Source organism: Microbulbifer sp. MLAF003, assembly GCF_030012965.1.
Classification (GTDB): Bacteria; Pseudomonadota; Gammaproteobacteria; order Pseudomonadales; family Cellvibrionaceae; genus Microbulbifer; species Microbulbifer variabilis.
The window spans coordinates 265172-380514 of record NZ_CP120232.1 but is presented as its reverse complement, the minus strand read 5'-3'; the positions used below and the strand labels follow the sequence as shown (position 1 = coordinate 380514).

The window sequence follows — 115343 nt, the reverse complement described above, 5'->3', positions numbered from 1 at the left end:
CTGTTGCACCCTCACAAGGGCACCGTTAAAGCCCAAATCCTGCCGCCTGGCTGACAAACTCCGCTCTCAGCGGCGGTACCAGTGTAAGGCCGAGCAAACCCATTTGGCGCACAACTTGCTGAAAGGGGTTCTCTGATGTGAATAGTGACGGTATTTGGTCACTAAACCCAACAGTCAACTGCTGGTCAAAACTGCGACATCGACCATAGGCCCGCAGGCGATCCAATTCTGCTTTTGAACCCTGCGCAGGTCGATCGCCCGCTAAAGTCTGTGCCAGGGCATAGCAGTCGCGCAGAGTCAGGTTAAACCCCTGCCCGGCTACCGGGTGCAGGAAGTGCGCGCAATTACCAACCAAAACCAGGTTGCGGCGCCATTGCTCCCGCGCTAAGGACAGACTGAGCGGGTACCCCTGTAGGGCTCCAGCCCGCTCAAAACGGCCCGCACGCCAGCCAAAATTTTCTTGCAGACGCAGCAGGCGCTCCTCCTCCGACAGCGTAAAGAGGGCTACCGCCTCATTCTCTGGACAAGCCCACACCAGTGCAGCGCGATGTTGTCCCTGTCGTTGCTGCAAAGGCAGCAACGCCATAGGCCCCAAAGCGGTAAATCGCTCAAAAGCGACGCCACCATGGTCCCGCTGTAGACCAACAGTAGTGACCAGGGCCCTCTGTTGGTACTTTACCGTATCAATTTCTATACCCAACTGCCGACATAGGGGCGATTCCACTCCATCGGCAATAACCAGTAACCTGGTGGTCAATTTATATTGAAAGCCCTGCTCAGCGGCACTCCAATTCAGGTGTGCCCCTGCGGAATCCATTCGAACCCGACTGACCCTAGCGGGAGCCAACAATTGCACCGCTGTATCCGCCAAAGCGCGATGCAGGATCGGCCCAAGCGCAGCATTCTCAATCACAGCACCGAGCATGCCCTGGAAGCTTGCTTGCTGCTGTGTATGGGTGGACAGAGATGCGCCAAAAGAGTGGCCACGGTCACTCACTTGGATACGCTGGATGGGCGCACAATATTCACGTAAGGCGGACCACAAACCCAGCTGTTGGAATAACTGTAAGCTGCCAGCGGCGATAGCTGTGGCGCGGGTGTCAAAGCTGGGCAACTGGACACTGGCAGAGGCATCAGGTAGCGCTCTCTGTTCCAGCAGTGCAACACTCAGCTGAGGGCAAAAATGTGCCAGCATAAGCGCCAGACTGGCACCGGCCATACCCCCACCAACGATAGCCACATCAAATTGTTGACCTGCCTCAGTCATAAAACTCCCCCAGGCTCTCTATCCATCAATGTAAAGGGCCCGTAAGCCGCAAACTCTTAGTGCTATTTTTAGCGGGTCAGTAAATCCCGCCCATGACGCATTGCATATTCGATCTCTTCTACAGACTTTGGCGCTGCGGCGGATAGGACTTCCACCCCTTCGCCAGTTAGGGCCACGTCATCTTCAATGCGAATACCAATTCCCCGAAACTCTGTTGCAACGCTCTTGTCGTTCAAGGGCACATAAATACCCGGCTCGATGGTCATCACCATGCCGGGCTCCAACTGGCGCCAGGCGCCATGTACCCGGTAGTCTCCGACATCGTGTACATCCATTCCCAACCAGTGGCCTACCCGGTGCATATAAAAGCGCTGATAAGCACCTGCTTCAATCAAACTCACTAAGTCGCCTTGCAACAGCCCCAGATCTACCAACCCCTGAGTAATTACCTCAACGCTAGCTATATGAGGCTCATCCCAATGGTTGCCTGCCTGTACCCGCTCGATGGCAGCCAGCTGCGCGGACAAAACAATTTCATACAGTGCTTTTTGTGCGCCATTAAAACGGCCATTCACCGGATAAGTTCTCGTGATATCCGCCACGTAACCACGGTACTCACAGCCAGCATCCACTAACACCAGATCGCCATCACTCATCTTTGCCTGGTTGCTGCAATAATGCATAACCAAGGCATTGCGACCACTGCCGACAATGGTTGGGTAGGCCGTCTCTCTTGCACCAGCATCGACAAAGGAATGCAGCAGGGTCGCCTCCAGTTGATATTCATAGAGGCCTGGCTGGCAGCGTGCCATGGCTCGGCGGTGTGCTGTAGCACTGATTTCTGCCGCTTGCGCCATCAGACGCAGTTCCTGCGCGCTCTTAATCAAGCGCAACTCACGCAATTGGTAATCCAAGTCCACCATCTCCGGGGCACCCTTGCTGCCTGGAGCCTCGGTAATATTTTGCAAATAGCTGCGAATACGCCGGTCGAGGTGGGCATAGCGTCCCATGGGAAAATAAATACGTTCACGCCCTTCCAGCAGCCCAGGCAAAATGTCATCGAGATCACCTATCGGAAAAGCATCAGATAAACCAAGCCGCTGCACAGCCTGTTCCGGGCCAAGCCGCGGCCCATCCCACATTTCCTTTTCCGCATCGCACTCACGACAAAACAACAGGGTTTCGCCCTGGGTGCGTCCCGGCACCAGAACCAGCAGGGCTTCAGGCTCTTCAAAACCACTCAGGTAGAGAAAATCACTGTCCTGGCGGAAGGGGAAGAAAGTATCGCGGGATCGCAGTTGTTCACCAGCAGAAGAGACAATCGCCAAGCTGTCTGGCGCCAGTTCAGCCATCAGACGGGCGCGACGACGGATATACTCCGTCTTGCTGATTACCGCTTTTTTTCCGCTATTGGACATTAGTGTACAGTTGGACCGCTATCGGATTGCTTGCCGCGCACTTCGGTGAAGATATTGAGTACCGCGACGCGCACGTACTCCTGTAATTCCAGCAGCTGTTGTTCGTTCTCCTCACTCTCCTCTACATGATCGGCATCCACTTGTGAAATTGCACCAATGTCCTTCAGAGCTTCATCGCTGGTGGGAAGCAGCTTCCCCTTGGCACTACCAATACCGAAACCGTGTAAAAAACCTTCGCACCAATGCCCTAGCGCCAGAGTACGCGCGACAATATCGTCATCGTCACAGAGCACCAGTCGGAAAGAAAAGTCGGTATCACTGAGCTGCTTTTGGCTCTCTTTCGCTAATTGCAGAAAATCCTTGTTTAAATCCGCCGGCACAGCCTCCAAATCGAGAAGTTCCGCCAGTTCATGCTGCCAGCGTTTTTTGTCCGGCTCCGCACCTGCAGCCAATATGCCACAGATAAAGCCGTGCAGTTCACTGGGATCCGCCTGGCCGCCGGCCGAGAGAATAGCATTAGCAAGAAGCTCAAATCGGTTGGTTTCTGATGTCATAGTTACCGTGCAATTTTTCTTGATCGGGATATATTCAATGCGTGCAATAGCAGCAGCATGGAAAAGAACTTGTGTTTTCAGGACAATTTTGTGATTGCCCGCGCAGGTGGAGCGATTGACCCACCTTTTCACCGGCAATATAGTAGCGGAATCCCTCGCAGTCTGTCGTGTTGCGAACCCAGACGTCGACCCCAAACGCAGGAAATATGGATAAGCTGCAAGCGTTAGAAAGCACTGTGGATTCACTGATCGCCCGCTGCCAACAGCTGGCCGAAGACAATCGTGAACTGCGCCGGCAGGAAGCCGACTGGCTACGCGAGCGCCAGCGCCTGATAAAAAATAATGAGGCCGCCCGCTCGCGGGTCGAAGCTATGATTAATCGTCTTAAAGGGCTAACGCAAGATTCCTGATGTCTGACTCCGTACCAACATCTGAAACAGTCACCGTATCTATTCTGGGCAAAGAGTACCGTGTGGCCTGTGCAGACCACGAGCGCGCAGGCCTGCAGGCTTCCGCGCACCTTCTGCACGAGCGCATGGCGCGTATCCGCTCAACGGGTACCGTTATTGGCATTGAGCGTATCGCCGTTATGGCCGCACTGAATATTGCTCACGAATTGATCCAGGCCAAAGCAGAATTGAGTAGTATTCCTCTCCAGGAGGAAATGATCGACCGCCTAAAGGACAAAGTACAAAATGCGTTAGGTGAGATAGACCCGGAGCAGGAAACCCAGTCACCGCAAGGATAAAGGTATACGCCTTCCTAATTACAGGCACAACAATTTCCTTTAAATTTCCAGTTAACACCCCCCTGCCCAAGTTATAATTAACCTATACCCTGGGGTGTTGGCCAGCAGACTATGTCCTTGAGCCGATAATCTTACCCCGGTGGTTTCCAGCGGGTGCTGGTGCGCAGGTCCGCCATGCAGCGGAAAGCCTTATGTACTCCGGATCCCACCACCTTGAACCTTACGGTTCAAGGCTCCGTCTACAGCCGCACACTCGGGGTTCCTATTTCATCTCCAGTCATTCCCCTACTAATGAGTGAAAATAAAACGCAACTGCGCCAACGTATGCGTGCGGGACGGCGGGGGCTCAGTGCTTATCAGCAGCGTTTGCATGGTCGTGCAGCAATTACCTTATTGAGCCGAATACCACAGATAAAACGCGCCCGCCATATCGGTATGTTTTGGCCTATGGATGGTGAACTGGATGTTCGTCATTTGTTACGGCGTTATCCCAATAAGTATTTTTACTTGCCGGTACTGCCTGTAGAGCCACATCCGCACCTCGGCTTTAGGCGCTGGGCTGGCGAACCATTGTCATTCCGAAATCGCTTTAATATTCCCGAGCCGGTACGCAGCCCCAGTCGAGCACCGAATTTATTGGATTTGGTACTGGTACCGTTGGTGGCCTTTGACCCCAGCGGCGCCCGCCTGGGTATGGGTGCAGGCTTTTACGACCGAACTTTCGAACACAAACTACTGCTGCCGGGTACCGGGCCACAGCTGATTGGCGCTGCCCACCAATTGCAATGCGTGGAGCAATTGCCGACGGACAATTGGGATATACCTTTGGATATGGTGGTGACAGAAAAGCGTATCTATCGCTGCCGTTAATGTTGGAGTTAAAACAAAAAAGGCCGAACACTTTAAGTATTCGGCCTTTTTTGCTGTTTCGTGGGCAGAGCGCCCCCGGCATCAGCCTAACGGGTAACCACTCCCTGTTGCAGAGCAGCCGGTGGCTCAGATTCCGAGGCAAATACCTCGGTCAAACCACTGGTGCTCAGCAGAACGCCCGCGACAAAGACAACCACAGCGATTGTCAGCGCATCGGCTTTCATTGGGACCATCCTGTACAATCAATTTTTTTGTTATATGCGTTTCGCCTCGCATATGACCTGAGCCATAGCAAAAGTTCCACGATCAAAGAAGATACTGAAGAATCGGCGTGATAGTAACTGTTTATTGGATAATTTATGCGTTTTTTGTCGCATTTTTACGCAAAGGGGTTCGACAAAGCAGAAATTACAGTCTACACCCCAATAACTTCTGAGACGCTTAACCCAATTAAAGGTTTCTCTTCACCTCAGCTACCCAAGAAAAAGCGGTAAGCTGGATTTTCCGTTTCATCCCAAAAGGGATATTGCAGCTGCTCAAGTAAATCCAAAAGTTCTGTGCGAGCCTCGGGCTCGACTTGCAACCCAACCAATACCCGCCCATACGCAGCACCATGGTTACGATAGTGGAACAAGGTAATATTCCAGCGGCCGGCCAAGTGCTCGAGAAACTTCCGCAAGGCTCCGGGCCGCTCAGGAAATTCAAAGCGGTATACAACTTCATCGTGTAATCCAGGTACCCGCCCCCCACCAAGTGGCGAATATGTAACTTTGCCATCTCATTCTCGGTAAGGTCAGTTACCCGATAACCGCCCTCTTTAAGCTTGTCGACCATCTGGCGCCGATCGTTATCGGTAGCCACCTGCAGGCCAACAAAAATATGTGCCTCTTCATCTCCTGCATAGCGATAATTAAACTCGGTAATAGCCCTGTCACCTAAGTCACGACAAAATCTCAGGTAGCTGCCTGGGCTTTCGGGAATACGAACCGCAAGTACCGCCTCGCGCTTTTCGCCAGTTTCTGTGCGCTCGCTAATATAACGCAGCCGATCGAAGTTGATGTTGGCTCCGCTACAAACAGTGGCGAGAGCCGAATTGCGGCAATCAGTCTGTTCAATAAACCTCTTCAGCCCCGCCAACCCAACAGCCCCAGCCGGCTCGGCGATAGAACGGGTATCCTCAAAAATATCTTTAATCGCTGCACAGATCTCATCGGTACTCACGGTGATCACACCATCCACTGTTTCACTTAGAACTCGGAATGTCTCCTCACCAATTTGCGCTACGGCAACACCATCAGCAAACAACCCTACTTGGGGTAGGCGCAAACGCTCTCCACTTTCCAGGGCAACTTTCAAGCATGCGGCATCTTCAGGCTCCACCGCATAAACCTTTGTTTCCGGCCTTACATACTTGATGTAGGTAGCCATGCCGGCAGCCAGCCCACCTCCACCCACGGGAATAAATACAGCTTCAAGGTTGCCAGAGTATTGGCGCAGCATCTCCATAGCCACAGTTCCCTGGCCAGCGATCACATCCGGGTCGTCATAGGGGTGTACAAAAACCAGGTCGCGTTCCTTCACTAGTTTCCTGGCACGCGCGGCAGCCTCATCAAAGGTATCCCCGTGTAATACCACTTCAGCTCCGCGCATTCTCACAGCATTAACTTTGATCAGAGGTGTGGTCTTCGGCATCACAATCGTTGCACGCACCCCCAACTGGGCTGCACCCAATGCCAATCCCTGAGCATGATTGCCAGCCGATGCCGTGATTACCCCACGAGCACGTTGCTCAGGGGGCAGTTGTAACAACTTGTTATAAGCACCGCGAATTTTGAAGGAAAATACTGGCTGCAGGTCTTCCCGCTTGAGCAGAATGCGGTTACCCAGGCGGTGGGATAGCTGGCGCATCGGTTCTAATGGCGTCTCGGTGGCGACATCGTAAATGCGCGCGTCTAAAATGCGCTTGATATAAGACTTGGGCATGATGTGTATCGGCTGCCGTTGCGATTAATTTCTATGCACGACTCAGGAAAGCCTAGTAGCGTAAGCACTGGCAAAACACTCCCAGCACGCGCAACACCGGCAGGCCAGTCTAAGTCTTGATCAGCACAATTGCCAACAATTTGGCCTTATTGCGCTTTTTTTGTCGAAAGGTAAAAATAAAGCATAAATAATTGCAAAGGAAACTATCCAGAGTATGACCCAGGATGAACTGAAGCAGGCCACTGCCCGCGCCGCTATAGACTATATCTCCCCTCGCCTGGAAGCTGACTCCATCGTCGGAGTGGGCACAGGCTCCACAGCCAATTTCTTTATCGACTATCTGGCGGAGATCAAAGGCAAGTTCGACGGTACTGTCGCCAGCTCAGAAGCCTCGGCACAAAGGCTAAAATCTCATGGAATTCCGGTCTATGAGCTGAATAGTGTAGATAGCATCCAATTTTATGTAGACGGTGCCGATGAAGCTAATCCGGCACTGGAACTAGTCAAGGGAGGCGGTGCCGCCCTAACTAGGGAGAAGATTGTCGCGGCTTGTTCCGATGAGTTTATCTGCATCGCCGATGAGAGTAAGTCTGTAAAGATCCTTGGAGACTTCCCACTGCCGGTGGAGGTGATTCCCATGGCGCGCTCCCTGGTAGCCCGAGAGCTGGTCAAGCTCGGCGGGGACCCGGTTTACCGCCAGGGGGTTATTACCGATAACGGCAATGCAATTCTCGATGTGTACAATCTAAAGATCGAACAACCTGTCGCACTGGAAGAAGCAATCAATAATATTACCGGTGTGGTTACCAATGGCATCTTTGCCAAGCGCCCAGCAGACTTGCTACTGCTCGGAACCAGCACCGGAGTCAAAACCATCACCGCCTAACTGTGCAGTAAATTTATGCAAGAAAATAATAAAAAAAATGGGATTCTGGTGGCGCTGCTTGGCGCCACTGTCCTGAGCGTGGGCTGCGCCACTAGCCCACCCAGTAACCCTGACAATATCTGTTCTATTTTCCGCGAGAAAAAAGGCTGGTATGACGACGCCAAGGCGGCAGAGGAGGAATGGGGCTCCCCGGTTGCAGTGATGATGGCAATCCTGCATCAGGAATCGCGCTTCGTACATGATGCGCGCCCACCGCGCAGCAAGATACTGGGCTTTATTCCCGGACCCCGCCCCTCAGATGCCTATGGTTATGCTCAAGCACTGAAAAATACTTGGCGCGGATATCAACGTTCCACATTTAGTTATGGTGCGGACCGGGATGATTTTGGCGATGCCATAGACTTTGTCGGCTGGTATAACAACACGAGTGCGCGCCGCTGCCAAATCCAGTCCAGAGACAGTTATCACCTGTATCTGGCCTATCACGAAGGACACGGTGGTTTTAATCGACGCAGCTTTAAAAATAAGGCCTGGCTCAAGAAGGTGTCACATAAGGTCTCCGCGCGTGCCCAGCGCTATCAGCAACAACTTAATAGCTGCGAGCAATCCCTAAAGAGGCGCAAGAAATTCCTCGGTCTTTTTTAGGTCCAACCAGTCGAGATCAAAAATTCGCGCGAGTGGCGGGGAAAGGCGCCACGTCCGCGCCGAAACTGGCTACCCTGAAACTAATGTCCCATAGCTGAAAGCACTAAGCTCTCACCTAGTTCCGTACATAACGCCCATTGCCCTAACGTGACGCTGGGTGCTCCCTCTGAGAAGCAAAAGCGTCCACCGACTTTGGAGTGCCCAATGAAGCCCTTTGCCAAATTCCTAACCCTATTTGCCCTGTTGCTCACTGTCCCATTCGTCGCTGCACAACCCGCGTCCCCTCAGGCTAACGCCCCCAAAACCAGTGCCCCCAAGGTATCCTTCAGTGAACCTCAGCTCAAGCAGTTTGCCGACGCCTACCGTTCTATTGTCATGCTGAGTCGGGAATATGCCCCAAAACTTAAGGCTGCTGCTGATATCAAGGAAGCCGAGGCTCTTAATAAAGAGGCCCAAGGCAAAATGATTGCCGCAATCGAGAAAACAGGCTTATCCAAGAGCAAATACCAGGAAATAGCCAACAGCATTAAATCCAACCCGGCACTGTTGGAGAAAGTTAATAAGATACTGCAACAAACCCATACCAAGCCGCAGCAATGAATACAGGCGGCACATCAACCTGATGTGCCGCACTAGTCATCCAGGGTGATTTCCAACACCTGGCAAATGGCCGGCAAATTACTTTTCACCCAGACTCGGTCAAAAGACCCCCAGTCTCGCAGCAGATAATAGCCATCGTTGTGGCGCACTCCCTCCTGGACGAATTCCACTCGGGTTCCGTGACCAGGCAGCCCCTTGGCGATTATGTCCTGCACTGTGCGGCGCGGCCAACCAGTCACCTCTTCCAGGGCCGGATTATTCGGGCGGGGAATCTGCTCAATTAAGTATGCAATCAACATGCGCCGACAGATTGTCGGATTCAGCTGGCTCTCAACAGTTGCGGACGGCATTTGGCCACTCCCTCATTGGCATGTAGCTTAATTGTTAACCTCTATGACCTTGAGGTCTAGTGATTAGACGACCTCATCCTCTCCCGCCGCAGGCCTTTTTCCAAAGTAAGCTCTTCCAGCGAGCTACCCGATAAGCACTACAACGAAACGGGATAAAATTTTTCGTTTAAACCTAAATAATGAATAAAAACATGTAATTAGCAGCAGAGATTTCAATATTAGAAAAGTGCATCAGGCACATTTCGCGCCATTCTATTGATCGATAGGGGTCACCTCCCTTATCACTTTGTTACTCCCACCGGCGATAAACCTGACTTTCTGACGCGCATTGCGCATAATCCATGCCTGCACTTGAGCGAAAATATGCAGCTTACAAAATAAAGTTGAGGGCTGAGAGAGTGGAAACTGAAAACCCCAAACTCCACGAGGACCCGGGTATACCTGCCACGGTCGTGCGCGCCCAACTGGTTGGTGCCCACAAAGCAGGATTGGACTGCTTGCAGATACTGCACGACAGCGGTATAGATCCCACCCTGCTTGAGGACCCTGATAACCGCATCAGCCGCGATCAGATGGCCAACCTGCTACGCAGGGAATGGGATCTGCTGAATGACGAATCGGGGGGCTTTCTGGCTCGTCCGTGGCTGCCTGGCACCTTCGCCATGATGGGACATGCCTGTATCAGCTGCCCAAACCTGCGTCGTGCCCTTCTGCGCTCCGGACGGTTTATCAGCATGGTCAGTGATGACCTGCATATCAAATTGGTGGAGGATGGCGAGGAAGCTCGCTTGATTATCCATCACACTAATGACAAGAACCTGCCCAACCAGATTTTTGTCGAGTCTATCGCAGTTATATGGCTGCGCTTCTTTAGCTGGTTGATCGATCGCACCATTCTCCTTGAGCGCGTTTTACTGGCCTTCCCTCAGCCAGATTACAACGAAGATTACAGTGAAATGTTTCCCTGTCGGCATTATTTCAATCAAGCCGAAACCTGCTTGGTATTCAGTACTCGCTACCTGCAAATGCCACTGGTGCGCGATGAACAGCAACTGGCCGAATTCTTGTCCCGTGCTCCCGAGTGTCTTCTCACCCAATACAAATCTGACCACAGCTTCACCGGCCGCATTAGGCGTATGCTGCAACAACAAAACAGCATAGAAAACCTATCCCTCGACGATGTAGCCGCACGCCTGTATACATCCCCACAGACGCTTCGCCGAAGACTCAAGGAGGAGGGTAATAGCTGGCAGGATATCAAGGACTCAGTGCGCCGAGATATGGCTGTATACCAGTTAAAACAACAGGAGACTGCAGTAGCAGAAATTGCTGAGCGACTTGGCTTTTCCGAGCCCAGCGCCTTCAACCGCGCCTTTAAAAAGTGGACAGGCCTTGCCCCCGGCGCCTACCGGGAAAAATTCCGCAATGATTAAAGAAAATCCGAAAACTAAATTCTCTTTGGCTTAATGCAAAAATCAGAAAACTAATTGCCCCAAAATACAGCCCCACAAAATTAGCGGGGCTTTTTGCTCCTTTGACTTTCACGAGCTCTGTTATCAATTTTCAGTTGCTAAAAGTTACCACCCGCACGCTGATACGCTCATTACTCATCTTTCTCTGTTCTCTCTTCTCAGCTTCATCCTCTGGGACCTCCTTGGCAGATCCCATACCGGTAGCGGTAATTCTGTTAGCCGCGATTCCCTTCTGCAAGAGTATCTCCCGCACTACATCTGCACGCTCCTGGGAAATCTCCTGTTCCTGGATTTCATTACCCTCACCCTTTACATGCCCCTCAATAGCAATGCTCAGGTTCGGGTTTTCCTGCATTATTTTTGCCAGAGCATTGATATCAGGTGCCGAAGGATCGAGAATCTTCGCAGTCCCCCCTTCAAATTGAACCCTGAGTGGAAACTCCCGGTCAGGCTCCCGGGCAAAACTCTTCAAATAGTCGCGCAGGTTGCTGGCAAAATCATCCGGTCCAAGTTCCGCCTGGGTATTGCTATCGGTTAATGGGGAGTCTCCAACGGGCTCAGAAGGCGATTCCATAAAAGCCTGCTCCTGAGAAGTCAAAGAGGGGCGATTCTCAGGCGCCTCCTCCCTTCCCTTATCCATGCACATATTCAGCGCATAAAGAGCCACCAATACAAGTAACAGCGGAAAAAACCAGCTGCTGAAACTTACTGGTTTACGCTTTTCACCATTACCGTGCAGAGCTTCTGGGCGGGGTTCTTGTGGTTTGGCATGGCCGTGAGTAATCAGTGATGCACCCAATTGATCAAAGCTGGGAACATTTAGGGCTTTGAGCAATGCATCGGGGACTTTGCCCTGGAGAAATTCACGTTGGCCGATCAGGAAAGATGCCAAATCAGAAACATCCATTTTGTGCATCTTTACTTGGCCATTCAGTAAGGATGTAACAATTGGCAGGACCAACTGGAGCAGGCGGCTGCCATCGCCACTAGGCAATGTCGATGAAGCCAGTTTTTTCACTTCTTCAGTACTGGTACCAAAAACCTTTTGCAACATTCCTGCGCCGGTTTGCAAAATGGCACCGAGTTTGTCTTTGTCAGAAAAACTCTCTGTTACCGTCGAGAGGTCCAGTGCTTCATTATCGGTAATCATATTGAATAAATATCCCATACCGGTTTTGCTGCTGGCTTTATTCAGCATACCGGCCAGGGAATACGCGATACCACTATCCAGTGCCGCTTGGCCTTTCTCTGCCGGAATATTGAGGGCCGAAGCCAGCGCACCAGTGCCCGAAGCACCCAACTGGCTCGCTGTTATTTCCAGTAGATTTTCTGCCATAGCCAAACCTCACTGCCAATATTCGCGCAATCTACCAATAGCCTTCTCGGGTCCCAGTACGCGAAAAATTCAATATCATTCAAATAGTTATTGCGTAATTACCAAGCCTGCGCCCCCAAATTGCACCCGTGTTTTCTCTTTACGAAGCAAATTGATCCGCCAAAAAATTTTGGTGAACAATAAAAAATAGAGCGCCTTATTTGAGTGTACGGCAGCCGAGTCACCGGGTTAGTTTGATTTGGAATAATGAATAAAAATTATCTTCACTCACTTGATAACCACAGCAGACATCTGCGTCACCGTCCCTGTCGTCTTTCATCATTGCACCTAATCTGCACGTAACTATGGTTATACCCACAATCAAAAATAAAGAGGCGAGAACCGTGCCCACAACAGAAGCCTATATTTACGATTCAATCCGCACCCCCGCGGAAAGGGAAAATCCAGCGGAGCACTACACGAAGTCAAACCCATCACCCTGCTTTCCGGCTTACTGCGAGAATTACAGGGTCGCAACCAATTGGACACCGCCAAGGTCGATGACATCGTCATGGGTTGTGTCACAGCAATCGGCGATCAGGGTGCAGATATTGCTAAGGTGGCCGCTCTCACCGCTCAATGGAACCAGGATATTGGTGGCGTCACCCTCAACCGCTTCTGTGCATCCGGTGCCGAAGCCGTCAATTTGGCAGCAGCCAAGGTACGCTCAGGTTGGGAGCACCTGGTCGTGGCCGGCGGAGTGGAATCCATGTCCAGAGTGCCAATGGGCAGTGACGGCGGCGCCTGGGCCCTGGACCCTCGAACCGCTATAGACACCAGTTTTGCTCCCCAGGGTATCGGCGCCGACCTGATTGCCACCCTCGGCGGTTTTTCCCGCGAGGATGTGGATAACTTTGCCCTCGAATCACAGCGCAAAGCTGCTGCAGCCTGGGAAAGAGGCGCCTTTGCCAAGTCAATCATTCCAGTACTAGATGAAAATGGCCTGCTAATCCTGGACAGAGACCAGCTTGTGCGGCCCGACACTTCCCTTGAGGGCCTGGCAAACCTAAACCCCTCCTTTGCCGGTATGGGGGACCTGTGCTTCGACAGCATTGCCATTTCCCGTTATCCACAAGTGGAGTCAATTCACCATGTACACACCGCCGGTAATTCCTCAGGGATCGTCGATGGCGCTGCTGCAATCCTGATTGGCAGCGAGCAGGCCGGTCGCGATCTGAATCTGACACCGCGGGCGCGTATCATTTCCGCAGCTGTTGTTGGCAGCGAACCCACCATCATGCTGACGGGCCCTGCACCGGCCACACGGAAGGCCCTTAAGGCTGCAGGCCTAACCCCGCAGGATATAGACCTCTACGAAGTGAACGAAGCCTTCGCCTCAGTAGTACTCCGTTTCCAGCACGAGTTGGATATCGATCCACAAAAGCTCAATGTGAATGGCGGCTCTATCGCTATGGGCCACCCACTGGGAGCCACCGGCGCCATGCTGATTGGCACTGTGTTGGACGAACTGGAACAGCGGCAGCAGCGTTACGGCCTTGTGACCTTGTGCGTGGGTGGTGGTATGGGCGTAGCAACCATAATTGAGCGGGTTTAAGGGGGACAAAAAAATGAAATCTATTCGCCTAGAAAAAGACAGCGACAACATTGTCCACCTGATTATGGACAATCCCAATGCGTCGGCCAATGTGATGGACAAAGACTTTACCGACTCTCTCCAAGCCGTAGTGGAACAACTGCAAAAACAGGACTACAAAGGCATCATTGTTCGTTCAGCTAAAAAACTTTCTTTGCTGGTGGCGACCTTAAATCTCTCTACTCTGCTCAACGAGACGACGCCGAAGCATTTTTTGCCTCATGTGAATCGCTAAAAGCCAACCTGCGCTGGCTGGAAACCCAGGGCAAACCCGTTGTGGCTGCGATTAATGGTGCCGCACTGGGTGGCGGCTGGGAAATTGCCCTTAGCTGCCACCAGCGGATAGCCCTGGATGACGGAGCAGTTAAAATCGGCCTTCCCGAGGTCACGCTTGGCCTTCTTCCCGGTGGTGGTGGCTGTGTACGGATGCCCCGCTTATTGGGTATCCAAAATGCCCTGCCTTTCCTACTCGAGGGCAAGCAGGTGCGAGCAAAACAAGCCCTGGAAGCCGGTCTGCTTCACCAGACAGCCAGCGACGCAGATGACTTGTTAAATAAAGCGCGTGCTTTTATCCAGGCCAGCAGCGATACCCAGGTTTTACAGCCCTGGGATAAGCCCGATTACCGCATGCCTGGCGGGGATGCCAAGAACCCCAAAAATGCCCAGCTGCTAATGATCGCCCCAGCCATGCTGGAAAAGAAAACCCGTGGATGTCTACCTGCTCCCGAGGCAATCCTCGCTACCGTAGTCGAGGGCGCACAGGTAGATTTTGAAACGGCAACACGCATCGAGTCACGTCACTTTGTCGAACTCACATGCGGGCAGGTGGCGAAAAATATGATTGGCACATTCTGGTTTGCTCTCAATGAGCTGAAGGCCGGTGCCTCCCTACCTCAGGACACTCGCAAACTGGAGACTCAGCCTATACAAAAAATTGGGATCTTGGGCGCCGGCATGATGGGCTCTGCAATAGCTTATGCCTGCGCCAGTAAAGGGGTCGAGGTAGTCCTAAAAGATGTCTCTATGGAGGCCGCCCTAAAGGGTAAAAGCTATGCGGAGAACTCTCTGCAAAAGCGCCTGCAGCGCGGTCGTACCGATGAAGTGCGTATGCAATCCATCCTGTCCCGTATCCTCCCCACCGACAACGCGTCTGATCTAACCGGCTGCGAACTGGTAATTGAAGCAGTCTTTGAGGATCGCGAACTAAAAGCCAAAGTCACCCGCGAAGCGGAGGCAGAGTTAAGTAACGACGCTGTCTTCGCATCCAATACGTCAACCTTGCCCATTACTGGGCTTGCGAAAGCGTCAGCACGTCCAAAAAACTTTATTGGCATGCACTTTTTCTCCCCCGCCGACAAAATGCCTCTGGTGGAAATTATCTGCGGAGAGGAAACCGGTGAGGAAACTCTGGCCCAAGCCTTTGCTTTCGTATTGCAAATAGGCAAAACCCCTATTGTAGTTAATGACAGCCGTGGCTTTTTTACTTCAAGGGTATTCGGCTGCTTTACCAATGAAGGGATTGGCATGCTCAGCGAGGGCGTAAACCCCGCCACTATTGAGAACGCTGCTTCCCTAGCAGGATTCCCGGTAGGTCCCTTGGCAGTTAGCGATGAGGTTTCCTTAACACTAATGGGAAAAATTCGTCAGCAAACTATCAACGATTTACAAAAAGAAGGGAAAACAGCTCCTACTCATCCAGCCGACGCCGCGATAGACCATATGTTGGAACTAGGCCGTGCCGGTAAAGCTGCGGGTGGCGGGTTTTACTCCTACCCAGAAGGCGGCAAAAAACACTTATGGGCAGGACTACATCAGGAGTTCCCGCTCTCTAATCAACCGCCAATAGAAGATATCAAAGAGCGCCTGCTATTTATCATGGCGCTAGAAACCTTGCGCTGCTATGAAGAGAAAGTACTGCGCAGTGTGCGAGATGCAAATATCGGCTCCATTTTTGGTATTGGCTTCCCACCCTGGACAGGTGGATCCCTGCAATATATCAATCAGTATGGCGTTGCTAAGTTTGCCCAGCGTGCGCAGCAGCTTGCGGAAGCTTATGGAGAAAGATTTTCTCCTCCGGCAGTATTGATAGAACTGGCAGAATCCAGGGAAAGCCTGAAAGACAAAGAGTAATTCCAGAAGCAGTATTTACGTACCTTTCAAACCCGTGGCCCGCAAGGTGCCGCGGGGTCAGTATTTCTGCAACAATACCTTTCTCACACAAAACCAATACAAATGAGACTATTTTTATACTGATCTAAGCACTTACTATTATCCGAAGTTCCAGATAATAACGAATAAAGATGGAGTAACTGATGATACCGAGAACTGTTTACAACGAAGAACATGAGCAATTTCGCGATACAGTGCGTAAGTTCCTCGAAAATGAAGCCATCCCCTACCATGGCCAGTGGGAAAAAGATGGGCAAGTCGATCGTGCTTTATGGAATAAAGCTGGAGAGATGGGGTTCTTATGCCCGCAAATTCCAGAGGCTTATGGCGGCTTGGAACTGGACTACGGTTACAACTCCATTCTCGATGAAGAAGTTGCCCGCGCCGGATTGTCAGGTATTGGCTGGGGACTTCATTCGAATATAGCCGTGCCTTATATCATCAAATATGGTACAGAAGAGCAGAAGAAAAGATTGCTGCCCAAGTGCATTAGCGGTGAGATAGTTACCGCAATTGCCATGACTGAACCCGGCGCAGGCTCAGACTTGCAGGGAGTGAAAACCACAGCCATCAAACAGGACGATCACTACCTGCTCAATGGCTCTAAAACATTTATTACCAACGGCCAGCATGCTGACCTCGTCATAGTAGTTGCTAAAACTGATCCCAGTGAAGGGGCCTCTGGAGTTAGCTTACTATTAGTGGATGCAGACTCTCCAGGGTTCAAGAGGGGCACCAACCTGGAAAAAATTGGTATGAAAGCCCAGGATACCTCCGAGCTATTTTTTGATGATGTAAAGGTACCGGTAGAAAATTTGTTGGGAGCCGAGGGCCAGGGATTTATCTACCTAATGCAGGAATTACCTCAAGAGCGCCTCAGCGTGGCCATCTTTGCAATGGCCAATGCTGAAGCCGCCCTGCAGTGGACTCTCGACTATGTGCGAGAGCGCAAAGCTTTTGGAAAACCTATCTCGGCTTTCCAGAATACACAATTTAAATTAGCTGAACTCGACAGTGAACTCACTGCACTGCGTGTTTTTGTAGACCGCTGTTTGGAGCTACATTATGAGAAAAGGCTCGATGTCGCTACCGCCGCCAAAGCAAAATTACTCAGTACTGATTTTCAGTGTAAATTACTTGATGAATGTGTTCAGTTACATGGCGGTTTCGGCTATATGTGGGAGTACCCCATTGCCCGTGCCTGGGCGGATGCTCGTGTCCAGCGTATTTATGCAGGTACCAATGAGATCATGAAACTGATTATTTCACGCGAACTCCTTCGCGATACCTGATCACCAGTAGCCGATTAGCTGCCTGCTTATCGGCTAGTCCTCTCACAGTACAATGCACTATCGCTAATAACTTCTGATCTCGAACTACCACGAGACCAGATTATTCACATAATCATATAAAGATAAAACAGGCTTGCGATGCTATGAAAGATCAGAATGCCCCCCTGCAAGGCCTCAAGATACTTGATTTCTCCACCCTTTTACCGGGTCCCTATGCCACTATGTTATTGGCCGATATGGGGGCTGATGTTTTACGGGTCGAGTCCCCAACGCGTCCAGATATGTTGCGCAGCTTCCCACCCATGGTTGATACTAAGCATCCCCTTTCAGCGGCGCACGCTACAATCAATCGTAATAAAAAATCCCTGGCACTTGATCTAAAAAAACCGGAAGCAAGGGAGGTTATTCGCCGTTTACTTGGGAAATACGATATTGTCATTGAGCAATTTCGACCCGGTGTTATGGATAGGCTTGGATTTGGATATGAGTCCCTTCAAATCATCCGCCCAGATATCATTTATTGCTCAATCACCGGATACGGGCAAACAGGCCCACTGAAACAGCGCGCCGGTCACGATATCAATTACCTGGCTCGCTGCGGACTAGCCAGCTATTCAGGCAGGAGTAAAAGCGGCCCCAGCCTAAGTGGTATGCAAATTGCCGATATTGCTGGTGGTTCGCACCACGCGGTAATGGCGATTCTGGCCGCTGTATATAAGCGTCAGCAAACCAATAGCGGGACATATATTGATATCAGCATGACCGACTGCGCATTTGCCCTAAATGCCATTAGCGGAGCTAATGCCCTGACTGAAAGTTGTGATCCGAAGTTGGAAATGGAACTTCTTAATGGTGGTAGCTTCTATGATTATTATCAAACTGCGGATGATCGTCACCTGGCCGTGGGTAGCCTGGAACCGCAATTTGCTGAGGCATTTTTTGTAGGCATAGGTCATCCAGAGTGGGAAGACCGTATATTTGATGAAACTCAACAAAATCAACTTAAACAAGATATTGCCAACATCATTATCCAGCGTGAGCTTATAGAATGGATACGTGTTTTTGAAAAAAGCGACGCCTGTGTAGAACCCGTGCTCAGCTTCAATGAAGCCGCTGAAAGTTCTCTAATGCAAGAACGCAAAATGCTAAGTGTGGCATTAACAGCTAACGGAAATAGGGTCAAGCAAATAAATACCCCTTTTCATTTTGGCAATGAAAAAAGTCAACAACATATAGCAGGCGCAGATCTTGGTGAGCACAGCGAAGGTATATTATTGTCTTTGGGATTCACCCAGGACGAAGTAAAGCAAATCTGTGCTCAAAGCACTTCTTGCTAAAGACTCAGGAATAACTGGTCGTCTTTAGCAGTTCTCAATATGGACAAGCTATGACTCATAGAAATAAAGGGCTTACAGGCTAGCTAGTGCAAACTAGCTCTTAATCATCATTTTATGAAAGGAAGTACAAGTTATTAACTATTTTCAGTGTCGATTTGTTAATCAGCTCAACAATCACTGGATCTAAGAATCAGGCTCACAAAAAACAGATTCTTCCGATCACACCTAATACTGCGCTCTACCCTCTCAATTGTATTTATGGTACTGCTTGGGCATAATTTAACGTGATAAAAATAACCCTAGGATTCGAGATTTATGACAAATCCTTTCTGGCGATTTATCGCCGCCCGGAGGGCGATTTTTCGCAAGTCCTCCTACCTTCGCGTTACCGGTTGGCTTGAATCATTTAAGCGTGGCTACCCTTGTGATGTAGATGGCAATGCTCTTCCATGGATGAATTATCCTGTAATTCACTTTCTCAAAGAGCGCCTAAGTAAAGATATCAATGTATTTGAGTTTGGAAGTGGTTTTTCAACCCTATTTTATGCCGAGCGGGTATCTTCAATACAAAGTGTGGAAGACAATCCCAAGTGGTTTGAAACAATGGCTAAGCAATTACCAGATAATGCCAAAGTCATTTTGCAAGAGGCGGATGAAGATGGAGAGTATTGCCGGTCAATCAACAAATTTGAACAGAATTTCCAGCTTGTGGTAGTGGATGGACGTGACCGGGTAAACTGCTTTAAACAAAGTTTATCTCGCTTAACCGGTGACGGGGTCATATTGCTGGATGATTCATCCCGCAGTAAATATTCTCCAGCTATTGATCTTGGAAAATCTGCTGGATTTAAAGTTCTTCACTTTGAGGGGATTAAACCCACGACAACAGGTTTACACCGCACCAGTTTGTTTTATCGATCGGAAAATTGCCTGGGTCTATAATCAAGATCATTTAGCTCCGAAATAAAGTTAGTTACAACTTATCTACTCAGCCTAAAAAATAAGAAAACTATCAATGTCTCCCCATTTTAACTGGGGAGACAATGGATTTGAGAACTTCATCATTCTCAAACGGGACACCGGTTGAGTCAGAATACCTGGTCAGCATATTGAACCAACTTAACAGAAAGATTGCCCTGCAGGCCATGTCATAGGTTCCATAATGATCCACAAAGGCCTTCACTGAATCTTCAGACATTTTTGCGTTATTGGTTATTTCATCACAGGCCTTGCAAAGCACCTGGTGCCAGGTTTCCAGAGGGCCTAAATCATCAGAAAGCACTATATCAACAATTTCTTGAGGGAGTGCAGCGGTCTTTCGATGAAAATTTATTTCATACTGAGAATCATTATCCTTACAAATACGATAAAGAATAATTTCCCGATCATCATCCGGCAAATAATCATCACTAAATAACGCAGAAACTACCGAATATATTTCGGGTGCAATTCCAGTCCTAGCTAGCATTAATGCGATATTGACAGGTGGTAAACCCTGCAATAACTCTTGAGTTTTATTGTCGAAGTCCTGTACTGAAGCCAACGGTATTCTGCTCATAAGGCGCTCCACAAATGACTACTTGGACAAATTAAAGAGTTTATTTTTATAATCCATCCCGAGCGACCATCGTATTGTAGGACCAACTGAAAATTAATCCCTTTTTCAAATAGTTACTCACATATAAATTATAAAATGACTGCAGCGGTAAAAATATCTTTTGTATAACTGGCAACTCACTACCAGGCTAACTGTTTAAGCCCGAAGAATAAGCAACAATGTATTCCCCTCTGGAAAAAGTTCTTGAATCACCTTCGATGATTCATTAGGGTATATGGTTAAAATAAGTATCCACGTCCTGAATCTCCATATCTTATACTTCGATTGGAGCCATTTACGCCGATGAATTAAACCCGCACTCTATTGCGGTCCCTTTTAATCCTATGCAGGTGATTAATCCTATGCAGGTGGCGTAATTTCGACAAGAATATATCTTCCCTGAAAGTAGAAATACGCTGCCCAATTCGATCATCGGAGGGCATATGATAGCTATTTGTACTATTGAAAACCTTTCTCTAGCATTTGGAGATACATCTCTTTTCCAAAAAATGAATTTGGAATGACCTCCCGGTATGATCGGTCTAGTTGCGCCAATGGTTATGGTAAATCCACTTCTAAAAATACTCTGCGGGCAAACCTCAGCTGATAGCGATAGGGTATCCAGGAGAAGGCCCTACCACATGGTACAATAACCTAATGATCATCCTGAATTAAAGATCGTCGATTGTCTCGAACAAGGAAAGCTGTACGATATTTTTTAAGGTTAGAACGGGGGCATAAATCAGAAAATGATCTGATATCTTTAGCAGACTATTGGCACCTACCTCTTACTTGGCAGTACCAGCTAGAAGAGGCAAATATTATTGCTCCATTAGATACTTCCTTAAAAAAATTGAGCGGTGGACAGAGAGCCAGATTACTCCTTTCCCATGCATTTTCACTTTCAAATAACTTCCTGCTTATAGATGAACCTAGCAATCACCTTGATGAGAATGGATATAAATGGTTACGAGAAAAAATAATCAAGAATACAGGAGGAATATTAACAGCCTAAGATTTTATGGAGATGAATGCAGCACTTATATACAATAAAAAGAAGTGGAACAAACTGCTCTACTTCAAAAAGCAGAGGGTAATCGAAAAGCGTTAGACCAATTAAATAAAGTTAGACAGCAAAATATTAATAAATATGTCATTAGGCAACAGCAGGGTAAAAACAAAAGGAAACCTCAGAGTATGAGTCTTATGGATGCACAGAAAGATCGTGCAGAAAAAGGCCCTGGGAAATTAAAGCGTAATCTGGAGCAACGCCAATTACTGTTAGAAGCAAATCGAGATGGGATAAAAAACATCTACAATTGATTCACAAAGATTAAGACTACCGAAACTAACTCTCATTAATTGGAATTCTAGAAAGACGATACAATTACATATCGAAGATTTACAACTCCCTTATGGCTCTTATAAGAGGCCCATATCTTTGACTCCACGCAGAGAAGACCGTTGCAGGAGTTCCGGAATATATGGAAGCGGGAAATCTACATTATTAAAGGTCATCACTGGTCAGCTAAAAGCGCGAGGTGGTGTTTACAGAAATCATGATAGTTTTTGCTATTTAGATCAGGATTTCAGCATTCTCGACAAAGAATTATCCGCCTTAGACAATCTATCCAATTTCTATCCAGGTAAAAAGGAACCTGAATGGCGTACCATACTTGGAAGCCTGCAAATAAGAATAAATACGCCTCTGCGCCCCCTGAAGTGCCTAAGTGGAGGTGAGCAACTCAAAGTGGCGTTAATTGCAGCTACACGAGGCATTACCACCACGCTACTACTGGATGAACCGGATAATCACTTGCATCTGGCGTTCCCGCCAGCTATTAACAGATGCCATTGCAGAGTTTCCTGGCACGATTTTATTGGTCTCACACGATTTAAATTTTATTGATGCTATAGGTATCGACAGTCAACTTATACTGGACTAAGAGAAACCCCATTAATTACCCAGCAAAAGAGAACACTAACTTTGAATACGCTTCGCTTGATCCTTGGGGACCAGCTGAATTATAAACACTCATGGTACAGAGAAAAGAATCAGAAAATCATATACTTCATGGCCGAAATGCGCCAGGAGACAGACTACGCCGCTCACCATATTCAGAAGGTAGTCGCTTTTTTGAAGCTATGCAGAATTTCGCTGAATGGCTAAAATCACGCAACAAAGAAATTTTATATTATCAATTACAAGATAGAGAGAATCAGCAAGATCTTTCTAAAAATATAAAACAGATAATTAAAAAATATGACATCATTAAATTTGAGTATCAATTACCAGATGAATATCGCCTTGATAAACAACTAGAGATTATATGTAAAGAAATACATATTGAATCTGAAACATATGATAGTGAACACTTTCTTACCAAAAGAACAGAGTTAGGTGATTTCTTTGATGGAAAAAAACTCTTCTAATGGAGAATTTTTATCATCACATGCGCAGAAAGCATAATATTTTGATAAAAAACACAGGAGAACCTGAAGGGGGAAATGGAATTATGATCAAAGTAATCGAAAGAAATGGAAAGGCGAGATTACAATTCCTAAACAATGCCAAATTAGAAAAGATGTAAAAAAAACACTGAGGAGAATAAATAAATCTGGAATTAAAACCATAGGAAGTATTGACCCAATAAATTTTCCATGGCCAAGTAATCGAATAGAAAGCCAAAAAATGCTTCGGCATTTTTGTAAATATTTATTACCTTATTTTGGCGATTATCAGGACGCAATGGACCCAAATGAAGTTTACTTGTTTCATAGCCGCTTGAGTTTTTCTCTCAACACCAAGATGTTAAGCCCTTCAGAAGTTATTGAGGCAGCAATTTCCCACTGGAGATCTAATAAAAAATCTATTCATATCAGCCAAGTAGAAGGGTTTGTTCGCCAAGTACTTGGGTGGCGGGAATATATGAGGGGAATCTATTGGAGAGAAATGCCTGATTATAGTAAGGAAAACAAACTAAATAACTCCAGTCCACTTCCTGCCTTCTACTGGGATGCGAACACGGATATGAACTGTCTTCATCAAACTATAAGCAACAGCCTTCAAAATGCTTATGCCCATCACATTCAACGCCTGATGATCACCGGTAACTTTGCGTTACTAACCCAAACAGATCCAAACCAGGTAGAAGCCTGGTATCTGGGAGTCTATATCGATGCTATTGAATGGGTGGAAATGCCGAATACTAGGGGGATGAGCCAGTATGCGGATGGAGGCCTATTAGCAACAAAGCCCTATGTAAGTAGCGGTTCTTATATTAATAAAATGAGCAATTACTGCAAAGATTGCCGATATAAGGTTAAGGAAAGAGTAGGAGATGATGCATGTCCGTTCAATAGCCTTTATTGGTACTTTCTACTTAAAAAAAGAAATACCTTAATGGCAATCCAAGAATGGCAATGATGCTCAGCACATTGGATAAAATGACGAGTCAGGAGAAAAATGATATTCAGAAACAGGCAATTAGATTTCTAAGAAAGCTCTATTCTTAAGCAGGCTGTCACTTTAATTTAATTAGTACATTTAGATCAGTTAGTTCCTTATAAAAAATCTAATCGCCATACCTTATATGTGTGAAATGTATCACGATATCACCAATGACTTATTACATGTAATTACATTCCCACCACCTGTAACTTGTACGAGGATACTATTCATCCGCACTCTAAACTAATTCCACTCTGGCACTATTTTTTTATCCCGCATAGATACACAGAGAATTTTTTTGCGTATGGGCGTCCAACCTGAATTTCAAATATTTTTGAATAGAGGCGTAAAATAACAAATACCTTTTTAGTATTTTTTTAGATAAATTTATGCAATCACTCTTTCTAAAATAGCTTTGAAAACACAATGACATTGATAAGGAATCATCGATGAGTACTCTTCCCGAATCTGCCAGCAGCATGGGACTACAACCATTTGGACAGTCGGGTACTGGCCGCTCAATTATGGCTAATGGTCAACTACATGGACTGTTAGAAGGGTACAAAGAGCTTAGCTCTATACCAAGCAGCGAGGGATATCATGCTCTAGCAATTACCAGCGCGGTTAATAGTCTTCGCGGTAGCGTGGCTCCAGTTAACTCTTTTCTTAAAGAGGGTAGTTCTACACGTCGCTGCGTTATAGGGGCAGGCTTTGAAATAGAATATGAGCTAAATAATTATTATGGTGGCCCACAAACTGATGTGGTAATTATAGATATTAGACTTACTGGAGATCAATCAGAAAGCAGAAACCGAGCTGCTTTGTGGAATGCAAATTTTTCATCTTCAGTTGATAGATGGATATCTAAAGATGCCCCTGAGTACATATTAGAAAAATCATCTAAAGTATCTGGATCAAAAGAATCTCCTTTTAAAATCGGAATCAACGGCTATAGCAGGGACTTGGATCACGCAATCAACATTTTGCCATCACATATAAGCCGTGGAGATACTAATAACCTAAATAAGTTGAAAGAAAATGGTTATCTTCTATTTTATGTACCACAAAAAGGTGCGCTTAAATCTGGATGGCGATGCGTAAGAAACTTAGGAAAAAGTATCACCAAGGAAGATCTAGAGGCTGCACGAATATTAGCCAACCATATGAAAGAAGCGCATGATAAAAATTATCATGTTGAGTGGACCAGCCATAGAGGGGGCTCTAAAGTTCTTACTGAGGCAATGAAGTTACTGGCTCAGAGACAAGTAGATCTTGCTGGAAAACAGAAGGTATTTCTTAGTGACCACACATCCAGCCAATATGCTGCGGATGTAGTTCGCCGTAAAATTGGCATGAATACAGATGATGCAACATGGAATAAATCTACACCGGGAATTGCCCAGTTAATAGGAGGCAAGAACCTTGGTACGGCAGATTTAGCCATATCTGCAAATACCCTTTTTAAACATACAGAGAAAGAGAATCGTCCAGGCCAGGCTGTTGATACTCTGCACCATGGGAGAAAACTATATAAAGCTGGTAAAAAAGCAGTGCTTACGGGTACCGGTGCATGGACGATAGTAACTACCCTATCGACCAAATTTGGAATATCCTTTACTATGGCACAAACTATAGTAGGCTTACTCGGCCTCAGTGCAGCACAAACAATTTTATCCAGTATACCGAGCCTTAATGAAGGCTATCATAAAAGTGCAGCCGAGCCTTCCAAACAATTGGCACAAAAGCTCTTTTCTAAAAAATAGGCATATAAAAAATGCTGTACAATAGAAGTAAATACCCTAAAGGGCCTGACTTTCAAAAGGCCAGGAAAATTCAAAAAGAACTGTCAGGCTGTAAAACCTCTTTTTTGGCACCTCCGCAATCTGACCCCTATTCCTCAATGGGAATCTGGGAGTCAGAACCCAATATCATTGACATCAATGACTTATCAAAATTCAAACCCCTAGAATGGAGGTTGAAATCTGGTGAGTTAAGGTATTTTTCTGAAGTACAAACTCTGTGTATTTATTCAAATAGATGGGGCTTCAATGGCTTACCCATTATTCAGGGACAGCGTGGAGATGTCAGTTTTTTTATAAATGTTAATTTAATAAAAGATTTACCCGTTAATGAAACTTTATTCCACAATAGAGTATTGGCCCAAGAAACATTCAGAATTTTTGATCTTACTTTTCTACAAAATTTACACAAAGGAAGAAAATCCACCCCTTTTGATCTGACTCCGTCTAGATGGCCATCTTTTTTAGGTCCTATCAACTTTCAATGGGTTAACCAGGGGGCAGCGATTGGCTTTATTTCGAGAGCCAACCCCTAAAAGATGACTTGGAATTGATTAACTGGAGTACTCCCATTACAGAAAAGCACTTGCTTAGCTGTCAATTCTATATTAACAGATCTTCCACGAACGCTGGAAATGCTTATCGTATAAATCAAAGTGTACAAAGAGAAAATTACTTGAGACTGACACAAGAAATCATGAACACTTTTGAAATAGAGCTAACATCCAACCATAAACAGAAATACAAACGCACTCAGTCTCTTTTGGATGCTAATGAGAAACCCATCTTAACTTGCACCAGCAAACAAATTGATAATGCAAAGCATGTCCTTCAGAGTTGGAGTGACCTAGAGTTTATAGACAGTAAAAAAAATAGTGAAGATGATCACAAAGCGTCAATCGAAGAGGTTACAAAATTTCTTGAGGATCGCATTCAACCAAAATTAATGCCAAATAGCTATCCAGCCGAAGAGGAAATACAGATATCCTCTCGAATACCCCCGAAAGAAATCCAAAAAATTTTAATTGGTGAAGAATAAAAGAATATAGATAAATATACCCAAAACAAGCTGATTGAATTACGACTACAGCTTTATAGTTTTTATATTTTATTTATACCACATAGTCAACACTGGGATAATCTATGACAATTACCATTAGCTATTCGCCACAATAGTAAACTTAAGATCACCGAGTGTCACCAAGAAATCCAACGGGACCAAGTTTCCTCAAGACAAGGGGAATTGAAAAAGATCTCTCCGGCTGCCGGCTAGCCTTTATGGCCCCTCCAAGCCAAGATCCTTATTCTTCTATGGAGAAGAGGGGAAACTGAACCTGATTCGCAGAATATTTTTGACATTTCCAATTTTCGCTCAATTGAGAAGCCTATAAAGAATGGGAAACGAGAACTTTTCTCAGGAATTAATTTTTTGAGGTTATATTCAAATCGTTGGGGTTTTAATGGTTTACCACTGTCACTTTTAAAGTGTGGGTATTTTAATTTTATTATTGATGTTCATACAATGGATGACTTACCTATCAATAATAGTCTTTTTAACACTAAGATCTTGGTTGAAGAGACATACCGGTATTTCGACTTAGCTCAGCTGCAAGAATTACACTAAGGTATTAAAGAAAATCCATTTGATCTTACACAATATAAGTGGCCGTCTTACTTAACGCCATTAAATAGCCAGTGCATTCATCAAGGTGGAATAGATTAGTTTTATTTTGAAAGTCAGCCCCTTATTAGTGGATAAGATATATTAAGTTGGTTTACTGCTATAGATGAACGAATCAAACCCAGACCACTACCTTATAGTTATTCGCTAGACAACCTAATGAAGATCACTTCAAGGCTCCCTCTGAAGAAATACAAGTTGGCTATGAACTTGAGAAGTAGGAGAATGTATAAAGATTGGCAATCTGCCAGAAAGAGAATTTTTTAACCAGCCCGACAGTTAATCTTATCGAGCTGGTTTAGCTCTATACTTTGAGAGCAAGCTGAACTCTATTTAAACATCAGCTCCGGATTCACCATAGTCTTCATCTCCAAAACATTTCCGTTTGGATCTTCGATAAAGAAGGTTTCCTGCTCATATTCATTACCGACAAAACGGCGATAGGGCTTATCCAGATATTCGAGGCCGGCGGCCTCGATACGACCTTTTAAGGCTTGGAATTCATCATCTGGTAGATGAATGCCAAAGTGAGGCACTGCAACTTCGCCCATATCCACTTTGTGGCGCACATTCGGCAATTTTTCTTCGCTTTGGTGAAGGGTTAGTTCATTACCCCAAAAGTCGATATCTACCCAGCGCCCCTCTTCACTATTGCCAGTTTTACACCCCAGAACATCACAGTAAAACTTCTTTGCCGTCTCCAGATCTCCTGCAGGAATTGCAAGATGCAGACAATTGGATTTCATATAGCCTCCCACTACTGATCGCCCCTTACTACCTAACAAATTGACACCATATAGTCATAAGCCAATGTCAAAATGATTAGATTACTTGAGCAACCGATATACACACTCGGAGCCAATTGACCCCATTTTTTTATTTATTTGACCAGGCGAAGTACAACGATAGCTACTTTCACCTGGGAGGATAATCAGAGCTTTCAACCACTCTTTACGTCTGCAAATACGCATCTATTTATAAGGAGTGGTAAGCGCAGAGACCACCTATGATCAAAAAATCACCGACAACTAAATCTAGGTCACAGCCAATAAGCAAGCTTTGAAAAATCCTCCTAAATGAGGGGTGCACTGTAACACAAGTGTTTCGAGGAATAACCGATAAAGTCTTCACTAAAGAATTCTAAGTCAATCTCCCCACCAATATTTATATTTCAAAAGGGCAGCCCCTAATTGATGGGAACTTCTATAGAATCTCGGCCAAAAATCCCTCCTCCTTCCTTTATGTAAAGAAACTATTCATAAATGCACCAACTTGGTGCTTTTACTCTATGAACCTTTACAAATGAAACCAGCTGGTCAAGACCTGAATCAATCACCGCGAACCTAACTACCCTGGTAATCAGACCAACTCCTCACTAGACCTTTTTTCCACTCCTCGTATGTGAGAGCAGTAAAAGATAACTTTATTTTTCTATTACGGATTTCGTTGGTACAGATTTGCTTTCCCTCTGTTTTAAAGCCGCAAATGCTGCAAAAAAAATACTGGAAAACAGTCGGTAAATTCTGGTACATTCCGCGACTATTTTTTAACCAACTCCGCCGACCGGAATGTCGGCCGCCAGTGCGGTTTCCGCCTGTCGCCGTAACAGAGGTAATAGAATGAAACCAACCAAGCCCCTGCTACTAATGGCTACCGGCCTGTTGTCTGTAGCTGCCCAAGCTGAAATGACCTGGAGCGACAACAGTCTGAGCCTGCTGTATGGCCGCAACTATGAAGTGAACTACAGCCTTTCGACGGATGATTCCGAGCGTTCCGTAGTAACTTTTGAGCACGCCAGCGGCCATAGTTGGGGCGATCTATTTATCTTTGCCGACTACCTGGACTCAGAAGAAGGTTCCAATGAACTTTACGCTGAAATTTCACCCCGCCTAAGCCTGGGGAAGCTCAGTGGCCGTGAGCTGGCCTGGGGACCTGTGACCGACGTACTAGTAGCTTCCACCGTTGAACTGGGCAATATGGATGACCCGGACGGCCTCACTGCTACCGGCCCGCATTTCACCAATACCCTTGTAGGCCTTGGTTTCGATGTGGCAGTTCCAGGATTCTCCTTTGTGCAAGTGAATGCATATCGCCGCGACAACGACGACAAAGCCAGCAACGAACAGCTGACCCTCGTTTGGGCCATGCCGTTTAGCCTGGGTGATGCCAGCTTCGTGTATGACGGCTTTATTGATTGGACCAGTGCTTCTGAGGATGCACACCCCAGCATGAACTTTACTTCTCAGCTGAAGTGGGATGTAGGTGCCAATTGGGGCGAGCCTAAAGCCCTATATGCCGGTATCGAATATGTACATTGGAATGACAAGTTTGGAATCAAAGATGGTTCCTTCGGGGTTGATTCCAATGAGCGTAACGTAAACCTGTTAGTAAAGTACCACTTCTGATATGAAACCCACTGATATCCAAACATCGGCGACCACAGGGTCTGGCATCTCCCAGGCCCCTCTGCTGGAAAAGCTGTTTAAGCTGTCCGAGCGCCAAACGAATGTTCGTCGGGAAGTGATTGCCGGCGTTACCACATTCCTAACCATGGCTTACATCATTTTTGTAAACCCCAATATCCTGGCGGCTGCCGGCATGGATAAAGGCGCCGTATTTATGGCGACCTGCCTGGCCGCAGCGATTGGTTGCCTGATTATGGGACTTTACGCTAACTATCCAATTGCCCTGGCACCTGGAATGGGACTAAACGCCTTCTTCGCCTACGTAGTAGTCGGCGAGATGGGTTACAGCTGGCAGGTGGCCCTGGGTGCAGTGTTTATATCAGGGGTGGTATTCCTGCTACTCAGTATCTTTAAGTTGCGGGAATGGATTATTGACAGTATTCCTCTTTCCCTACGGCAGTCACTTGCCGCCGGCATTGGCCTGTTCCTGGCCATTATCGCTTTGAAAAGCGCAGGTATTGTTGTTGCGAGCCCGGCTACTCTGGTAACACTCGGGGATCTCAAATCTATTGAAGCCATGCTCGCAGCTCTGGGCTTCTTTATTATCGTGGCCCTCTCTTACCGCCGTATGCTCGGCTCCGTGATGATCGGTATTCTCGCCGTAACAATTATTGCGCTGGCAATCGGCAAGGTTGAGTTCACTGGCCTGGTATCCGCGCCGCCGAGCCTGGCACCCACCTACCTCGAACTGGATATTGCCGGTGCCTTCGAAGTTGGCATGATCAGCGTAATTTTCGCTTTCCTGTTTGTAGACTTGTTTGATACCGCAGGCACCCTTCTGAGTGTTTCTGACCGGGCCAAGCTGTTGGACAAAAACGGTAAGCTTCCGGGTATGGGCAAAGCCCTGATGGCCGACAGCTCCGCCTCTGTGGTCGGCTCTGTTTTAGGCTCCTCAACCACCACTTGTTATGTAGAGAGTACCGCTGGTATCACTGCTGGTGGACGCACCGGTCTAACCGCTGTGGTTTGTGCCGTACTGTTTTTGCTGGCAACCTTCTTCTCACCACTGATCGGCATGATTCCCGCTTATGCAACCGCCGGGGCTCTGCTGTACGTTGGTGTCCTGATGACTTCCGGCCTGTCTTCTATCGATTGGGATGACATCACTGAAGCCGCCCCAGCAGTGATTGCTGCGGTTATGATGCCGCTGTCTTTCTCTATCGCCCACGGTATTGCATTGGGCTTTATCGCCTACGCAGTCATTAAAACACTGAGTGGGCGCAGTAAAGACGTCAGTATCAGTGTCTACGTGTTAGCGGCACTCTTTGTTGCCAAGTTCGCCTTTTTCTGAGGGGTACATAGATGAAAAAGCACTTTATCAGCGCACAGCAACTCTTAACGGATTCCTACGCGCTTGCGGAACAGATCTATCAAAGCGGCTTTCGCCCCAATTATATTGTCGGTGTATGGCGTGGTGGCGCTCCGGTTGGTATCGCAGTACAGGAATTGCTGCACGTGATGGGTGTGGATGCAGACCATATCGCAATCCGGACTTCGTCCTACCTCGGCATCGGCGAGCGTGACAAGAAGGTTCGCGTTCATGGCTTAAACTATCTGATCAAGCGCCTTGAGTCACACGACTCCCTATTAATCGTGGACGATGTGCACGATTCTGGCCTGAGTATTGAGCAAACTATCGAAGATCTGCGTGCGGCCTGTAAAAAGAATACACCGGAAATTCGAATTGCCACACCTTACTACAAGCCTAAAAACAATAAGGCTAAACGTGTGCCAGACTACTTTATCCACAAAACTGAAGAGTGGCTGGTTTTCCCACATGAAATTGACGGCCTCTCCAGGGAAGAAATCCTGGAGAACAAACCAGAACTGGCGCCCTATGTAGACCGGATTGCCACCGCCGTTTAACCACGGCCAAGACCGGGGGCCGAGCCCCCGGATCTTTTACTTCCCTGCAACACCTGCCCCCTAACCTCCCAGTAGTGCCTCCCAGCGGCAATCAAGCCCTACCCCACCACGCCCATACTCCAAACCTTTCTTAATAGCGTCCGCTTATGAAACTAAAGTTAGTTTCAGGCAATTTATTAAATAGAAAATTTGGTCCAGAATTAATTTAATAGAGCAGAAGTCGGAAAATAAAAATGAACGACAAACTCGCAGGGCTAACCCAGACACAACTCGATTCCCATTGGATGCCCTACACAGGCAACCGTCAATTTAAACGGGATCCCCGAATAATCATTGCTGCTGAGGGCTGTTACTTCACCAGTGCCGATGGTCGTCCAATCTTTGATGGGCTCTCGGGGCTTTGGACTTGTGGCGCTGGACACAATCGTCCAGAGATTACCGAGGCAATTAATCGCCAACTAAAAACTCTCGACTATGCCCCTGCATTTCAGTTTGGCCACCCTTTATCTTTTCAACTAGCTGAGCGAATCACCCAATTTATGCCTGTGGGCCTGAACCGTATTTTTTTACTAATTCGGGCTCAGAATCAGCAGAAACTTCATTGAAAATTGCTCGCGCCTATTGGCGCAAAAGGGGCTTAGCGGCAAAAACCAAGCTTATCGGTCGGATAAAAGGCTATCACGGGGTTAATTTCGGTGGAATCAGCGTGGGTGGTATAGGTGCCAATCGGGCAATGTTTGGCCCCACACTCGATTCCGACCATTTGTCACATACCCTTTTGCCAGATAACCGCTTTTGCCGTGGACAGCCACAACAGGGATCACATTTAGCTGATGAGTTACTCGATTTAATTGCCCTGCACGATGCCAGCAATATAGCAGCGGTAATTGTTGAGCCTATGGCCGGCTCGGCCGGTGTACTTCCACCCCCTGAGGGCTATTTGCAACGCCTGCGCGATATCTGCAACGAACACCAGATATTGTTGATTTTTGATGAGGTTATCACCGCCTTTGGCAGAATGGGGACAGCCACTGGAGCCGAGTTTTTCGGGGTTGTGCCGGATATTCTGAATACCGCTAAACAGCTTACCAATGGCGCTTTTCCTATGGGTGCCGTCGCAGTACAGCAGGGTATATACGATACATTTATGGAAAAAGCGGGGCCAGACTATCAACTTGAATTACCCCATGGTTACACTTACTCAGGCCACCCTGTAGCCTGTGCCTCTGCGCTGGCAACTTTGAATATCCTCAAGCAGGAGGACCTGTTCAAACGGTCCGCCGAACTTGCTTATGAGCTTGAGAAGTATATTCACCAGCTCAAAGGACTCCCCCTGATCCATGATATCCGCAATTGCGGACTGGCCGCGGGCCTAACCATTCAACCTGCTCCTGGTGAGCCTCTACTGCACCCCTTTCGAATTGCGATGAAAATGTGGAGTAAGGGCTTCTATATCCGCTATGGAGGAGACACGATTCAACTGGGAATGCCTTTCATTTCCAGTAGCGAGGAAATCGATGGTTTAGTCAATGCCCTAGCAGAATCCATCCTCGAAGTAGCCAATGGCAAATAGCCCTTTCTCAACATTGACCTTATTCCTCATCAGCCTACCGCACAAGTCCGACACCTCAGCGCACAACCCTGGCTGCTGGAACTGTAATAACTACCCCCCTTGTACAATGACATTTGGCGCTCCCAAAAAAATTTGGCCCTAGCTATATCACACATGCTGGAATGAGCGGAACACCTACTATTAGTAAAACAAAAGCAACAAAAAGTAAGACGTGAGAATACAATGATCAAAACCAGTAAGCTGATGCCGCCCAAGCTCACTGCTGCTCTGCTATGCACAGCTATACTGGCCGCCTGCGGCCAGGAATCCAGCACTTTACAAGCACAGAAGGAAACTACTTATGTGCCGGTACACAGGGCCAATATATCGGGCCTCTCTGAAGAATATGCCAAATTACGTAAACAACAGGTGGTCGAGGTTGATTACCGCTTGAGTGTCAACCTGGATGGTACTGGTGAAAGTTATTTTGGTACCGTACACGCTGATATCCAGTTCAAAAAAGCTTTACAGCAGCCTCTCACTATTGATTTTGCCGGTGGTAAAGTCGAATCGGTAAAAGTTGATGGCAAAGAAACTCCGTTCGAATATAACGGCCACTTCATTACCGTTCCCATATTGCACCTGCCAAATCGACAGCACGCAATTACAGTGAACTATCAACACCCCTATTCCAATAATGGCTCCGGACTACACCGCTTCGAAGATCCAAAAGATGGCAAAGTCTATATGTATACTGACTTTGAGCCCTATGATGCCAACCGGCTTTTCCCACACTTCGATCAACCAAATCTAAAAGCTCGTTACACTCTGGATGTTACTGCTCCAAAAGACTGGGTAGTTATCAGCGCGGAGAGGGAAAGTCGAGTAGAGGAGCAAGGAGAGCTGAAGCATTGGTTTTTCCCTCAGTCGCAAAAATTTTCCTCCTATATTTTTTCTCTTCATGCAGGCCCATACCATATCTGGGAAGATGATGCTGCCGGCATACCACTACGCCTGATGGCCCGCCAAAGCCTGGCAGAGTATGTTAAAACCGAAGATTGGTTTACTTTTACCAAGCAATCCTTTGAGTTCTTCCAGCCATATTTTGAAATAGATTACCCTTTCAAAAAATACGACCAGATCCTTGTTCCTGACTTTAACGCCGGTGCCATGGAAAACGTAGGTTCAGTTACTTTTAATGACGCCTATGTTTCACGCGGGGAAAAAACCCAGGCACAGCGTATGGGCCTGGCAAATGTCATTGCCCATGAGCTGGCTCACCAATGGTTTGGCAACCTGGTAACCATGAACTGGTGGGATGATCTATGGCTCAATGAGAGTTTCGCCACTTATATGGCTAACCTGGCCCTGGCGGAGAACAGTGAGTTTACCAATGCCTGGGAGAATTTTTATCTGGGTACCAAACAGTGGGCCTACCACTCAGATCAACGCCCCACCACCCACGCTATCCAGCTGCCCGTCAAGAATACTGATGAAGCCTTTGCCAACTTCGATGGTATTACCTACGGTAAAGGTGGCTCGGTGTTGAAGCAGCTACCCTACTATCTGGGAAAAGAGGAGTTCCGTAAAGGGGTCAGCAATTACCTGAAAGAGCTCTCCCACCAAAACTCAACACTTGACGACTTCATGGGGCATCTGGGAAAAGCCTCCGGGGTTAATTTAGATATCTGGCAACAGCAATGGCTTTACCAAGCTGGTCTCAATACCATCGAGGCCAGCTTTCAATGTGAAAATAACCAGATTAGTCATTTGACCCTCACTCAGACTGCACCGCAAGAGTATCCCACCTTACGAGAACAGCGTACGCAACTTGGCCTCTATCGTATGGATGGCGAAAATATGAAGCGCTTCGCCACCTTGCCAGTACTATATAGTGGTGCCAAAACTAATGTGGAAGATGCCAAAGGGCTGCCCTGCCCGCAAATTCTCTACCCCAATGAGGGGGACTGGGCTTTTGTGAAAGTAAATCTGGATTCGGTAACGCTGAAGAATATGGCTCAGCATATTAATGCTATCCAGCAGCCTTTTGCTCGTCTTATGATGTGGCAAAGTCTGTTTGATAGCACTTATGATACAAAACTTCCTTTAGATGAATATATCAGCTTTATTATCAGCAATGGCGCAGTGGAACAGGATATTAATGCCATCCGGCTCAATGCCCGCTATTTAAGTTTTGTCTACAGCTACCTTAACCAAATTCCGGTCGGAAAAGAGCGCCGCAACGAACTACAACAGGCGATCGAAGACTTTGTCTGGACACAACTTCAAAAAGCGGCCAGCAGTAGTGACCAGCAGAAAGTTTGGTTTGATACTTTTACCAATGTAGCCCACTCTAATGCAGCACTGGATAATGCCAAACAGTTGTTAATGGGGGAGCTCTCCGTTAAAGGTTTAAAACTAGATCCAGATATGCGCTGGGAATTAATAAGCTTGCAGAACCGTTATCTTTTTGCCGACTATGAAAAAGCCATTGCCCGAGAGTTGAAACAAGACAACTCTGACCGATCAAAGCTCAATGCTATAGCGGCTGAAGCCGTTAGGCCCTCACCGGCAGTTAAACAGAAATGGTTAGATAATTTGATCCTAAATAGAGATAAGTTCAAGTTGAGCGAACTTCGTACAGCCACTTCATCTCTGTTTACCTCAGAACAGATTGAGCTTTTCAACACTAATAGCGAACGAATATTTTCAGCTTTAGATCAGATCAATAATGAAGATTCCTCAGAGTTAATTAGTATCTATGCATATATGCTCCCCCTTATGTGCTCGAAAGAAGGCGCCCAAAAACTTAGCGATACTCTGAAGGAAAAACAACAGCTCAAACCTACGCTGGTCAAGGCATTAAAAAATCATCGCTATACCAGCGAGCGTTGCATCAAAATGGGGCAGGCTTTAGTAAAACGGTAGCAAGGTTGACCCTAATCACACAACTTGCCAGCTAAAATTATTTTAAGGGCTCTCAGAGCCCTTTTTTATTCAATTGGATTATCGAACTGATATAAAATTAGTCCTCAGCTTATATCTAGCGGTACACTCCCTGAAAAAGGTAAAGGATTTCAGGTATGAAAATTTTTGTAGAAAAAGATAATCTTGTTGATGGAGCTATTGCTAAGCTCTTGAACTCTCACCTACAGGAAATGTATAGGCACTCCCCAGCTGAAAGTGTTCATGCATTGGACCCAAAAGCCTTGCAGGATTCAACCATTACCTTCTGGAGTGCACGTATCAATGGAACTCTGGCCGGATGTGGAGCCCTCAAGGAAATCGCACAATTCCAAGGGGAGTTAAAATCGATGAAAACTAGTCAGTCCTTCCTGCGTATTGGAGTTGCCAAGGCAGTACTGGAAGAAATACTTAAAGAAGCCAGGCTTCGGAGCTATAAAGAAGTTAAGCTGGAAACCGGAAGCGGCGCAGCATTTGCACCCGCAGTGGCACTTTACCAGCGGTATGGTTTTGAGCCTTGTGCACCGTTTGCCAACTATAAAAGAGACCCACACAGCTTGTTTTTCTGTAAAAAATTATAAATACCATTATCTATTAATAATAATTATGCCTATTTCCAGAAGAGATTTTTTGAAACTCACAGGATTTTCACCTCTGGTGTTTGCTGGGATCAGTGTTGACAACTCATTAGCAAATGAGAAATCAATTCCTTTTTTAAGTCAAATGCCCGGGCTGAAAACGCCTATACAAGAAATTTATCCCGCCGTCTTCAATAATGAAATCTATGTTGCCGGTGGCTTTATTCCGTCAACCACTCCCGCTTTTTTCGGCCTTTCTCCGTCAGAGGAGAACTACATTTTTTCCCCTAAACTGCAAAAATGGCGAACTGGACCATCACTTCCCGCTCCGAGGCACCACCTCGGCATGGCCAGTAACTCAAAATACCTATACGCTATTGGTGGATTCACTGGAAAAAAGGGAACGCCTGGCAGCCCCAAAAGACTGTTTGGAGGCTATCCGAGGCAAAAGAGCAGTGGAGCTCTGCACCATCACTTCCAGTACCAATAGCGGAAAGTGTGCATGTCTCACTCTTGGAGAAAATCCATGTTATTGGTGGAAAGTCCCCCAATTCTGAATCCAAAAACCGAGACAGCAAAAAGCACTATCTATTAGTTGATAATAAACACTGGGAAACAGCGGCACCCCCAAGTATCAATAGGAACTCAGCAGCAGGTGCAGGTCTCAATAACAGAATTTATGTTGTGGGTGGTCGGCAGGTTGGCGACAGCACAAAAAAAGCTAAAAATCTTTCGTATTTTGAAGTTTATGACTCCAATCTTGACAAATGGGAAAAGATAAGGCCATTGCCACAAGCACTTGCTGGTCTTACTGCAACGCCACTTAACGGAAAAATCGTCGTTACCGGAGGTGAGGCATTTGGCCCTAATGGCAACTGGAAGACAGGTACGGTATCCAGTGCTATTTGGATCTATGATCCACTCAGCGATCAGTGGGGTAAAGAAGCGAAACTCAATGAAACACGTCATGGTCATGGCGCCGCTACTATAGGTAACAACCTCTATATTATTGGCGGCGCCGCCAAAGTAGGCCCACAGGATACACTTGGTTCCATGGTAAAATTGAGCTGGAGAGAATAACTGATTTAATCACTAGATCCCGAAGGAAGAACTATGTTAAGTAGAAGAGATTACCCTTTCCTACCAAAACCAAAAGGCCCAATGACTCATGCAGTCATTCATGAAAAGAGTCTTTATATCTCCGGCCTTACGGCCATGGGCACTGACGCTCAGGCTGAAGACTTAACTGAGCAAATACGAGAAATTCTCTCTCAATTAAAAAAAGTTCTGGATTATGAAGGGCTTACTAAGTCAGACCTAATTAAGCTTACAATTTTTATAAAAGAGATAGACAAATTAGGTATAATCCGAGAGGAGTTATTTTCTTTTTATGACAGTCACTATCCCGCCTGCTCATTGGTAGAGGTTTCCAATCTGGTGCATGCAGACCTTAAAATAGAAATTGAAGCGGTAGCAGCAATAGCATAAACCGTTCTGCGGGGAGGTCAGGGGCTGCTATTGTGTATCCATATAGTACTGGTTACGCTCAACACCTAGGTACCCAATATATCTGTCCCTGATTTCCCGCACATAATTTACCGGCTCCCTACCACGCACATAGCCAAATCGACTGCTTCGATAATACTCAGGTTGAGACAAAAGTAGCATGGCCTCCTCAACGTGCCCAAACCACTGGTTAGGGTCCAGTTCCAGCCTCTGGGCAAGATTTCTGGCATCTCTCACATGACCATGGCCCGCATTATAGGAAGCCAGGGTGAAATATATTTTCTGGTCGAGAGGTAGGTTTTGCGGGAAGCGATCATCCAGCCAATCCAGGTAGGATACACCTGCTCGAATGCCATTTTCCGGATCATATAAATTACCAATACCCAGCTGGCGGGCTGTGCGAGGAAGTACCTGCATCAACCCCTGGGCCCCGGCAAATGAACGTGCCTGAGGATTAAATTGGCTTTCCTGATACATTTGCGCGACCACCATTCGCCAGTCGCGGTCAGTATTTTGAGTATATTTTTGCACTATAGGATCAAATGGCGATAATACATCCGTGCTGCGCAGGCGCTGTCCCTGATGCTTAAGGATACGCTTCTGTTCTTTAAAATACTTGTTATAGGTAACATTGAAAAACAGGTCACGATTATGTTTTTCTAAGAACGTATTCAAATGCTCCAATAACACCGGTTGCTTAGCACGAACACCCCAAGCGATATCGCGATCACCAGGAAGTTCGCCGACTACTCTAAAATCGTTACGATAAGTGCTTTCAATTGCCACGAGATGTGAATCGACAACAGTGTAGGGGAAAGCTCCGCTGGCCACAGAATCAATGAGAAATTCCGTTGTAACGCCTTCAATACGTTTTATCTGAAGAGGTAGCAGCTCCTGTGCATGCTGTTTTTGCAGTAATTTCACCAGGCTATCGTGATAACTGGTTTGCGGATTTACCGCCACTATCTGCCCGGCCAGCAACTCCTCCAGTGTCAAGTTGTTATTTTCACTTGCGCCTTGGGGACCGGCCACCAACAACTCCTTGACTGCCATAACTGGTCGGGAAAATACTAACCCCTGTTGACGCCGACCCTCGGTAATTGTAAGAGATGCTGCAATCATATCTCCCATTCCTGCCTGTAGCGCATCAGCTAGGTCCATATCCGGATCTGGCACTATCATGCTGAGACGCAGCTTATGATCACGGGCAAATTTCTTCAGTAAATCATAATCGAACCCCATTAATTCACCGCGCCAAATAAAGTAAGAGGCGGGATGATTACGAGTGAGCACTCTCAAGGTTCCACTCTCCAGGATCTCCTGCCAATCACGCAGAGCCTGCTCCCTCTTCTGGCTGGCCAATACCAATTCAGCCGTAAAAAATTCATTCAGTTCTCGACGGAGGGCCACAGAATCACGTCGCACCGCCCAGGCGATAGCTCGTTCAGAGTTGAGCTTGGAACTACTGATCAGTTGTGGATAAGCTGGAAGAAACGCATCAACCTGGTTGCTGTCAATGACAGTCGCCTGATATCTCCCCTCGGCTACGGCGGTTAGCAGCTCTTCATGCTCTACCGGGCCATCCAGATAGGTAACTTTATAGTTCTGCGCATCCTCGCTATGAATCAACGTCTCAGCAAAGGCGCTGCCACGCCTCACAGCAACCTGTAATGGCCTATTCGGCACGGGTTGTAACCCATTATCCCGCCGGGTTACCAATAACTCACTGACAAACTGCAGGGGGCGTGTAAAGGAAACCACAGCCTTTCGCTCCTGCGTTCGGGAAAAATTGCTGGCAATGACATCGCCACGACCTTCAATAAGTGCCGGAATCAGTTGCGCGAAGTTGTCCACATACACCCATTGAGGTTGAAGGCCCCGACTGTGGGCAAACTTTTCCGCTAACTCCCTCCATTCACTCATAGGTAGCCCAATACGCGGCAGCGAGCCCTCTTGGGGCCCCCTCGGCGCAAGCAGACGCAGGACGCCTCTCTCCTTCAAAGCAGGCATATCCCCCAGGTCTACATAGTTTTCAAAAACCGGAGCTTCTACCAGCTGTGTTTGCCGCTGATTTGGCGCAGGCTGTTGGGAAATTGCCAGATCAGTGTCGGCAGTGTCATCGACAGAGGCCTGTCGCTGCTCACAACCTAAAAGCAGAAATAGTGAGATCAGTAAAAGGAAAATAAAAAGCAATCTTCTTTGCACAGTGCACCTTTTAGCTTTTATTAGGCATCGTACTACGCTTCCTGCGCGCTGCAGTTTGCGCTTCGCCATCTGGAGCGGCCGCTGTTAGGTAAATCGTACCAGCTTAAGGTGAAAGATCCCCCCCAAAAAAAAGCCCGGCAAACTCAATTGCCGGGCAAATATACGTTGGCGAATGTAGGTTGTCTCTTACACGGAGTGACAAGCCCTCTCTTATTCGATGAGCCTCTTATTTTTATTAGATGGATTTAGGTTTGCCCTGTAGCTCCGCCAATCTCATTTTTATTTGTTTGTTCTCATCCTCATCAGGGAGTTCGAACATCAGCGGTTTTGCCACTTTCGCAAAGTACTCCGCATCTTTCTGTTGGTATAGCTCTTCAGCCAGCCACTGGGCAATATGCAGCTCACGAGGTGCACGAATATAGGCCTGCTCCAGCTTTTCCAGATACTCTTCCCGGGGGTAACCCAGCATTTCCATAGCCATTGCCAGGCCGAACCAATGGGAGGCATTTTCCGGTTCTTTGTCTACCAGGTATTTAAATTCCTCACGGGATTTTTTCAGACTGCGAAGGTCACGCGCATGGTTTGGAACCGTAGCCTGTTGGTTAACCGTCAACCACGCGTGCGCACTCAAGTACCAGGGCTGCTGGCGATCGCTGCGAGGCACACTGGCGAGTAAGTGGCTGGCTTGGGGAAATCCCCTATGCGCAGATCCGCACTGGCTTTAATAGCGGCCAGTTGGGTGCTGTAAATGCCGGCGTGGTACGCATAGGAAAGAAGGTCATCCAGGGCCTGCAGGTTGTAACCAGACTGGGCGATAAACCCGGCCAGGATATTCACGGATTCACGCTTGGGCAGACGTTTGACTTTAGGCTTGGCCTCTTTGAAGTGCGCGGGGATTTCACCACTAACCACTTCATATTCACCAGAATCGAACGCGGCAACATATGCTTTTTCAAGCTCTTCAACCGACATGCCCAGGGCCTTCTCCAGTGATTTCACCGGGTCAGCGCCGTCGTTATAGGCTTTGACGAACTGCTTAAATTCTTCCGACTTATCTCCCTCCATCATCAGCCAGTGAGACAAGAGCCAACCGCTGGCATACACATCGGCTTTCTCCTCGGCATCGGTGTTATAAACAGTTGCACGCAAGAGCCTATCCAGGGGCATCAGGCCTGCATACATCAAGGTTTGGGCGCGTTCCTGCGGGATTTCACCCAGCTCATAGCGGCCTTTCTTGGGGAAAGACATGGTTGCCATAAACTCGGCAAAGCCCTCGCTGTACCAATAGGGGAAGTGGATGGTATTGCCGTTATAGGAAAGGAAGTGAGTGTACTCGTGGAAAAGGAATTCACGGGCCTTAAGTTGCTTCTTTATGCTGCGGCCATCCAGATTCACCAGGGCATAGCTACCTTCGGCGGAAGTATCGAACAGGCCATTAGTCATTTCAGCTAGTTCAGCACCCACCAATCCAGCATAAGTATCCCTGTCCCCCGCCGCATAAATGGTGAGTTTTGGGGTATTTGGATCTACCTCCAGAAGCTCTGTAGCCACTGCGCGATAGCGTTCCAGGTCAGCGACCAGGGTCTTTACCGCTTTGGGATCACCATCGGTAATGACTCGAAAATTTTCACTATCCACTTCATACCAAATTTCCTCCCCCAGGTAGCGGGGAGCAGCATTGGCGGTCAGTACAAATCCGAAACAAAGTACTAAGAAAACAGCTGCGCGAGAAACCATAGTTCGGGCCACCAGTCGTTGTTAATGAAGCCCTCCATGGTCAAATAGTGAAGCCCATACACTACCGCTTTTAATTGATTAAAAAAAGAACAATTTGATCACAAAACATCACCTTTCATATTTTTTTGTGACTTGCCGGACAGGGTATTCAGTAGTCAAGTTGCAGAAAAACTGGAGGGGATAACGACAAACTAAGAGACAAGCGTCTCAATTTTGGCCCTTCTGGCATACAAATAGAGGACAAGCTTCTATATATTGCGCTGTTGACCATTTTCTAAAAAATGGTCAAAAAAATAATAATTAATCTGCTTTGATGAGAGAAACATAATGAAAACTGCACCACTACTGGCGCTGCTTGGCGGCGCCTTGATGTCAGCCCATGCCTGGTCGGCACCCGAATATATTTCCGATCTGGATATTACCTCTTTTGATGGAACTGTACTCGATGCCAATTTGTTTGTGCCTGAAACCCCAGCACCTGCAGAGGGCTACCCCACCGTCATCTTCACCAACAGCTGGGGCCTTGAGAAACGCCAATATCATTTCCAGGCCAAAGAGCTCGCAGAGAATGGCTATCTGGTATTGAGCTACTCCACTCGTGGCTTTGGCCACTCGGGCGGCCTGGTAGACGTAGCCGGGGAGAACAGTATTGCCGATGTTGGTGTTCTGATCGACTGGTTAGAATCCAATTATTCTGTAGGTAAGCTGGGAATGGCCGGTATTTCCTATGGAGGTGGCATTTCCCTGCTAAGCGCGGCACAAGACCCTCGGATTGATGCGGTAGCTGCCCTGTCCGGTTGGGCCGACGTGGTTGAAGCCCTCTACCCCAATGAGACCGTTAACCTGGTTTGGGGTAGCTTGCTTGTTACTACTGCTTTCGACAAAGAAGCTGAACTGGAACAGGTCTGGGGTGACCTCCGAAGCGGTCAAAATTTGGAGCAGGTCATCGAGTTCGGTGCCAAACGTTCGGCTATCAGCTACATCGATCAATTGAACAAAAACGGCACTGCAGTACTGGTATCTAATAACTTTGCCGATTATCTGTTTAAGCCCAACAGCATGACTGACTTTTACTCCCTGCTTGAGGGCCCCAAAAAGCTGATGCTGAATCCTGGCACCCACGCCATTACCGAGACCCTCTCTGGCAACGATGGCCATATATGGTCCACCAGCTTCCGCTGGTTCGATCACCACCTGAAAGGCGAAGACAACGGCATCAACCGCGAGCCTAAAGTGGATATGACAGTGCGCATCAGTAATGAGCTGGAGCACTATGAAGACTATCCGGTAACCCAGGAGAGCACCACTTGGTATCTGCAACCACGCTTCACCATGTTTAACAGTGGCAGTATGGAGAGCGGCAAGTACGATGGCTGGAGCTGGAGTAATGAATTCCACGGGGGCTGGGATACCTTTGCTGGTACCGGTATCCCATTGATTTCCGATGCCCTCGAAGGTTTTGGTATCCCAGTGTACGCGCCAATGATGGCGATCAACGGTTACTATGCCATTGAGTACAAGTCACCAAGACAATCAGAAACCCTGCAAATCCGCGGTGCTCCTAAGCTGGAAATGTGGATTGAACCCAGTAAGGAAGAGGTTCAACTCAACGTACACCTCTACGATGTCAGCCTCTTTGGCCTTGGCCGCCTGATCACCCATGCACCAATTACAGTGCGTACCGACCAGCCCGGTAAGAAGCAAAAAATCGAAGTTGAGTTATTTACTACCAGCTATAACGTACCTGCCGGCCACCGTGTAGTTATGGCCATTGATACCCAGGGCCCTATCTATAAGAAACCGGAAGACACCAACTACACCATCACAGTGCCTTATAGCAGCAGTAAGGTTTCCAGCCTGACAGTTCCGCACCTGTAAGAAACCCTCCCGCAACAAGCCCGGCAGATCTCCCGGCCGGGCTTTCTTCTCGCGGTTGATCAAACCACTTCAGGACTAGGCGTATTTTTCGCCAAACCGTTACAATGGCCTCTTTTTAGGCAAAGTACCCTCTCCCTATGAACAAGAAGATACCACTTGCCCTGTTGGCCGCGACTTTACTGTCTGTAGCCGGCTGCAATCCAGAAGAAAAGGCCGCGCAAAAACCCGAACTGCAGACCAGCACCTCGGCTGTAACCTTGGACTTGAGTGATGCCCCAGAGGGCAAATTGCCACAGGGAGTGAGCCCCACCGCCTACCGGCTAGACCTCAACCTGGACCCTCGCCAGGATTCCTTTAGCGGCAGTGTCGCTATCGATATCCAGCTGGCCAAGGCTGCCAACCATATCTGGCTACATGGCAATAACCTCGGTGTAAGTGTGATTAAGGCACAGTTGACTGATGGGCGCGAAGTCGCAGCTCAATATCGCCAGGTACTAGACAGCGGTGTGGCCGCTATCGAATTTGCCGAACTGTTACCCGCCGGCGAGTTCACACTGCTTATTGACTACAGTGCCGACTTTGATCGCAACCTGGCGGGCTTGTTTAAGGTTGAGGAGCAGGGCAGCGCCTATGTCCTGGCCAAGTCCGAGTCGATCCAGGCGCGCAAGTACCTGCCTGGCTTTGACGAGCCAGGCCTCAAGGCGACCTTCTCTGTCAGCCTGACTGTACCTGAAGGCTATGCCGCTATTAGTAATGGGCCCGAGCTAAAACGTGAAGCCGCAGGTGAAGGCATGGAGAAGGTGACTTTTGCTGCTACGCCCCCCATGTCCACCTACTTGCTGTCTCTATCGGTAGGGCCCTTCGATATCGTCGAGCGCCCGGCCATACCACCGAGTAAATATCGCAAAGAGCCTATTCCACTACGTGGTTTTGCCCGACAGGGCCGTGGTGGCGATATGAATTATATCCTCGATATCACCCCCGAAATGGTGGAAACCTTCGAGAACCAACTACAACGCCCTTACCCCTTCAAGAAACTCGACATCATCGCAGCACCCCAATGGCCCAGTGGTGCTACCGAGTTATCTGCCGCCATCACCTATCGCGAACAGCGCATTCTGGTAGGTGATAATCCCGCCCCCGGTGCCCGCCTGGCCCTGGTGGAGGTACATGCCCATGAAATCGCCCATATGTGGTTTGGCAACCAGGTAACTCCGCCCTGGTGGGACGACTTGTGGTTGAAAGAAGGGTTTGCCACCTGGGGAGAACCTTTGGTGCTGCGTATTATGGAGCCGGAAGGTGGCCACGACCTGAATGCCGCGACTTACGCCATTGGCGCTATGCAGTTGGATTCCCTGGCTAGTACTCGCGCTATTCGCGAACCGGTGACTGACAACAACAATATCCGTAACGCCTATGACTCCATCACCTATTCAAAGAGTCTCGGTGTGATCAATATGGTGGACAGCTATTTTGGAGCCGAGCGTTTTCGTCCAGCCCTGGGGCGCTACCTGGAAACCTTTAGTGATGGGGAAGCGGACTCGCCATCCTTCTACAAAGTTATTGGCGAAGAGACCAATACTCCAGAACTGACAGAGGCTTTCCGCAGTTTCGTTGAGCAAAAGGGTGTACCTCAGCTGGAGCTGTTGCTGGATTGCACAACTCCATCCCAGGCAAAACTGCATGTAAGTCAAAGCCGCTACAAAGCCCTGGGCTCTCCCATTGAAGAGACCGGGCAAAAGTGGAACATCCCATTCTGCTTCAGCAGTGCCGGCAGTGAACAGCAATGCCAGATACTGACCCGCAAAGAAGAAACCCTGGATATTGCCGTCAATACCTGCCCGAGCTGGGTAATGCCGAACGTCCAGGGCAGCGGGTATTATCGCTGGAACTTGCCTGAAGCCCAGTGGCAGGCCCTGCTCGAACATTTTGCAGAATTCGCCCCCACCGAACAGCTGTCCATTATCGACAGCGCCTTTGCTGCCTTCGAGGCCGGAAAACTGCCAGCAGCTCAGTTACTTGAAGTTGTACGCCAATCTGCAAGAGTAGAAAAACGGCAGGTCATCACCTTGCCACTAAACTACCTGCGCAAGTATCGGGAGAGCTACTTGGGTGAAGTGCAGCACTCTGCATTCCTAAACTTTGCTCAAAACCTGTATTTACCGCTACTAAACAACAGTGCCAACAGCGCTGAACCCGATCAGCAAATGTTGCACAGTGAACTGCTCGGCTTTATGGCATTGGTCGCTGGCGATCCAGATACGCGCAAGCAGTTAGTGGATAAAGCCACTGCATTCACCGGTTACAAAACAACCCGCGACCCTGAAGCGCTGGACTCCGACCTCTATGGTCCTGCGTTAACCGTAGCCGTACAGGATGCTGGTGATGACTTTTTGTCGCACTTGATCAAAGTACGCGGCGTGCTGGATGATCCGCGCTTCGAGAATGCCAGCGCCAGTGCCATTGGCAGTAGTGACAGTCCCTCGCAATTAGAAGTCGTGCAAAAGTTGGCCCTCAGCGAAGAAATGGGACCCCGTGAAACCTTCACATTGATTCAGTACTCCCTGGCCCAACCTGAGGTACAAGAACAAAACTGGCAGTGGCTGCGCGATAACTTTGACAAGGTTGTGGATAAAATTCCGGCCCAAATTCGTCGCCGCACCCCGGCTTTTGCTGGCGTTTTCTGTGATGCAAAACGCTTGCAGGAATTACAGCAGTTGTTTGCTCAACACGGCGCTCTCACTCCCGGTTACCAACGCAGCCTGGCACAGACAGAAGAGCGTATACAGCTGTGTATGGCACTGGAGGAAAAAGGGCAGTCCTTGATGGAAGCTTTGCCGAGGTCAGTGGGCCTCGCCCAAAATATCTGATACAGCCGCGCTAATTTATATTGCGCCTTTTATTGCAGTATTAAATATCCTCATAGCAGGGAAATTTTTGCTGCCAGTGCCGGGAGGGGATTACTCTCCCGGCTAACTTGCCCAAATTTCAGGATTCACCTTTATTGTGCTTACGTAGTCGGAATGCCAGCCAAATCATCGGCAGACCAAAAATAATTGCGTAGGCTCCTATCAACCACACCAGCGCCAAGGCGCCTGCCCCCGGACTCACCAGAATCGCAATACCGAAGATTACCGAAAGCACACCGATGGCAATCAGCAGCCACTCATTGTCAATTTCCTTGCGCAAGCGAATCGCACCGACAATCTCAAAAATTCCACGAACCAGGGCCCAGGCACCAATAAAAATTACCAGTACCAACGCTGTTATTTGTGGATACATAAAAGTCACTATACCTGCTGCCAGGCTGATTAAACCGGAGACGATCAGCCACCATAGGGGGTAGACTTGTGTCTCCCCATCACCGCCGCAACCAGCGAGAAAATCCCATCCAACAAAGCATAAATACCAAATAGGAAAACCAGGGTCAGCAGGGATAATCCCGGCCAGATGAAAGTTAGCACCCCGAAAATTACCGCAATTAACCCGCGCAATAACAGCAGCCACCAATTGGCCGAGAGGACCTGCAATATAGGCCCGGAGGGGAGAGAGGAAGTATCAGTGGACATAGAGCAGTCCCCGGGTAGAACATCTATTTTAATTTAAGCGCCACAGTCCATGGACTACCAGTTTTTCGGGAAAATCTCCGCAGAAAAACAGCAAAAAGATGCTAAAAAGCCAATTGCCTTCTCATAATCTGGAGACTTAAAGCATTGGGGAAACTACCCATTGGATAAGGGCTGTAAGGAGGGAGGCGGCCCACGAGCGCGACCATGCAGTCGACTCTGCAAAGACTGAGATCGCGCCGCAGGCCGCTATTTCCAGTGTAGCCGTAACTGACAAATCAGGTTATTGACCAAACTGGATTAGAAGTCAGGTGTAAATAGCACAGGGAAACTCTCTCACTGCGGGGTTTATTTTTCTGCTAAGCAGAGGAAAGGCTTTGGGAAATGCAGTGAAAGTAGCCGGCAGCCCGAAGGCTGCCGGAAGAGTTGATCAGGACAGCTCGCCAATCACACCACGCAGTTTATCGACAATTGCATCAATCTCGTGCTTTTCGATAATGAGTGGTGGGGACATACACAGGGCATCACCAATACCTCGGGCCATCACTCCTGCCTCCCAGGCCATGCCAGATGCTTTGGCCCCGAATTTACCCTTCAGGTTTTCCGGCGCACGCAGTTCAATCGCACCAACCAAGCCGTAGTTGCGCACATCAATCACATTGTCCATATCCGCCAGGCTGTGCAAGGCATTTTCCCAATGCTGGCCGATCTCACCGGATGCACGAGTTAGCAGGCCTTCGCGCTCGTAGATATCCAGGGTTGCCATACCTGCAGCACAAGCTACTGGATGCGCGGAGTAGGTGTAGCCATGGAAGAATTCCACCATACCCTCAGCGGCCGCATCCATAATGGTGTTGTGGATATCGTCTTTCACAAAGACCGCACTCAAAGGCACTGCCGCATTGGTAATACCTTTGGCGGAGGTGATCATATCCGGGGTCACGCCGAATTCGATGGAGCCAAACGCGGAGCCGGTACGGCCCCAACCGGAAATTACCTCATCAAAAATCAGCAACAGGTCATGCTTGTCACAAATCTCACGCAAACGCTGCAGGTAACCTTTTGGAGGTAGCACCACACCGCCAGCACCGGCAAACGGCTCGACGATTACCGCAGCGATTTGATCTGCACCGTGGAAGGCCACCAGGCGCTCCAGGTCTTCCGCCAGTTCCACACCATGCTCAGGAAGACCACGGCTGAAAGCATTGCGCTCAATATCCAGGGTATGGCGCATATGATTGGCTTTAACCGGCTGACCGAAGCTCTGGTAATTCGGAGCGATACCACCTACAGAGATACCACCGAAGTTCACCCCGTGGTAACCCTTTTCGCGGCCGATAAACATGGTGCGGGTGCCTTTGCCTCGTGCGCGCTGGTATTGCAGGGCAATTTTCAATGCAGTCTCTACCGCTTCGGAACCGGAGTTGCCGAAAAATACATGGTTGAGGCCGTCTGGAGTATGCTTCACCAAGCGCTCGGAGTACTCAAAGCCCAGCTCGTGACCGAAATTAAAAATAGAGCTGTAATCCAGAGTTTTTGCCTGCTGGTATATTGCCTCAGCAATTTCGGTACGACCGTGACCGGCATTGCTGCACCAGAGGCCAGCGGTTGCATCAATAATCTGGCGTCCACCCTTTTCGGTGAGATAAATACCCTCAGCGCGCTCCACGATCCGCGGTGCGGATTTAAAGGTGCGATTGGGGGTAAAAGGCATCCAGAAAGCGTTGGTTTGCATCTCAGACATAAACTGTATCTCCGCAAGTTCCCTGAAATTTCAATGTATTCGGATTTAGAAGCCATTGGCTCCCGCTAATCTCTCAAGGCGCTTGTGCAATTTCAGACAAGCGCGTGGCATAACCGTTCGGACCTGTGGGTCAAGCACCGAAGCAGCAGTATTTGGTCTCGTAGAATTCGGCCATACCCTCAACTCCCCCTCGCGACCAATACCGGACTCCTTCGTACCGCCAAAAGGTGCGACCGTAGTGGAGAAAACCCCGGTGTTGCAGGCAATCATGCCGTATTCAAGTGCCTCGACCACTCGGTTAGCGCGACGAATATTCTCACTCATTACATAAGCGGCCAGGCCATAGGGAGTATCATTAGCACGGCGAACTACATCATCTTCCTCGGTAAACTTCTGCACTGCCGCAATCGGTCCAAAATTTTCTTCCTGAGCAATGCGCATATCATCAGTAACACTGGTGATCAGGGTCGGGGCAAAATAGTTCTCACCATTTGGCAGCTGCTCACCGCCAATTTCAATCTTGGCGCCAGCCGCTACCGCATCCTGCACCAGGCCCTGAACGCGATCTACTGCACGGCGGAAGATCATCGGGCCCATATTCACCCCCTCTTCTGTGCCGTGGCCAATCTTCATTGCAGCCACTTCAGCACGCAGTTTTTCTACGAACTCATCGTGCACAGATTCGTGCACATAGATACGATTGGTGGCTACACACACTTGGCCGGCATTGCGGAACTTGGTCGCTACACAGGCCTTCACCGCGGTATCGATATCTGCATCATCGAAAACGATAAAGGGGGCATTTCCACCCAGCTCCATGGACATCTTCTTCACCGTGCTGGCGCACTGGGCCATCAGCAGCTTGCCGACAGCAGTGGAACCAGTGAAAGTAAATTTGGCCACACGGGGATCCTGGGTCAGTACTCTGCCGATGCCCGGCGCATCAGTGCCAGTCACAACATTGATAGTGCCCTTGGGCAGGCCAGCCTCTTCTGCCAGCCGACAAAGAGCCAGTGCGGAAAGCGGGGTCTCGAGAGCGGGTTTGATCACCACGGTACAGCCAGCTGCCAGCGCAGGCGCCGCTTTGCGGGTAATCATCGCATTGGGGAAGTTCCACGGTGTAATGCAGGTTACAACACCCACTGGCTGGCGGATGGTGCTCAGACGCATCGCCGGGTTGTGGGTAGGAATCGTCTGGCCGTAAGCGCGGCGGCACTCCTCCGCAAACCACTCGATAAAAGAAGCGCCGTAGAGAATTTCACCCTTGGCTTCCGCCAGGGGCTTGCCCTGCTCCAAAGTGAGGATACGCGCCAAATCATCGCTGTTATCCATAATTAGCTGATACCAGCGCTTAAGGATGGCGGCACGTTCGCCGGCGGTGCGGCGGCTCCACTCTGGGAAAGCCGCGTTAGCTGCGGCTACCGCTGCCTCTGCATCTGCCGCTGAACCATCGGCTACTTTGCCCAACAACTCGCCATTGGCCGGATCACGCACCTCTGCGGTGCCCTCAGCATCCCGCCACTCTCCATCGATATAGTTCTGAAACTTCAACAGGTCTGGATTCGCCAGTTTCACCGGAAACTCCTGATAATTGCGTGTTATTAATAGTATTGCGGCGATTTTGGCCGCAGCTAGGAGGGGAGAATAGTAGTATTTTTGCAACTAAAATTTATATTTATCAAACTTTATCTCAAAGCAGCTAAGGCCTTTCCCCTTGAGGCTGCCTAGCAATGCTAAGTTACGGCAAAAATTCGTGGAAAACACGGGAGAATTCGGCAAATGAGCAAGGCAAAAAGTGCTCTGGGTGGTCGCCTCAGCGATATGGATCTCCGTCTGCTGAGAGTCTTTCGAGAAGTAGTGCGCGCCGGCGGTCTGGCACCGGCAGAAGTAGCACTCAACATCGGGCGCTCCACCATCAGTGTTCATATCTCTGACCTGGAGACCCGTCTGGGTATGCAACTATGCCTCCGCTCTCGCGGGCGTGCCGATTTCAAACTGACACCAGAGGGAGAAACCCTCTTTCAGGCAATTTTGGAACTGGATGGGCATCTGGATGCCTTTAGAAGCCAGGTTAACGCTATTCAGTCCCAGCTTACCGGTACCCTACGCCTGGTGATGCCGGATGACGTATTGGAAATCCCCCAGCTAGACCTGCCCGCAACCATTGCTCGCCTGAGAGAACAGGCCCCCCAGTTACACCTGGAGGTCCAACTGGCCGCACCCCAGGAGCTGGAGTTGGAAATCCTCGCCGGCCGCGCCGATGTTGGCATCAACCCGCTGCATTCACACAGGCCGGGTTTAGACTACCAACCTCTATTCCAACATCAATCCACCCTTTACTGTGGCGCCAATCACCCGTGTGCCCAAGCCAACAAAATTAGTGAAGAGTTACTCACTCAGCAGGAACTGGCCGCTCCCAGCCATGCTGTTTTATCTGGTGCAGCTCATCTCTATCGCCTTTTTCCCAAACGCTCCACCGCCAACCATATGGCAGCAAGACTCGCCATGATTCTCTCTGGATCTTTTATCGGGTTTCTTCCTGAGTATCTTGCACGTAAATATGTTCAAGCACATCAGCTCCTGCCCCTGTTATCAGGGAAATTTCATTACCGCATTCAAAATGCAGCGACTTTCAAAAAAAGTGCAGCTGAGCACCCCACAATCAAGCTGTTTCTGAGAGCACTGGTGATACGTGAATAATTAATCAAGAGTATCTGATATACCCATTTAGTTAATCTGTATTATCACTCTCCTAGAATTCACGACATCCAAGTAAGGAAAATTCAATGAGGGAAACAGAAAAGTTTTACTTTTTTGGAAGCATCAGTTTGGGCAGTGGACACTGAGAGATATATCAGATATCGATGGTCAAACCTACAACTGCTGCGAACAGTATATGATGTACAAAAAGGCAATACTTTTCGGCGATATTAAGACCGCTGATAACATCCTCAAAGAAGAAAATCCATCCGAGCAACAAAGGCTAGGTAGAGCCGTTCTAGGTTATGAATCAAAAACCTGGGATCAACACAAACTTGGGGTAGTTTGGACAGCGAACTATCTGAAGTTTACGCAACACGAAGACTTAAAAGAGAGGTTACTTGGAACGAACAATAAAATCTTAGCTGAGTCTTCTCCTCATGACTTAATTTGGGGTATAGGCCTGAGTTCGGATGACAACAGAATATTGAATCCAGATAACTGGACCGGGAAAAACCTACTTGGTGAGATTCTTATGTCGATAAGATCAATAATCAAGCTCAACACCTTAGGACAAATCACTAGGTAATTTATGTTCTACTTAAAAAATAGTTACCAATAATACATACTACTATTCCTTACACCTTAGTGTTAATCTAAGCATAATTGCTTTTAGATCCACCAGGGAAGAGCTGTGATCGACTTCAAAAACTCCTCTGTCTTCAAACTAAAGCCCATTGATATCTCCTCTGCCAGGGATGAATTTAATAAGTTCCTGATAGATGGTGAATCCATTTTCGCAAGCTTCAAGGCAATAAGAGACCAGGTAGTATTCACCAACAAGCGTATTATTGCAGCCAATGTGCAGGGATTGACCGGATCTAAAGTAGATTACACATCCTTGCCCTACAGTAGAATTCAGGCTTTCTCAGTTGAAACTGCAGGCACATTGGATATGGACTGTGAAATTGTGGTTTATCTCAGCGAAGTTGGTAAGGTCGAATTTGAAATCAAAGGCTCCTTTGATCTTGTCCAGTTCAATCAACACATCAGCAAGTATGTTCTCGACTGATTGACTAAGTGAACATTAACCCACTATGTTTTGGCTTGGTTTAACCATCACCAGGGCATAAGTTCTTAAACTATATCGATTAAACAAATGAGAGGGAATTTCATGTCTCAAATTTGGTTAGAAAGCCTGATTACCGAAAATGCACAGCAGGGTTTTGAGCTGGCGATGAAACTATCCAGAATGGGAGTAAAATATACTCAACCTTCTGACGAAGTACGAGGAAAACTTAGAGCCTCCTATGAGGAAAATGCCGATAGCCTGATCGCATCCTCCCAAGTTGTTGCTATCAATTTCCAGACTGTGGCGGCAGCGAATAACTACTGGCGTAGTTAATAAACTCCAGTGCGCTTTGTGATCAAATAGCCCAAGTTTATCGCCAATAAGTCGACAGAGCGCATTTATAACCTCTATCCCACACAGGTATATCAAGAATAAATTTTCTTCAAATTCACAATCAATTTTATATCAATCGTATTTCATCTATCTAAATCTTATTATTCCTGGACTATCTATCAAGTCTGCAAATAATATTCAAGCTGGACTGATAGTTATACAACATATTAATCGAATAGATAAGTTAATCAGGATTAATACCGGTAAGATAGTAACTTGCCGCAATTGAAGGTACCAGATAACCAGTGTGTCAGTGTATGCTTCGATATTTATAATAGTCAAATGGCAGGTATATTATCCTATCCTTCTAACAATCGATTTGGTGGTTTAATTAAGGAGTATCTCCAGAAGATAGAACCCGCCACCAACAATTTACTGATAAATCATCTTTCCCAGCTTTCTACCTCTTATTTTTCATTGCTACTTCAGGATATAGGGAGCATTGTCAGTTGAATTCAGGCAACCATTTATCAACTTTATATTATTTAAGGTCCAACTTCATATAATGATAGATGACCTGATCCATTATTAAGCAGATTCAATAAATATCAAGAACTCTCTGCTTTCATAGCATTACACCCCTATAAAAAATTGAGAAGTCATTTGGCACAATACCAAAAATACCACCAGCAAAAATAATTTAAACGGTGCATCCAAACACTCAGGATAAAGCGTCTAAGCCACAAAGCACTTGATTCTAAATAAGAGATTACATTGATGATTGATTACGAGCTATAAATCTGGCATTTTCTAACCAGATGCAATAAGTTTTTAATGAGTATAGATAGGATACTAAAGCTAAATATGAGAACTCTGGGAAATTTTCTTTGGTTTATATTAGGTGGTTTTGTTATGGGCCTTTGCTGGTGGTTTTTTGCTCTAGTAGCATTTATCAGTATTATCGGTATTCCCTGGGGGAGAGCCTGCTTTGTTATGGGTAAGTTTTCATTCTTTCCCTTTGGTCGTGAAGCAATATCACGCAAAGAACTAACCTTAAATGAGGACATAGGTACCAGCGGGTTTGGCTTAGTGGGCAATATTATCTGGTTCCTATTCGCAGGTATCTGGCTGGCTATTGGCCATTTGGTTCATGCTCTTGCCTGCTTTTTAACCATTATTGGCATTCCATTTGGAATCCAACATCTTAAGCTTGCCGGTATTTCCTTATCTCCAATTGGCAAAACCATTGTAACTAAGGAAGTTGCCCAGGCTGCAAGGATGAAAAATGCCAGCGCAACTGTTTCTCAAATTCGAGGTAACGCCTAGCTTCTTCTAAAATATAAATTTCCCAACTTAGGTGCCTAATCAAATGGCATTATAAACATTTACTTAAGACTAACGTATCAAATAGTTTATGTTGAAAGGCAGCAAAAAATTCTTTTTGCTGCATCTCCCTGTTATTCTGTAGCATCTAATGATAAGCAATTCTCATCTTTCTATTATATGAAAACAGGGAGTAAACAATGAGAGCAGTCATCTCAATTATATCTGGTATATTTGCTTTTGGTGTTAGCTCTATAATCTATGCAAATCATAAATCAATACCAGCCGACCTGGAGATACAACCTGTCCAGGTAATGCTATTTGGTGTATTTCATTTTCACAACCCAGGATTGGACACAGTAAAGTCAGAGGTGACAAATGCACTGACACCCAGTAACCAGGACTATTTGGAAGAACTCACCAGCAAACTTACGGATGAACCCCCTACCCATGTATTAATTGAATGTCCATCAACACACCAGAGACAAATGGATCAGAAATTCAATTCTTATAAAAATGGCAGTCACGAACTTAGTGTAAATGAAAATCAGTAACTGGGATTTCGTATAGCCGTAAGGCGGGACTGAAAAGTGTCATATGTTATGATGAAAGAAATGTTCACTAGAAAGGTGCTGAACTAAGAGAGTATATGGCCAAAGAAACTCCAGAAGAAAGAAAATTCATGAAAACTAAAAAAAGCTCAGCAAAGAAACTTCCCAGAGAAATAAGAGTTTATCTTTAGGCCAATTGCTCGAATTTCATAATAATCCCATAGAAGATAGAGATAACATGAATCTCTATATCATGGGAAATGATATTGGTGTGGGGCAGGAATTTATCGATGCCGATGCAGCAACCAGCTCGTGGCATCACAATTTTCGCATGTACGCCAATATACAGGTTCAAGCCAACCGGGAACTAAAGTAATCGCTATCGGTGGATCTGGCCATACCGCTATTCTAAAGTCCCTTCAGAAGGTTGACAAAAGTCGCCACCCTTGGGATGTTAATGAATACCTGTAATAATTATTTAAAATAGCCGCTGGCAAATAAGGATAACAATGAAAAATTTTATAAAAATCTTTAGCAGTACAATCATTTTAGTATATTGTTCTGCAAGTTGGGCTGCGGAAAAAGAAGTATTATCCAGCCCTGAAGCACCGACAGCTCAGGTAATGTTATTCGGTACCTTTCATTTCGCAAATCCTGGCCGAGATACAGTAAAGCTGAATGTTATTGATGTGCTAACACCTGAAAATCAAGCCTATCTGGAGCAATTAACTGAAAAACTCGCAAGCGAGTCCCCCACCCATGTAATGCTTGAATGTGACCCGAGCATCCAAAACAAGATTGATAAAAAATTTCAGTCTTATCTGAATGGACAACATAGGCTTGAAGTCAATGAAAGTCAGCAGTTGGGCTTTCGCATTGCAGCTAAAGCAAAGCTAAGTGGCGTTATCTGCTATGATGAAAATCAGGTGCACTGGGATGGGTCCAAGCTCATGAACTATATGAGTACCAATACACCAGAAAGAAAGAAAATATTCGATACAGAGATAGAAGAGTTCGGGAATTTGTCCAGCAAGCAACACAAAACGCTAACCTTAAGACAATTACTCCAGATCGATAACTCTGTTGAGAGAGACAGAAAAAATATGAACCTATATCTTATGGTAAATGATATTGACTCTGGTGAGGGTTTTTCAGGGGCAGATGCATCAGTCAGTTGGTGGCACAGAAACTTTCGAATGTATGCCAATATCCAGACTAAGGCTCAGCCAGGAACCAAGGTTATCGCCATTGCAGGCTCAGGTCATACCGCCCTTATGAAAACACTTCTGGCCACTGATCTTCAGCGCGAAGCCTGGGAAATAAACGATTACCTGTAAAGCTATCCAGCTTTGGCTCATCCCCCAAGGGGGTGAGCCAGGGTTCCCTAGTTTTCCATAGAGTTGATTTTCAAATCAATGGATTACAATAGGTGGATAATATGCTTCCTAGCTTGCGTATTTTACTCGCTCTTCTTTGCTATCTAACCTTTACATTTTTCTCTAAGGCCTTCGCAGAGGCGCAGCTGGCTTCCGGCACCCTGGAGACATTGCCCAGCATTTCCTACGAGGGCATTGCAGATCGTCCAGTACAGGTATGGCTGCCAGATGAATACCCAGCCCAGGCTCCCTATGCTGTTCTGTATATGCATGATGGGCAGATGCTTTTTGATAGCCGCACTACATGGAATGGGCAGGAATGGGGTGTAGACGAAACGGCATCCCGCCTGATCGCAGAGGGCCGTACGCGACCTTTTATCGTGGTTGCACTGCACAATAGCGGAGATGGCCGCCATGGTGATTATTTCCCGCAAAAAGCGCGAGATCTAATGTCTGAGTCTTCACGAAGGGTGAAGCACCCTTTTAATCGAGCTGAGCTGCGAGCTGACCGGTACCTGGAGTTTCTGGTAAAAAGGGTAAAGCCTTATATAGATACAAACTATAAAGTCAGTCGTAACCCAGAGAACACTTTTATCGCTGGTTCCAGTATGGGAGGACTGATTTCCCTTTATGCGGTGTTGGAGTATCCACAAGTATTCTCTGCTACTGCAGCAATTTCCACCCACTGGCCAGGCATCGGTCCCGAAGAGACACTCCCTGTCGCAGAATCCATTCGCAAATACCTCCGGGAAAATCTACCTGAACCGGGAAAACATCGCTTTTACTTTGATCATGGCACCGAGACACTGGACCGCTTTTATCCGCCTCTGCAACAGGCTGTGGACAAGATTATGCGCAAGCGAGGTTATAACGACAACAACTGGCAGTCACGGGTTTTTGTAGAGCATACCCACGATGAGAAGTCTTGGAATGCCAGGCTGGATCATGCCCTTATTTTCCTTCTTGGCACGGAAAAACAGCGCGACTATCAATAACCTCTGCCTACCTCAAAATTTTTGGCAATTGAATAGCTGGCGATTGAATAGCTTATGAGGGATATTTGATCGCCACAAGTCTTGCCCAACTACACTTTGGGCAGGTGCAGTTCACAGGGCTTCAACTTCGGGGTTCAGTGGACCTCTGTGGAAGATCACTCCTACTCTATGCGATGAATCCTAAAAGTCACACAGTTCTACTGATACCCGGAATTTTCGACCGTGGATCTTCCCTGCTACGGATGCAACACGCTCTGGCGGATGCAGGATTCGACACCCATTACATTCACCTGCGTTATAACTCCGGCTGGCACGGTATGGAGCACCTTTCTTCACAGCTGATGGCGAAGATGGAAAAACTGGTAAAAAAAGGAGCTACCTGCACCTTGGTAGGATTCAGCATGGGAGGTATTGTTGCACGCTATTATCTTCAGTCGATGAATGGTATTGGCAGGGTACATAAATTTATTTCTATCGCTTCCCCTCATCATGGCAGCTATTGGGCCAATTTCCTACCCTACAAAGGTGGCAAGCAATTACGCGTCGGAAGTGAATTCCTGCGAGGGTTAAATCAGAGCATCCATATGCTGGAAACAACAGATCCAGTTTCCATCTGGACAAAATATGATGTCACCATTATGCCCCACAGTAGTGCCAAACTCGGAATAGGCACCTCCTATGAAGTCCCTGTAATTCTGCACCGATTAATGCCCATGAGCAGTAAGGTCATCTCGCTAATGAAGAAAGAGGTTATCAGCGGAATGGAATAACTTGTATTCCTCTGAACAATGACTGTGGGAGCCAGAGATGAGCGATCCAGAACAAAAACCTATTCGTCCGGAAAGTGCGATACATGGTTACTATCATAAGTTTGAGAGCCTGATCGCCCTAATCCTTACCTTTATTATTGTGATTATCATAATTGTCGCCATCAGCCGTCTGGCTTACTCGGTCTATTCCATGCTAATAGTAGGCATGAGAGACCCTCTGGATCACAAGGTATTCCAAACCATATTTGGCGAAATCATCACACTGCTGATCGCCCTTGAGTTTAGCCGTACGTTACAATATGTGGTCACACGTCAACAAAGCATTATTCAAACTACGGTTGTTGTATTGATTGCCATATTGGCACTTGCACGTAAATTTATAATCCTGGACCTGGATAAAGTCAGTGCTGGGGAGCTTTTAGGATTGGCTGCTGCAACTTTGGCTCTGGGGCTCACCTATCTGATATTAAAGGTCAGAAATAGAACTGTCTAAGGATCACTTGTCACTAAGAAATAGAAAATAAGCCAAGTCCTTTATCTTCTTGGCTTATTTTCCAATTTTTTAAGTGCTCACTTGAGAAATAATCACTGACTATCTTCACGCAGGGACTGGTGCAGTTTGACCGGTGGAGTCTGTCGCTCCTTTTTGCTCCGCAGACGTAAATTAAGCATTTCCACTGCCATGGAGAAGGCCATGGAAAAATAGATATAGCCCTTGGGCACATGCACATCAAAGCCCTCTACCACTAAGGTGAGCCCCACCATTATCAAGAATGCCAACGCCAGAATTTTTACCGTGGGATGGCGATCGACAAAGTCACCAATTGGTTTTGCCGCAATCAGCATAACAATTACCGCTAAGACAATAGCAATTGCCATAATGGAGATTTCATCCACCAGCCCCACCGCAGTAATTACTGAGTCGAGAGAGAAAACTATATCAAGTATTGCAATCTGTAGCAGGACCATACCAAAACCGGCTGTGCCCAAGCTTGACGCATCGGTTTCGGCACCCTCCAAGCTATTGTGTATTTCATGGGTGGCCTTACCAATCAAGAACAATCCACCCCCAACCAGAATGATGTCACGCCCGGAAATTTCCACTCCAAACGCACTAAATAGTGGCTCCACCAAGCCCATAATCCAGACAATAGAAAATAACAACCCCAGGCGGGTCACCATAGCAAGGGTCAGACCAATAAAACGGGCTGGTTCCCGCTGTTTGGGCGGTAAGCGCCCGACAAGAATGGAAATAAAAATAATATTGTCGATGCCCAATACGATTTCCAACGCTGCCAGTGTAGCCAGCGCAACCCAGGCCTCCGGGTTACTTACCCACTCGAACATGAAGCAATCCTTATTTGTGATTATTGTTGTTCTGCAGTAACACCCTGAGAAAATATTAAACTGCACTGCTCTACCTGAACACGCATTCTGCTGCGTGATGCAAAAGCTATTTTATTCCCCCTCACGTAACCAAGCCATGGCATCGGCTTCATTTTCAAAGACCTTGTATTCCCCTCCGATAAACCAGCTCCCTACCTTGCCTGCTACCTTCATCCAGCGCTTGTCTGAAATCACTGCAATTCGATTGAACTGGCGCCCATGGGCCATTCCCAGCTTGAAGTCATCCCAGGCGGCTCGCGGTTCCCAACCCTGTAACTCACTGGCATCCATTAAGCAATCGATTTTTGGATGCTCAACCCCCTCAAGAGCCGAGTTGAGCATCGGCACCATCGTCTGGTAATCCTCGTGGGTCAGCTTTCCGCGCGCTCGTAGGGTAAGAAAAAATGGTTGCCGTTCTGCTCCAGACCAATCGAAATACCATGGGGTTGGTCACTCATAAGCTCCCCTTCTCTGCTTGGAGTCAATTTTTAAATTACCAGAGTCAAACCTAAGTAAATAATGGTAGTAGCCTCTAGAGACTGATTTCTTCATACCTCTTTTCCTGGAGATCCATTTCCAAGAGGGTCACAGAGTGATCTTGCTCCGATAAAACGGGCACGCCCCTCTCCGGCCTTCAAATTCTCTAAAACTAAGTCCATTAACGGTTATGATGACGAGAGTAAGCTTGCTATTGGCAGGCGTGGTACCGGAATTTTTTTGCTAATAAATCGGAGTGATACATGAATATCAATAACACCATTCATTTCTACCGTCCCTCACCTAGTTTACGCCCCTCCAATAAACCAAAGGCTTCACGATAGAGGTTAATCGCTCTCTCCAGATCGTCTGTATCAATATTGACTTGTACTACTTAGGTGAATCCATCTCCCGGCCCAAATTCCGACAATTCAACCCGCTACCGGTCGGGTCTTGCCACATTGCCAGCAATAATCGAATGCCGCACCATTTTCCTCCCCACACTGTGGACAAGGCCAGCTTGTTTGTTCTGCCTCTGCATCCTTTAATAGCTGGCATGCACGCTCGTAATCTCGATCCCGCTCCAACCAGAGTTCTGGCCAGGCCTGATTTGGTGCCAACTCCCCAGATGCCCCCTGGGCATATTCATTTTTCAGCTTTACTGGAATACCTGCCACCTCAAGCCGACTCTTAGCCAGCTCCACCAGCAGGCGATTTTCATGGGTATAAATTAATTTCATAACAGTAGAGGCCGCTAAAACGGCCCCCAGAGTAACCCCGCCAGACGGCTGAGCCAAATTAAAATAACCTGCTACTCCACAACTTCAAATGCACAGTTCACGACCTGACAGTACTCTTCGTGGGGCACAGTAATAATTTCCAAAACAGAGCCCAGGGAATTTAGAGCAGCCTTACCATTCACCAAAACCCGGCCAGAGCGACTGGCAATATACTCAAGCACAGTGCGCCCCCTGGCATTCCTGTATACCGCCAGGCGCTGGCCCTTTTCCACCACATCACCATGTCTAACGAATAATTGTACCCAGTCATTCGCACGGACACGCATGGGGCTGGAACCTGCTTGGTTCGCATATACCCGCTCAATACTGACTAGCCCCGTAACTTCTCCAGCGAGAGGGGCCTCCGCTGCCCATAAATGTGTCAGTCCGCTAACAGCCAGAATAACGATCAACAGGCAGACTCTTTTCAATACGATGCTCCTACACCTAGTTAACTCCACGGGCTCTGACCCACGCTATTACGCATGTCGTCAAAGCCTTTTTGAAAAGGACGATAATTTAGGTATAGCTGACTGGATAATTCACGCCAGAGTTAGCGTGGATGGGAAAAAGAAGAAATAAAAAAGGGCCGCAGTTAGTGGCCCTTTTCAAAATCTGTGCTACTGGAACCCTGCCAGAGGGAACCTAGCCCAGATCAATCCAAGTGGATTTCAGTTCACAGTACTTATCCAACGCATGCAGCGATTTGTCACGGCCATTACCTGACTGCTTAAAACCGCCGAAGGGCACGGTGATATCCCCGCCAAAGTAATTGTTGACCCACACAGAGCCCGCATAGATCTCACGGGCCATACGATGAGCCCGGCCCAGGTTATTGGTCCAGATTCCCGCTGCCAGACCGTAAATGGAGTCATTAGCAATAGCGAGCGCTTCCTCTTCGCTCTCAAACTCAATAACCGACAAAACCGGCCCAAAGATTTCCTCGCGGGCGATCGTCATATCGCCGGTCACACCGCGGAATACGGTGGGCTCGTAGTAATAACCACCGGCCACCTCGTCCACTGGTTTGCCGCCACATACCAGTTGGGCGCCCTGCTCCAAGCCTTTAGCGACATAAAATTCAACAGTATCGAACTGGCTGCGATCGATCAGTGCGCCCATTGCGGTATTTGGATCTTGAGGATGGCCAGGCTTAAAGCGTTCGGCGGCCTTACTCACTTTTTGAATGAACTCATCGGCGATGCTTTTTTCCACAAGCAGACGTGAGCCGGCGGTACAGGTTTCCCCCTGGTTGTAGAAAATAGCCAGCGCTGCAGCATCGGCAGCCTTATCCAGGTCTGCATCGGCGAAGACAATATTTGGGCTCTTTCCGCCCAGTTCCAAGAAAGTGCGCTTCAGGTTTGACTGACCGGAATATTCAGTGAGTGTCTTACCCACTTCAGTGGAACCAGTAAAGGTGAGGCAATCGATATCCATATGCAGGCCCAACGCCTTACCCAAGCTGCTGCCCGGCCCCGGCAACACATTCAGTACGCCATCAGGGAGACCCGCTTCCTTGGCCAGACAAGCCAATTTAATTGCAGTCAGCGGAGTATTGGAGGCCGGCTTCAGGATCACACTGTTACCGGTGGCCAGGGCTGGCCCCAACTTCCAAGCGGTCGTAGACAGTGGGAAATTCCAAGGCACAATTGCCGCCACCACCCCCAGGGGCATACGAGTTACCAGGCCAAGCTCGTCGGGGCCTGTGGGGGCGACTTCATCGTAGATCTTGTCGATAGCCTCACCACTCCAACGAATAGTGGTAGCTGCTCCGGGAACATCTACAGCTATGGTGTCGCCAATGGGTTTGCCTGCGTCCAGGCTTTCCAGCAAGGCAATTTCCAGCAAGTGCTCTTCGATCAATTCAGCGAAGCGCACCATGATTTTCTTGCGCTGCATCGGCGGCATTTTTGACCAGACACCGGAGCTAAACGCCTCGCGCGCCACACGCACCGCGTGGTCCGCATCTTCAGGGCCACAACTGGCTATCTGGGCAAGCTCTTCGCCATTAGCAGGGTTGTAGGTGGCACGGGTTTCACCGGAGAGGGCGTCTACATAATGCCCGTTGATAAAGGCTCGACCCTCGATCTTCAGTGAGGCCGCCAGGGCCTGCCATTCCTGCAGGTTTTCGGGGATTTTATTTTGCGCTGACATGGCACACCTCGTTTGGGACAGAAAATTTATCTGGGTTATATCGAAAATGTGATCACAAATCAAAGGGGATAATGGGCCTGGGGCCAGTCTTCCTTCAAATTGCGCTCACAGATCAGTGTGGTGAAGAGTAAAGCAGCTGAATGTAAGCAGCCTTTGGAGCTATGCCACCTGGGTTTCCACCTGCAGCCAGTCATCCTGTAACTGCATCATCAACTTGTCACCGTGCTGCAACTCACCAACTCCCGCGGGAGTACCAGTCAGAACGACATCGCCAGGTTCTAGGGTAAAGAAACTGCTGATATAGGCCACCAGATCGAGAATCGGAGTGAGCATATGCTCGGTCTTGCCCCGTTGGCGCAACTCACCATTTAGCCACAGGGAGTAACTGAGCTTGTCCCAATCCGGCAGCCAGTCCAGTTTTACAAATGGTGAAAGAGGACAGGAATTATCAAAGCCCTTGGCCTTCTCCCAGGGGTGTCCCGCCTTTTTGAGCGTCGCCTGCAAATCGCGCAGGGTTAGGTCCAATGAGAGGCCCAGCCCCGCGATTGCAGGCGATACTTCTACAGCATTGGCATTACACAACCTCTCACCAATCAGCAGCGACAACTCGCCTTCAAAATGACAGCTGCCACGCCCAACCGGCATATGAATAGGTTGGGTCATATCCACCGCTGCGGTAGCTGGCTTGATAAAAAGCAGCGGTTCATCTGGTACCGGATTATTGAGTTCTGCAGCGTGGTCTGCATAGTTACGCCCTATACAAACGATCTTTCCAAGCGGGAATGGGACATTGGTGCCACAGGTAAATTGGTGCTGATACATAAATAAACCAGATAGTTAGGATAGGTATTTCGAATAAAACGATATAACCAGCATGTGCTATGATCGCGCCTTCGCCTGTCTCCCGACACCCGAAGAAGTGACCCAACCGGAATAAACGCACCAGTTATTGCGTTACTCGCACTCAGTGAAGAGATAGTTTATGGCTCCGCACAATACCGATCAAAAAAAGTCCCTGCAAAAAGACAAAATTCGCATCCTGCTGCTGGAAGGCGTACATCAGTCGGCCATCGACCTGCTCGCCTCCCGTGGCTACACCAACGTGGAGTTCCTGAAAACTTCACTGCCCGAAGACCAGTTGGTTGAGAGGATCGCGGATGCCCACTTTATCGGTATTCGCTCGCGAACCCAGCTAACCCGTAAGGTACTGGAACACGCCTCCAAACTGATTGCGATCGGCTGCTTTTGTATCGGTACCAACCAAGTTGACTTAAAAGCGGCCACCGAGCTGGGTATCGCCGTATTTAATGCACCCTATTCCAACACCCGCAGTGTGGCAGAGCTGATCATCGCCGAGACGATCTTTATGCTACGCGGTATTCCAGAGAAAAATGCCATGTGCCATCGCGGCGGATGGCTCAAGTCCGCGGTTGGTTCCTTCGAAGCCCGTGGTAAAACCCTCGGGATTATCGGTTATGGTGCCATTGGCTCGCAGGTGTCGGTCATGGCAGAGGCCATCGGTATGCGAGTGAAATTTTATGATGTCGTCACCAAGTTGCCGTTGGGTAACGCCAGCCAGGTAGGCTCTTTGGGGGAATTGCTGCGCGAGTCCGATGTGGTTTCCCTGCATGTACCAGAGCTCCCCTCTACCAAAATGATGATGGGGGCTGCGCAAATCGCACAAATGAAGCCCGGCGCCATCCTGCTAAACGCCTCTCGCGGTACCGTGGTGGATATTGAAGCCCTGGCTGAAGCCCTCAACAGCAAGCACCTGGCCGGTGCCGCCATAGACGTATTCCCAGTAGAGCCCCGTGGCAATGACGATGAATTCCTCTCTCCGCTACGCGGTATCGACAATGCCCTGCTGACTCCCCACGTGGGCGGCTCCACCATGGAGGCCCAGGAGAATATCGGCACCGAGGTAGCGGAAAAGCTGGCACACTATTCCGATAACGGTACCACCACCAGCTCGGTCAACTTCCCTGAAGTGGCACTGCCGGGACATGTAGGCACTCACCGCCTACTGCATATTCATAAGAATGTGCCCGGTATAATGAGCGCGATCAACCAGGTATTTTCAGAGAATGCGATCAATATCTCCGCGCAGTTCCTGCAAACCAACGAAACCCTGGGCTACGTGGTTATCGACGTCGATGCAGAGTACTCCGACTTAGCCTTGGAAAAGCTGAAGAATATCCCCGGTACCCTGCGCTGCCGCGTACTCTTTTAACATCTGCCCCAGCCCCCACAGTTCCTGCGGGGGCTTGGTATCCGCATAGCTTGAGCCCGCCTACCACCTGTCTCTCAACGCCTTCAATTGACCGATAAAGGGATTGATCCCCACTGGCGGACACTTCTACAATAGAAGCCTCTATTCTGTTGGTTCGGCCTCTCACGAAACCCCTCGTGTATCCAGGTCTAACCCGATTTTTCGTTCTTCCACAGCAGGTGTCCCCTTGCGCAACAACGATACCGCCACTACCGGCTTGCTTGCCGGCATTGCCGCCTTTCTCATTTGGGGGCTGGCCCCAATTTACTTCAACCAGCTGCAAGGTATACCCGCGGCTGAAATCCTCGCGCACCGCAGTATCTGGTCCCTTGCACTGGCGCTGCTGATTATGCTGCTGCTAGGCAAGCTTCCCGATCTCGTCCACACTCTGCGCGATGGTAAGAAAATGCGGGGGTTAGCTCTCACCACAGCGCTGATTAGCGGTAACTGGCTGGTATTTATCTGGGCCATTAACAATGGACACCTGCTGGAAAGCAGCCTCGGCTACTATATCAACCCCTTGATCAATATTGTCCTGGGTGTCTTATTCTTGGGAGAAAAATTGCGACGGCTGCAGTGGTTGGCGGTAGCGCTTGCAGCCATGGGGATTGTCCATGAGCTTTGGCAGTTCGGCCGCGTGCCGGTTATCGCCTTATTCCTGGCTGGATCTTTCGCCCTCTATGGCCTTGCACGTAAACGTGCACCGGTGGAGAGCCTTACCGGACTAGCTATAGAGACCCTGTATATGTTGCCGGTAGCGCTGATCTACCTGCTTTGGAGTGCCAGTCCCACCAGCAACCTGTTAAATAACGGCTGGGAACTGAATAGTCTGCTGTTGTTAGCCGGCCCCGTCACCCTGGTGCCACTGCTGCTTTTCACTATTGCAGCACGCAGGCTGAATCTTTCCACTGTGGGGTTCCTGCAATATATTGGGCCGTCACTAATGCTGGTGGTCGCCACCCAAATACTTGGTGAGCCATTTAGCGAGGGCAAGTTGACTACCTTTATGTTTGTGTGGCTGGGCCTTGCACTTTACTCAATTGACGCACTGGCACAGAGGCGCAAACTCCATTTACAGGGCAAGGCCACACTCTAGAGAGTGAGTGCGAGCAAGTTTCCCCACCGAAGTGTGTGAAAATGGCGGCTACCGATAAGGACTAAATGCCGCCATACAGCAAAGCCCAAACCTTTCGGCCTGCAAGCTGCCTCTACCGAGCCGGCAGCAATTACTCACTGTACTGACTGCGACGCTGGTCTGGACCCTATTGCTTGGACTCTACTGGGGAAGTACTTATGGAGAGATACTTATGGAGAGGTACTTATGCGGAGTTACTGGTGCGTGCCAGCAGCTCGGCACTGGCAACACTCCTGTTTTTTACCTGTTGGAATACTGGCCAAAAAGTTACCCCAATCACTGGCCCGCTGGGCCATTCAGGTTATTGGAGTTTATCCATTCCCTTAGCCCTGCTCGCGGTCTATATAGGCACTACTGAGGAAGAGGCCCTCATTTTGGCAAAACCACAACCAGCATCTGAGGTTTCTTGTCATTATGGTAACCAGCAAGCTGTTTGCTCTCTGGATCGCCATGTCGGCCTTACTGCGCCAGCAGGATATAAAACTACGTGAACAAGCCAGGCAATTTGAACGTGAGAGGGGCGCCCTGGAGCGATAGACATTGGATAGCCGGTTGCGATTGTTACAATCCCAGGTAACACTGCACTTTCTTTTTAATACTCTCGCCAATATTCGCAAGCTATAAGAGTCAGCTTCTCCCCGGGTACCGGCACTGCTAGATAGCTTGATCAGCTATCTGCGCGCAACTATTCCACAACTGGATTCAATCAAGAGCGGTCCCTACTACAGACTTACTGGACCCTTATGAAAATACGCATGCCCGATCGTCTGCAATTTTCCATAGTTAACGATAATAAGGTGCATCAACTACCCTGCCCGCCCCTGGCATTATTGACCCTAGTAGAAAAAGAATAAAAGATTTCTGAAATGCTTACTTAAATACCGTTAGAGAATCTTGCGAATCCGCTGGATCCCAAACCATTCACACAGGTGCATCGCTCAGTGGTTAAGACACCCTGCCTGCCTGGCGGTGCGTAGCAGCGGCAAATTGTTCTTAATTGATGCAGGAGAAGGCGCCGCTGCTCGTATAGGGCAGTTAGATTTAAATCTCGCCCAAGTAGACCCCATATTTATCACCCACTGGCACTCCGATCATTTTGGTGGGCTTGCAATGGGAATCAATGAGTCCTGGTTTGTAGTAGCTAATTCACCTATTAATATATATGGCCCTTATGGTATCTATAATACTATGGAGGGCATCAGGAAAAGTTTTGGGCCCGATATATTATTCAGGTCATCCAATCGACAGGGAATTCTAGACCCCATATTAGCAGTCGCTACACCACATTTAGTAAACATTGCTGGGGAACAGACAGAAATTGTTCAGGATATTTGGCACCATGGAAATACTTACGTTTCGGTTTTCGCCGTACATCATGAACCGGTATTTCCCGCTTTCGATTATGAAATCCGATTCGGCCCCTGCAAGGTAATTGTTACCGGGGATACCCATGTATTTGATACACTGGAATCAATCGAGCGCGATGCTGATCTTCTCATCTCCGAAGTGTTAAGTTATGAATAGTACATCAGTAAACTTAAGCAAACCGGGAATAATCGCAGGGCTCGCCTACGCTATGAGAAAGCCGATCAAATCATCCATTACCATTCTAATACACTGGATATTGCCAAAATGGCAACTAAATCCGGGGTTAAATCCATCGCTCCCACCCACCTTATACCTCCCCCAGTGACCGAAGAAGATAAAAAGGGGTTTGTCACCGGTATGAGCAAATACTACTCTGGTCCAATCAGGGTAATGGATGATCTGAACGAAATAGTACTATCCGATAGTGGCCGCGGCCAAGGCAGAGTAGAGTAGAGTACCTTTCAGATGAAAATTAAATCAGGTCAACAAATGACGGAAATATACCGGTTACTATTATCTTATTTTATTCAGACCCTGAAGGTGAGCTCACAACTATCTTTAAAATTCCGGATGATAAGAGAGACTAAACCTGTAAATTCTAAACCAAGTAGAAGGGGGAGTTTCAGTCAATTTATTCACTTCGAAAATATCCATACTATAACCAACCGCTGCCATATTTAAGGTAAGCGATTGGTTATATCAGCTGGAAAGTTTCATTCTACCCGATGGAGCGCACAAATCTTGTTACCATCTGGGTCACGCAAGTAGGCAATATAAAGCTTTCCTGCCACCCCTCTCTTACTCCCGGTGGATCCTCACAACGAACACCCCCATTTTCGAGCCCAGCCGAATGCCAAGCATCAGTCTGCTCAACACTAGTAGCAGTAAAACCTATAGTCCCACCATTTGCATGACTAGCCGACTCACCATTGATGGGCTTGGAGATAGCAAAAACCCCAGTCTTAGTGAAATAAAAGCAACGCCCCTTCTCATCAATGATCCCAGGCTTATGGCCTAGTACTCCCAAAATTGCATCATAAAAAGCCTTGGCTTTCTGCATATCATTGGTACCAACCATAACATGACTAAACATTGCGCCCTCCTGTTTCTTACTAAGTGGCAAAGTCTTAGGCCGTATATATTTACAATTTATGTGCTGGAAAACAATAACCAAATCTACCGAAAAAACCTAACCCCTAAGTAGAATTGTCATTTATTTCTACCAATTAGCGGCCAGCGCTTTATCCCTGTATATCGCCATCCATACCCCTAAATTTAGCTTCCTTGCATCTACTTAATTCAAGCGGCTAGAGGCAAAGTTTTTACTCCCACCAGAACCAAACTGTAAAAAACATTTACAACCCTAATTTTTAACATCTTAAAATTATTAACGGACTAAATTTAACCCCTTTGAAATTAGACAGGAGAAAACTCCATACAACCACCATAAGCAAGGATTTTCCCTATAGCAAACATAGTCACCTTCACATTGAAATAATATTTCCCATCAAGCTCATACTCCACAGCAAATATTCTGGGACTAATTATTTTTGGCAGTGGAATACCAAAAATTCTTGTTTTTATAAATTCATAGGACAATGTCCCACCTACCTCTACAGGGTAGAAATACATCCGTAAAGGCCCCATCTGTTCAACCAGCAAGTCTCCAGTGGATGCAAACTTAGAGTTCAATATTAATCCATCGAAATTACGCATCCACAAAATACCATCCGAAGTGTGCTGGCACTCTACACGAAGTGGACAACTGTGATTTTGTTTCGGAAACCTGAAAAGGGTGCAAATAAAATGCGCAAGTAGTCTCCCTCTCTCAACATTCACCTCCCCCTCAATTACTTTTTTTCCAGTATGAAGTTCTTTAATAAGTGGAGAAAGCCTATCGTAAGAGGGTCCCATTTTCTTTGAAAGAATATTTGTCATTACTATTACTTAGCAAGTCGATTAAAATTCTACTCAATAGAAAATCATTAGCTTTTTAAATACACAGTCGTGGCGGGTAATAATTGGCTAAAAATCTAAGCTAAAAGTCTCTAAAGTAATCTATTGATTCAACCAGTCATCCAGTGCCGCCAATATCTGGTGTCGATAAGGCTGGGTCTCATTGATCATTTGATGACGGGCCCCACGAATCAACACTCGATGGCAGTGGGGGAATCGGTCCCGGATTGCACGCATATCGTAGCGCCAATCAACAGTTCCATCTCCCGTACCCTGGACTACAAGAATTTTACGGGGGTTACGTGCAGTTTTGGGAAATGTTCTTATCCAGTCCACCATAGCACCAAGCCAACACATGGAGATCACCTGTGACTGCAGAGGATCGCGTAGTGCTTGGCGTCGAGAGAACTCCGCATCATGGGTATTGATATTAAACTCACGACTTGGCTCACTGATAAACAGGCGTCCTAAATAATACTTCCACTTTACAAAGTGCCAATTTGCAGGGCGCACAAGGGGAGCCAGCAGAAAAACTTTATCCAATGGCTGCCGACGACTGTACTGCAAATGTGCTAGTAAGGCCGCACCACCAGTGCTCTGCCCCAAGGCATGCCAAGGCTTGGGTAATTTCCCCTCAGCTACAGATAAAAGCTGATCAAATACCTGGCGATATTGTAAAAAAGTCTGGATAGCTACTCGCTCTCCGCTAGAGAGGCCATGGCCGGGAAAATCAAATATTACCACATTCAGATTTCGCTCAAGCCCGAAGCGAATGGCGGGCCCATAAATGCCAGTGTGATCAAAATAACCATGGCAAATAAATAAGGTGCCACGAGGGTTCTCAACTAACCAATACTGGGACACCAACTCAAAACCGGCGGCATTGAAAGTGCCAACTCCAGTTTTATGGGCAAGGGGAAAGTGTAAATCGTAAAAATTTCGGTAATCCTGCATTTCCGTCAGCAATGGTGCCGCATCATTGGCAAAGTCTAAGTGCGGCAACTTTTGGCGCAGCGCCGTATAGTCCGGGCGCTTAATCACCGGGCTGCTTTCGTAGGTGCTGATGTCTTGCAAGGTTTCCATTGGACTAATGGTACTGCATTTTTGCCGGGGTGGAAGTGATGCTGTGAACGGACAGGGAGCTTAAATGCAAAAAGGCGGGCTTTAGGCCCGCCTTTCATCGCCTTCAGAGAGAGTAACTGCTTACTTAATTTGCGGCTCCAACTCACCGACAGCATAGCGTTGGCTCATAGCATCAAGGCTCAGCGGGCGAATCTTGCTTGCCTGGCCAGCGGTACCGAAAGCTTCATAACGCGCTACGCAAATGTCTTTCATCGCCTGCAAAGCGGCTTTGTAGAATTTACGTGGATCGAACTCGGATGGGTTCTCAGCCAGGAAGCGGCGGGTCGCACCGGTAGAAGCGAGACGTAAGTCGGTATCAATGTTGACCTTGCGTACGCCGTATTTGATGCCTTCACAAATCTGTTCAACCGGCACGCCGTAAGTTTCAGGGATTTCACCACCAAACTCATTGATCACCGCCAGCCATTCCTGGGGTACAGAAGAGGAGCCATGCATCACCAAATGGGTACCCGGGATACGCGCATGGATTTCCTTGATTCGATCGATAGCGAGAATATCCCCTGTGGGCGGACGAGTGAACTTATAAGCACCGTGGCTGGTACCACAGGCAATTGCCAGGGCATCCACTTTGGTTTTTTGCACAAAATCTGCCGCTTCTTCTGGATCAGTCAACAGCTGGTCATGAGACAGTTTACCTTCAGCACCGACACCGTCCTCTTCACCCGCCATACCGGTTTCCAGGGAACCCAGACAGCCCAACTCACCTTCAACAGAAACACCGCAAGCATGAGCCATATCAACCGCACGCTGTGTAACATCGACGTTGTATTCATATGAAGCTGGAGTTTTGCCATCTTCGCGCAGGGAACCGTCCATCATTACAGAGCTGAAGCCCAACTGGATAGAACGCTGACAAACCGCCGGGCTGGTACCGTGGTCTTGGTGCATTACCACCGGGATTTCCGGGAACTCTTCAATAGCGGCCAGGATCAAGTGGCGCAAGAAGGGTGCGCCAGCATATTTGCGCGCACCGGCAGAAGCCTGAACGATCACCGGAGAGTCGGTCTCTTTGGCCGCCTCCATAATCGCACGCATTTGCTCCAGGTTATTGACGTTAAATGCGGGTACGCCGTAACCGTGCTCAGCGGCATGGTCCAGCAATTGGCGCAGGCTGATAAGAGCCATAGTTAATTCCTTTCTCGTCTACTCGTAGTAATTTTAATTTTTTGCTTTTATCACCCACCGGTTAACTCAGGCAGGCGTTATTCCGGTTTATCTCAGTCGTCAGCACGTGACTCAAGTATCGCCACTGCCGGAAGCTTCTTACCTTCTACATACTCCAGGAAGGCACCGCCGCCAGTGGAGATATAAGACACCTTATTGGCAATACCGTATTTATCCACTGCAGCCAATGTGTCACCACCACCGGCGATGGAGAAGGCACTGCTATCGGCGATGGCCTTGGACAAGTGCTCGGTACCAGCACCGAACTGGTCAAATTCGAACACACCTACGGGGCCGTTCCAAATAATCGTCTTGGCATCTTTAAGGATCTCTGCCAGCTTTCCAGAGGACTGAGGACCGATATCAAAGATCATATCGTCCTCAGCTACGGCATCGGCAGACTTCGTCTCAGCAGCAGCTGCTTCGCTAAACTCTTTGCCGGTGACAACATCCACAGGAACAGGGATATCGCACTTTTGCATCAGGGTTTTGGCTGTACCCACCAAATCATGCTCACATAGGGATTTACCTACTGGTTTACCGCTGGCAGCAAGGAAAGTATTGGCTATACCGCCACCAACAATCAGCTGGTCCACCTTGTCAGCCAAACTCTCCAGCACTGTGAGTTTGGTCGATACCTTGGAGCCACCAACGATTGCTACCAATGGGCGCGCCGGCTCGGCCAGGGTCTTTTCCAAGGCATCTAATTCAGCAGCAAGAAGGGGACCAGCGCATGCAATCGGGGCAAACTTGGCAACTCCATGGGTAGAGGCTTGGGCACGGTGGGCAGTGCCAAATGCATCCATAACAAAGACATCGCACAAAGCAGCATAAGCTTTGGCCAGCTCTTCACTGTCTTTCTTTTCACCCTCGTTAAAACGCACATTTTCCAACAGTGCGACCTCACCATCAGCCAGCTCAACACCTTCCCGCCACTCCTTGATCAGGGCCACTTTACGATCCAGCAGTTGACCAAGATGGGCGGCAACCGGGGCCAGGGAAAACTCCTCTGCATACTCGCCCTCAGTCGGGCGTCCAAGGTGAGACATCAGTAACACTTTGGCGCCAGCATCAATAGCGGCCTGGATCGTCGGGAGTGCCGCACGGATCCGAGCATCAGAAGTCACCTGACCGTCTTTTACAGGTACATTCAAGTCCTCGCGTATAAGTAGGCGCTTACCCGCCAGGTCCAGATCTGTCATCAGTTTGACCGCCATTCGCCAATCCTCTTCTACTTCGATTAACTGAAAATATGGGCGCGGAGTATATCAACAGCACTCCACCGTTGCCGACAGGAAAACCCGTAAAAGCGCCGTTAATTCACCAAGAATTCTGGCTTGGAGAGGTGCTGGTACAGTCTCCCGGTTCATAACAGGTAAAGACTCAGCCCATATCGATGCAATCCAGGGCATAAAAAACTCAAAAGGCTCTCTGATGCAGACACCATACGCCAAATAGGGCAGCTCGAAACGATGAGCTTGATGCACAACCCATACTCCGAGGTGTATCTAGTCAGGGGAAGTCAGCCAGCCCATTTTACCCTGCTGATTTGCCAAATCCTTTGCTGAATGGCCAAACTCAACTCTCGACTAACTAGTCAAATCTAGAGTCCAAGAACTTGTCGAGCAGTAACTAAATTATTGATACATCAATACTTTTCGCTTGGTAACGGTCCCGCTAGAATCGCTGCCCCCTAAAGCACTACTACACAAGATCCAGCCTGTGGTACGCCACCGGCGGAGAAACTATGGAGATCCAATAGGTATGGAACGATCAGACAGTGATATTGTTTTCCAAAGTTATGGACGTTGCTGTAATAACGAACAATTCTTTGTCGACTTTTACGACCGCTTCATGGGTAGCTCTGCTGATATTCGCAATCTGTTTGCCAATACCAATATGAAGGCGCAACGACACCTGCTACGCAATGGCATTATGCAGCTTGTCCTCTATTCCCGTGGAATGTCAGACACCAAACTGCGCGCACTGGGAAAAAGTCATGATCGCGATGGCTACAATATTCGCCCTGAGTGGTATCGGTTATGGCTGGATGCATTGATAGCTACACTGCGCCAACATGACAACGACTTTTCCCCGGAAGTTGAAGCCGCATGGAACCGGGCGATAACACCGGGTATCGATATCATCCGTCAAGCATACTAATACCGGTTTTCTAGCTAATCAAAGTATCTACTTTTCTACTACCAACCCACCAGGTTTGCCAACTCCCCCTCGAATAGATATAAAATCCTAATCGGAAGCCCCTTGCCATATGCAGGGGGTAGGGAGTGAACCAATTGGTTTGGCCCCTCCCAAAGATCATCACCAGAATAAAATATAAATAATAATTTCTGGTTTATTATTTCTAGAGCAGCCAATCTCACTAGTTCTCCACCATTGTTGGCAGCCACTTAGGATGATTCGACAAGGAAATTTCTATGAAAATTGTACGAAAGTACAGTGTGCCTTTAGCGTTATCACTTGCGATATCTGCTTGTGGTGAAGCCCCGAAAAATAATGAAAGTGCTCAATCCAAAGTTGAGTCAAGCATTACTGAGCCTAAGAGCACAATTACCCCCTTAAATATCAAATATGAAAAATTTACCTTACCGAATGGCCTGCGCGTTATTGTTCATGAGGACCGAAAAGCACCGATTGTATCCGTGGGTGTCTGGTACCATGTAGGGTCTAAAGATGAAAAACCCGGGCGCACCGGTTTTGCCCACCTATTCGAACATTTAATGTTTAACGGCTCAGAAAATTACAACGACGAATACTTCAAACCTTTTGAGCTAGCAGGTGCTACCGGTATGAACGGTACCACTTGGCTAGACCGTACCAACTACTTTGAAACAGTACCAAGTAATGCCCTGGATATGGCTCTATGGATGGAGTCTGACCGTATGGGCCACTTGCTCGGAGTAATCACCCAGGAAAAACTTGACGAACAGCGCGGTGTGGTTCAAAACGAAAAACGCCAAGGGCAAAATCAACCTTATGGCAAAGTTTGGGAACGTATGCAAAAAGCAATATACCCAGCTGGCCACCCCTATTCCTGGACCACTATCGGCTCTATGGAAGACCTAAATGCGGCTACCCTGGATGATGTCCATGAATGGTTTAAGCAATATTACGGCGCAGCTAACACTGTACTGGTATTAGCCGGGGATATTGATGTCGAAACAGCTAAAGAAAAGGCCAGTAAATATTTTGGTGATATTCCTTCTGGCCCGCCATTAATCAAAAAGAAAGCGTGGATCGCTAAACGAGATCAGTCTAGCCGCGAGCAGATGTTTGATCGCGTTGCTCAACCGCGACTCTATAAGGTCTGGAATACACCTAACCTTGCTCATGAAGATGCCAATGCAATTGCACTTGCAGCAGCGGTACTTGGTGATGGGAAAAACTCACGGCTGTATAAACGATTGGTATACCAAGATCAAATTGCCACCGATGTCAGTGTTGGGGTACATGAGTTTGAACTGTCCTCAATTTTCCCAATTACTGCAAATGCAAAGCCCGGTATAGAGCTCTCAACAATTGAAAAAGCCATAGATGAAGAGTTGCAGCGCTTCTTAAAAGAGGGCCCGACTCCAGAAGAGCTGTCCCGCATTAATATGAGCGAGTACGCATCCTTCGCTCGCAACTTGGAACAGATAGGGGGCTGGAGTGGCAAAGGAGTTATTCTTGCACGCGGTGAACTCTATTTAAACAATCCCAATGCCTACCTAGAAGCACTGGGAGAAAAACAAAAAATTACTCCACAGCAGGTTCAGGTTGTCGCGCAAAAGTGGCTTTCTAGTGGCGACTACAATTTAGAAGTCCACCCATTCCCTGAATACACAACCGCAGAGACTGGCGCAGATAGGTCCAAGTTGCCTGAAACCGGCGACTTCCCCAGTGTCCCATTCCCTAAGTTGCAAACAGCCGAACTTCCCAACGGGCTCAAAATAGTGTTGGCTGAGCGTGACTCAGTACCAGTCGTAGACATGCGCCTTCAATTTGATGCCGGCTATGCCGCAGATCAAGGTAGTAAGCTTGGTACATCAAGTTATGCGATGTCTATGTTAAAAGAGGGTACAGGCAAACTAAACGCACTTGAAATCAGTGCAAAAGAGGAAATCCTTGGAGCACGTATTAGCTCATATGCAGCTATCGACACTTCAACTATTCGCTTGAATGCATTAAAAGTAAATATTGATGATTCCATGGATTTATTCGCCGACATAGTATTGAACCCAGCTTTCTCTGATGATGAAATTGAGAGAAAACGCACCCGCTGGATTGCTTCTATCCAGCAAGAGAAAACTCGCCCAATGGAAATGGCTCTACGTAGCCTGCCGCCGCTTCTCTATGGTAAAGATCACGCCTACAGCGCACCACTCACAGGCTCCGGTACAGAGGATTCGATCACGTCACTGAACCGGGATGACTTATTGAATTACCATCAAACCTGGTTACGCCCGGATAATGCCACTTTGATCGTTGTGGGTGATATTACTCTGGATGAATTAACCCAAAAGATGGAGCGGCACTTTGCTGATTGGCGCGCACCAGAAAACCCATTACCAGAGAAAAATCTATCTCAAACTGCACACCCAGAAAAATCTAGTATTTATATTATCGATAAACCTGGAGCCGAGCAGACAATTATCATTGGTGGCCTATTGGCCCCCTCTGAAAAAATAGCAGAACGCGAAGCATTGCATGTGATGAATGATATCTTTGGTGGCACATTTACAGCACGTCTCAACATGAATTTGCGTGAAGACAAGCACTGGGCCTATGGTGCCTACTCCTTTATGACTGGCGCTAAGGGGCAGCAACCACTGATGGTTTACGCACCGGTCCAAACTGACAAAACCAGCGAGTCTCTCAAAGAGCTTCAGAAGGAACTTTACGCTTATATCGGCGATAACCCTGCACGTGAGAAAGAACTTGAAAAGATTAAAAGCAAGCGGGTAAATGAATTACCCGGGCGCTTTGAAACTATTAGAGCTGTATCTGGTGAGATTGTTAGTATAGTTACTTATGATCGCCCCTTGGATTACATGGATAGCTATGCAGCTAAAATTCGCGGTGTAGACCTTGAATCTGTGCATAACCTTGCCAAGCAAACAATTAAACCAGATCAATTTACCTGGGTGATCGTTGGAGACAAGGAAAAGATAGAAAATGGTATTCGAGAACTTGATATTGGTCCAATTACCGAACTAGATAGTGAAGGGATGCCTAAACTAAAGTAAGCAATTAGTATTAAAAATTAATTCAGACAGTCAGACTCCTGATTTAGAGGGGTCTGATTGCGTTAACAGCCCACCTCAAAGCAATCCATTCCCCCATAAGTTACCACTTCCTATAAGCCAATATACATAACGTTTTAGAACAAATAAATCTCAATGAATCTGGCGTCAAATCTCAATTTTTACTTTCAAGGAAAATTAAATTCAGAAAGTGTTGTTTTTTATTTCTCAAATAGGAAAAGGTTGTTATTTTCATAACTGGGAGGGGCGGGATTTACTTCCTTAAAGGATTTTACCCTTCCACTAAAAAAATAAATTCTGTTAAAGGAGTGACAAATGAAAAAATCCCTTCCAGCACTTGCCAGCAGCGTCCTGGCTTTATCCCTAGCAACCTCCGCTATAGCCGAAGAAAAACGCTATATCGTCACATTTAAAGACGGTAAAGAAGAAACGGTTAGGTCTCTGGTAAAAGAAAATGGCGGCCGTAAGGCTTTGGAATTAAACCGGCACAATGCCATGGCTGCTCATCTACCTGCCGAAGCTGTAATGGCCCTACGCAGAAATCCAAATATTGCATTTATTGAGGAAGACATGAAGCGTTATGCTTTATCCCAGGAAACCCCCTACGGTATTCCTATGGTACAAGCAGACCAGCTTACTGACCTACAGGCAGGTAATCGTACAGTCTGTATTATTGACTCAGGCTACGACCTGGCTCACGAGGATCTCTCTGGCAACGCGGTGAATGGTACCAATGATCCCGAAGGTACAGGTAACTGGTACGAAGACCAGAGTGGTCACGGCACACATGTGGCAGGCACTATCGCCGCTATGAATAACGACTCAGGTGTTGTAGGTGTTTTACCTAGTAGTAATATCAATCTACATATCGTTAAAGTTTTTGGGGCTGATGGCTGGGCCTATTCCTCTTCACTAATCGCCGCCGCAGAGGTATGTGCAGAGAATGGTGCAAACGTTATTAATATGAGCCTAGGCGGCGATAGACCCAATTTCTTTGAAAGACGTGGCTTTGACAACCTCAACAAACGCGGCATTTTGTCTGTTGCTGCTGCAGGTAATGATGGAAATACTCGTCATAGCTACCCGGCATCCTATAGCTCAGTAGTTTCTGTAGCTGCAATCGACAGTAACAAGCAAATTGCTGGTTTTTCCCAACAGACCAATCAAGTTGAGCTTGCTGGCCCAGGGGTACAGGTTTTATCCTCTATTCCTACAGGTAGCGGCCAGGCTGCCTCACTAGAAGTATCTGGTGTTGAAGTAGAAGCTGCAGCTATGACAGGCACTCCCATTGCCACTATCAGCGGCGCGCTAGAGAGTTGTGGCACTGCCGAATCAGCTTGCATCAGTGCAGCAGGTAAAATCTGTCTGATTCAGCGCGGCAATATTAGCTTTGCTGAAAAAGTCCTTAATTGCGAAGCTGGTGGAGGTATTGGAGCCGTCATCTACAACAATGAACCAGGGCTGCTATTTGGCACTCATGGAGGAGTTGAGACCCACATTCCTTCGGTGGGAATCTCTGACGCTGATGGGGCTGCACTGCTAACACAACTGGGGGCGAGCGCTACTATCGAAACCGAAGCGATGGACTATGCCTATTTTAATGGTACCTCCATGGCAACTCCCCATGTGGCCGGTGTTGCGGCTCTTGTTTGGAGCCACTTCCCAAGCTGTAGTAACTCCGAAATTCGTGCCGCGCTATGGGCAACAGCGGAGGATCTGGGTGAGTCCGGCCGGGACAATGCTTATGGCTATGGCTTGGTACAAGCCAAGGCAGCTTATAATTATTTACAAGCGAATGGTTGCGCTGGATCAATTTAATCTCGTCTAAAAATCTCAAAAAAAGAGGGGGACTACTTCCCCCTCTATTCCGATCGTTAAAATATTTTCTAGAGTTTAAGAATTTTAAAATTTGGAGATTAGCCACCTTCAAACAACCACATTAAAACGCAAAAACTTAGCAACCTATTTTCTTACATGTCAATAAGATACAGACGTAAAAATAAAAATGGTTTTTAGCAAAAAAATTAACACACCTCTATTCTTTGCATAAGTATATAAAATGCATTTATAACTGAAAGATATAGATGCTTAACCAAGCTTTATATTTTATAGAAAAAACTTACGGACTGGAAAATAAGAATCAAAACATTGCCACGAATGAAAAACCGATATCCGCAACACCTAAAGATCTATCATGAGATTAATTATAAAAACAAGTAAGCACTTATTAACTCAACAGTAAAAGCTAGCGACTAGACGAATCAAACAGCAACTATCTCAATTATTTTTTCCAGAAAACCAAATTCAGTTTTTCACTTTGCAATACATTCATAAGCTGGCATACAATCACTTCACCAAAAACTAATATTTTTCTGAACCTCCAAAGATAAAAATAATTCTCACACAGATTAAATCATCGAGAAAATAACTAAAATAATTACTCATTCAGGAGCAAATAATGAAGAACATTGTATCACTGGTCGCTACAAGTGTATTGACTATGTCCATAGCAAATCACGCGAATGCCGAAGACAAACGCTATATTATTACCTTTAAGCAAGGTAAAGGTGAAACAGTAAAGTCCCAAATGCGTGCGCGAGGTGGACGCAAAGCCCTGGATATCCGCAGGCAAAATGCCATGGCAGCACACCTTCCTGAGAAAGCACTGCAAGCCTTGCGAAAAAACCCAAATATCGAATTCATCGAGGAAGATGTCAAACGGTACCCAATGTCCCAGCAAGTACCCTTTGGCATACCCATGGTACAAGCAGATCAGCTCGGGGATACCCAAGCCGGCAACCGAACCGTCTGTATCATTGACTCTGGCTACGATATAGCGCATGAAGACCTTTCCGGTAATGCAGTAACCGGTAGTAGCGATCCAAGTGGCGCCGGGAACTGGTATGAAGATCAAAGTGGTCACGGCACTCATGTCGCCGGCACTATTGCAGCAATGAATAATGACACGGGTGTTGTTGGTGTCATGCCAAGCAGTAACATCAATCTTCACATTGTCAAAGTGTTTGGTGGTGATGGCTGGGCCTATTCATCCTCCCTTATGGCTGCAGCGGAAGTTTGTGCGGACAACGGTGCTAACGTTATTAATATGAGCCTTGGTGGAGAGCGATTTAATTTCTTCGAAAGGCGTACATTCAATAGCCTGAACAGCCGTGGTATTTTATCTGTTGCAGCAGCGGGCAATGACGGAAATACGCAGCACTCCTACCCTGCCTCTTATGATTCTGTAGTTTCTGTTGGCGCACTCGACAGCAATAAAGAGATCTGGGCATCATCCCAGCAAACCAACCAGGTAGAGCTCTCCGCACCTGGAGTACAGGTCCTCTCTTCAGTTCCGACCGGCACCGGAAGAGCCTCCTCTTTGAACGTGGCAGGTGTTGAGATCGAGGCTGCACCTATTTCAGGCTCCCCCTTGGGCGATATTACAGGTGCACTCGAAAATTGCGACACCGGTGAATCTGCCTGTAATAGCGCTTCAGGTAAGATATGTTTGATTGAGCGCGGTAATATCAGTTTTGCAGACAAAGTATTGAACTGTGAGGCCGGCGGTGGTATTGCCGCGGTGATCTACAATAATGAAGCCGGTTTACTCTCCAGCGCAACTCTGGGTGAAACCGTCACTAACATCCCATCTATAGGCATCTCTGATAGCGATGGCAACGCCCTACTGGGACAACTCGGAGCCAGCGCTAGTTTGGCTAACCAAGCCAGTGATTACGAGTACTTCAATGGCACTTCAATGGCAACTCCTCACGTTGCGGGTGTTGCCGCTCTTGTTTGGAGCCACTTTCCCAGCTGTAGTAATACCGAGATACGTACAGCCCTGACTGCAACTGCAGAAGATCTGGGGGACTCCGGTCGCGATAATGCTTATGGCTATGGATTAGTACAAGCCAAGGCGGCTTACGACTACTTGGCAACGAATGGCTGTACTGGTGCAATCTAGCTTAAAGCAATAAGCTCAGGAAATTGGAGAGAGGGGCAGCCCTCTCTCTAACAGACCAGCAATAATTTCAACTCTAGAAAAACCCTATTATTTAATACGTTGAATCTATATTTTTAACAGCCCCTTCCGATAGAATTTTTTTACTAACCAGCTGCAACAAAATCCCAATACATTTTTCCCGAATGGTGTCCCTAATAATACGAACTGCAGGTGTAATTGATTGCCTGCCGGGGCAAACAAGCCATAATTCGGTAGACTTAGGTAAATAGTTGGCCATCAAAGGGACCACTTTTCCATCCAGTAAATCTGAAGACATATCCAGGCAGGATTTTATCGCCAGCCCCTTACCCGCTACACACCAGCGGCGAACCAAATCCCCATCATTGGAAGAGCAATTACCGCTCATTTGTACCTTGAATATCTTTTCTTTATGAGAAAACTCCCATTTATTATGAATGATCCCGTGTAATTGATAGAAAAGACCATTATGGCTAGTAAGCTCCCGGGGATGCTTAGGGATACTCTGCCGGTCCAAATAATTGGGAGCTGCACACAGTAAGCGCGGCACATCACAAATTTTGAAACCATAAAGGTTTGCATCCCCCGGTGGTCCATAACGCAGGGCGATATCCACAGGGTCACGATAAAAGTCCACTTGGCTATCGCTGATATTCACTTTCAAGTTTATCCCCGGGTGCTTGTCCTGAAATTCATCAAGCCAGGGCGAAACCAGATTACGCCCAAAATCCGAGGAAACACCAATGCGCAGGTCACCGCTAACTTCCGCACTGCCCTCCTTTAGATCTTGTTTGGCCAGATCAAGCATCAACAATGCTTCCTCACACTTCGGAATAAAGCGCTCTCCTGCGCCCGAAAGCCTCAGCTGCCGGGTCGTCCGAATAAACAAGTCTGCCCCCAGGGCATTCTCGACACGCTTAACTGCTGCGCTCGCCGTTGCCGTACGCATATCGAGGCTTGCCGCAGCGGCTGTAATACTGCGAAATTCAGCTACTTTAAGTATGACTTTTAAGTCTTCAATCAGCATATTATCAATTATTTTTTGATAAAGATTCAAAGATTGTAGCGTTTTCAAAGAGTAAAGCTACTTCTAAAATACACTCACTTCATCAATACAGCCGTAGTAGTCCGAGGCAAAACAAGGTCTCTGAAGAGGTATTTGTATTGATATCAGGTAAAAACGATTGATAAAGATGGGGCTGCACTTAAGCAAGCAATCATTATAAATTTTATATCAAGAGGATTTCGGAGCTACATCATGAGCAGACTAACAATAGTTGCCAATATTAAAGCCAAAGCTGATCAGGTTGACCTGGTAAAATCTGAGCTTTTAAAGCTGATCAATACCACACGAACAGAAGAAGGTTGTGTAAATTACAATTTACACCAGGATAACGACAATCCTGCTCATTTTCTTTTTTATGAAAACTGGCAAAGCCGCGATCTGTGGCAAACCCATATGAACAATACCCACTTACAGGAGTATATGGCTGCCACAAAAGGTGCTGTAGAAGAATTTACCCTGAATGAAATGACAGAAATAGATAATTAACAAAAAACTTCAGAATATATGGCACCGAGAATAACTTGGTGCCACTTTTACAATCTTTTATCTATACTCTTAGAGCAACTTTGAGGCTTAACTCGTGCCAACTGATAGAGAGCCAATCATAATTAATTAGCTAATTACCAGATCACTTATTTCCTGCCACCCGCTTTACCTGATCACTAAATACAGCATGCTGTAACCCAATCGTTCCCAGGGCTTCAACCGGCAAGAAAACCTTGTTGTTGGATGCCGCCATCTTATCCAGGACCTCCAGGGTCCGATAGGAGAGATATTTATCAGTCACTGACTTAGCCAATAAATCATTTACTTCTTTCTGTCCGATCGCCTTCTCGCGGGCAATAGCTCGATTCATTTTCTCTCGCTCCAAATCCCGCTCCATTTGGATCTTCTGGATCTCAAACTGAGCCTTCTCCTGCTCAATCAATTCACGTCGTTCTGCTGCTCGCTCCTTGGCTTGGGTAATCACTTTGGGAAACTGTACATCAGCAATACCTAGGCGTTTAACGACAATTGGAGTGCCCTCCAATGCTTTAGAGACTTCATTGAAAAGCTCGTGGCTGAGAGATTCCCGGCTGGAAGCGATCTCATTAATAGAGTACTTGGCTACAACTGCACGTATCACATCTCTAATTACCGGTTGGGCATAGGTACCATATACATGGTTAACTGAAATGTTGCCATTCACTGGTGGAATTCGATCAAAAACATGATCAATCGCTGCATTATTAATAGCCCCGGTCATGCGGATATCAAAGCTCATATTGAGTTGATCTTTGGGCATAAAAACCTTGAATTTTTCCACATGCCCAAAATCTGCAATTGTCATGGTGACAAGCCTGTCGCAGTAAAAAATGCAAATATCTAAGCGAAACTTGGAAGGGGGTACCACCTCTGGTTTATAACCATTCTTAGTAAGAATTTTACCCACATGTGCTGGAGGTACCTCAACTCGATCCGCGCATGCCGCCAGAAGCAGCAATGATGCTATTAGTCCCAGTACAGATAAGTAACGCATATTTATTCCAAAAACACATCAACAAAATAATTAAGATATTGCAATCAGATAAAAACAGCAAGACGCACTAGAAGACAAAAATATGATATTATCCCTCAATATGAAATATGGGTCAGTCCCATTTTGATTTGGTACGCTATAAAAAATACTGTTTACTTGGTGGGCAAATGCAGCTGGAATTTATCACTGCCACTTTTTTTAATCTTGGCATAAATCTGATCTACACCTTACTCGCGCTATTTATCGGCATTGCCGCTCTAATTACTATCGATAAGAAGCTCTTGCGCACCGTAGATATAGAGGGTGAACTCAAGAATGGTAATATCGCTGTATCCATTTTCGCTTCTACAATTTTAATCTTTGTGGCCATCATCATCTCCTTTGGCCTGAAAGGGTAGGAGGAAGCTCCATGCGCAAGTGGATAGCTCCGCTATTGATTGTTTCAACACTGTTAATGTTGCCGGAGGTGTTACGCAATACAGTGCAGGGCCAGAAGATAAAAGGTGTTCCAGGTGAGCCACTTGCCTCTAATGGTAGAACTTATGGTGTAAATACCAGCCTTATTGAGGATCGCCAGTATGGGGTTGTAAAGGTTACTGGGACCAGCTACCCGCTGGCAGAAGAGACAATCCAGAAAGTAGTCGCCAGGCGAACACTGGAAGAAAGCGCCCATGTTTCCATTTGGAACTGGCAGGGACTCGAAGCGGTAACTGCATCAGCCAGGGGCCTGGATCAGCAACACCACTTTGCCAACAGCTACCTCGTGGGTTTTAAACCCTTTAAAACCCGACAACTATGGGTACCCCTGTATACGCTGGCTATGAATAAACAATACCAGTATGACCATCAACAATACGCCGGACTGTCTGATATCTGGCAGACATCCCGCCAGGCCTATTACCAGAAACGCGGAGACTGTGAAGACCATGCCATTTTACTCGCCGACTGGCTGATTGAATTGGGTGTGGATGCAAGGGTAGCGCTGGGTACCCACAATGGCCAGGGGCATGCCTGGGTGGTTGCCATCGTAGATGGTCAGGAGTATCTACTGGAGGCAACCAGCAAGCGCCGTCAGACCAGCTGGCAGGCAATGCCATTGGCTGCTTTGGCGGAAGGTTATGAAGTGGAATTTCAATTCAACCGCAACTTCTTCTGGGCAAAGAAAACCACAGCCCCCACCCGAAAATATCGCGGCAATCACTGGATCAGGAAATCTCAGTTTGTACGTAGTTGAGAAGTGAGAAATAAAAGCCCCCCAATGAGTATTGGGGGGCTTTTTCAAACACTTTTTTATTTCCCACTATCTCAATTAAATTGGCGAACCCGGTGGCATCGCCTTGATATCTTCGGCTTTTACTTCCAGCTCACCACGCATAAAAGCCTCGATACGTTTTGCCTGGAAATAGTAGTGGGCACTGTATCCTTGCGGATCCTCACCAAAGAGCTTTTTCTGACCCAGAGCCTGCTGAAAAGTGGCCAGCTCAAGCTGGGCCTTGGCCCGCACAGATTCGGCTGCTTTCCTGTCACTGGCAAGCAACATTAAGCGCTGTATATAGACATGGTTCACTCGCTGGTGAATAACTGCCTGCAGGCCCGAATACTGCTCACTCTGCAGTGCCATAGAAGTGAGCTGATTCAACACCTGTGTAAAGCCTGGAATTTCGCTGCTACGGGCGCTTTGCTGATTCATTCGCGCAGCCCGCTGAGGATCCATAAGAATTGAGAGGGTATGGCCAGCTGCCGCTTCACCGAGTGCCACCGTATCAAAGGCAACACCGGTATAAGAAGGGAAGCTCTCCGCAGTGCGCTCATAGCCATAAGATTTGGGCGGAATTAATTGTAATACCTGCTCCGGCAATGCCAGGAACTCAGGGGAGAGAGTCCCCAGTAAAGTATCAATAGCCTGCTGCTGACGCTCTGCCGGCACCAGGGTATAGCTATTTTGTTCAGCATCGTTATAGAGGTAATCGTAATCCAGACCACCAATCAATTTACCCACGGCTTCTGCCTGATAGCGATGCCCGTAATAAACCGGCACCAGTGTTTCCTCCAGATCAGAGCGGGGAGCAGATTTCGGATTGGCTGCAGTAGAAAAGTTGTTCAGGGCATGGCGGCGCAACTCCACCATACGGTCAAACTCAACCAGTGGATCATTACCATTATCCCAAAGATGGGATACCGCATGCGCATTGTTGATTGCACGGGAATCCGGATCTGAAATAAAGCGCAATTTTTGCTCCTTCGCCTCTCGGATCACTGAATCCAGGAACTCCTGTTCATCTTTGCCAGTGCCATAACCATAGCGAACTGCCAGCTTATCCCAAACACCGATTCCAGTGGCATAAGCCTTATCCAAATCCATATCAGTGTGTACCAGAGACACCAATGGTGCCGGGTAGTCCATCACCGATGCACGCCCCTTAGTGCTGGCAGCAAAGTTGTGAGCCAAACCCAGCGTATGGCCAACCTCGTGGGCAGACAACTGACGTATACGCGCCAGAGCCATGGCCTTGAGGGCCTCCGTATCTGCAGATTCGCCGACATAGGGTTGCAGTAACCCCTGGGCTATCAGGAAGTCCTGGCGCACACGCAAAGAGCCCAGGGTGACATTGCCTTTGAGAATCTCTCCGCTACGAGGATCAAAAACCGAGTACCCATAAGACCAGCCTCGGGTAGAGCGGTGCACCCAATTGATGACGTTGTAGCGTACATCCAACGGATCTACATCCTCGGGCAAAATCTCGACCCGGAAAGCATCTTTATAGCCCGCCGCGGTAAAGGCCTGATTCCACCAGCTCGCACCTTCGACGAGAGCACTGCGCACGGGCTCTGGCACCCCCGAATCCACGTAGTACACAATCGGTTCGACTACCTCATTACTACCCGGCTTCTTCTCCAGGCGATGACGATAGATAAAGCGCTGGTCCAAGGGTTGGTCAATAGCGCTGGCGTAATCCCGATATGCAAAGGGAAAGTAGCCACTACGGCTATGGAATTGGCGAGGTTGGTATTTCTTGTCCGGCAATTCAATCAACGAAATATGTTGGCGCAGGGTTACCAGGGTTGGAGTTGGTACCACTTCGCGCAGATATTTACCTGGTTTGGCACCGGTAAAAGTCAGCTGCACTTCAAATTCGCTGTTTTTGGGAAAATTCTTTGTGCGCGGAAGGTAAACGGCGGACTTTGACTTATCCACAGAGTAATTACCCTGCTCAGCCTGCCGGAGGCGCACAGCAATACCATGCTGATCGCTCAGCAGGAAAGGGGTAAAGTCAATCAGAACACCATCACTGCCCTGTGCCATCACCTCAAAGCCCCACAGCACCGAGGAGGCAAAAGCCTCCTCCACTGCACGACGCTCGGCAGGATTACTAGAGGTGGCACGATAGCGGGCATTTAGCTGGTGCAGCAGCACCTTGTTGCCAACTCGCTGGAATTTTACCAGGCGGCTCTCGCCAATCTGGTTGCGATCCAGTCCTACCGGGTTCGAACCAAGCCCCTGGGCCAAGCCAGTGAGGAGTAAAAACTCGCGCTCAAACTCCTCCACTTGTAACAGTACACGACCAGTACTTACATCCCAATAGAAGTCATGATATCCACCGTATTTACGCATATCCGCTGTGTAATCGACAATATCCTTCGCCTGTACAGTTGTGCCACACAACACCAGATACAATGCCACCAAGAGCCTACCTAACGACATTTCCTACCCCCATTTTTATTGAATTTTATAGCGTGCCTCTGCGGCGACACAGCGGACACCTGGACCGCCGGCAAGGTTATCACTTAATTCCAAAGCGATAACTCCCAATATCGCTTGAAAATCAATCAGATAATTTTTTCAGCTTACCGCATCTGTTCCCCACAGAAGCAGCGTCAAAGGGTGAAAGGTTAAATAACAGAGGCACTTGATATGTGGAAACCGCTCGCAATCTCGGCTCTTATCGGTCTGGGCACAGCTGCCCAGGCGCATGACAAAATTGAAATCCATACCGATGACTGCAATGTATCACTGGACTACTCAGTAAGTGTCGGCCCAGATTTCTTTATAGTGACGCCGGAGGATGACGACCAGCAGCTGGTGTACTTCAACTCTCCAGATCGGCTTCTGGTGGATGGCAATCAAACCTCTCTCACTCCCCAGCAGCAACTCCTGATGCAGGAATACCGGCAACAGTTGCATGTGGCCGGGCGTGATACCCTGTTGATTACCCTGGAGGCGGTAGATATCGCCATGAATGGCTTATCCATCGCAATTACCGCCCTAGCAGGCCCAGATCACCCGGATACCCTGGAACTCCAGCAGTTTTCTGCAGACCTGTTGCAGCGTACCGAAGAGCGCTTAAACCGCGAAGGAGAAATATACCAGCTGGGAGCTTCCGAAATCGGAAATTTTGTCGACGAGACTATTTCAACGGAATTTGAACCTCGTATAGAACGATTGGCCAAGGAGTCCGCTGGAACCATTGCCTGGCATGCCCTGAAAGCGGTATTTACCGGGGGTCATAGCATCGAAGAACAAGTGACAAAAGACGCAGAACGAATGGTAGAACAGCGTGCAGATGTGATTGAGCACAAAGCAGAACAACTTTGCACGTCACTGGAGACTATCGATCAATTAGAGACAGAAATACATAAAGCTATCCCAGCTCTAAGTAACTACGATTTGGTGCAGACAAAATAAGCTCCATCCCCCAACTGGGCCGCTCTGCGGCCTTTTTTATCTATTACAAATCCTATCGATTGCCTTTTAAAGGAAAGCTAACCCTTATCAAGTGATAAAGCAATTGAAATTATATTTCAAAATATAACCCCAAAAGCCTCATAACCTTAGCCCAACTAATATTCTTGTTCTTTAGCTAGCGAATTTTCATTTCAAGAGGTGGTGAAAATTAGGGGTACTAAAGATATTTTAGCTAGCAAGGCTTTAAAACTGCAACAGTTACCAGTGTACGCTTTCTCGGCAGCTATTCTCAGCCATAGGGAAAAGTTAATGTAAGTAAAAAAGGGATTTTTTAGCCAAATACCAACTCGATTGAAAGCTTCAAAATCTTGCAAACGATTAAAGTGGGTTATGATAAGAAATCAGAAAGTCGAATATTCTGCAAATAGATACACATTGAATAATTCATTAGAATCAAAAATAGTTTCTTATACAACAAGCAGCCAATACCCTATAGTAAAGTAATTTTTATCCAGTAGAATTTATAAGAAAGTCTTGATTCAGGATTCCACAGTAAAAAGGCACAAACAATATTCGGCTAGTATAATTTCCAATCAATCATGAATTGAGAGCTTGAACTCGACCACATATTGGCTTCCCCCAGCTCTCAAATCAAATTATTTTTACTCTTTACTAATTTTAATTAGCACTTACATCTAAATAGGCGGGTAAGCCTTCTTGACCAGCATGGTCTATCGCAATAATTTTATATCGATAATTAGCACCCTGCTCCACATCAGAATCCTTATAGGATAATTGACGTGTTTTATCTATAAGCTCCTCGCCACGAAAGATCTTATAGTGAAGTACGCCACCATTTTTGATGGTTTCATTCCAGGATAATTTTACCTGCTTATCAGAAACTGTATATTTAAACCCTGTAACTTGAGCGGGCGGTGGATGGTTACCAAAAGTACAGGGTACTATATCCCTACCTAAGCCGTCGGTACATTGATCAACATACTTATCTCTCTTTTTCGAGGCATTCCAGTTTGTTGACTTTCCACCAGTACACATATTGTCAACACAGAAAGGAATATCATAATTAATACAGGTTCTACAAGTATCAAAACCATAGTTATCAGTGAAAGGTATCTCAGCCTGATTCAACGCAGGGAAATAATTACAGACTAAAACATGTGCGCCATCATTGTAGGCAGGGTTATTGGAGCCTATAACACTATCGCACTCTGCCACAGCACAGCCTACATAACGAGTTTCCCCATGACATACTTGGGCCCAATGCCCGCAGGTGTCATCGTGACATCGCATCGCATCCCAGTCATAAGCGTGGCTTTCAGCATACCAGGATTTAACTGATCCGCCCCAATGGTCAGCATCATATTGCGACGCTGGTGGGTTAGATATGTAAATTGAAACATTTTCTCCAATTGCAATATTACCAACAGGAAGAACGAAAGAAACTTCGTCTTTAACTTTCTCAAAAGCCTCTCGAATACCAGCAGCTCCATTTAAGTGACCAAAGTAACAAGCTGATGCTCTTTCTTTCGCCACTTTAGCCAAGGCATTATCCCAGAAAAGAGTCTGCATATTACCGGCGCTTTTGGGGGCATTGTCCCCCTCACCGGCCTCACCCTTAGCACATCTCTCACGATACTCATTATGGGTATCCAGCATTACACGCTTCTGTTCCACTGAGAACTCAAAGGATCCATTGCCATTAGGATCAACAGTAACAACAGAAAAAACAACGGATTGTTCTGCACCATCAGTTAATGTGAAAGTGATGGTATCTGTGACTGCATCCCCCGCACTGAGACTATGTGCTTTGTCATTTAGGGTATATTCCCAATCACCAACACCGGTAATCCTAAAATCACCGTAATTCCCAGCACTGCTACTCTCAACAAATCCCGGGGTATTGCCGTCGACATCTATGATTGTCAGAGTACCCTTGGCATCTGCACTGCTCCCCACGATCAGAGTAGCAAGAGGGGATTCGGGGCTAAAAGTGTAAACATCATCAGCACCTGTCACCTGAATAGTAATTAATGTAATGTCATCACCTGTTCCAACACCAACCATAAATTCATCAATTGCCAATTCATCAGCACTCAAGGGGTCAGCCAGGCCCGCATCCAGGGTATAGCTCCAGGTACCATCAAGAGAAACATCAAGCAGACCGTATTTTCCCCATTCATTAAGCTTTTCAAAAGTTTGCTCGGCATCAACACTATCAATCAACTTGCCAGAGGTAGAAGTCTCATTATCCTCGCTAACGCTACCTTCACCACCACTAATGGGATCGGGATCGGGATCGGGATCGGGATCGGGATCGGGATCGGGATCGGGATCGGGATCGGGATCAGGATCAGGATCAGGATCAGGATCAGGATCAGGATCAGGATCAGGATCAGGATCAGGATCAGGATCAGGATCAGGATCAGGATCAGGATCAGGATCAGGATCAGGCATGCCACCACCATTATTATCAATGATGCCAGGATTATTATCTTTCTCACTATCAGAACCGCCTCCGCCGCCCCCGCAGGCAGTCAAGAGAACGGACAAACAGATAGCTGTTATTAGCTTGAAGGAATCATTCATGTCAGCCCCAATAACATGTTGTACTTTTTAGAAAATTGGGGCGAATTATAGAGGGGCGTTTTCGGCATTCTGTGAAGCATGGCATATATTTTATAGCAGCCTAATCAGAAACCATCTGATCGTGCAGAAAGCTGTTTAATTAATGAAAATATAATTTTTTATTCATTTATTCTTATCAGGACTTGATTTTCAAAAAGCAAACAAAGCGCTCACCTTAAAGTTAACTACATGAATATTAAAAGCAATTTATACTCAACAGATCAGATGTTTACTGGCCTCTATTAGACAAACAACCCAAATACGATTTCAATCTACCATCAAAATAAAAAATGAACTCAAGACAGGCATCCACTGAATTTTTAGTTGGTTTCTAATTCAACACAAATCATTGCAACCCTTTAATAAATTTAATTGTATCATCGGCACTGATTTTTGCATTTTCAACATGGGCCATATGCCCGATATTTTCATAAGTTATCAATTGGCTGCCAGGTATTTTGTCTGAAAAATAACGACCCACTTCCAAGGGAATAATTTGATCATCTGCGCCCCAAATGAATAGAGTGGGAGTTTTTATATTTTCAAGACCATTAAGCGGTTGAAAATTTACACTGGCATTAGCCACCAAATTAAGAGCTGTTCCCCGGTTTTTTTCATAACGGGAAAGTAGGTATATGCGCTCTACCAATGTCTCTGACAAAGCGTGCGGATCGTAAAACATCTTGGAGTGCAGTATTCTACGTATCAGACCACGGCTACCCAGATGTGAAACCAAGTGTCGCCCCCAGTGACTGATAACAAAACGAGCCATACCGGTTGGCATCTCCAGTCCCTTATCACACCTATAGCCTCCAGGCGACACAAGGATTGCAGCCTCAACAGTGTCTGGATGTTCGATCAGATAACGTAAAACACTATTGCCTCCGAACGAGTGACCAATCATCACGAACTTCTCGAGTTTCATTGCCTCGATAAATTTCGCAATAAAATCAGCAAAATGCTTTGGTGTATAAGTTCCGCCCGGAAGAGGGTCAGTCAAGCCGTGTCCGGGTAAGTCCACCAGAATTAAATGATAATCTTCAGAGAGAATCTTAACCCAATCATTCCAGGCACTAAGCGAATCCCCACCACCGTGAAAGCATAAAAGTACCGGATGTCCCTCTGGTCCTATTTCTCGATAATTTACTGAGAATCCATTTTCCATTGATAACTGATTAAAGGAGTATTCGGATAACTCATTTCGGCTCAGGCTGGGACTAAAAAATGCCATCCAGACAAGCCAGATCAAAATCAACAGGAGTATCAGAACAAGCCAGAATATCATAGTTCGCTAGGGCCTCCCTGGCCCGCAACAGTGCAATCTATATACAGAAAAACCATGTCAGATGGAATGTCAAAAGGAGATTTTTAGTACTATCTTAGTCATCTTAAATAAAGTCGTCTGCCCTGTATTTCATCTGGAGCCAAACATAATCTCCAAGGCCCCCAGATAACCTCAAATCCATATCGTGTTGATCTATTTCTACAGTTCCTATCTATAGCTATAGTTCTTTATATAAGAATAGACCGCAGGCTGGGATAAGCTTCCTTATCGCTTTGGGAGATCAGGCGAACTCCATTAGAAGTTCCATTTTGCGCCTATAATCTCCCTGGTTACCTCGCGAATGGACTCCAGTGATAAGGCAATATCCCTCTTATTTATTGCCCATGAAGAGACACTAAGGCGCAGTGCCAATTTTCCCTGCCAGACTGTGGTGCCAAACCAACATACTCCCTCATCTTATATTCTTTGCACGATACGATGCATGTCGTCCTCACCTCCAATTGTGGCCACAACCTGATTCAAAGCGACATCATTGAGCAGCTCATAACCCATTTCCATTAATCCTTGTGCCAAATGTTGAGCATAGGAACAGCAGCGCTCAACCAGATCTCCCACACGATTACTTCCCATCTCCCGGATCGCAGCCCAAACCTCAACACCGCGCGCACGGCGAAAAGATTCCGGTACCATATCCTTGGGCGGTGGTTCAGTACCAGCTTGTAAGTAAGGCGCCTGAGTTGTCATAACCCGGTTTACAGCCCCTGCATCACGACAAATTGCCACGCCACAATCGTATGGCGTGTTCAGCCACTTGTGACCATACACCGCCCATGAATCCGCCAGTTCGATATCGGCGGTCAAATTAGCTTTAGCAGGAGAAGCCGCCGCTCATAAAGCAAAAGCGCCATCCATATGTATCCAGGCTACAGCTTCACGAGAAGGACTGACCCGCCTTTCACGAATTTTTGATAAATACTCTTCAGCACATTGAATTGCCTAAGATAAAGCATTTAGGGATTCTTGGTTATCAGTAGTTTTATTGCTATCCATACTATCGTCACACAGTATTTCAATAATTTTCTTCGGCTATTTTTAGCATACGAAGAAAAACTGCAATTGAGTACTTATATAATCCAGTACTTGTAGAAAAGGATGGGAACTTTAAAAAAGATAAGAGTGGACAGAAAAGCTAAAGATAATTTTTGCAGACAAAGTCCCAGGTTTGCTCATAAAGTAACTGATGACCGCTGGGGTTTGCGTGAAGACCATCCTCAGAAAGTAGCTTATACAGTGGCCTGTTACGCCATAATTTATCGAAATCCAATATTGGAATCATTTCTATAGCCGCCACTTCTCTCACAACCTGAGTATAAAGCTTGGCATCAGATCTAAAAAAATAGCTATCACTATTGTGAAAGGGCGTAGTCCGGAGTTCATCAAACGGAATACCGGTCATTACAAAGGTTGGAGCGATCATTTTGGAGGTTTGCAAAAGCTGCAACATAGCTTGGCGATATGAGTCCAGAGCTATGGCAGTCTCTTCCATTACTCCTCCTACCCGGCAGATATCATTGAACCCGGGATATATTCCAATTAAATGGGGCCTCCTCAGAGGCAGCTCGTGGGAAGCTCTAACAATAAGCGAGGCCACCGCCTCACCAAACACACCGAGAGAATAAACAAGATTCTTGGGGTTTAAATCTTCAAAGCGAAGGCGAAATCTCTGTACAAAACCACCCAGTTCTGAATCTCCTCTTCCATAGACAGAACTGGAACCAATAAAGATAATTTTTCTAGGTATCTTTCTCGCCATATAAGCCACAAAACTGACTCTATGTTTTAATTTGTTGTCCACATCACATAATGCCCCAGAATTACCCTGCGGGCACATTTAGCATAGGAAAAGATAATGTCAAAACGCAAAGAAACCAAGAGTATGAAAGCACCTGAAAAAAACAATCATATGCTTTGAGCTATATGATATGAATTTTAAGTGATTGAGAAAAATGATATCAATGGAAAAAGAGGCCCCATACTTATTACATTTAAATGGTGATGAAGCTCTATTTAAATGTCACACTTAGTTGAGGGCCTTTAATATCAGATACGTACCGTCCAGAACAGGCGGATTACATTGGCTGAAAAACTATAGGCAGGTTCACTTCCCGGAGTAATAGCCGTACTATCACCATGCACCGTAACATCGAGGAAATCCTCGTAGTCAAACAGGATATGATCCCAATATAAGTTTATAGTATTCCTGCGATTTAGCAGGGACCAGCGTTGTGGCAATTCATAAGATACACCTACGCCCAGTGCTAGCGTGGTATAGTTACTCAATTCTTTGTCACGTGCTCGGAAATTGGTAGCATTCGAATAGGGAAACAAGTCGCTATAAAAATCAGCGCTGGTTTGCTGGTAATAGCGTATCTTACCTTCAAGGATCCATTCATCCTGCTCTTCTAGCGGGTGAGTGTAACGAAACTCGACATTATCCGCAGTTATTCCCCAGCTATCCGCATAGCGGCGATACTCACCTTTTATTGATGCACGGTAAGGTAATCGATATTTTAACCTAATAGCTGCCGCATCACTATTTCTGGTCCTTGGATAGTTTTCAGGTTGATAACTAAATCCCTGTGAAACTGTTGGATCAAGAAAACGCACCGTTCTGTAAGGATTATTAAGATAACCTTCATCGGTGACCGTCTCTACGCTTAATTCAGCAATTAATTTTTGTGTAAGAATCTGATTCCAGCTCACCCCATAGCGACGGTGTTGGGCTTCATCAGAAAAATACTCATCATCATTGCGAAATACTTCATCACTACCATAGCTGACACGCAGATCAATAGTACTCAAGTCTCCAAAGAATCCCTGACTAATACCAAAGCCAACTGTTTGCGCCTCATAATCACTCTCCGAGCTATTGGTATAGCCGAAATTAATGGTGGTTTTATCCACCAAATAGTCCACCCCGAGAGAGTACTGATCACGCCTTTCAGTATATTCACTAGCAGTTGCCTCAACATCAATTGAGGCCCCGGAAATCATATCCACATAGTAATTTGCGGAAAAGGAGACATTGTTGCCAATATTTTTACGAATCAACACCGAGGGGCCATCTATGGTAACCCCCGCCACTATAGGCATGATACAGGTTATCAGCTCGCTCCTCAGGTAACACAGCAGCAGAAGCATAAACGGGGAAAATTAACCCTAAAGCAAGGCAATAACGCAACAATTTAGTTACAACCACATCCGCCTCCACTACCACCTTCCGCTCCCCTAGCCGCTTCCCGGGCTTCATACACATGGTTCATGTAGCTGGCGGCAACTGGATCTCTCTCAAAACCCATAATTGGATCCGCCAGGTACTGACGCTCGTAAGGAGCCACCCAGGGCGTTACTGTGCAACCACTGAATAGCGATACCGCCAACAGCGGCAACAAGTAGCGCAACATGATATTACTCCCGGATTAATTCCTTAATGATTTTCTTATATGCCGCTTCATCGCCATCACGATAGCCTTTATGGATATGACGAACATTCCCATCTCGATCTATAAAAACCGTGCTCGGCATAGCGTCAATACCATACATTTTGCTCACCTCACTGGTGCTATCGAATAAAATGGGGAAATTCACCGGTATTTTTCCCAATAACTTCTCTGCATCAGATCGGTGTGCATCCACATTTACACCCCAGACTTGGAATCCAGCCGTGGAATAACGCTCGTGCAACTGGTCCAGCAAAGGCATCTCCTGACGGCAGGGCCCACACCAGGATGCCCAGAAATTCAGCATAATCACCTCACCACGCTGCTCCGCCAAACGCAGGTTCGCACCTTGATTAGAAGCTAAAGTAAAGTCTTTAGAAGGCTCAGAAGCACTGGCGCCTGTCGAAAATACAAGCAGCGCAAATACAGCAACAATTCGTAACATATAAAAAATCCTTATTGTTAATTTTTAAAACAATCAGAAAAATACAGTAAGTCCCAATTGGGTAGACAGGTTATGAGTAGTTTGCGCCTCACCAAATAATTCGTGTTCAAATACGTGATCACGCACATCAAAGCGTAATGCCAACCAATCATTTGCCAATAAGCGCACTCCGGCACCGAAGTTATAAGTAAAGTGCTCTTCATCGGCAAAAGAGGTATTACCGGCACCACTCACCAGATAAAAATCAGTATTAAATGCCCAGTCATCAGAAATAAAGTATTCCCCTTGAAAAATATTCCAACCTAAAGAAAAGTTGTAATAGCTCAGCTCCCGTTGTTCATCGGTCAACAAAGGAGCGGCACCACTTAAACGCTCAAAGCTGGATTCACCCAACTCAGTCTGCGCATAAGTGCCCTCCATAAAGAAATCTTCAGTAATATGGTAAGAAACTGACGTGCCATAGAGGGCATTGGAGCCAAAATCTTCTACATTGATAACCCCGGCAAAGACACCCAGTTCAATATTCTCACTGTCTATCAGTGCATCACGTACCTCGCGACGCTCCAAATCTGGAGAGACAATATCTGTTATAACTTCCTCACCTTGTTGGGCAACACAGGCATGAGCACTGAATAGTGCGGATAGGGTTGCTGTGCCTACAGATATACGTCGAAACCAAGTTTCCACTCGACTATCTCCTGATTATTTTCCCGCGAGGTGAGCAGGTAGTGATTCGTGTATTCCGCCTTAACGGCAAAGCGGCGCGATAGATAAGTTTTTATCCCTATGCCCGCCAGCATTACTGTGTCCTGGCGATCTTCAGTTGCGATAATAGTCGCGTTGGGTGATGTGATATTCAGGCCGGCACCAAGCAAAAAATAAGGAGATAGTCGCCAGCGTGGGAACGGCTGGTGTAGTACTGCCATTTGATACACTTGGCTATCAGAAAATTTACCAACTGCTTGAGTAGCACGCAATTCAGTAGCCAAATTAGAGGTAAACTGGTAGCCGAGTGTTGTTCCCAAGGAGTTGGCACCTGCAAAATCGCCGTAGGAAAAACCCAAATAAAAGTAACCCGCTTCCACATCCCTGAAATCTGGCAGGGGAACCCGTACCAACTCACCCTCCTCACCATAAATTTCCTGCAGATCCGCAACTCGTACCCAACCGGTTTTATTGCGCGACGCCACTACTTTTACCCAGTCGGTACGGCGCTTAAGCAGCCAGATTTTTTCACCATATTCAGCTACATGAAAAATCGGATAGCCTCGGCCAGGCCCTCGATAAATATTGATAAACGCATTACCAACGGTAACCCGTTCAGCGTCATCAGGTATATCGCCCATCACATCAATAGCAACGGGAATTATCGGCTCCGGGTTTTCTTCTTCTGCCGGGAATTCCTCAGGTACCTTTCCCGAAGATATTTCCACCTCCACACCCTCGACCACTTGCGCCACTTCACTCCCTTCTGCAAACGCGAAAATTGAAAGTAAGTTGGCTCCCAATAGTAGAGAGAAAATAAAAAAGTATTTCTTAATAATGGACATGGATCAGTCAGCCGGTGCAGCAAAAGGATCGTTATAGTACTGAGCGCCGATATCCAACCATTCAGCAATCAGGCGTAATTCTGCCGGCTGCAAGTAACCTGCGTGCGCCCCCCGGAGGAGAACACTGTGAAAAACGTACTTTCTGCTGCAGTATCAGCCAGAACTGAAGTACTTGTTACAACGACCATCACCGGAATAGGATCACCATTGGCATCAAGTATTAAATTGCCATCTTCATCAGTTTCAAATACCGGATTACCCTGATTATCCGTCTCCTGTCTCAGCCGCGGAGTTAAAATTCCATCGACAAGATCCAAGATAGGACTATCAACCAGCAGTTCGGCATAGGAGGTAAACCAAGCATCGTTCACAATGGATGCACTGGCGGTCAGATCCAGTTGCGCAGCAGGAACTCGCGTAGCGCCAGCGGCATCTACTGGTGAGTGACAGGCAGTACAGGTGTTATCACTAATCACCGTGCCGACATTATCTACAACTTGGCGTGGCAGCTCCCAGATTGGCTGGATATGCTGTTCGTAGTGAATAACACTACGACAACTGCTATCCCAATTATCCAGGCAGGCCAGCGGTGCAGGGATTTCAGTCAATAAATCAGCGTAAGCCAGAGAAACATCAGTATCTTTGGCACGAACTGCTGGATCGGTCCACACGTCAGAAAACTGTACGTCTCCCGTTAATCCAGCCTCTCCAATAACCCGAGCCAATAACTGCGCCATGGTTTCACCCATTTCCGCTTGTAGCGCAGGCTCAGTATTAGCGAAAGGCGCCGCAGAGGTTGGTGCCCCACTCCAGGCAGATTCCAGCTGCATATCCACGCGACCATGAGCATTTTCACTCTCACTGGTATGGCAGCCCACACAGCTGCGTACCTCACCGGACCGTAACTGCAACCAGTTATTGTGCTGCTCAAAAATTCTCCTGCCCTCGGCATCTACCACTGAAATTGCAAAGGGAATATCGGCAGGTATTTTGACTCGTACCGAACCATCCGGTTGGATAGGCGTATACCCCAGGATTTCGCGCATACCCTGGCTACGGTTACGACCAAATGCCGAGCCATCAAAATCCAGAATGTCATCATCTGGAATCGCTACAGCTTTTACAATACGCAGGAAACGCGCGGGACGTTCATCAGCGCTGGTCAAAGCCGGATCAGCGAGCACTTCTATTCCGGCTATATCCTCACCATCAAAATCGTAGACGCTACGGATATCCAAAATACCCACAGATTCCTGCACCAGATCGCCATCCACATCCACCCCGGGAATTGGGTCAGGAATATAAGCTGGCTCTGTACGGGGCTCCAAAGTCACCCCCTCGGAGATCATTATGCCTTCTTCTGCGACAATAATTGGCAATTGGGTACCGGCCTCATAATCATAGATCCACAAGCCGTAAAGAGGATCAGCTAATACCAGCTCCTCTTCACCCTCCAAACTTTCCGGACAAGGACGCAGCAGCTCCGTCTCTTCCTCCACAATGCGACATTCGCTCCAAGATACCAACAGTCTGCTGGTACCATCGTAGAAAGGCCAAGCTGTGGAGAATGTGCCATGGGGAGAGAGTGTCCCATCAGTAACAACCTCAGCAAATGAGACAGAGGACTGGCCAACCAGCTCACCCTCACCACCGGCTTCACTGTAGGCTTCGCTGTAATTTACCCCATCGATAGCTACCAGATCGCCGCCGTAACTTATTCCTGCGGGCGAACGCAGGTTTACCAGTAAACGTCCATCTGGCATCTCACGCGGCCTGGAGAAAGTGGCAGTAGAATTTTCGGTGCCGGTTTCCTGGCTGTGATAACCATAATGGAAAGACAGATCACTACCATCTGGTTTAATGGTATAGAGACTTAAACGGTCTACACCGGCGGCATTATCCCAGCGATTAAACAGGATACGCCCATTGTTCAGTACTGTGGGATTAAGATCGTGGCTTTGATTGAAAGAGATCTGACGAATATCACTGCCATCTGCCTCCATCACATGTAAAACAAAAGCAGGCTCATCCTGATCATCTGTCAAAGCAGAAAATTGCGGCTTGTTATCATCCAATAACAAAGCGCGGGCACGACGTTGGCGACTAGATGAAAATACAATACGCCCATCTGGCAGAAAAGCCGGGGCAACATCCTGCCCTTCCTCAGCAATAAGGTCGGACTGTATGACTCTTTTCAGCTCTTTGGTCTCAAGGTCATATAACCAAATATTCCAGGTGGGCTGCTCATCGTCATCAACATTCTCCAATTCAGGTGCGCGCATTGCGAATATCAGGCGCTGCCCATCGGCGGAGGTATTCAAATCTTTAACATCGTAATCGCCGATAAAAATCTCTGCGGTAATTACCGTCTCAGCAGCACTCGCTGTAGCGCGATCCTTCAGGACCAGCTCAGCACCGGGGAAAAAATCCTGGGGTTGGTATACGCTGTCTGGCTCCAGAGCCCCTTCATCATCCTTATTAAGTTGACGACGCACAAAGGCAATAGGGTAATCCACCACTACTGGATCTTCCGCCTGTTCTCCACCACTTGAGGAGTTGCCACCACCACTACAAGCGGCCACGAACAGCAATAGTGGCACTGCACGCAAAAATTTCATTATTTTTTATCCACCCGGCATAGGCACCAGCAATATGCCGGTAATATTTGCTGAAGGCCCTACATTATTTTGTGTGCGGTTTTTACCGCTAAGGGTAATTCTCGCAAGTTGCGCACAAAAAGTTTGCCAACTGGGACGCAAATATTGAAAGTCATTCTGACAGTGTTGAAATTCGCTTTTAGTATGCCTTGCTATACCCCACTGACCCCATCAATAAAATAATCCAATGAAAAATAATTCGTCTCGAGCGCATGTGATCCAGCTCACAGTGGTAGGCGCAATAATCGGGGCCGGCCTTTGGAGTGGCTCCGCTCTCGCCGCTTCCCAGGATCAGGCCCTACAAATTCACAGCCGTATCACCGGCACAATTCCCTCTGAAAGTGTATTACTGGATATGGCTGAGGATATTGCTAATGGCAATCCTACTAGCGCTGCCTATACAGCCATGCAACACGAAGATTTTTACAATGTGACCCTGAAAAATCTCGCCACACCCTGGACTAACGAAGAGCAGGATGTGTTTGCGCCATTAAACGATTACAGCGCAACCGTTATCGGTATGGTGCGGGACGATATGGATTTTCGCCAATTGTTGTCGGCAAATATCCTGTATACCGGGAATGTTTCCGGACTGCCGGGTTACAGCACCAGTAATAACGATCACTATGAAGCTCTTGAAGCTGGAGGTTATTCCCTAAAAGATAATCTCGCACAACAGAGCCAGTCTTCTCTCAATGGACTTCCTGCCGATGCCACCGCAGGGGTGATCACAAGTCGCGCCGCAGCAAAAGCCTTTTTTAGTGCTGGCACCAACCGCGCCATGTTCCGTTTTACCATGCTCAACCACATGTGTCGGGATATGGAGCAGGTGCAAGACAGCACACGTCCACCAGATCGGGTTCGCCAGGATGTGAGTCGCAGCCCCGGAGGTGACAGTCGGGTATTCCAGAACAACTGCGTTAGCTGTCACAGCGGAATGGACCCTATGGCCCAAGCGTTCGCCTACTACGATTATGTCTACGATGCGGACAATGATCCGGAGGGGGATAACGGAGCACTCGACTACAACACCGCAGGGGATACAGATCCCGAAACCGGCAGTCGTGTGAAAGCCAAAAACCATATTAATGCAGCAAACTTTCCCCACGGATACCAGCTTCCCGACGATCGCTGGGACAACTATTGGCGTGAGGGGCCCAATCTTCACCTGGGGTGGAGTAGCGCCCTCCCCGGTAGCGGTAACGGAGCAAAATCTCTCGGTGAGGAGTTGGCCAACAGCCGTGCTTTCGCCACCTGCCAAGTCACCAAAGTTTTTCGCCAGGTGTGCTTACGTGAGCCCGAAGATGCCAGTGATCGCGCACGCATAGAATCCATCACTGACGATTTCAGCAGCTCCGGTTACAAACTGAAGCAGGTGTACGCCGATGCTGCAGTTTATTGCGCGGGGGACTAATAACAATGAAAACTTTAAAGAGCCTGCAAATATCAACCCTTTTATACACAGCGGCATTTGTTGTCGCTTGTAGTGGCGGCAGTGGCCAGGACACAGAGGAACAGCCAAATACCAACCAATCCAATAATGGCGTCAACTATTCAGGGCCAGCACCTGAAACTGATGACGTCAATCAGTACAAGCGCTATATCTGGGATAACCTGGTCGCACAGAATCGCTGTGGTAGTTGCCATATTGAAGGTGCACAGAGCCCTCATTTCGTACGCGGTGACGATATTAATGCAGCCTACGATGACGGGCGCGAACTGGTAAACCTAAGCCTACCGGAAGAGTCGCGCCTGGTGACCAAAGTGGGCGGCGGACACAACTGTTGGCTTTCCAGCGACGACGCCTGCGCTGAAATTATTACCAATTATATTGAAGAGTGGGCCCAAGCCAGCGGCGGCCTCAGTAATACAGTCACACTAACCCCTCCTATAGAACGCGATGTGGGCGCGAGCAAGAGCTTCCCGGTCTCAAGTAGTAACTTCGGTACTACCGTTTACCCGGTATTACGTAACTACTGTGCCAGCTGCCACAGTGAGGATGCCGCACTCGCACAAAAACCTTACTTTGCCAGCTCCGATGTCGACCTCGCCTATGAGTCAGCAAAGAGCAAGATGAATCTGGATACCCCTACGGATTCACGCTTCTCCGTGCGCCTGGGAAGTGAATTCCACAATTGCTGGGATGACTGCTCCGATAACGAAGCGGAAATGACTGCAGCCATCCAAGCCTTTGCGGACAGCATCGCACCTACCCAGGTAAACCAGGACTGGGTTATCAGTAAGGCTCTGCGCCTCACCGATGGCATTGTCGCCAGCAGTGGTGGACGCGTGGAAAATAATGCGATTGCCCTGTACGAATTTAAAACCGGCAGCGGCACTACGGCCTATGACACCTCCGGCGTAAACCCGGCTATTGATCTAGCTCTTTCAGGCGATGTGGAGTGGATTGAGTCCTGGGGTTTGCAGCTGAAAGGTGGTAAAGCCCAGGGGGCGACAGCGACCAGCCGCAAGTTATACGAAACCCTCACCGCCACCGGCGAATATTCCATTGAGGTTTGGGCCGCACCGGCCAATGTAACCCAGGAAGGTCCCGCACGTCTGGTGACCTATTCCGGCGGTGACGATATTCGCAACTTCACCCTAGGCCAGGCGCAGTACAGTTACACATTCCAGAACCGCAGCGACAGTACCGATGCGGACGGTATGCCAGCTCTGATGACTGATGATGCCGACCAGCAAGTACAGGCGAGTTTGCAGCACGTGGTCGCCACTTTTGACCCGATCAACGGCCGCAAACTCTTTGTAAACGGCGCTGATACCGGGGAGATGGACCCCACCGAAGCGGGACTCTTGAGCACTTGGGACGACACCTTTGCCCTAGCTGTTGGTAGTGAAGTAAGTAACGGAAATAGCTGGCAGGGCTCTATCCGCATGCTGGCAATTCACTCTCGCGCGCTCTCTGCCGAGGACGTTGCCACCAACTATGAAGTAGGTGTGGGAGAGAAATACTTCCTGTTATTTAAAGTTGAAGAGCACACCGGCATCGCCGAGAGCTACGTGATGTTTACCGTTCAGCAGTTCGATAACTACGCCTATCTGTTCAGTGAACCTACTTTTATCAGCCTGGACGAAAGCGTAGATCCGAAAGGTATCGCTATCGAAGGCATGCGTATTGGTATTAATGGTCGCGAAGCGGAAGTGGGCCAGTCCTGGGCCGAGTTCTCCACAGAAATTGATGATAGCTATGTACCGCTCCAAGGCCAGCAACTGTCCAGATTGGGCACCATTATCACCCTTGATAAAGGCCCACTATCGGACGAGTTCTTTCTCACTTTTGAGCGTATCGGCAACGCCAGCTTTACTCGTGTAGAGCCCACCCCTGCAGCGCCACCGGAACCGGCAGACCTCGAGGCTCAACCACGTATTGGCCTGCGCCGCTTCGAGCAGATTAATGCCAGCCTGTCTCGCGCTACCGGTATTTCCAGCGCCCACCCGGATGTGATGGAAACCTGGGAAACCGTGAAGCGCCAGCTTCCAGTCTCCAGTGACATCACCGGATTCCTGGCGGCTCAGCAAATGGGTATCACCCAGCTTGCTGTGAAGTACTGCAGCACCCTGGTGGATTCCAATGAGCGCAGCAGCTATTTCCCTGGTTTTGATTTTAGCGCTTCCGCTGGTACTGCTTTCGACAGCGCCGACAAACGAGCACTGGTGATTAATCCATTAATGGAGAGCCTGCTGGGCCACGAAATGAACTGGCACGACGGCAGCCACTCACAGCTGTCTAGCGCACCAGATCTAAGCATCGTGGAAGCGGAATTAAACAGCCTGATCAACACCATGACCGCCTGTGGCAATGGATGTGAAGCGGGGCGGACCGAGACCACGGTCAAGGCCGTATGCGCAGCCGCCATGGGCAGCGCCATGATCCTGATTCACTGATTAAAAAAACGGGCTGTCGCCCAGGTACGGTTTTAAACGCTGTACCTGGGAGGATCAATCACAGCCTAGACCAGATTGTCGAAAGAAAATTTTTAACAATCTGCTAAAAATTCAAAAATAATTTACCGGCACATCGGATAAAAAATCCGGAAAGACTATGAGCAAGAAAAAATATTTTGAGCTGGACCAGCCCCTACGCCACCCGGACCACCACCGCCCGGTAACCCGTCGTGATTTTCTAGCCCAGGGCTTCCGCGCGGGCATGGCGACAGTATTAGGTGGCTCGGTATTCAGTATGTTTGCCAACCCGCATAACGCCCACGCAGCTCTGTCCTCCGATCTGGAAGACCTGCGCAAGAGTAACGGCGGCCCCTGTGATGTAAGCGCTTTCGGCGCCGGTAAAATCCCGTTTATCTGTTTCGACCTCGCCGGTGGAGCCAACATCGCCGGCTCCAATGTATTGGTAGGCAAACAGGGTGGCCAGATGGATTTTCTCGGCACGGCCGGCTACAACAAGCAGGGTCTGCCGGGCGATATGATCCCCTCTGCCGGAGAAGGGTTTGTTAACAACGACCTGGGCCTCGCCTTCCATAGCGACAGCGGTTTGCTACGCGGAATTTTGGAAAAAGTGGGCTCTGGCACTGCCGCGGCTACCAACGGTGCAGTAATCCCGGCGCGCTCGGAAAACGATACCGGCAACAACCCCCACAACCCCATGTACGGTATCAATCAGGCCGGCGCCAACGGTTCCCTGTTGGCCCTGATCGGCTCCCGTTCCAGTGATTCCGGTGGTAACTCCATGTCTCCGTCGGCAATGATCAATCCAGAGGTACGCCCCACCAAAGTGGACAGGCCTTCTGATGTTACCGGCCTCGTGGATGTGGGCGATCTGGTGGGACTGCTCAGCCAGGAAGACACGGTTGCAGTGATGGAATCCATGTACCGTATTTCTGATGCCAAGCTGGGTAAGGTAAACACCCGCGTGGGGGCCGATGCCATTATCAAGGACATGGTGCGCTGCGGTTATATGAAGAGCGCCGATCTGGCGGACCGCTTCGGTAATCCCGCCGATCTGAACCCCGAAGCCGATCCGGATATTGTCGGTCCCTCCGGCATTTTTACCAGCGCTGAACTGAGTGGGGATGGGGAATTCCGAAAAACTGCCTCAGCAATGAAACTTGTGGTGAATGGCTATGCCGGTGCCGGCACTATCACCATGGGTGGCTACGACTACCATACCGGCGACCGTGCCACCGGCGAGATGCGCGACCTGCGTGCCGGCCGCTGTATTGGCGCCTGCCTGGAGTATGCTGCACGTCGCAACCAGCCACTGATGATTTATGTCTTCAGCGATGGTTCGGTATTCTCCAACGGAATGATCGACGACTCTGTCGAAGGTCGTGGCAAGGGGGTGTGGACCGGAGACGATCAGCAAACCGCTGCTTCCTTCTTCCTGGTATACAATCCTGCGGGGCGTCCGCAATTACTCGGTGGTAGCGCCGATGAGCAGGCAAGGCACCAGCAGCTGGGTTATATGCGTTCCTCCGGGGATGTGGAAACGTCCTCAAGCCCCGCCGCCAACAACGTCAACCTATTGGTAGAAACTGTAGTGTTGAACTACCTGGCCCTACATGGTGAACAAGGTAATTTTGCCAGCCTATTCCCCAATCATGGGCTCGGTAACAGTACTCTCATGGACAGCCTGACCGCTTTTGCCCCCATAAGATAATGTGATGCCGAGATGTTGCGTTTTATTCGATCTCTCCTGTTTGGTGGTGCCGCCCTTTGTGCGGCACCAGTATTGGCCGAGTGGCACTATGCCGAGCGTGCAATCATGGGCACTGAAGTCCGCCTTCAGCTCTGGCACGAGAATGCCAGTGAGGCTGAATACCTGATCGAAGAGGTGATGACGGAATTCCATCGTCTGGATAACCAGTTGTCACCTTACAAAGCAGAAAGTGAACTATCCCTCGTCAATCGCGAGGCAGGTAGAATAGCGGTCAATATTTCCGATGAGCTGCTTTCTCTGGTGGATAAGTCTCTCTGGTTCAGCCACCTGACCGATGGAGCCTTTGATATCAGCTACGCTACTCTCGGCAAACACTATGATTTCCGCAACGGGAAACAGGCAGACTCCGCCCTTACCGATTCTCTAATCGAGGCGCTGAACTACCGCCACTTACATTTGAATAAAAAGTCCAAAACCCTGCGCTTTGGTCACAGCGAAACAAAAATTGACCTGGGTGGAATTGCCAAGGGGTATGCTGTGGATAAAGCCATTCAAATTCTCGAACAGGCTGAAGTCTGCTGTGCCAGTGTCAGCGCCGGTGGCGATGCACGTATGCTAGGCGATAAACGCGGCGAACCTTGGCTGGTAGGCATTCGTCACCCACGAGAAAAAAGCAAAAGTGCCGCAGTAATTCCCCTGCGTGACATTGCCATTTCAACTTCCGGTGACTACGAGCGCTTTTTTATCGATGAACAGCAAGAGCGTATTCATCATATTTTCAATCCAAATACCGGGAAACCCGCAGATACAGCAGTTGGAGACAGCGATAAGTTAATCAGTGTCAGTATTATCGGCCCAAGGGGTTTTGATACCGATCCACTTTCCACTAGCGTATTTGTCCTGGGTAAGAAAAAGGGACTGGCGCTCATTGATCGCCTGCCCCAATTTGAAGCAGTGGTTATCGACAGTAACAAACGTCTTTTCTTCAGTCAGGGACTGGCAAACCCACAATAATCGTTTCAGCGTCGTAAAAAATTTGCCAACGGGATCACACCAGATAGCTGCGCCCCTGACATAATTTGCGCCCATTACACAATAAAGCCAAAAGCAAGCGAAAGGCCTTCCATGGGACGCGTTCTCCAGTTGTTTATTTTCTCACTCGCTCTCTTCACAGGCGCAGCGTCTCAGGCTCAGCAAGAGTCTTTTTCCGCTGAAAAGCTGGAAAATCTAAAGCGCGATGTTATTAAGTTAAACCGGGATTTGTTAATCCTGGAAGAGGACCTGCTCTACCCCGCACAAAGCCAAGTGGCTTTTTATGTTTCTGTGGATATCGGTCACTATTTTCAGTTGGACGCTGTTAAATTACATATCGACAATAAACTCACAGCTAGCCACCTGTATACCGATCATCAGCGCAGTGCCCTTGTACGCGGTGGTATCCAACCCCTACACAAAGGCAACCTAAAATCTGGTAACTACACCATTTCCGCTTTCTTCACCGGTCTTGGACCAGAGGGACGCGAGTATAAGCGGGGCGCGACTCTAGAGTTGGAAAAGACCGATGAGCCCGTTGTTATCGAATTGCGCATCTCAGATAAAACCGGCAAACAACAGCCGGACTTTGAACTCATTCAATGGCCCACGCCCTGATTACCCATGAGCTACCGGCCCCTCTCCCGCATAATATCCCTCAGTGTCGCTTTGCTAGGTGTCAGTTTGCCTGCTTATGGCACCGAGACCGAAGTTACCTCGGAAGAAATACCGCCTCAGGAAAAGACGCAATCCGAAGACAAAAAGTATCGCCAAGCTCAGGATATGTCCTACGGGGCAACCCTGTATGAGTACTTTCAAGGCAATAATTTCGATGCCCTCAGCACCCTGCTTGTCGCCAAGCAACGTGATTCAATTAAAGTTCACCGCGACAGTGCCGCATTGATCGAAGGGGGAATCAGCCTCAGTTTTGGTCTGCATCGACACGCTGCCGAACTTTTCGAGCTACAGCTTCATACCGGCAATCAAAATACAGATCCCAAACTTCGCCAGGCTGCCTGGCTGAAGCTGGCAGAGCTGAACTATTTGCAGGGTGACTTTTCCTTAGCGGCAAAAAATCTGGAAAAGTCTGGAGCCATAGATTCCTCCACCCTTCCCCTTAACCTGGCCTTGCGCAGTGAAGAAATCTCCACTGCCCAGGAATTCCTTAAAAGAGCCGATCTGCCGCTGTCAGAGCGCCTACTCGGACACATCAATCTAGGCGCAGCCTTAGCCCGAAGAGGAGGGTTAGTTGCCGCCGCCGAGGAATATCGCTTCGCAAGCACACTGGCGACTGAGCAGGATGAACCCTCAGAGGATATCCTGATACTCGCGGACAAAGCGCATATCGGCGCTGGCTACGCTATGGCATTGTCAGAGCAGTTTTCCCAGGCCCAAGCTGAATTTTCCCAAGTGCGCCTGCACACCCCCTGGGCAACCAAAGCTCTGCTCGGGCTCGCTTGGTCTTCGATCAACAGCGAGCAATACCAGGAGGGGGTAGATGCCCTGCGTTTTTTATTGGCAGAACACCAACACAGTCCCGCCGCACGGGAGGCAAGGGTCGCCCTGCCCTATGCCTATGAAAAGCAGGCTGAACGCAATAAAGCTCTAAGCGCCTATAGTGATGCAGCCACATATTTCGAGAGCACATTGCAGCAGCTGCAGCACTTACAGCGGAAGCTGTCTTCAGAACCGCTGGCGGATGCCAGCCAATTTAGTCAGTCACAACGCTACGGCTGGCTACAACTGGCTCAAGCCGCACCCTTACTGCGGGACAACCAGCATTTTCTCTTACCCATTTTACAGAGCGATCAATTCCAACTGCGCCTGTCGGAGCTGCGCGACCTGCAGCAGATGGATAGGGTACTCAATGACTGGTCACAAAAAATTCCACAATTGCATTCATTGATCGAAGAGCGTCACCAAAGGCGCTCCGGCATCATCGGGCAGTACCAGAGCGCAGAGTTTGACCAGCAACTGCAAATCGCCAAGCAACACTACCGCAATCTCAACGATGCCCTGGCCCAAATAGAAGGGGAGCGTGACGCACTGACTCTGCTCGAAGCTACCAGCAACGGGGAGGGTGGAAATAACAGTGAGATATTCGAGATGCTGGAGATACTCCAGGGCGCTGAGCAACGCTATCAACTACTGCACAGTAACGGTAAGGGGTCCGACTACCAGGGCGAGACCCTGGCTAAAGCCCGTGGCATTTTATTATGGCAAGCCAGCGAACAGTATCATCACCGCTTGTGGCAACAGCGCAAAACTCTGCAACTACTCGAATCCAGCTTACGCGATGGTGAGAAGCAACTAGGTAAAACCTCTGTAGAAGTGGGCCGCGCACCGCAATTGACCCAGCTAACAGAGCGCCTGGCTAGCACTGCGGCGCAATTATCCGGCCAACGCGCAGCCATAGCCAAAACGGCTTCAAAGGTTGAGGCTGCCCTACGCCGGGATATTATTGTTGAGCTGGAGCGAGAGCAGTCGCGGATTCACAGTTACCAGGCCCACACCCGCCTCGCTATCGCGCGCATACAGGATGCCTCCATGCTAGAGGCCGCCAGCCAGCCTCCGCCAAAAAACCCTGAGAAAAATACTCAGGTGGAAACGCAAAATGGCGAAAATACTCACAAAAAAGGCAATGCCACAGTAGAGAAAATAACTGAGGAAAAGACCGCAGAAGCTCTATTGCCCGATAATGAAGGGGGGCAGAGTGAATAGGTTTGGTTCCAGAAGCTTTTCCCTGCGCCTGCTCACTGCCGCTATCTGCTGTATCAGTACCGCCTGCAGCAATCAGTCCGCACTGACACTTGCAGATCTGCCCACGGCCACGGCTGCTTCCACTGAAGAACCTGTATCAGCTCCCCCTGAGTTGATATCGGTTGATCTCGCCACTCTCGTGCAGAGCTATCAACAAGCACTGGCCAGCCAGCCAGACCCGCAGATTCGCGCACAGATTCGTTTGCGCCTGGCCGATCTGGAAATGGAGCGACTGGAGCAACATCAGGCGGATAACCCGGAAGTTTCAGTCGGTTTTGCCAGTGCGGTGCAGCACTACCAGACACTCGCCAAAGAGAGCCCCCGAGACGACTATATTCTCTATCGTCTGGCGCGAGCTCGTGCTATGGATGGCGAAATGCCAGGCGCACTGCAAGCACTGGAGCGCATCGCCCAGGGCGCACCTGAGTCACCGTTTATGGGGGAGGTTTTATTCCGCCGAGGCGAAGCGGCTTTCAATCGCAAGGAGTATTCGGCAGCGGCACGGGACTTCCGCGCATTGCTGGAGAAGGGCGAAAGTCCATTTTCCGATAATGCCCGCTATATGCTCGCCTGGTCAGAGTTTAAGTCCAGCGATTATCGCCGTTCCACGGAGATATTTCTCGAGTCTCTGGATATTCTGCAGCAGCGTGCCAGCGAAGCAGAGTTACCTCTGGGCCAGAAGCGCCTGCGCGAGGATAGCCTTCGTGGCCTGGCCCTGAATTTTAGTTACCTGGGCGGTGCCGAAGCTATCGAGTCCTTTAATCCCGATGGTAAGCCACGAGGTTATCAGCACCTGCTGTACAGCGCTCTGGGCAATTGGTATCGAGAAAAAGAGTTATTCCGCAACAGCGCGGATACCTATCTGGCTTTTGTTAAGCACTACCCCAATAGCACTGAAGCGCCATCATTACATTTGCAAGCTATTGAAACACTGCAAAATGGCGGCTTACACGATGAGGTGCTTCCAACCAAGCGGGAGTTTGTACAACGCTATGGTATTCGCAGTGAATATTGGCAGCAGGCAGAGACAAGTCAGCGCGAAGCCCTGGCACAGTCACTGCGCCCCTGGCTTGAGGAGTTAGCCCAATTTGACCACGCGCGCGCGCAGGAACTTGCTCAGTTAGCGACCAAGGCACCGGCTAATAAAAGTAAACAAAAACAGCAGCTCAAAGCTCAGTCTCGCAAAGCTTACCTAGCGGCAGCGGAACTCTACCGGCAGTTTTCACAGACTTTTCCACAGGACCCCCGCACTCCACCAATGGTCTTCCTGATGGCCGAATGTCTCGAGCAGGCTGGCGACTACGCTGGAGCCTGGCGCGCATACAGCCAGGTAGCCTGGGAATATCAAGACAAGAAGCATGGTGCGGAGGCTGGTTATGCAGCCATTCTTAGCTCGGCACAAGTGCATAAAGAAACACCGGGGCAGGATGCCGAGCAAAAAATCCTGTGGCTGGATCGCAACATTGAGGCCAGCCTTAAATTTGCCCAGAGCTGGCCGCAGGATAAAGAGCCTTACCAGTACAACTATCTGCCGCAGATAAGCTGCTACAACAGTCACGTTTTGCCGAGGCTATTGCCGCCGCACAAGCTGCAGATAAGTGGCAGCCACCAGCGAATAAGGCTCAGCAATTAAATATCGCGATGATCCTGGCTCACAGTCACTTTTCAATGAAAGATTATATGGCTGCGGAAGAAGCCTATACCCGTGCGCTGAATATACAGCCTAAGGATAGCCATTTGCGCGAGGACACACGCAAGCAACTTCAACTTTCCATCTATCGGCAGGCAGAGTTGGCACTTGCGCAACCAGCACTCACCGAGGATGGCAGAGAAATTCCCAGTGAGGAGGCGTTGCGCCACCTGCTGCGAATCAGGGAGAGTGGACGCAGCGAAATTGCAGCCACCGCCCAGTATGACGCGATCAATTACCTGATGGAATTACAGCACTGGCAGCGTGCCAGTGCTGAACTTGCTGACTTCCGGAGTTTCTATCCTGCACATCAGCTGGCACCTACCCTCGCCGCCAAGGCGGTAGTTATTTTTGAAGCCTTGAAAATGCCTGCCGCTGCGGCCGGCGAATTACTGCAACTTGCACAAAATGACCCCGACCGAGAAGTACGTCGCCAATCCTTATTCCTCGCGGCGGAAAGCCTGCAAAAAGCAGGTGAGCATCAAGGTGCCATTGAGAGTTACCGTAACTACAACAAGCTCTGGCCAAAGCCTGTTGAACAACGTCTGGAAGCGCAATATCAGTTAGTGCAACTGTACGGGCAAACCAATCAACCTAATAAACAGAATTATTGGCTACAGCAATTAGCAAAAAATTCAGAAAAATCCCCTCGGGGCCGCTACCTGTCCGCTTATTCCCAAAGCGCATTGGCAGAGCAGAGCTATGAAAAATTCGCTTCATTAAAATTGCACTTGCCGCTAAAAACCAGTCTCGCCAATAAAAAGCGCGCGATGAAAACCACCGTGGCCGATTATCGCAAGGTTCTCGAGCTGGAAATTGCGGAATTCACCACCCAGGCCAATTTCCGTTTAGCTGAAGTTTATCGACAGCTCAGCCATGACCTGATGGAATCTCAACGCCCCAAAAACCTGAATGACCTTGAGTTGGAGCAGTACGAAATCCTACTGGAAGAGCAGGCCTTCCCCTTCGAGGAAAAGGCTATAGAGCTGCATCAGGCCAATATTCAGCGCACCAGTGATGGAATTTACGACGACTGGGTCAAACGTAGTTTTGCCTCACTCGGCGAACTGTTACCCGCACGCTACAAAAAACCGGAAGCAACCCTGGAGTGGAGCCATGCACTGCATTGATTTGCGCAATTGCCCCAGTGGTATTTTTCGCCTCACAGCAACACTACTGATTCTGGCGACACTCAGCGCCTGTGGCAGCCTTCCACTTGGTAAAAATGCTCAACAGAAGGACGCCTCAATTGAGCATGTAATTACCGAAAACCCCTATTTGGCGGATGCCAAGCGGGTTCCCAAAGAGGCCAGCGTCGCTATGGCTCAGGCACACGAGAGCTTTAACAACGGAGATAGCTCAACCGCAGTGCAGCAGCTACAGCAGGTCATTGAACGCTGGCCAGAGCTCTCTGGCCCCTGGCTAAACCTCGGGATAGTACAGCAGAAAAGTGAACAGGCCGAGAATGCGGAAAATAGCTTTCGCAAGGCGATTGAGGTCAATGACGGTAATGTATTTGCCTGGAATCAGTTGGCTGCACTACTACGCGACGCTGGCCGTTTCGAAGAGGCCGAACAGTGCTACCTGCAGGCGCTGAACCTTTGGCCCGACTTTAGCGATGCGCACCGCAATCTGGGTATTCTCTATGACCTCTATCTAAACAGGCCGGAAGAGGCATTACAGCAATACCGTTTGGCCCAGAGCAGTCGAGAACAAGAAGACAAATTACTCGGCGCTTGGATACTGGAACTGGAGCGTAGACTCTGATGCGAGATAAATTAATCATTCTAATGTCCGTAATATGCACCTGCTTCACCGCCCGTGCCGAAGAAATCACCACATTGGAATCCACGGTAATCGGCAGCCAGGAACAGCCCAAGGTGCTGTATATCATCCCTTGGAAGCAAGCCGACAGCCTGCAGCGCCTTGATAGTTCTCTGGCTCAAAATTTTAATACCGTTTTCAAGCACCAGGAGTTCTCAGAATTGAAACGGGAAATTCAACTGCTCAGTGCCAAGCCGGTTATTGAAGCAAAAAATGAATAGAAAAAATAATAATACTCATCAAGCACCACAAACTAATGTAATCGTGCTTTTTTGCTGAAACTCAGCACTCCAGTGGAGCAGGGATAAGCCACCACAGGTATTTCACTTATCAGGAGATGATTGTCGAGCCCTCATCAGGCCCCACAATATTCATCAGTATCATGTCCGATGTCCATGGAATGGCCGTTTGGCAAAAAAATATCGCTAATTAAACACTTACTTCTGTGGAGACACTCATCATGGAATTTACTCAGGCGTTATTGCGCTTTTTCCAGACTGGCGGCCCTTTTATGTACCCTATTGCCCTGGTGCTGGTTATCGGCCTCGCCATGGTAGTGGAACGCTGGATTTTTCTTTCCCGCGCTAAGAGCGCCAATCGCCGCGCTTATCTGCAGGTATTACCACTGCTACAAAAACGCAGTTACCAGAATGTATTACAACTGGCCCGGGACAACGATGCTGCGATGGGTCGCATTGCCGCCGCCGGTATTAATACCCTGCAATTCGCCAAGCGCGAAGAAAATATTGCATTGGCAATCGAAGAGGGCATCCTCGAAGCAGTACCGCGCCTGGAAAAGCGCACCAACTACCTGGCTACCCTGGCCAATATTGCTACCCTACTCGGTTTGTTAGGCACCATTATGGGCCTTATCGCAGCATTCACCGCTGTAGCCGCTGCCGACCCTGCGGAAAAAGCCACTATGTTGTCTACCAGCATCTCCGTAGCAATGAATACCACCGCATTCGGGCTTATCTCAGCAATTCCCCTTCTGCTATTTAATTCCATGCTACAAAACAAGACCAATGAAATTGTAGATAGCCTGCAGATGGCCGGAGTAAAGTTCCTAAACCTGTTGACTATGGGCCGCCCACAAAAAACGGAACAGCAGCGCGCAGTGAATGCCTGAGGGCTCTCGCCATGTTGAAATTAAATATTCGTCGCCGTGGACACGAGGAAGCAGAGCTGGACATCACCTCTTTTATGAGCCTGATGACTATCCTGGTTCCTGTACTACTGCTCAATATGGTGTTTTCCCATATTTCAGTTTTAAAACTCAATCTTCCTGGCATCAGTGATGGAAGCAGTAGTGCAACTGAACAGGAAAATCGACAGTTGGAACTGGTATTACGCACCGCACATGTTGATATCAATTACCCGGCCGGGCAACTAGTCAGGCGAGTGGAGAATACCGATGGTGAACCAGATATGGAAACTGTTTCCCTGATACTGCAGCAGATAAAGCGTAACTTAAGGGAAAAATCCATCGAGAAAGACGACTTGGTCATTCTTTCGGAAAAAGGTACATCCTATAAAACCCTGGTGGCAGCAATGGATACCGCACGCAGTTATCGAGCAGTAGTTGCCGCATCAGTCGTCGATGCCGAGTTGTTCCCACAGATTTCCCTGGGCGATGCCCCCCAGCAAACAACCGTAGCGGGGAAATAAAATGATGCTTAACGCAGCCGCCAAATTACAGGAGCGGCG

104 protein-coding genes, 1 other RNA gene and 7 pseudogenes (1 of these 112 cut by a window edge) are annotated in these 115343 nt (G+C 47.9%); 72 read left to right on the top strand and 40 right to left on the bottom strand.

Annotated features, from left to right (window positions below; genetic code table 11):
- Nucleotides 1-25 precede the first annotated feature (25 nt).
- From P3339_RS01860 to P3339_RS01850, 3 genes are all read right to left on the bottom strand, one after another.
- Nucleotides 26-1267, bottom strand: a complete 1242-nt coding sequence (locus P3339_RS01860; protein ID WP_020414257.1) for an FAD-dependent monooxygenase — start codon at nucleotides 1265-1267, stop codon at nucleotides 26-28.
- 68 nt (nucleotides 1268-1335) lie between these two features.
- Complete coding sequence (locus P3339_RS01855) at nucleotides 1336-2685, bottom strand: aminopeptidase P N-terminal domain-containing protein (RefSeq protein ID WP_282952245.1); 1350 nt, start codon at nucleotides 2683-2685, stop codon at nucleotides 1336-1338.
- Nucleotides 2685-3371: a UPF0149 family protein gene (locus tag P3339_RS01850; protein ID WP_020414255.1), complete on the bottom strand. Its 687-nt coding sequence runs from the start codon at nucleotides 3369-3371 to the stop codon at nucleotides 2685-2687. Before P3339_RS01850 ends, P3339_RS01855 begins: the two co-directional genes overlap by 1 nt.
- Before the next feature lie 74 nt (nucleotides 3372-3445).
- Between P3339_RS01850 and P3339_RS01845 the strand changes: the two genes are divergently transcribed.
- The 4 genes from P3339_RS01845 (at nucleotide 3446) to P3339_RS01830 (ending at nucleotide 4857) form a co-directional block, all read left to right on the top strand.
- The gene (locus tag P3339_RS01845; RefSeq protein ID WP_020414254.1) at nucleotides 3446-3649 is read left to right on the top strand and encodes a TIGR02449 family protein; all 204 of its coding nucleotides are present in this window, start codon (nucleotides 3446-3448) and stop codon (nucleotides 3647-3649) included.
- On the top strand, nucleotides 3649-3987 hold the full coding sequence (locus P3339_RS01840) for a cell division protein ZapA (protein ID WP_020414253.1): 339 nt from the start codon (nucleotides 3649-3651) through the stop codon (nucleotides 3985-3987). The genes P3339_RS01845 and P3339_RS01840 overlap by 1 nt, the downstream gene beginning before the upstream one ends.
- 83 nt (nucleotides 3988-4070) lie before the next feature.
- A non-coding RNA gene (gene ssrS, locus P3339_RS01835) (6S RNA) lies at nucleotides 4071-4251 on the top strand.
- A 27-nt stretch (nucleotides 4252-4278) separates the two neighbouring features.
- A complete protein-coding gene (locus P3339_RS01830) occupies nucleotides 4279-4857 on the top strand; it encodes a 5-formyltetrahydrofolate cyclo-ligase (protein ID WP_020414252.1) in 579 nt (192 codons plus the stop codon).
- An 86-nt stretch (nucleotides 4858-4943) separates the two neighbouring features.
- Here the strand turns inward: P3339_RS01830 and P3339_RS01825 are convergent, their stop codons facing one another.
- On the bottom strand, nucleotides 4944-5081 hold the full coding sequence (locus tag P3339_RS01825) for a hypothetical protein (RefSeq protein WP_157533578.1): 138 nt from the start codon (nucleotides 5079-5081) through the stop codon (nucleotides 4944-4946).
- Between the two features lie 245 nt (nucleotides 5082-5326).
- A pseudogene (gene ilvA / locus P3339_RS01820) lies at nucleotides 5327-6840 on the bottom strand (threonine ammonia-lyase, biosynthetic).
- A gap of 214 nt (nucleotides 6841-7054) precedes the next feature.
- Between ilvA and rpiA the strand changes: the two are divergent.
- From rpiA to P3339_RS01805, 3 genes are all read left to right on the top strand, one after another.
- On the top strand, nucleotides 7055-7726 hold the full coding sequence (gene rpiA, locus P3339_RS01815) for a ribose-5-phosphate isomerase RpiA (protein ID WP_020414249.1): 672 nt from the start codon (nucleotides 7055-7057) through the stop codon (nucleotides 7724-7726).
- Between the two features lie 15 nt (nucleotides 7727-7741).
- Nucleotides 7742-8371: a transglycosylase SLT domain-containing protein gene (locus tag P3339_RS01810; protein ID WP_020414248.1), complete on the top strand. Its 630-nt coding sequence runs from the start codon at nucleotides 7742-7744 to the stop codon at nucleotides 8369-8371.
- 204 nt (nucleotides 8372-8575) lie between these two features.
- Nucleotides 8576-8971 carry a DUF4168 domain-containing protein gene (locus tag P3339_RS01805; protein WP_020414247.1) on the top strand — a complete coding sequence of 132 codons (396 nt, stop codon included), beginning with the start codon at nucleotides 8576-8578 and terminating at the stop codon, nucleotides 8969-8971.
- Nucleotides 8972-9003: 32 nt separating this feature from the next.
- Here the strand turns inward: P3339_RS01805 and P3339_RS01800 are convergent, their stop codons facing one another.
- Complete coding sequence (locus P3339_RS01800; RefSeq protein WP_020414246.1) at nucleotides 9004-9321, bottom strand: helix-turn-helix domain-containing protein; 318 nt, start codon at nucleotides 9319-9321, stop codon at nucleotides 9004-9006.
- 398 nt (nucleotides 9322-9719) lie between these two features.
- Here P3339_RS01800 and P3339_RS01795 point away from each other — a divergent pair, with 398 nt between their 5' ends.
- On the top strand, nucleotides 9720-10754 hold the full coding sequence (locus tag P3339_RS01795; protein WP_245556709.1) for an AraC family transcriptional regulator: 1035 nt from the start codon (nucleotides 9720-9722) through the stop codon (nucleotides 10752-10754).
- A 130-nt stretch (nucleotides 10755-10884) separates the two neighbouring features.
- On the opposite strand, the gene P3339_RS01790 is transcribed toward P3339_RS01795, so the two are convergent.
- Nucleotides 10885-12129, bottom strand: a complete 1245-nt coding sequence (locus tag P3339_RS01790; protein WP_282952244.1) for an OmpA family protein — start codon at nucleotides 12127-12129, stop codon at nucleotides 10885-10887.
- 472 nt (nucleotides 12130-12601) lie between these two features.
- Here P3339_RS01790 and P3339_RS01785 point away from each other — a divergent pair, with 472 nt between their 5' ends.
- From P3339_RS01785 to P3339_RS01755, 7 genes and pseudogenes are all read left to right on the top strand, one after another.
- Nucleotides 12602-13723 (top strand): acetyl-CoA C-acetyltransferase, encoded by a 1122-nt coding sequence (locus P3339_RS01785; protein ID WP_502867326.1) that lies wholly within the window; start codon nucleotides 12602-12604, stop codon nucleotides 13721-13723.
- Nucleotides 13724-13736: 13 nt separating this feature from the next.
- A complete protein-coding gene (locus tag P3339_RS01780; RefSeq protein WP_282952243.1) occupies nucleotides 13737-13997 on the top strand; it encodes a hypothetical protein in 261 nt (86 codons plus the stop codon).
- A pseudogene (locus P3339_RS01775) lies at nucleotides 13967-14278 on the top strand (enoyl-CoA hydratase-related protein); the annotation flags it as partial. The gene P3339_RS01780 and the pseudogene P3339_RS01775, both read left to right, overlap by 31 nt.
- 111 nt (nucleotides 14279-14389) lie before the next feature.
- Entirely contained in the window at nucleotides 14390-15892 is a 1503-nt protein-coding gene (locus tag P3339_RS01770) for a 3-hydroxyacyl-CoA dehydrogenase NAD-binding domain-containing protein (protein WP_353056906.1), read from the top strand.
- 182 nt (nucleotides 15893-16074) lie between these two features.
- Nucleotides 16075-17223, top strand: a complete 1149-nt coding sequence (locus P3339_RS01765; RefSeq protein ID WP_020414241.1) for an acyl-CoA dehydrogenase family protein — start codon at nucleotides 16075-16077, stop codon at nucleotides 17221-17223.
- Between the two features lie 143 nt (nucleotides 17224-17366).
- Nucleotides 17367-18560: a CaiB/BaiF CoA transferase family protein gene (locus P3339_RS01760; protein ID WP_282952242.1), complete on the top strand. Its 1194-nt coding sequence runs from the start codon at nucleotides 17367-17369 to the stop codon at nucleotides 18558-18560.
- Nucleotides 18561-18875: 315 nt separating this feature from the next.
- A complete protein-coding gene (locus P3339_RS01755) occupies nucleotides 18876-19502 on the top strand; it encodes a hypothetical protein (protein WP_282952241.1) in 627 nt (208 codons plus the stop codon).
- Between the two features lie 70 nt (nucleotides 19503-19572).
- Here P3339_RS01755 and P3339_RS01750 read toward each other — a convergent pair whose 3' ends face one another.
- Complete coding sequence (locus tag P3339_RS01750; RefSeq protein WP_020414238.1) at nucleotides 19573-20118, bottom strand: carboxymuconolactone decarboxylase family protein; 546 nt, start codon at nucleotides 20116-20118, stop codon at nucleotides 19573-19575.
- A gap of 724 nt (nucleotides 20119-20842) precedes the next feature.
- Between P3339_RS01750 and P3339_RS01745 the strand changes: the two genes are divergently transcribed.
- The 8 genes and pseudogenes from P3339_RS01745 (at nucleotide 20843) to P3339_RS01705 (ending at nucleotide 26446) form a co-directional block, all read left to right on the top strand.
- Complete coding sequence (locus P3339_RS01745) at nucleotides 20843-21172, top strand: ATP-binding cassette domain-containing protein (protein WP_282952240.1); 330 nt, start codon at nucleotides 20843-20845, stop codon at nucleotides 21170-21172.
- Between the two features lie 44 nt (nucleotides 21173-21216).
- Nucleotides 21217-21480: a hypothetical protein gene (locus P3339_RS01740; RefSeq protein WP_282952239.1), complete on the top strand. Its 264-nt coding sequence runs from the start codon at nucleotides 21217-21219 to the stop codon at nucleotides 21478-21480.
- Between the two features lie 118 nt (nucleotides 21481-21598).
- Entirely contained in the window at nucleotides 21599-22066 is a 468-nt protein-coding gene (locus tag P3339_RS01735) for an ATP-binding cassette domain-containing protein (protein WP_282952238.1), read from the top strand.
- Nucleotides 22067-22144: 78 nt separating this feature from the next.
- A pseudogene (locus P3339_RS23265) lies at nucleotides 22145-22756 on the top strand (cryptochrome/photolyase family protein); the annotation flags it as partial.
- Nucleotides 22757-22849: 93 nt separating this feature from the next.
- A complete protein-coding gene (locus tag P3339_RS01720; protein ID WP_282952236.1) occupies nucleotides 22850-23584 on the top strand; it encodes a cryptochrome/photolyase family protein in 735 nt (244 codons plus the stop codon).
- Between the two features lie 473 nt (nucleotides 23585-24057).
- Nucleotides 24058-25371, top strand: coding sequence for a hypothetical protein (locus P3339_RS01715; RefSeq protein ID WP_282952235.1), 1314 nt, complete (start codon nucleotides 24058-24060; stop codon nucleotides 25369-25371).
- Nucleotides 25372-25382: 11 nt separating this feature from the next.
- The gene (locus P3339_RS01710; protein WP_282952234.1) at nucleotides 25383-25943 is read left to right on the top strand and encodes a hypothetical protein; all 561 of its coding nucleotides are present in this window, start codon (nucleotides 25383-25385) and stop codon (nucleotides 25941-25943) included.
- 140 nt (nucleotides 25944-26083) lie between these two features.
- Nucleotides 26084-26446, top strand: a complete 363-nt coding sequence (locus tag P3339_RS01705; protein ID WP_282952233.1) for a hypothetical protein — start codon at nucleotides 26084-26086, stop codon at nucleotides 26444-26446.
- Nucleotides 26447-27417: 971 nt separating this feature from the next.
- Here P3339_RS01705 and P3339_RS01700 read toward each other — a convergent pair.
- Nucleotides 27418-27834: a VOC family protein gene (locus P3339_RS01700; protein ID WP_020414234.1), complete on the bottom strand. Its 417-nt coding sequence runs from the start codon at nucleotides 27832-27834 to the stop codon at nucleotides 27418-27420.
- Between the two features lie 873 nt (nucleotides 27835-28707).
- Between P3339_RS01700 and P3339_RS01695 the strand changes: the two genes are divergently transcribed.
- The 9 genes and pseudogenes from P3339_RS01695 (at nucleotide 28708) to P3339_RS01655 (ending at nucleotide 38001) form a co-directional block, all read left to right on the top strand.
- The gene (locus P3339_RS01695; RefSeq protein ID WP_020414233.1) at nucleotides 28708-29493 is read left to right on the top strand and encodes an outer membrane protein OmpK; all 786 of its coding nucleotides are present in this window, start codon (nucleotides 28708-28710) and stop codon (nucleotides 29491-29493) included.
- A gap of 1 nt (nucleotide 29494) precedes the next feature.
- Nucleotides 29495-30844, top strand: a complete 1350-nt coding sequence (locus P3339_RS01690) for an NCS2 family permease (protein ID WP_020414232.1) — start codon at nucleotides 29495-29497, stop codon at nucleotides 30842-30844.
- 11 nt (nucleotides 30845-30855) lie between these two features.
- Nucleotides 30856-31419 (top strand): phosphoribosyltransferase, encoded by a 564-nt coding sequence (locus tag P3339_RS01685; RefSeq protein ID WP_020414231.1) that lies wholly within the window; start codon nucleotides 30856-30858, stop codon nucleotides 31417-31419.
- Between the two features lie 233 nt (nucleotides 31420-31652).
- Nucleotides 31653-32992 (top strand): annotated as a pseudogene (gene aptA, locus P3339_RS01680) (omega-aminotransferase AptA).
- A 222-nt stretch (nucleotides 32993-33214) separates the two neighbouring features.
- The gene (gene pepN / locus P3339_RS01675) at nucleotides 33215-35899 is read left to right on the top strand and encodes an aminopeptidase N (protein ID WP_282952232.1); all 2685 of its coding nucleotides are present in this window, start codon (nucleotides 33215-33217) and stop codon (nucleotides 35897-35899) included.
- Nucleotides 35900-36054: 155 nt separating this feature from the next.
- Nucleotides 36055-36516 (top strand): GNAT family N-acetyltransferase, encoded by a 462-nt coding sequence (locus P3339_RS01670; RefSeq protein WP_020414228.1) that lies wholly within the window; start codon nucleotides 36055-36057, stop codon nucleotides 36514-36516.
- 49 nt (nucleotides 36517-36565) lie between these two features.
- Nucleotides 36566-37003, top strand: coding sequence for a Kelch repeat-containing protein (locus tag P3339_RS01665; RefSeq protein WP_282952231.1), 438 nt, complete (start codon nucleotides 36566-36568; stop codon nucleotides 37001-37003).
- Nucleotides 36898-37593: a Kelch repeat-containing protein gene (locus P3339_RS01660; protein ID WP_502867325.1), complete on the top strand. Its 696-nt coding sequence runs from the start codon at nucleotides 36898-36900 to the stop codon at nucleotides 37591-37593. The genes P3339_RS01665 and P3339_RS01660 overlap by 106 nt, the downstream gene beginning before the upstream one ends.
- A 33-nt stretch (nucleotides 37594-37626) precedes the next feature.
- Nucleotides 37627-38001, top strand: a complete 375-nt coding sequence (locus P3339_RS01655; protein ID WP_020414226.1) for a RidA family protein — start codon at nucleotides 37627-37629, stop codon at nucleotides 37999-38001.
- A 27-nt stretch (nucleotides 38002-38028) separates the two neighbouring features.
- On the opposite strand, the gene P3339_RS01650 is transcribed toward P3339_RS01655, so the two are convergent.
- The 3 genes from P3339_RS01650 to P3339_RS01640 all read right to left on the bottom strand — a co-directional run bounded on the left by P3339_RS01650 (nucleotide 38029) and on the right by P3339_RS01640 (nucleotide 41961).
- Nucleotides 38029-40224 (bottom strand): transporter substrate-binding domain-containing protein, encoded by a 2196-nt coding sequence (locus P3339_RS01650; protein ID WP_282952229.1) that lies wholly within the window; start codon nucleotides 40222-40224, stop codon nucleotides 38029-38031.
- A gap of 235 nt (nucleotides 40225-40459) precedes the next feature.
- The gene (locus P3339_RS01645; protein ID WP_282952228.1) at nucleotides 40460-40855 is read right to left on the bottom strand and encodes a hypothetical protein; all 396 of its coding nucleotides are present in this window, start codon (nucleotides 40853-40855) and stop codon (nucleotides 40460-40462) included.
- Nucleotides 40852-41961, bottom strand: coding sequence for a hypothetical protein (locus P3339_RS01640; RefSeq protein WP_282952227.1), 1110 nt, complete (start codon nucleotides 41959-41961; stop codon nucleotides 40852-40854). The genes P3339_RS01645 and P3339_RS01640 overlap by 4 nt, the downstream gene beginning before the upstream one ends.
- A 327-nt stretch (nucleotides 41962-42288) precedes the next feature.
- Here P3339_RS01640 and P3339_RS01635 point away from each other — a divergent pair, with 327 nt between their 5' ends.
- On the top strand, nucleotides 42289-43839 hold the full coding sequence (locus tag P3339_RS01635; RefSeq protein ID WP_282952226.1) for a CocE/NonD family hydrolase: 1551 nt from the start codon (nucleotides 42289-42291) through the stop codon (nucleotides 43837-43839).
- A 137-nt stretch (nucleotides 43840-43976) separates the two neighbouring features.
- On the top strand, nucleotides 43977-46709 hold the full coding sequence (locus tag P3339_RS01630; RefSeq protein ID WP_282952225.1) for a M1 family metallopeptidase: 2733 nt from the start codon (nucleotides 43977-43979) through the stop codon (nucleotides 46707-46709).
- A gap of 118 nt (nucleotides 46710-46827) precedes the next feature.
- Here P3339_RS01630 and P3339_RS01625 read toward each other — a convergent pair whose 3' ends face one another.
- The 4 genes from P3339_RS01625 to P3339_RS01610 form a co-directional block, all read right to left on the bottom strand.
- Entirely contained in the window at nucleotides 46828-47121 is a 294-nt protein-coding gene (locus P3339_RS01625) for an HdeD family acid-resistance protein (RefSeq protein ID WP_282952224.1), read from the bottom strand.
- Nucleotides 47122-47165: 44 nt separating this feature from the next.
- Entirely contained in the window at nucleotides 47166-47408 is a 243-nt protein-coding gene (locus P3339_RS01620; protein WP_282952223.1) for a DUF308 domain-containing protein, read from the bottom strand.
- Between the two features lie 427 nt (nucleotides 47409-47835).
- Nucleotides 47836-49149 carry an omega-aminotransferase AptA gene (aptA, locus tag P3339_RS01615; RefSeq protein ID WP_282952222.1) on the bottom strand — a complete coding sequence of 438 codons (1314 nt, stop codon included), beginning with the start codon at nucleotides 49147-49149 and terminating at the stop codon, nucleotides 47836-47838.
- Between the two features lie 45 nt (nucleotides 49150-49194).
- The gene (locus P3339_RS01610; RefSeq protein ID WP_353056874.1) at nucleotides 49195-50724 is read right to left on the bottom strand and encodes an NAD-dependent succinate-semialdehyde dehydrogenase; all 1530 of its coding nucleotides are present in this window, start codon (nucleotides 50722-50724) and stop codon (nucleotides 49195-49197) included.
- A 204-nt stretch (nucleotides 50725-50928) separates the two neighbouring features.
- Here P3339_RS01610 and P3339_RS01605 point away from each other — a divergent pair, with 204 nt between their 5' ends.
- The 11 genes and pseudogenes from P3339_RS01605 (at nucleotide 50929) to P3339_RS01555 (ending at nucleotide 58762) form a co-directional block, all read left to right on the top strand.
- Nucleotides 50929-51849 (top strand): LysR family transcriptional regulator, encoded by a 921-nt coding sequence (locus tag P3339_RS01605; protein ID WP_020414218.1) that lies wholly within the window; start codon nucleotides 50929-50931, stop codon nucleotides 51847-51849.
- A gap of 121 nt (nucleotides 51850-51970) precedes the next feature.
- A pseudogene (gene ybiA / locus P3339_RS01600) lies at nucleotides 51971-52438 on the top strand (riboflavin biosynthesis intermediates N-glycosidase); the annotation flags it as partial.
- Nucleotides 52439-52543: 105 nt separating this feature from the next.
- Nucleotides 52544-52921: a PH domain-containing protein gene (locus tag P3339_RS01595; RefSeq protein ID WP_282952221.1), complete on the top strand. Its 378-nt coding sequence runs from the start codon at nucleotides 52544-52546 to the stop codon at nucleotides 52919-52921.
- Nucleotides 52922-53023: 102 nt separating this feature from the next.
- Entirely contained in the window at nucleotides 53024-53254 is a 231-nt protein-coding gene (locus tag P3339_RS01590) for a hexameric tyrosine-coordinated heme protein (RefSeq protein WP_020414215.1), read from the top strand.
- Nucleotides 53255-54118: 864 nt separating this feature from the next.
- Nucleotides 54119-54580: a YccF domain-containing protein gene (locus P3339_RS01585; RefSeq protein ID WP_040629038.1), complete on the top strand. Its 462-nt coding sequence runs from the start codon at nucleotides 54119-54121 to the stop codon at nucleotides 54578-54580.
- Between the two features lie 197 nt (nucleotides 54581-54777).
- The gene (locus P3339_RS01580) at nucleotides 54778-55131 is read left to right on the top strand and encodes a hypothetical protein (protein WP_282952220.1); all 354 of its coding nucleotides are present in this window, start codon (nucleotides 54778-54780) and stop codon (nucleotides 55129-55131) included.
- 193 nt (nucleotides 55132-55324) lie between these two features.
- Nucleotides 55325-55504: a hypothetical protein gene (locus tag P3339_RS01575; protein ID WP_282952219.1), complete on the top strand. Its 180-nt coding sequence runs from the start codon at nucleotides 55325-55327 to the stop codon at nucleotides 55502-55504.
- 133 nt (nucleotides 55505-55637) lie between these two features.
- Nucleotides 55638-56465, top strand: coding sequence for a DUF5694 domain-containing protein (locus P3339_RS01570; RefSeq protein WP_020414211.1), 828 nt, complete (start codon nucleotides 55638-55640; stop codon nucleotides 56463-56465).
- A gap of 101 nt (nucleotides 56466-56566) precedes the next feature.
- Entirely contained in the window at nucleotides 56567-57499 is a 933-nt protein-coding gene (locus P3339_RS01565) for an alpha/beta hydrolase (RefSeq protein ID WP_020414210.1), read from the top strand.
- A gap of 65 nt (nucleotides 57500-57564) precedes the next feature.
- Entirely contained in the window at nucleotides 57565-58269 is a 705-nt protein-coding gene (locus P3339_RS01560; protein ID WP_245556708.1) for a lipase family alpha/beta hydrolase, read from the top strand.
- Nucleotides 58270-58306: 37 nt separating this feature from the next.
- A complete protein-coding gene (locus P3339_RS01555) occupies nucleotides 58307-58762 on the top strand; it encodes a phosphate-starvation-inducible PsiE family protein (protein WP_020414208.1) in 456 nt (151 codons plus the stop codon).
- A 92-nt stretch (nucleotides 58763-58854) separates the two neighbouring features.
- Here the strand turns inward: P3339_RS01555 and P3339_RS01550 are convergent, their stop codons facing one another.
- The 6 genes from P3339_RS01550 to P3339_RS01525 all read right to left on the bottom strand — a co-directional run bounded on the left by P3339_RS01550 (nucleotide 58855) and on the right by P3339_RS01525 (nucleotide 63887).
- The gene (locus P3339_RS01550; RefSeq protein ID WP_020414207.1) at nucleotides 58855-59616 is read right to left on the bottom strand and encodes a TerC family protein; all 762 of its coding nucleotides are present in this window, start codon (nucleotides 59614-59616) and stop codon (nucleotides 58855-58857) included.
- Between the two features lie 111 nt (nucleotides 59617-59727).
- The gene (locus P3339_RS01545) at nucleotides 59728-60006 is read right to left on the bottom strand and encodes a SpoIIAA family protein (protein ID WP_282952218.1); all 279 of its coding nucleotides are present in this window, start codon (nucleotides 60004-60006) and stop codon (nucleotides 59728-59730) included.
- A gap of 557 nt (nucleotides 60007-60563) precedes the next feature.
- Complete coding sequence (locus P3339_RS01540; RefSeq protein WP_026305182.1) at nucleotides 60564-60872, bottom strand: putative signal transducing protein; 309 nt, start codon at nucleotides 60870-60872, stop codon at nucleotides 60564-60566.
- 71 nt (nucleotides 60873-60943) lie between these two features.
- On the bottom strand, nucleotides 60944-61342 hold the full coding sequence (locus tag P3339_RS01535) for a hypothetical protein (RefSeq protein ID WP_282952217.1): 399 nt from the start codon (nucleotides 61340-61342) through the stop codon (nucleotides 60944-60946).
- A 214-nt stretch (nucleotides 61343-61556) separates the two neighbouring features.
- Nucleotides 61557-63065, bottom strand: coding sequence for an aldehyde dehydrogenase (locus tag P3339_RS01530; protein ID WP_020414203.1), 1509 nt, complete (start codon nucleotides 63063-63065; stop codon nucleotides 61557-61559).
- A 159-nt stretch (nucleotides 63066-63224) separates the two neighbouring features.
- Nucleotides 63225-63887, bottom strand: coding sequence for a fumarylacetoacetate hydrolase family protein (locus P3339_RS01525; RefSeq protein ID WP_282952216.1), 663 nt, complete (start codon nucleotides 63885-63887; stop codon nucleotides 63225-63227).
- A 160-nt stretch (nucleotides 63888-64047) separates the two neighbouring features.
- Here P3339_RS01525 and serA point away from each other — a divergent pair, with 160 nt between their 5' ends.
- The 6 genes from serA (at nucleotide 64048) to P3339_RS01500 (ending at nucleotide 68290) form a co-directional block, all read left to right on the top strand.
- The gene (serA, locus tag P3339_RS01520) at nucleotides 64048-65295 is read left to right on the top strand and encodes a phosphoglycerate dehydrogenase (RefSeq protein WP_020414201.1); all 1248 of its coding nucleotides are present in this window, start codon (nucleotides 64048-64050) and stop codon (nucleotides 65293-65295) included.
- 226 nt (nucleotides 65296-65521) lie between these two features.
- Nucleotides 65522-66430: an EamA family transporter RarD gene (rarD, locus tag P3339_RS01515; protein WP_282952215.1), complete on the top strand. Its 909-nt coding sequence runs from the start codon at nucleotides 65522-65524 to the stop codon at nucleotides 66428-66430.
- 197 nt (nucleotides 66431-66627) lie between these two features.
- The gene (locus tag P3339_RS01510) at nucleotides 66628-66960 is read left to right on the top strand and encodes a hypothetical protein (protein ID WP_282952214.1); all 333 of its coding nucleotides are present in this window, start codon (nucleotides 66628-66630) and stop codon (nucleotides 66958-66960) included.
- Between the two features lie 49 nt (nucleotides 66961-67009).
- The gene (locus P3339_RS23260) at nucleotides 67010-67093 is read left to right on the top strand and encodes a histidine kinase (protein ID WP_157533628.1); all 84 of its coding nucleotides are present in this window, start codon (nucleotides 67010-67012) and stop codon (nucleotides 67091-67093) included.
- Nucleotides 67094-67438: 345 nt separating this feature from the next.
- Nucleotides 67439-67993, top strand: coding sequence for an MBL fold metallo-hydrolase (locus tag P3339_RS01505; protein ID WP_282953536.1), 555 nt, complete (start codon nucleotides 67439-67441; stop codon nucleotides 67991-67993).
- Between the two features lie 108 nt (nucleotides 67994-68101).
- Complete coding sequence (locus tag P3339_RS01500; protein ID WP_282952213.1) at nucleotides 68102-68290, top strand: hypothetical protein; 189 nt, start codon at nucleotides 68102-68104, stop codon at nucleotides 68288-68290.
- A gap of 260 nt (nucleotides 68291-68550) precedes the next feature.
- Here the strand turns inward: P3339_RS01500 and P3339_RS01495 are convergent.
- The 5 genes and pseudogenes from P3339_RS01495 to P3339_RS01475 form a co-directional block, all read right to left on the bottom strand.
- Nucleotides 68551-68930: pseudogene (locus P3339_RS01495) on the bottom strand (VOC family protein).
- A gap of 323 nt (nucleotides 68931-69253) precedes the next feature.
- Nucleotides 69254-69775 (bottom strand): DUF4166 domain-containing protein, encoded by a 522-nt coding sequence (locus tag P3339_RS01490; protein ID WP_282952212.1) that lies wholly within the window; start codon nucleotides 69773-69775, stop codon nucleotides 69254-69256.
- A gap of 120 nt (nucleotides 69776-69895) precedes the next feature.
- The gene (locus P3339_RS01485) at nucleotides 69896-70876 is read right to left on the bottom strand and encodes an alpha/beta hydrolase (RefSeq protein WP_020414193.1); all 981 of its coding nucleotides are present in this window, start codon (nucleotides 70874-70876) and stop codon (nucleotides 69896-69898) included.
- Nucleotides 70877-70996: 120 nt separating this feature from the next.
- The gene (gene fba / locus P3339_RS01480) at nucleotides 70997-72061 is read right to left on the bottom strand and encodes a class II fructose-bisphosphate aldolase (protein ID WP_020414192.1); all 1065 of its coding nucleotides are present in this window, start codon (nucleotides 72059-72061) and stop codon (nucleotides 70997-70999) included.
- Between the two features lie 92 nt (nucleotides 72062-72153).
- On the bottom strand, nucleotides 72154-73317 hold the full coding sequence (locus P3339_RS01475; RefSeq protein WP_282952211.1) for a phosphoglycerate kinase: 1164 nt from the start codon (nucleotides 73315-73317) through the stop codon (nucleotides 72154-72156).
- A gap of 547 nt (nucleotides 73318-73864) precedes the next feature.
- Between P3339_RS01475 and P3339_RS01470 the strand changes: the two genes are divergently transcribed.
- The 4 genes from P3339_RS01470 (at nucleotide 73865) to P3339_RS01455 (ending at nucleotide 81328) form a co-directional block, all read left to right on the top strand.
- Complete coding sequence (locus tag P3339_RS01470) at nucleotides 73865-74263, top strand: globin (protein WP_282952210.1); 399 nt, start codon at nucleotides 73865-73867, stop codon at nucleotides 74261-74263.
- Between the two features lie 275 nt (nucleotides 74264-74538).
- The gene (locus tag P3339_RS01465) at nucleotides 74539-77346 is read left to right on the top strand and encodes a M16 family metallopeptidase (RefSeq protein WP_282952209.1); all 2808 of its coding nucleotides are present in this window, start codon (nucleotides 74539-74541) and stop codon (nucleotides 77344-77346) included.
- 333 nt (nucleotides 77347-77679) lie between these two features.
- A complete protein-coding gene (locus P3339_RS01460; protein WP_282952208.1) occupies nucleotides 77680-79182 on the top strand; it encodes a S8 family serine peptidase in 1503 nt (500 codons plus the stop codon).
- A gap of 640 nt (nucleotides 79183-79822) precedes the next feature.
- Complete coding sequence (locus P3339_RS01455) at nucleotides 79823-81328, top strand: S8 family serine peptidase (RefSeq protein ID WP_282952207.1); 1506 nt, start codon at nucleotides 79823-79825, stop codon at nucleotides 81326-81328.
- Between the two features lie 91 nt (nucleotides 81329-81419).
- Here the strand turns inward: P3339_RS01455 and P3339_RS01450 are convergent, their stop codons facing one another.
- The gene (locus P3339_RS01450) at nucleotides 81420-82373 is read right to left on the bottom strand and encodes a LysR family transcriptional regulator (protein WP_282952206.1); all 954 of its coding nucleotides are present in this window, start codon (nucleotides 82371-82373) and stop codon (nucleotides 81420-81422) included.
- Nucleotides 82374-82604: 231 nt separating this feature from the next.
- Here P3339_RS01450 and P3339_RS01445 point away from each other — a divergent pair, with 231 nt between their 5' ends.
- Nucleotides 82605-82898: a putative quinol monooxygenase gene (locus P3339_RS01445; protein ID WP_020414184.1), complete on the top strand. Its 294-nt coding sequence runs from the start codon at nucleotides 82605-82607 to the stop codon at nucleotides 82896-82898.
- 142 nt (nucleotides 82899-83040) lie between these two features.
- Here the strand turns inward: P3339_RS01445 and P3339_RS01440 are convergent, their stop codons facing one another.
- On the bottom strand, nucleotides 83041-83742 hold the full coding sequence (locus tag P3339_RS01440; protein WP_282952205.1) for an SPFH domain-containing protein: 702 nt from the start codon (nucleotides 83740-83742) through the stop codon (nucleotides 83041-83043).
- Nucleotides 83743-84098: 356 nt separating this feature from the next.
- Between P3339_RS01440 and P3339_RS01435 the strand changes: the two genes are divergently transcribed.
- Nucleotides 84099-84329 (top strand): DUF350 domain-containing protein, encoded by a 231-nt coding sequence (locus P3339_RS01435; RefSeq protein WP_143730198.1) that lies wholly within the window; start codon nucleotides 84099-84101, stop codon nucleotides 84327-84329.
- A gap of 11 nt (nucleotides 84330-84340) precedes the next feature.
- Nucleotides 84341-85165 carry a transglutaminase domain-containing protein gene (locus P3339_RS01430; RefSeq protein ID WP_020414181.1) on the top strand — a complete coding sequence of 275 codons (825 nt, stop codon included), beginning with the start codon at nucleotides 84341-84343 and terminating at the stop codon, nucleotides 85163-85165.
- A 75-nt stretch (nucleotides 85166-85240) separates the two neighbouring features.
- On the opposite strand, the gene P3339_RS01425 is transcribed toward P3339_RS01430, so the two are convergent.
- Nucleotides 85241-87634, bottom strand: a complete 2394-nt coding sequence (locus P3339_RS01425; protein WP_282952204.1) for a zinc-dependent metalloprotease — start codon at nucleotides 87632-87634, stop codon at nucleotides 85241-85243.
- Nucleotides 87635-87844: 210 nt separating this feature from the next.
- Here P3339_RS01425 and P3339_RS01420 point away from each other — a divergent pair, with 210 nt between their 5' ends.
- Nucleotides 87845-88615, top strand: a complete 771-nt coding sequence (locus P3339_RS01420) for a DUF2884 family protein (RefSeq protein WP_282952203.1) — start codon at nucleotides 87845-87847, stop codon at nucleotides 88613-88615.
- A gap of 678 nt (nucleotides 88616-89293) precedes the next feature.
- On the opposite strand, the gene P3339_RS01415 is transcribed toward P3339_RS01420, so the two are convergent.
- From P3339_RS01415 to P3339_RS01370, 10 genes and pseudogenes are all read right to left on the bottom strand, one after another.
- On the bottom strand, nucleotides 89294-91222 hold the full coding sequence (locus P3339_RS01415; protein WP_282952202.1) for a VCBS domain-containing protein: 1929 nt from the start codon (nucleotides 91220-91222) through the stop codon (nucleotides 89294-89296).
- Between the two features lie 385 nt (nucleotides 91223-91607).
- Entirely contained in the window at nucleotides 91608-92492 is an 885-nt protein-coding gene (locus P3339_RS01410; RefSeq protein WP_282952201.1) for an alpha/beta fold hydrolase, read from the bottom strand.
- A gap of 510 nt (nucleotides 92493-93002) precedes the next feature.
- A pseudogene (locus P3339_RS01405) lies at nucleotides 93003-93413 on the bottom strand (pyridoxal-dependent decarboxylase); the annotation flags it as partial.
- A gap of 322 nt (nucleotides 93414-93735) precedes the next feature.
- Entirely contained in the window at nucleotides 93736-94359 is a 624-nt protein-coding gene (locus P3339_RS01400) for a GDSL-type esterase/lipase family protein (protein WP_282952200.1), read from the bottom strand.
- A gap of 287 nt (nucleotides 94360-94646) precedes the next feature.
- On the bottom strand, nucleotides 94647-95699 hold the full coding sequence (locus tag P3339_RS01395; protein ID WP_282952199.1) for a DUF3570 domain-containing protein: 1053 nt from the start codon (nucleotides 95697-95699) through the stop codon (nucleotides 94647-94649).
- 92 nt (nucleotides 95700-95791) lie between these two features.
- Nucleotides 95792-96010 carry a DUF4266 domain-containing protein gene (locus tag P3339_RS01390; RefSeq protein ID WP_020414172.1) on the bottom strand — a complete coding sequence of 73 codons (219 nt, stop codon included), beginning with the start codon at nucleotides 96008-96010 and terminating at the stop codon, nucleotides 95792-95794.
- A 4-nt stretch (nucleotides 96011-96014) separates the two neighbouring features.
- On the bottom strand, nucleotides 96015-96491 hold the full coding sequence (locus tag P3339_RS01385; RefSeq protein WP_282952198.1) for a TlpA family protein disulfide reductase: 477 nt from the start codon (nucleotides 96489-96491) through the stop codon (nucleotides 96015-96017).
- A 33-nt stretch (nucleotides 96492-96524) separates the two neighbouring features.
- Complete coding sequence (locus tag P3339_RS01380) at nucleotides 96525-97178, bottom strand: outer membrane beta-barrel domain-containing protein (protein WP_020414170.1); 654 nt, start codon at nucleotides 97176-97178, stop codon at nucleotides 96525-96527.
- A complete protein-coding gene (locus tag P3339_RS01375; protein ID WP_282952197.1) occupies nucleotides 97148-97951 on the bottom strand; it encodes an outer membrane beta-barrel protein in 804 nt (267 codons plus the stop codon). Before P3339_RS01375 ends, P3339_RS01380 begins: the two co-directional genes overlap by 31 nt.
- 158 nt (nucleotides 97952-98109) lie before the next feature.
- On the bottom strand, nucleotides 98110-100659 hold the full coding sequence (locus P3339_RS01370; protein ID WP_282952196.1) for an HzsA-related protein: 2550 nt from the start codon (nucleotides 100657-100659) through the stop codon (nucleotides 98110-98112).
- A gap of 226 nt (nucleotides 100660-100885) precedes the next feature.
- On the opposite strand from P3339_RS01370, the gene P3339_RS01365 reads away from it, so the two are divergent.
- The 13 genes from P3339_RS01365 to P3339_RS01305 form a co-directional block, all read left to right on the top strand.
- Nucleotides 100886-102112 (top strand): hypothetical protein, encoded by a 1227-nt coding sequence (locus P3339_RS01365; RefSeq protein ID WP_051089521.1) that lies wholly within the window; start codon nucleotides 100886-100888, stop codon nucleotides 102110-102112.
- A 5-nt stretch (nucleotides 102113-102117) separates the two neighbouring features.
- Entirely contained in the window at nucleotides 102118-104601 is a 2484-nt protein-coding gene (locus P3339_RS01360; protein ID WP_282952195.1) for a LamG domain-containing protein, read from the top strand.
- Between the two features lie 157 nt (nucleotides 104602-104758).
- Nucleotides 104759-106330 carry a hypothetical protein gene (locus P3339_RS01355; RefSeq protein ID WP_020414165.1) on the top strand — a complete coding sequence of 524 codons (1572 nt, stop codon included), beginning with the start codon at nucleotides 104759-104761 and terminating at the stop codon, nucleotides 106328-106330.
- Nucleotides 106331-106342: 12 nt separating this feature from the next.
- Complete coding sequence (locus P3339_RS01350; protein WP_020414164.1) at nucleotides 106343-107344, top strand: FAD:protein FMN transferase; 1002 nt, start codon at nucleotides 106343-106345, stop codon at nucleotides 107342-107344.
- 111 nt (nucleotides 107345-107455) lie between these two features.
- Entirely contained in the window at nucleotides 107456-107980 is a 525-nt protein-coding gene (locus P3339_RS01345) for an AraC family transcriptional regulator (RefSeq protein ID WP_282952194.1), read from the top strand.
- A gap of 6 nt (nucleotides 107981-107986) precedes the next feature.
- On the top strand, nucleotides 107987-110083 hold the full coding sequence (locus P3339_RS01340; RefSeq protein ID WP_282952193.1) for a coiled-coil domain-containing protein: 2097 nt from the start codon (nucleotides 107987-107989) through the stop codon (nucleotides 110081-110083).
- On the top strand, nucleotides 110076-111755 hold the full coding sequence (locus P3339_RS01335) for a tetratricopeptide repeat protein (protein WP_282952192.1): 1680 nt from the start codon (nucleotides 110076-110078) through the stop codon (nucleotides 111753-111755). The genes P3339_RS01340 and P3339_RS01335 overlap by 8 nt, the downstream gene beginning before the upstream one ends.
- A 47-nt stretch (nucleotides 111756-111802) precedes the next feature.
- Entirely contained in the window at nucleotides 111803-112942 is a 1140-nt protein-coding gene (locus P3339_RS01330; RefSeq protein ID WP_282952191.1) for a tetratricopeptide repeat protein, read from the top strand.
- Nucleotides 112929-113579 carry a tetratricopeptide repeat protein gene (locus tag P3339_RS01325; protein WP_020414160.1) on the top strand — a complete coding sequence of 217 codons (651 nt, stop codon included), beginning with the start codon at nucleotides 112929-112931 and terminating at the stop codon, nucleotides 113577-113579. Before P3339_RS01330 ends, P3339_RS01325 begins: the two co-directional genes overlap by 14 nt.
- Nucleotides 113579-113857 (top strand): hypothetical protein, encoded by a 279-nt coding sequence (locus P3339_RS01320; protein ID WP_020414159.1) that lies wholly within the window; start codon nucleotides 113579-113581, stop codon nucleotides 113855-113857. The genes P3339_RS01325 and P3339_RS01320 overlap by 1 nt, the downstream gene beginning before the upstream one ends.
- 239 nt (nucleotides 113858-114096) lie before the next feature.
- Nucleotides 114097-114765, top strand: a complete 669-nt coding sequence (locus tag P3339_RS01315; protein ID WP_252083686.1) for a MotA/TolQ/ExbB proton channel family protein — start codon at nucleotides 114097-114099, stop codon at nucleotides 114763-114765.
- An 11-nt stretch (nucleotides 114766-114776) separates the two neighbouring features.
- Nucleotides 114777-115304 carry an ExbD/TolR family protein gene (locus tag P3339_RS01310; protein WP_020414157.1) on the top strand — a complete coding sequence of 176 codons (528 nt, stop codon included), beginning with the start codon at nucleotides 114777-114779 and terminating at the stop codon, nucleotides 115302-115304.
- A gap of 1 nt (nucleotide 115305) precedes the next feature.
- Nucleotides 115306-115343, top strand: partial view of an ExbD/TolR family protein gene (locus P3339_RS01305; protein ID WP_502867313.1) — the start only. Its footprint extends 484 nt past the window's final position; 38 of the gene's 522 nt are visible here — the first part of the coding sequence; the start codon lies at nucleotides 115306-115308; its stop codon lies beyond the right edge, outside the window.

Bases quoted from the DNA above. Each gene is read 5' to 3' on its own strand.
- P3339_RS01525 (WP_282952216.1), bottom strand. From the start codon at position 63,887: ATGTATCAGCACCAATTTACCTGTGGCACCAATGTCCCATTCCCGCTT.
- P3339_RS01370 (WP_282952196.1), bottom strand. From the start codon at position 100,659: ATGAAATTTTTGCGTGCAGTGCCACTATTGCTGTTCGTGGCCGCTTGT.
- P3339_RS01455 (WP_282952207.1), top strand. From the start codon at position 79,823: ATGAAGAACATTGTATCACTGGTCGCTACAAGTGTATTGACTATGTCC.
- P3339_RS01700 (WP_020414234.1), bottom strand. From the start codon at position 27,834: ATGAAATCCAATTGTCTGCATCTTGCAATTCCTGCAGGAGATCTGGAG.
- P3339_RS01830 (WP_020414252.1), top strand. From the start codon at position 4,279: ATGAGTGAAAATAAAACGCAACTGCGCCAACGTATGCGTGCGGGACGG.
- P3339_RS01710 (WP_282952234.1), top strand. From the start codon at position 25,383: ATGCTGTACAATAGAAGTAAATACCCTAAAGGGCCTGACTTTCAAAAG.
- P3339_RS01720 (WP_282952236.1), top strand. From the start codon at position 22,850: ATGCTTCGGCATTTTTGTAAATATTTATTACCTTATTTTGGCGATTAT.
- P3339_RS01580 (WP_282952220.1), top strand. From the start codon at position 54,778: ATGAGAGCAGTCATCTCAATTATATCTGGTATATTTGCTTTTGGTGTT.
- P3339_RS01620 (WP_282952223.1), bottom strand. From the start codon at position 47,408: ATGTCCACTGATACTTCCTCTCTCCCCTCCGGGCCTATATTGCAGGTC.
- P3339_RS01755 (WP_282952241.1), top strand. From the start codon at position 18,876: ATGACAAATCCTTTCTGGCGATTTATCGCCGCCCGGAGGGCGATTTTT.
- P3339_RS01760 (WP_282952242.1), top strand. From the start codon at position 17,367: ATGAAAGATCAGAATGCCCCCCTGCAAGGCCTCAAGATACTTGATTTC.
- P3339_RS01420 (WP_282952203.1), top strand. From the start codon at position 87,845: ATGTGGAAACCGCTCGCAATCTCGGCTCTTATCGGTCTGGGCACAGCT.
- P3339_RS01765 (WP_020414241.1), top strand. From the start codon at position 16,075: ATGATACCGAGAACTGTTTACAACGAAGAACATGAGCAATTTCGCGAT.
- P3339_RS01415 (WP_282952202.1), bottom strand. From the start codon at position 91,222: ATGAATGATTCCTTCAAGCTAATAACAGCTATCTGTTTGTCCGTTCTC.
- P3339_RS01530 (WP_020414203.1), bottom strand. From the start codon at position 63,065: ATGTCAGCGCAAAATAAAATCCCCGAAAACCTGCAGGAATGGCAGGCC.
- P3339_RS01570 (WP_020414211.1), top strand. From the start codon at position 55,638: ATGAAAAATTTTATAAAAATCTTTAGCAGTACAATCATTTTAGTATAT.
- P3339_RS01340 (WP_282952193.1), top strand. From the start codon at position 107,987: ATGAGCTACCGGCCCCTCTCCCGCATAATATCCCTCAGTGTCGCTTTG.
- P3339_RS01475 (WP_282952211.1), bottom strand. From the start codon at position 73,317: ATGGCGGTCAAACTGATGACAGATCTGGACCTGGCGGGTAAGCGCCTA.
- P3339_RS01445 (WP_020414184.1), top strand. From the start codon at position 82,605: ATGAGCAGACTAACAATAGTTGCCAATATTAAAGCCAAAGCTGATCAG.
- P3339_RS01800 (WP_020414246.1), bottom strand. From the start codon at position 9,321: ATGCCGTCCGCAACTGTTGAGAGCCAGCTGAATCCGACAATCTGTCGG.
- P3339_RS01860 (WP_020414257.1), bottom strand. From the start codon at position 1,267: ATGACTGAGGCAGGTCAACAATTTGATGTGGCTATCGTTGGTGGGGGT.
- P3339_RS01640 (WP_282952227.1), bottom strand. From the start codon at position 41,961: ATGGTTTCTCGCGCAGCTGTTTTCTTAGTACTTTGTTTCGGATTTGTA.
- P3339_RS01510 (WP_282952214.1), top strand. From the start codon at position 66,628: ATGGAGAGATACTTATGGAGAGGTACTTATGCGGAGTTACTGGTGCGT.
- P3339_RS01330 (WP_282952191.1), top strand. From the start codon at position 111,803: ATGGCTGCGGAAGAAGCCTATACCCGTGCGCTGAATATACAGCCTAAG.
- P3339_RS01460 (WP_282952208.1), top strand. From the start codon at position 77,680: ATGAAAAAATCCCTTCCAGCACTTGCCAGCAGCGTCCTGGCTTTATCC.
- P3339_RS01355 (WP_020414165.1), top strand. From the start codon at position 104,759: ATGAGCAAGAAAAAATATTTTGAGCTGGACCAGCCCCTACGCCACCCG.
- P3339_RS01845 (WP_020414254.1), top strand. From the start codon at position 3,446: ATGGATAAGCTGCAAGCGTTAGAAAGCACTGTGGATTCACTGATCGCC.
- P3339_RS01585 (WP_040629038.1), top strand. From the start codon at position 54,119: ATGAGAACTCTGGGAAATTTTCTTTGGTTTATATTAGGTGGTTTTGTT.
- P3339_RS01625 (WP_282952224.1), bottom strand. From the start codon at position 47,121: ATGTATCCACAAATAACAGCGTTGGTACTGGTAATTTTTATTGGTGCC.
- fba (WP_020414192.1), bottom strand. From the start codon at position 72,061: ATGGCTCTTATCAGCCTGCGCCAATTGCTGGACCATGCCGCTGAGCAC.
- P3339_RS01555 (WP_020414208.1), top strand. From the start codon at position 58,307: ATGAGCGATCCAGAACAAAAACCTATTCGTCCGGAAAGTGCGATACAT.
- P3339_RS01500 (WP_282952213.1), top strand. From the start codon at position 68,102: ATGGCAACTAAATCCGGGGTTAAATCCATCGCTCCCACCCACCTTATA.
- P3339_RS01545 (WP_282952218.1), bottom strand. From the start codon at position 60,006: ATGGTGCCGATGCTCAACTCGGCTCTTGAGGGGGTTGAGCATCCAAAA.
- P3339_RS01490 (WP_282952212.1), bottom strand. From the start codon at position 69,775: ATGACAAATATTCTTTCAAAGAAAATGGGACCCTCTTACGATAGGCTT.
- P3339_RS01825 (WP_157533578.1), bottom strand. From the start codon at position 5,081: ATGAAAGCCGATGCGCTGACAATCGCTGTGGTTGTCTTTGTCGCGGGC.
- P3339_RS01425 (WP_282952204.1), bottom strand. From the start codon at position 87,634: ATGTCGTTAGGTAGGCTCTTGGTGGCATTGTATCTGGTGTTGTGTGGC.
- P3339_RS01780 (WP_282952243.1), top strand. From the start codon at position 13,737: ATGAAATCTATTCGCCTAGAAAAAGACAGCGACAACATTGTCCACCTG.
- serA (WP_020414201.1), top strand. From the start codon at position 64,048: ATGGCTCCGCACAATACCGATCAAAAAAAGTCCCTGCAAAAAGACAAA.
- P3339_RS01635 (WP_282952226.1), top strand. From the start codon at position 42,289: ATGAAAACTGCACCACTACTGGCGCTGCTTGGCGGCGCCTTGATGTCA.
- P3339_RS01315 (WP_252083686.1), top strand. From the start codon at position 114,097: ATGGAATTTACTCAGGCGTTATTGCGCTTTTTCCAGACTGGCGGCCCT.
- P3339_RS01465 (WP_282952209.1), top strand. From the start codon at position 74,539: ATGAAAATTGTACGAAAGTACAGTGTGCCTTTAGCGTTATCACTTGCG.
- P3339_RS01565 (WP_020414210.1), top strand. From the start codon at position 56,567: ATGCTTCCTAGCTTGCGTATTTTACTCGCTCTTCTTTGCTATCTAACC.
- P3339_RS01790 (WP_282952244.1), bottom strand. From the start codon at position 12,129: ATGGCAGAAAATCTACTGGAAATAACAGCGAGCCAGTTGGGTGCTTCG.
- P3339_RS01450 (WP_282952206.1), bottom strand. From the start codon at position 82,373: ATGCTGATTGAAGACTTAAAAGTCATACTTAAAGTAGCTGAATTTCGC.
- P3339_RS01430 (WP_020414181.1), top strand. From the start codon at position 84,341: ATGCGCAAGTGGATAGCTCCGCTATTGATTGTTTCAACACTGTTAATG.
- P3339_RS01715 (WP_282952235.1), top strand. From the start codon at position 24,058: ATGAGTACTCTTCCCGAATCTGCCAGCAGCATGGGACTACAACCATTT.
- P3339_RS01810 (WP_020414248.1), top strand. From the start codon at position 7,742: ATGCAAGAAAATAATAAAAAAAATGGGATTCTGGTGGCGCTGCTTGGC.
- P3339_RS01855 (WP_282952245.1), bottom strand. From the start codon at position 2,685: ATGTCCAATAGCGGAAAAAAAGCGGTAATCAGCAAGACGGAGTATATC.
- P3339_RS01670 (WP_020414228.1), top strand. From the start codon at position 36,055: ATGAAAATTTTTGTAGAAAAAGATAATCTTGTTGATGGAGCTATTGCT.
- P3339_RS01440 (WP_282952205.1), bottom strand. From the start codon at position 83,742: ATGACAATTGCAGATTTTGGGCATGTGGAAAAATTCAAGGTTTTTATG.
- P3339_RS01695 (WP_020414233.1), top strand. From the start codon at position 28,708: ATGAAACCAACCAAGCCCCTGCTACTAATGGCTACCGGCCTGTTGTCT.
- P3339_RS01770 (WP_353056906.1), top strand. From the start codon at position 14,390: ATGCCTGGCGGGGATGCCAAGAACCCCAAAAATGCCCAGCTGCTAATG.
- P3339_RS01365 (WP_051089521.1), top strand. From the start codon at position 100,886: ATGAAAAATAATTCGTCTCGAGCGCATGTGATCCAGCTCACAGTGGTA.
- P3339_RS01310 (WP_020414157.1), top strand. From the start codon at position 114,777: ATGTTGAAATTAAATATTCGTCGCCGTGGACACGAGGAAGCAGAGCTG.
- P3339_RS01485 (WP_020414193.1), bottom strand. From the start codon at position 70,876: ATGGAAACCTTGCAAGACATCAGCACCTACGAAAGCAGCCCGGTGATT.
- P3339_RS01320 (WP_020414159.1), top strand. From the start codon at position 113,579: ATGCGAGATAAATTAATCATTCTAATGTCCGTAATATGCACCTGCTTC.
- P3339_RS01590 (WP_020414215.1), top strand. From the start codon at position 53,024: ATGTCTCAAATTTGGTTAGAAAGCCTGATTACCGAAAATGCACAGCAG.
- P3339_RS01840 (WP_020414253.1), top strand. From the start codon at position 3,649: ATGTCTGACTCCGTACCAACATCTGAAACAGTCACCGTATCTATTCTG.
- P3339_RS01360 (WP_282952195.1), top strand. From the start codon at position 102,118: ATGAAAACTTTAAAGAGCCTGCAAATATCAACCCTTTTATACACAGCG.
- rpiA (WP_020414249.1), top strand. From the start codon at position 7,055: ATGACCCAGGATGAACTGAAGCAGGCCACTGCCCGCGCCGCTATAGAC.
- P3339_RS01435 (WP_143730198.1), top strand. From the start codon at position 84,099: ATGCAGCTGGAATTTATCACTGCCACTTTTTTTAATCTTGGCATAAAT.
- P3339_RS01470 (WP_282952210.1), top strand. From the start codon at position 73,865: ATGGAACGATCAGACAGTGATATTGTTTTCCAAAGTTATGGACGTTGC.
- P3339_RS01630 (WP_282952225.1), top strand. From the start codon at position 43,977: ATGAACAAGAAGATACCACTTGCCCTGTTGGCCGCGACTTTACTGTCT.
- P3339_RS01385 (WP_282952198.1), bottom strand. From the start codon at position 96,491: ATGTTACGAATTGTTGCTGTATTTGCGCTGCTTGTATTTTCGACAGGC.
- P3339_RS01805 (WP_020414247.1), top strand. From the start codon at position 8,576: ATGAAGCCCTTTGCCAAATTCCTAACCCTATTTGCCCTGTTGCTCACT.
- P3339_RS01690 (WP_020414232.1), top strand. From the start codon at position 29,495: ATGAAACCCACTGATATCCAAACATCGGCGACCACAGGGTCTGGCATC.
- P3339_RS01325 (WP_020414160.1), top strand. From the start codon at position 112,929: ATGCACTGCATTGATTTGCGCAATTGCCCCAGTGGTATTTTTCGCCTC.
- pepN (WP_282952232.1), top strand. From the start codon at position 33,215: ATGATCAAAACCAGTAAGCTGATGCCGCCCAAGCTCACTGCTGCTCTG.
- P3339_RS01685 (WP_020414231.1), top strand. From the start codon at position 30,856: ATGAAAAAGCACTTTATCAGCGCACAGCAACTCTTAACGGATTCCTAC.
- P3339_RS01655 (WP_020414226.1), top strand. From the start codon at position 37,627: ATGTTAAGTAGAAGAGATTACCCTTTCCTACCAAAACCAAAAGGCCCA.
- P3339_RS01400 (WP_282952200.1), bottom strand. From the start codon at position 94,359: ATGGCGAGAAAGATACCTAGAAAAATTATCTTTATTGGTTCCAGTTCT.
- P3339_RS01550 (WP_020414207.1), bottom strand. From the start codon at position 59,616: ATGTTCGAGTGGGTAAGTAACCCGGAGGCCTGGGTTGCGCTGGCTACA.
- P3339_RS01390 (WP_020414172.1), bottom strand. From the start codon at position 96,010: ATGTTGCGCTACTTGTTGCCGCTGTTGGCGGTATCGCTATTCAGTGGT.
- P3339_RS01350 (WP_020414164.1), top strand. From the start codon at position 106,343: ATGTTGCGTTTTATTCGATCTCTCCTGTTTGGTGGTGCCGCCCTTTGT.
- P3339_RS01410 (WP_282952201.1), bottom strand. From the start codon at position 92,492: ATGGCATTTTTTAGTCCCAGCCTGAGCCGAAATGAGTTATCCGAATAC.
- P3339_RS01395 (WP_282952199.1), bottom strand. From the start codon at position 95,699: ATGCCTATAGTGGCGGGGGTTACCATAGATGGCCCCTCGGTGTTGATT.
- P3339_RS01605 (WP_020414218.1), top strand. From the start codon at position 50,929: ATGAGCAAGGCAAAAAGTGCTCTGGGTGGTCGCCTCAGCGATATGGAT.
- P3339_RS01750 (WP_020414238.1), bottom strand. From the start codon at position 20,118: ATGAGCAGAATACCGTTGGCTTCAGTACAGGACTTCGACAATAAAACT.
- P3339_RS01540 (WP_026305182.1), bottom strand. From the start codon at position 60,872: ATGAAATTAATTTATACCCATGAAAATCGCCTGCTGGTGGAGCTGGCT.
- P3339_RS01345 (WP_282952194.1), top strand. From the start codon at position 107,456: ATGGGACGCGTTCTCCAGTTGTTTATTTTCTCACTCGCTCTCTTCACA.
- aptA (WP_282952222.1), bottom strand. From the start codon at position 49,149: ATGTCTGAGATGCAAACCAACGCTTTCTGGATGCCTTTTACCCCCAAT.